Source organism: Furfurilactobacillus curtus (genome assembly GCF_054657915.1).
The window spans coordinates 400,445-515,787 of sequence record NZ_BAAHXU010000001.1 but is presented as its reverse complement, the minus strand read 5'-3'; the positions used below and the strand labels follow the sequence as shown (position 1 = coordinate 515,787).

Annotated in this window: 105 protein-coding genes, 1 tRNA gene, 2 pseudogenes and 1 other annotated feature (2 of these 109 running past the window's edge); of the genes and pseudogenes, 91 read left to right on the top strand and 17 right to left on the bottom strand. The window is 44.0% G+C overall.

Going from position 1 to position 115,343, the window contains the following annotated elements; translation table 11 throughout:
* The 4 genes in view from ACYQ0Y_RS02660 to ACYQ0Y_RS02645 are tightly spaced (at most 15 nt apart) and all read left to right on the top strand, a layout consistent with a single transcriptional unit that may run on beyond the window.
* Positions 1-1,048, top strand: partial view of an MFS transporter gene (locus ACYQ0Y_RS02660; protein ID WP_407882482.1) — the 3' portion only. The gene continues 137 nt to the left of window position 1, outside the view; 1,048 of the gene's 1,185 nt are visible here — the last part of the coding sequence; the start codon falls outside the window, past its left edge; it ends in the stop codon at positions 1,046-1,048.
* 15 nt (positions 1,049-1,063) lie between these two features.
* Positions 1,064-1,927: a bifunctional hydroxymethylpyrimidine kinase/phosphomethylpyrimidine kinase gene (locus ACYQ0Y_RS02655; protein ID WP_407882481.1), complete on the top strand. Its 864-nt coding sequence runs from the start codon at positions 1,064-1,066 to the stop codon at positions 1,925-1,927.
* A 1-nt stretch (position 1,928) separates the two neighbouring features.
* Positions 1,929-2,501 (top strand): TIGR01440 family protein, encoded by a 573-nt coding sequence (locus tag ACYQ0Y_RS02650; protein ID WP_407882480.1) that lies wholly within the window; start codon positions 1,929-1,931, stop codon positions 2,499-2,501.
* 12 nt (positions 2,502-2,513) lie between these two features.
* Positions 2,514-3,020, top strand: coding sequence for an ECF transporter S component (locus ACYQ0Y_RS02645; protein ID WP_407882479.1), 507 nt, complete (start codon positions 2,514-2,516; stop codon positions 3,018-3,020).
* Between the two features lie 195 nt (positions 3,021-3,215).
* Here the strand turns inward: ACYQ0Y_RS02645 and ACYQ0Y_RS02640 are convergent, their stop codons facing one another.
* Both ACYQ0Y_RS02640 and ACYQ0Y_RS02635 read right to left on the bottom strand, forming a co-directional pair.
* Positions 3,216-3,461, bottom strand: a complete 246-nt coding sequence (locus tag ACYQ0Y_RS02640; protein WP_407882478.1) for a helix-turn-helix domain-containing protein — start codon at positions 3,459-3,461, stop codon at positions 3,216-3,218.
* 107 nt (positions 3,462-3,568) lie between these two features.
* Complete coding sequence (locus tag ACYQ0Y_RS02635) at positions 3,569-3,853, bottom strand: hypothetical protein (protein ID WP_407882477.1); 285 nt, start codon at positions 3,851-3,853, stop codon at positions 3,569-3,571.
* A gap of 374 nt (positions 3,854-4,227) precedes the next feature.
* Positions 4,228-4,413 (top strand) — a binding site (T-box leader).
* Between the two features lie 48 nt (positions 4,414-4,461).
* Between ACYQ0Y_RS02635 and tyrS the strand changes: the two genes are divergently transcribed.
* From tyrS to ACYQ0Y_RS02580, 11 genes are all read left to right on the top strand, one after another.
* Entirely contained in the window at positions 4,462-5,718 is a 1,257-nt protein-coding gene (gene tyrS, locus ACYQ0Y_RS02630; RefSeq protein WP_407882476.1) for a tyrosine--tRNA ligase, read from the top strand.
* A gap of 279 nt (positions 5,719-5,997) precedes the next feature.
* The gene (tdc, locus tag ACYQ0Y_RS02625) at positions 5,998-7,857 is read left to right on the top strand and encodes a tyrosine decarboxylase (protein ID WP_407882475.1); all 1,860 of its coding nucleotides are present in this window, start codon (positions 5,998-6,000) and stop codon (positions 7,855-7,857) included.
* 43 nt (positions 7,858-7,900) lie between these two features.
* Complete coding sequence (tyrP, locus tag ACYQ0Y_RS02620; protein WP_407882474.1) at positions 7,901-9,322, top strand: tyrosine-tyramine antiporter; 1,422 nt, start codon at positions 7,901-7,903, stop codon at positions 9,320-9,322.
* Positions 9,323-9,389: 67 nt separating this feature from the next.
* A complete protein-coding gene (locus ACYQ0Y_RS02615; RefSeq protein ID WP_407882473.1) occupies positions 9,390-10,790 on the top strand; it encodes a Na+/H+ antiporter NhaC family protein in 1,401 nt (466 codons plus the stop codon).
* Positions 10,791-10,800: 10 nt separating this feature from the next.
* Positions 10,801-11,400, top strand: coding sequence for a TIGR01440 family protein (locus tag ACYQ0Y_RS02610; RefSeq protein WP_407882472.1), 600 nt, complete (start codon positions 10,801-10,803; stop codon positions 11,398-11,400).
* A gap of 395 nt (positions 11,401-11,795) precedes the next feature.
* Complete coding sequence (ptcA, locus tag ACYQ0Y_RS02605; RefSeq protein ID WP_407882471.1) at positions 11,796-12,815, top strand: putrescine carbamoyltransferase; 1,020 nt, start codon at positions 11,796-11,798, stop codon at positions 12,813-12,815.
* A 54-nt stretch (positions 12,816-12,869) separates the two neighbouring features.
* Positions 12,870-14,261 carry an APC family permease gene (locus ACYQ0Y_RS02600; RefSeq protein ID WP_407882470.1) on the top strand — a complete coding sequence of 464 codons (1,392 nt, stop codon included), beginning with the start codon at positions 12,870-12,872 and terminating at the stop codon, positions 14,259-14,261.
* Between the two features lie 17 nt (positions 14,262-14,278).
* Positions 14,279-15,373, top strand: a complete 1,095-nt coding sequence (gene aguA, locus ACYQ0Y_RS02595) for an agmatine deiminase (RefSeq protein WP_407882469.1) — start codon at positions 14,279-14,281, stop codon at positions 15,371-15,373.
* Positions 15,374-15,383: 10 nt separating this feature from the next.
* A complete protein-coding gene (arcC, locus tag ACYQ0Y_RS02590; protein ID WP_407882468.1) occupies positions 15,384-16,337 on the top strand; it encodes a carbamate kinase in 954 nt (317 codons plus the stop codon).
* Positions 16,338-16,534: 197 nt separating this feature from the next.
* Positions 16,535-17,632 carry an agmatine deiminase gene (aguA, locus tag ACYQ0Y_RS02585; protein WP_407882467.1) on the top strand — a complete coding sequence of 366 codons (1,098 nt, stop codon included), beginning with the start codon at positions 16,535-16,537 and terminating at the stop codon, positions 17,630-17,632.
* Complete coding sequence (locus ACYQ0Y_RS02580) at positions 17,629-18,414, top strand: MurR/RpiR family transcriptional regulator (protein ID WP_407882466.1); 786 nt, start codon at positions 17,629-17,631, stop codon at positions 18,412-18,414. The genes aguA (ACYQ0Y_RS02585) and ACYQ0Y_RS02580 overlap by 4 nt, the downstream gene beginning before the upstream one ends.
* Positions 18,415-18,506: 92 nt before the next feature.
* Here the strand turns inward: ACYQ0Y_RS02580 and yjeM are convergent, their stop codons facing one another.
* Positions 18,507-20,000 carry a glutamate/gamma-aminobutyrate family transporter YjeM gene (gene yjeM, locus ACYQ0Y_RS02575; protein ID WP_407882465.1) on the bottom strand — a complete coding sequence of 498 codons (1,494 nt, stop codon included), beginning with the start codon at positions 19,998-20,000 and terminating at the stop codon, positions 18,507-18,509.
* Positions 20,001-20,514: 514 nt separating this feature from the next.
* On the opposite strand from yjeM, the gene ACYQ0Y_RS02570 reads away from it, so the two are divergent.
* From ACYQ0Y_RS02570 to ACYQ0Y_RS02560, 3 genes are all read left to right on the top strand, one after another.
* Positions 20,515-21,567, top strand: coding sequence for a hypothetical protein (locus ACYQ0Y_RS02570; RefSeq protein WP_407882464.1), 1,053 nt, complete (start codon positions 20,515-20,517; stop codon positions 21,565-21,567).
* Positions 21,530-22,036 (top strand): hypothetical protein, encoded by a 507-nt coding sequence (locus tag ACYQ0Y_RS02565; protein ID WP_407882463.1) that lies wholly within the window; start codon positions 21,530-21,532, stop codon positions 22,034-22,036. Before ACYQ0Y_RS02570 ends, ACYQ0Y_RS02565 begins: the two co-directional genes overlap by 38 nt.
* A gap of 115 nt (positions 22,037-22,151) precedes the next feature.
* Positions 22,152-22,652, top strand: coding sequence for a cupin domain-containing protein (locus ACYQ0Y_RS02560; RefSeq protein ID WP_407882462.1), 501 nt, complete (start codon positions 22,152-22,154; stop codon positions 22,650-22,652).
* A 239-nt stretch (positions 22,653-22,891) separates the two neighbouring features.
* Here the strand turns inward: ACYQ0Y_RS02560 and ACYQ0Y_RS02555 are convergent, their stop codons facing one another.
* Positions 22,892-23,638: an NADP-dependent (R)-specific alcohol dehydrogenase gene (locus ACYQ0Y_RS02555; protein WP_407882461.1), complete on the bottom strand. Its 747-nt coding sequence runs from the start codon at positions 23,636-23,638 to the stop codon at positions 22,892-22,894.
* 239 nt (positions 23,639-23,877) lie between these two features.
* On the opposite strand from ACYQ0Y_RS02555, the gene ACYQ0Y_RS02550 reads away from it, so the two are divergent.
* Complete coding sequence (locus ACYQ0Y_RS02550) at positions 23,878-24,480, top strand: nitroreductase family protein (protein WP_407882460.1); 603 nt, start codon at positions 23,878-23,880, stop codon at positions 24,478-24,480.
* Between the two features lie 586 nt (positions 24,481-25,066).
* A complete protein-coding gene (locus tag ACYQ0Y_RS02545) occupies positions 25,067-25,642 on the top strand; it encodes a hypothetical protein (protein ID WP_407882459.1) in 576 nt (191 codons plus the stop codon).
* A 76-nt stretch (positions 25,643-25,718) separates the two neighbouring features.
* Here the strand turns inward: ACYQ0Y_RS02545 and ACYQ0Y_RS02540 are convergent, their stop codons facing one another.
* The 5 genes from ACYQ0Y_RS02540 to ACYQ0Y_RS02520 form a co-directional block, all read right to left on the bottom strand.
* Complete coding sequence (locus tag ACYQ0Y_RS02540) at positions 25,719-25,904, bottom strand: hypothetical protein (RefSeq protein WP_407882458.1); 186 nt, start codon at positions 25,902-25,904, stop codon at positions 25,719-25,721.
* A 443-nt stretch (positions 25,905-26,347) separates the two neighbouring features.
* Positions 26,348-26,596: a DUF2922 domain-containing protein gene (locus tag ACYQ0Y_RS02535; RefSeq protein ID WP_407882457.1), complete on the bottom strand. Its 249-nt coding sequence runs from the start codon at positions 26,594-26,596 to the stop codon at positions 26,348-26,350.
* A gap of 42 nt (positions 26,597-26,638) precedes the next feature.
* Entirely contained in the window at positions 26,639-26,842 is a 204-nt protein-coding gene (locus ACYQ0Y_RS02530; RefSeq protein ID WP_407882456.1) for a DUF1659 domain-containing protein, read from the bottom strand.
* 163 nt (positions 26,843-27,005) lie between these two features.
* Positions 27,006-28,745, bottom strand: a complete 1,740-nt coding sequence (rnjA, locus tag ACYQ0Y_RS02525) for a ribonuclease J1 (protein ID WP_407882455.1) — start codon at positions 28,743-28,745, stop codon at positions 27,006-27,008.
* A 3-nt stretch (positions 28,746-28,748) separates the two neighbouring features.
* Positions 28,749-28,961, bottom strand: coding sequence for a DNA-directed RNA polymerase subunit epsilon (locus ACYQ0Y_RS02520; protein ID WP_407882454.1), 213 nt, complete (start codon positions 28,959-28,961; stop codon positions 28,749-28,751).
* A 241-nt stretch (positions 28,962-29,202) separates the two neighbouring features.
* Between ACYQ0Y_RS02520 and ACYQ0Y_RS02515 the strand changes: the two genes are divergently transcribed.
* Entirely contained in the window at positions 29,203-29,739 is a 537-nt protein-coding gene (locus tag ACYQ0Y_RS02515) for a hypothetical protein (RefSeq protein ID WP_407882453.1), read from the top strand.
* Positions 29,740-30,141: 402 nt separating this feature from the next.
* On the opposite strand, the gene def is transcribed toward ACYQ0Y_RS02515, so the two are convergent.
* On the bottom strand, positions 30,142-30,753 hold the full coding sequence (def, locus tag ACYQ0Y_RS02510; protein ID WP_407882452.1) for a peptide deformylase: 612 nt from the start codon (positions 30,751-30,753) through the stop codon (positions 30,142-30,144).
* A 648-nt stretch (positions 30,754-31,401) separates the two neighbouring features.
* Between def and pdhA the strand changes: the two genes are divergently transcribed.
* The 26 genes from pdhA to ACYQ0Y_RS02380 all read left to right on the top strand — a co-directional run bounded on the left by pdhA (position 31,402) and on the right by ACYQ0Y_RS02380 (position 59,210).
* The gene (gene pdhA / locus ACYQ0Y_RS02505; protein WP_407882451.1) at positions 31,402-32,520 is read left to right on the top strand and encodes a pyruvate dehydrogenase (acetyl-transferring) E1 component subunit alpha; all 1,119 of its coding nucleotides are present in this window, start codon (positions 31,402-31,404) and stop codon (positions 32,518-32,520) included.
* A gap of 2 nt (positions 32,521-32,522) precedes the next feature.
* Positions 32,523-33,500 carry an alpha-ketoacid dehydrogenase subunit beta gene (locus ACYQ0Y_RS02500; protein WP_407882450.1) on the top strand — a complete coding sequence of 326 codons (978 nt, stop codon included), beginning with the start codon at positions 32,523-32,525 and terminating at the stop codon, positions 33,498-33,500.
* Positions 33,501-33,571: 71 nt separating this feature from the next.
* Positions 33,572-34,900 (top strand): 2-oxo acid dehydrogenase subunit E2, encoded by a 1,329-nt coding sequence (locus tag ACYQ0Y_RS02495; RefSeq protein WP_407882449.1) that lies wholly within the window; start codon positions 33,572-33,574, stop codon positions 34,898-34,900.
* Positions 34,901-34,907: 7 nt separating this feature from the next.
* The gene (gene lpdA, locus ACYQ0Y_RS02490) at positions 34,908-36,335 is read left to right on the top strand and encodes a dihydrolipoyl dehydrogenase (protein ID WP_407882448.1); all 1,428 of its coding nucleotides are present in this window, start codon (positions 34,908-34,910) and stop codon (positions 36,333-36,335) included.
* 204 nt (positions 36,336-36,539) lie between these two features.
* Complete coding sequence (locus ACYQ0Y_RS02485; RefSeq protein ID WP_407882447.1) at positions 36,540-37,490, top strand: Rossmann-fold NAD(P)-binding domain-containing protein; 951 nt, start codon at positions 36,540-36,542, stop codon at positions 37,488-37,490.
* Positions 37,477-37,752, top strand: a complete 276-nt coding sequence (locus tag ACYQ0Y_RS02480) for a UPF0223 family protein (RefSeq protein ID WP_407882446.1) — start codon at positions 37,477-37,479, stop codon at positions 37,750-37,752. Before ACYQ0Y_RS02485 ends, ACYQ0Y_RS02480 begins: the two co-directional genes overlap by 14 nt.
* Before the next feature lie 41 nt (positions 37,753-37,793).
* Positions 37,794-38,570 carry an inositol monophosphatase family protein gene (locus ACYQ0Y_RS02475; RefSeq protein WP_407882445.1) on the top strand — a complete coding sequence of 259 codons (777 nt, stop codon included), beginning with the start codon at positions 37,794-37,796 and terminating at the stop codon, positions 38,568-38,570.
* Positions 38,571-38,671: 101 nt separating this feature from the next.
* Positions 38,672-40,516 (top strand): translational GTPase TypA, encoded by a 1,845-nt coding sequence (typA, locus tag ACYQ0Y_RS02470; protein WP_407882444.1) that lies wholly within the window; start codon positions 38,672-38,674, stop codon positions 40,514-40,516.
* A gap of 214 nt (positions 40,517-40,730) precedes the next feature.
* Positions 40,731-41,906 carry an FtsW/RodA/SpoVE family cell cycle protein gene (locus ACYQ0Y_RS02465; protein ID WP_407882443.1) on the top strand — a complete coding sequence of 392 codons (1,176 nt, stop codon included), beginning with the start codon at positions 40,731-40,733 and terminating at the stop codon, positions 41,904-41,906.
* 21 nt (positions 41,907-41,927) lie between these two features.
* A complete protein-coding gene (locus tag ACYQ0Y_RS02460; protein ID WP_407882442.1) occupies positions 41,928-42,707 on the top strand; it encodes a YlbG family protein in 780 nt (259 codons plus the stop codon).
* A gap of 2 nt (positions 42,708-42,709) precedes the next feature.
* Complete coding sequence (gene rsmD, locus ACYQ0Y_RS02455; RefSeq protein ID WP_407882441.1) at positions 42,710-43,282, top strand: 16S rRNA (guanine(966)-N(2))-methyltransferase RsmD; 573 nt, start codon at positions 42,710-42,712, stop codon at positions 43,280-43,282.
* Positions 43,282-43,773, top strand: coding sequence for a pantetheine-phosphate adenylyltransferase (coaD, locus tag ACYQ0Y_RS02450; protein ID WP_407882440.1), 492 nt, complete (start codon positions 43,282-43,284; stop codon positions 43,771-43,773). Before rsmD ends, coaD begins: the two co-directional genes overlap by 1 nt.
* Before the next feature lie 60 nt (positions 43,774-43,833).
* Positions 43,834-44,874 (top strand): SepM family pheromone-processing serine protease, encoded by a 1,041-nt coding sequence (locus tag ACYQ0Y_RS02445; protein ID WP_407882439.1) that lies wholly within the window; start codon positions 43,834-43,836, stop codon positions 44,872-44,874.
* A 136-nt stretch (positions 44,875-45,010) separates the two neighbouring features.
* The gene (locus tag ACYQ0Y_RS02440) at positions 45,011-45,763 is read left to right on the top strand and encodes a ComEA family DNA-binding protein (protein WP_407882438.1); all 753 of its coding nucleotides are present in this window, start codon (positions 45,011-45,013) and stop codon (positions 45,761-45,763) included.
* Positions 45,764-45,813: 50 nt separating this feature from the next.
* Positions 45,814-46,317, top strand: coding sequence for a ComE operon protein 2 (locus ACYQ0Y_RS02435; protein ID WP_407882437.1), 504 nt, complete (start codon positions 45,814-45,816; stop codon positions 46,315-46,317).
* Positions 46,314-48,629, top strand: coding sequence for a DNA internalization-related competence protein ComEC/Rec2 (locus tag ACYQ0Y_RS02430; RefSeq protein ID WP_407882436.1), 2,316 nt, complete (start codon positions 46,314-46,316; stop codon positions 48,627-48,629). Before ACYQ0Y_RS02435 ends, ACYQ0Y_RS02430 begins: the two co-directional genes overlap by 4 nt.
* A gap of 36 nt (positions 48,630-48,665) precedes the next feature.
* On the top strand, positions 48,666-49,691 hold the full coding sequence (gene holA, locus ACYQ0Y_RS02425; RefSeq protein ID WP_407882435.1) for a DNA polymerase III subunit delta: 1,026 nt from the start codon (positions 48,666-48,668) through the stop codon (positions 49,689-49,691).
* 101 nt (positions 49,692-49,792) lie between these two features.
* The gene (gene rpsT / locus ACYQ0Y_RS02420) at positions 49,793-50,047 is read left to right on the top strand and encodes a 30S ribosomal protein S20 (RefSeq protein WP_407882434.1); all 255 of its coding nucleotides are present in this window, start codon (positions 49,793-49,795) and stop codon (positions 50,045-50,047) included.
* 188 nt (positions 50,048-50,235) lie between these two features.
* On the top strand, positions 50,236-50,505 hold the full coding sequence (gene rpsO / locus ACYQ0Y_RS02415; protein ID WP_407882433.1) for a 30S ribosomal protein S15: 270 nt from the start codon (positions 50,236-50,238) through the stop codon (positions 50,503-50,505).
* Positions 50,506-51,017: 512 nt separating this feature from the next.
* Entirely contained in the window at positions 51,018-52,736 is a 1,719-nt protein-coding gene (locus ACYQ0Y_RS02410) for a ribonuclease J (protein ID WP_407882432.1), read from the top strand.
* A gap of 13 nt (positions 52,737-52,749) precedes the next feature.
* Positions 52,750-53,685, top strand: coding sequence for a hypothetical protein (locus ACYQ0Y_RS02405; protein WP_407882431.1), 936 nt, complete (start codon positions 52,750-52,752; stop codon positions 53,683-53,685).
* A gap of 215 nt (positions 53,686-53,900) precedes the next feature.
* On the top strand, positions 53,901-55,091 hold the full coding sequence (tuf, locus tag ACYQ0Y_RS02400; RefSeq protein ID WP_407882578.1) for an elongation factor Tu: 1,191 nt from the start codon (positions 53,901-53,903) through the stop codon (positions 55,089-55,091).
* A 191-nt stretch (positions 55,092-55,282) separates the two neighbouring features.
* Positions 55,283-56,611, top strand: coding sequence for a trigger factor (gene tig, locus ACYQ0Y_RS02395; RefSeq protein ID WP_407882430.1), 1,329 nt, complete (start codon positions 55,283-55,285; stop codon positions 56,609-56,611).
* Positions 56,612-56,847: 236 nt separating this feature from the next.
* On the top strand, positions 56,848-58,104 hold the full coding sequence (clpX, locus tag ACYQ0Y_RS02390) for an ATP-dependent Clp protease ATP-binding subunit ClpX (RefSeq protein ID WP_407882429.1): 1,257 nt from the start codon (positions 56,848-56,850) through the stop codon (positions 58,102-58,104).
* A gap of 190 nt (positions 58,105-58,294) precedes the next feature.
* The gene (yihA, locus tag ACYQ0Y_RS02385; RefSeq protein ID WP_407882428.1) at positions 58,295-58,882 is read left to right on the top strand and encodes a ribosome biogenesis GTP-binding protein YihA/YsxC; all 588 of its coding nucleotides are present in this window, start codon (positions 58,295-58,297) and stop codon (positions 58,880-58,882) included.
* Positions 58,883-58,907: 25 nt separating this feature from the next.
* A complete protein-coding gene (locus tag ACYQ0Y_RS02380) occupies positions 58,908-59,210 on the top strand; it encodes a nucleoside triphosphate pyrophosphohydrolase family protein (protein WP_407882427.1) in 303 nt (100 codons plus the stop codon).
* A 58-nt stretch (positions 59,211-59,268) separates the two neighbouring features.
* On the opposite strand, the gene ACYQ0Y_RS02375 is transcribed toward ACYQ0Y_RS02380, so the two are convergent.
* Complete coding sequence (locus tag ACYQ0Y_RS02375; RefSeq protein ID WP_407882426.1) at positions 59,269-59,442, bottom strand: SPJ_0845 family protein; 174 nt, start codon at positions 59,440-59,442, stop codon at positions 59,269-59,271.
* Between the two features lie 252 nt (positions 59,443-59,694).
* Between ACYQ0Y_RS02375 and ACYQ0Y_RS02370 the strand changes: the two genes are divergently transcribed.
* The 6 genes from ACYQ0Y_RS02370 to ACYQ0Y_RS02345 all read left to right on the top strand — a co-directional run bounded on the left by ACYQ0Y_RS02370 (position 59,695) and on the right by ACYQ0Y_RS02345 (position 68,927).
* A complete protein-coding gene (locus ACYQ0Y_RS02370; protein ID WP_407882425.1) occupies positions 59,695-61,176 on the top strand; it encodes an ABC transporter substrate-binding protein/permease in 1,482 nt (493 codons plus the stop codon).
* A complete protein-coding gene (locus tag ACYQ0Y_RS02365) occupies positions 61,169-61,927 on the top strand; it encodes an amino acid ABC transporter ATP-binding protein (RefSeq protein ID WP_407882424.1) in 759 nt (252 codons plus the stop codon). The genes ACYQ0Y_RS02370 and ACYQ0Y_RS02365 overlap by 8 nt, the downstream gene beginning before the upstream one ends.
* Positions 61,928-61,956: 29 nt before the next feature.
* Positions 61,957-63,096, top strand: a complete 1,140-nt coding sequence (locus tag ACYQ0Y_RS02360) for an ArgE/DapE family deacylase (protein WP_407882423.1) — start codon at positions 61,957-61,959, stop codon at positions 63,094-63,096.
* A 424-nt stretch (positions 63,097-63,520) separates the two neighbouring features.
* On the top strand, positions 63,521-65,362 hold the full coding sequence (gene uvrC, locus ACYQ0Y_RS02355) for an excinuclease ABC subunit UvrC (RefSeq protein ID WP_407882422.1): 1,842 nt from the start codon (positions 63,521-63,523) through the stop codon (positions 65,360-65,362).
* Positions 65,363-65,633: 271 nt separating this feature from the next.
* The gene (gene obgE, locus ACYQ0Y_RS02350; RefSeq protein ID WP_407882421.1) at positions 65,634-66,956 is read left to right on the top strand and encodes a GTPase ObgE; all 1,323 of its coding nucleotides are present in this window, start codon (positions 65,634-65,636) and stop codon (positions 66,954-66,956) included.
* 48 nt (positions 66,957-67,004) lie between these two features.
* Positions 67,005-68,927: an acyltransferase family protein gene (locus ACYQ0Y_RS02345; protein ID WP_407882420.1), complete on the top strand. Its 1,923-nt coding sequence runs from the start codon at positions 67,005-67,007 to the stop codon at positions 68,925-68,927.
* 8 nt (positions 68,928-68,935) lie between these two features.
* On the opposite strand, the gene ACYQ0Y_RS02340 is transcribed toward ACYQ0Y_RS02345, so the two are convergent.
* Positions 68,936-69,214 (bottom strand): hypothetical protein, encoded by a 279-nt coding sequence (locus tag ACYQ0Y_RS02340; protein ID WP_407882419.1) that lies wholly within the window; start codon positions 69,212-69,214, stop codon positions 68,936-68,938.
* 236 nt (positions 69,215-69,450) lie between these two features.
* Between ACYQ0Y_RS02340 and rnz the strand changes: the two genes are divergently transcribed.
* The 5 genes from rnz (at position 69,451) to ACYQ0Y_RS02315 (ending at position 74,632) form a co-directional block, all read left to right on the top strand.
* Positions 69,451-70,380: a ribonuclease Z gene (rnz, locus tag ACYQ0Y_RS02335; protein ID WP_407882418.1), complete on the top strand. Its 930-nt coding sequence runs from the start codon at positions 69,451-69,453 to the stop codon at positions 70,378-70,380.
* Between the two features lie 37 nt (positions 70,381-70,417).
* Complete coding sequence (locus ACYQ0Y_RS02330; RefSeq protein WP_407882417.1) at positions 70,418-71,287, top strand: SDR family NAD(P)-dependent oxidoreductase; 870 nt, start codon at positions 70,418-70,420, stop codon at positions 71,285-71,287.
* The gene (locus ACYQ0Y_RS02325) at positions 71,284-71,661 is read left to right on the top strand and encodes a lipopolysaccharide assembly protein LapA domain-containing protein (protein WP_407882416.1); all 378 of its coding nucleotides are present in this window, start codon (positions 71,284-71,286) and stop codon (positions 71,659-71,661) included. The genes ACYQ0Y_RS02330 and ACYQ0Y_RS02325 overlap by 4 nt, the downstream gene beginning before the upstream one ends.
* A gap of 105 nt (positions 71,662-71,766) precedes the next feature.
* Complete coding sequence (gene recJ, locus ACYQ0Y_RS02320) at positions 71,767-74,100, top strand: single-stranded-DNA-specific exonuclease RecJ (protein WP_459935455.1); 2,334 nt, start codon at positions 71,767-71,769, stop codon at positions 74,098-74,100.
* A gap of 13 nt (positions 74,101-74,113) precedes the next feature.
* Positions 74,114-74,632, top strand: coding sequence for an adenine phosphoribosyltransferase (locus tag ACYQ0Y_RS02315; protein WP_407882414.1), 519 nt, complete (start codon positions 74,114-74,116; stop codon positions 74,630-74,632).
* 272 nt (positions 74,633-74,904) lie between these two features.
* On the opposite strand, the gene ACYQ0Y_RS02310 is transcribed toward ACYQ0Y_RS02315, so the two are convergent.
* Positions 74,905-74,993: transfer RNA gene (locus tag ACYQ0Y_RS02310), tRNA-Ser, on the bottom strand.
* Positions 74,994-75,118: 125 nt separating this feature from the next.
* Here ACYQ0Y_RS02310 and ACYQ0Y_RS02305 point away from each other — a divergent pair.
* Positions 75,119-76,285 (top strand): hydroxymethylglutaryl-CoA synthase, encoded by a 1,167-nt coding sequence (locus ACYQ0Y_RS02305; protein ID WP_407882413.1) that lies wholly within the window; start codon positions 75,119-75,121, stop codon positions 76,283-76,285.
* A 105-nt stretch (positions 76,286-76,390) separates the two neighbouring features.
* Here ACYQ0Y_RS02305 and ACYQ0Y_RS02300 read toward each other — a convergent pair whose 3' ends face one another.
* Complete coding sequence (locus ACYQ0Y_RS02300; protein ID WP_407882412.1) at positions 76,391-77,044, bottom strand: hypothetical protein; 654 nt, start codon at positions 77,042-77,044, stop codon at positions 76,391-76,393.
* A 287-nt stretch (positions 77,045-77,331) separates the two neighbouring features.
* On the opposite strand from ACYQ0Y_RS02300, the gene ACYQ0Y_RS02295 reads away from it, so the two are divergent.
* The gene (locus ACYQ0Y_RS02295) at positions 77,332-77,772 is read left to right on the top strand and encodes a nucleoside 2-deoxyribosyltransferase (protein WP_407882411.1); all 441 of its coding nucleotides are present in this window, start codon (positions 77,332-77,334) and stop codon (positions 77,770-77,772) included.
* An 88-nt stretch (positions 77,773-77,860) separates the two neighbouring features.
* On the opposite strand, the gene lexA is transcribed toward ACYQ0Y_RS02295, so the two are convergent.
* Complete coding sequence (lexA, locus tag ACYQ0Y_RS02290) at positions 77,861-78,490, bottom strand: transcriptional repressor LexA (protein ID WP_407882410.1); 630 nt, start codon at positions 78,488-78,490, stop codon at positions 77,861-77,863.
* A 249-nt stretch (positions 78,491-78,739) separates the two neighbouring features.
* On the opposite strand from lexA, the gene ACYQ0Y_RS02285 reads away from it, so the two are divergent.
* From ACYQ0Y_RS02285 to ACYQ0Y_RS02270, 4 genes are all read left to right on the top strand, one after another.
* Positions 78,740-78,979: a DUF896 domain-containing protein gene (locus tag ACYQ0Y_RS02285; RefSeq protein ID WP_407882409.1), complete on the top strand. Its 240-nt coding sequence runs from the start codon at positions 78,740-78,742 to the stop codon at positions 78,977-78,979.
* Between the two features lie 94 nt (positions 78,980-79,073).
* On the top strand, positions 79,074-79,298 hold the full coding sequence (locus tag ACYQ0Y_RS02280) for a YneF family protein (RefSeq protein WP_407882408.1): 225 nt from the start codon (positions 79,074-79,076) through the stop codon (positions 79,296-79,298).
* Positions 79,299-79,666: 368 nt separating this feature from the next.
* Complete coding sequence (locus ACYQ0Y_RS02275; RefSeq protein ID WP_407882407.1) at positions 79,667-81,418, top strand: ABC transporter ATP-binding protein; 1,752 nt, start codon at positions 79,667-79,669, stop codon at positions 81,416-81,418.
* Positions 81,418-83,241 carry an ABC transporter ATP-binding protein gene (locus ACYQ0Y_RS02270; RefSeq protein WP_407882406.1) on the top strand — a complete coding sequence of 608 codons (1,824 nt, stop codon included), beginning with the start codon at positions 81,418-81,420 and terminating at the stop codon, positions 83,239-83,241. The genes ACYQ0Y_RS02275 and ACYQ0Y_RS02270 overlap by 1 nt, the downstream gene beginning before the upstream one ends.
* 85 nt (positions 83,242-83,326) lie before the next feature.
* Here the strand turns inward: ACYQ0Y_RS02270 and ACYQ0Y_RS02265 are convergent, their stop codons facing one another.
* A complete protein-coding gene (locus ACYQ0Y_RS02265; protein ID WP_407882405.1) occupies positions 83,327-84,010 on the bottom strand; it encodes a lysophospholipid acyltransferase family protein in 684 nt (227 codons plus the stop codon).
* 219 nt (positions 84,011-84,229) lie between these two features.
* Between ACYQ0Y_RS02265 and ACYQ0Y_RS02260 the strand changes: the two genes are divergently transcribed.
* From ACYQ0Y_RS02260 to ACYQ0Y_RS02210, 11 genes are all read left to right on the top strand, one after another.
* Positions 84,230-85,006 carry a tRNA1(Val) (adenine(37)-N6)-methyltransferase gene (locus ACYQ0Y_RS02260; protein WP_407882404.1) on the top strand — a complete coding sequence of 259 codons (777 nt, stop codon included), beginning with the start codon at positions 84,230-84,232 and terminating at the stop codon, positions 85,004-85,006.
* Positions 84,999-85,271, top strand: a complete 273-nt coding sequence (locus ACYQ0Y_RS02255; RefSeq protein ID WP_407882403.1) for a GIY-YIG nuclease family protein — start codon at positions 84,999-85,001, stop codon at positions 85,269-85,271. Before ACYQ0Y_RS02260 ends, ACYQ0Y_RS02255 begins: the two co-directional genes overlap by 8 nt.
* A gap of 185 nt (positions 85,272-85,456) precedes the next feature.
* Complete coding sequence (gene rpsB / locus ACYQ0Y_RS02250) at positions 85,457-86,239, top strand: 30S ribosomal protein S2 (protein WP_407882402.1); 783 nt, start codon at positions 85,457-85,459, stop codon at positions 86,237-86,239.
* A gap of 103 nt (positions 86,240-86,342) precedes the next feature.
* Positions 86,343-87,218: a translation elongation factor Ts gene (gene tsf, locus ACYQ0Y_RS02245; protein WP_407882401.1), complete on the top strand. Its 876-nt coding sequence runs from the start codon at positions 86,343-86,345 to the stop codon at positions 87,216-87,218.
* A gap of 78 nt (positions 87,219-87,296) precedes the next feature.
* Positions 87,297-88,019, top strand: a complete 723-nt coding sequence (gene pyrH, locus ACYQ0Y_RS02240; protein WP_407882400.1) for a UMP kinase — start codon at positions 87,297-87,299, stop codon at positions 88,017-88,019.
* A gap of 1 nt (position 88,020) precedes the next feature.
* Complete coding sequence (gene frr, locus ACYQ0Y_RS02235) at positions 88,021-88,584, top strand: ribosome recycling factor (RefSeq protein WP_407882399.1); 564 nt, start codon at positions 88,021-88,023, stop codon at positions 88,582-88,584.
* Positions 88,585-88,911: 327 nt separating this feature from the next.
* Complete coding sequence (uppS, locus tag ACYQ0Y_RS02230) at positions 88,912-89,667, top strand: undecaprenyl pyrophosphate synthase (RefSeq protein ID WP_407882577.1); 756 nt, start codon at positions 88,912-88,914, stop codon at positions 89,665-89,667.
* Positions 89,668-89,738: 71 nt separating this feature from the next.
* Positions 89,739-90,524 carry a phosphatidate cytidylyltransferase gene (locus tag ACYQ0Y_RS02225; protein WP_407882398.1) on the top strand — a complete coding sequence of 262 codons (786 nt, stop codon included), beginning with the start codon at positions 89,739-89,741 and terminating at the stop codon, positions 90,522-90,524.
* A gap of 33 nt (positions 90,525-90,557) precedes the next feature.
* On the top strand, positions 90,558-91,820 hold the full coding sequence (gene rseP, locus ACYQ0Y_RS02220) for an RIP metalloprotease RseP (protein WP_407882397.1): 1,263 nt from the start codon (positions 90,558-90,560) through the stop codon (positions 91,818-91,820).
* Positions 91,821-91,884: 64 nt separating this feature from the next.
* Positions 91,885-93,594: a proline--tRNA ligase gene (locus tag ACYQ0Y_RS02215; RefSeq protein ID WP_407882396.1), complete on the top strand. Its 1,710-nt coding sequence runs from the start codon at positions 91,885-91,887 to the stop codon at positions 93,592-93,594.
* Positions 93,595-93,668: 74 nt separating this feature from the next.
* The gene (locus ACYQ0Y_RS02210; RefSeq protein WP_407882395.1) at positions 93,669-97,988 is read left to right on the top strand and encodes a PolC-type DNA polymerase III; all 4,320 of its coding nucleotides are present in this window, start codon (positions 93,669-93,671) and stop codon (positions 97,986-97,988) included.
* A gap of 190 nt (positions 97,989-98,178) precedes the next feature.
* Here the strand turns inward: ACYQ0Y_RS02210 and ACYQ0Y_RS02205 are convergent, their stop codons facing one another.
* On the bottom strand, positions 98,179-99,198 hold the full coding sequence (locus ACYQ0Y_RS02205) for a VOC family protein (RefSeq protein ID WP_407882394.1): 1,020 nt from the start codon (positions 99,196-99,198) through the stop codon (positions 98,179-98,181).
* A gap of 162 nt (positions 99,199-99,360) precedes the next feature.
* Between ACYQ0Y_RS02205 and rimP the strand changes: the two genes are divergently transcribed.
* From rimP to ACYQ0Y_RS02125, 16 genes and pseudogenes are all read left to right on the top strand, one after another.
* On the top strand, positions 99,361-99,843 hold the full coding sequence (gene rimP / locus ACYQ0Y_RS02200) for a ribosome maturation factor RimP (protein ID WP_407882393.1): 483 nt from the start codon (positions 99,361-99,363) through the stop codon (positions 99,841-99,843).
* A gap of 37 nt (positions 99,844-99,880) precedes the next feature.
* A complete protein-coding gene (gene nusA / locus ACYQ0Y_RS02195; RefSeq protein ID WP_407882392.1) occupies positions 99,881-101,038 on the top strand; it encodes a transcription termination factor NusA in 1,158 nt (385 codons plus the stop codon).
* A gap of 83 nt (positions 101,039-101,121) precedes the next feature.
* Positions 101,122-101,424 carry an RNase P modulator RnpM gene (gene rnpM, locus ACYQ0Y_RS02190; RefSeq protein ID WP_407882391.1) on the top strand — a complete coding sequence of 101 codons (303 nt, stop codon included), beginning with the start codon at positions 101,122-101,124 and terminating at the stop codon, positions 101,422-101,424.
* Positions 101,421-101,729: a YlxQ-related RNA-binding protein gene (locus ACYQ0Y_RS02185; protein WP_407882390.1), complete on the top strand. Its 309-nt coding sequence runs from the start codon at positions 101,421-101,423 to the stop codon at positions 101,727-101,729. The genes rnpM and ACYQ0Y_RS02185 overlap by 4 nt, the downstream gene beginning before the upstream one ends.
* 17 nt (positions 101,730-101,746) lie before the next feature.
* Positions 101,747-101,875 (top strand): annotated as a pseudogene (locus ACYQ0Y_RS02180) (translation initiation factor IF-2 N-terminal domain-containing protein); the annotation flags it as partial.
* An 879-nt stretch (positions 101,876-102,754) separates the two neighbouring features.
* A pseudogene (gene infB / locus ACYQ0Y_RS02175) lies at positions 102,755-104,647 on the top strand (translation initiation factor IF-2); the annotation flags it as partial.
* A 45-nt stretch (positions 104,648-104,692) separates the two neighbouring features.
* Complete coding sequence (rbfA, locus tag ACYQ0Y_RS02170; RefSeq protein ID WP_407882389.1) at positions 104,693-105,055, top strand: 30S ribosome-binding factor RbfA; 363 nt, start codon at positions 104,693-104,695, stop codon at positions 105,053-105,055.
* Positions 105,056-105,173: 118 nt separating this feature from the next.
* Positions 105,174-106,082, top strand: a complete 909-nt coding sequence (gene truB, locus ACYQ0Y_RS02165; protein ID WP_407882388.1) for a tRNA pseudouridine(55) synthase TruB — start codon at positions 105,174-105,176, stop codon at positions 106,080-106,082.
* Positions 106,083-106,120: 38 nt separating this feature from the next.
* A complete protein-coding gene (ribF, locus tag ACYQ0Y_RS02160) occupies positions 106,121-107,080 on the top strand; it encodes a riboflavin biosynthesis protein RibF (protein ID WP_407882387.1) in 960 nt (319 codons plus the stop codon).
* A gap of 252 nt (positions 107,081-107,332) precedes the next feature.
* Positions 107,333-108,400 (top strand): heat-inducible transcriptional repressor HrcA, encoded by a 1,068-nt coding sequence (gene hrcA, locus ACYQ0Y_RS02155; protein ID WP_407882386.1) that lies wholly within the window; start codon positions 107,333-107,335, stop codon positions 108,398-108,400.
* 51 nt (positions 108,401-108,451) lie between these two features.
* Positions 108,452-109,051, top strand: coding sequence for a nucleotide exchange factor GrpE (grpE, locus tag ACYQ0Y_RS02150; RefSeq protein WP_407882385.1), 600 nt, complete (start codon positions 108,452-108,454; stop codon positions 109,049-109,051).
* A 27-nt stretch (positions 109,052-109,078) separates the two neighbouring features.
* A complete protein-coding gene (gene dnaK / locus ACYQ0Y_RS02145; protein WP_407882384.1) occupies positions 109,079-110,932 on the top strand; it encodes a molecular chaperone DnaK in 1,854 nt (617 codons plus the stop codon).
* A 120-nt stretch (positions 110,933-111,052) separates the two neighbouring features.
* Positions 111,053-112,162: a molecular chaperone DnaJ gene (gene dnaJ, locus ACYQ0Y_RS02140; protein ID WP_407882383.1), complete on the top strand. Its 1,110-nt coding sequence runs from the start codon at positions 111,053-111,055 to the stop codon at positions 112,160-112,162.
* A 313-nt stretch (positions 112,163-112,475) separates the two neighbouring features.
* Positions 112,476-114,317, top strand: coding sequence for a translation elongation factor 4 (gene lepA / locus ACYQ0Y_RS02135; RefSeq protein ID WP_407882382.1), 1,842 nt, complete (start codon positions 112,476-112,478; stop codon positions 114,315-114,317).
* A gap of 36 nt (positions 114,318-114,353) precedes the next feature.
* Positions 114,354-114,695 (top strand): hypothetical protein, encoded by a 342-nt coding sequence (locus ACYQ0Y_RS02130; RefSeq protein WP_407882381.1) that lies wholly within the window; start codon positions 114,354-114,356, stop codon positions 114,693-114,695.
* Positions 114,696-114,936: 241 nt separating this feature from the next.
* On the top strand, positions 114,937-115,343 hold the 5' portion of the coding sequence (locus ACYQ0Y_RS02125; protein ID WP_407882380.1) for a zinc-binding alcohol dehydrogenase family protein. The gene runs 646 nt beyond the window's last position; only the first 407 of its 1,053 coding nucleotides appear in the window; it begins with the start codon at positions 114,937-114,939; its stop codon lies beyond the right edge, outside the window.

The window sequence follows — 115,343 nt, the reverse complement described above, 5'->3', positions numbered from 1 at the left end:
GTTGCTGGTTTATTCGTGTTTGAATGCGTTGGGGTCTGCAATTGCTGGCCGATTATTTGATCGTAAAAATCCATTCATTGTTTTGATGCTTGGTCTGCTGGGCCTGACTGGATCCGTATTTATTGGGTTAATGTGGCGTGGCGCGATTGGTTATATCGTATTTTTAATGCCATTTGGTTTTACAACTGGGTGGGTATTGACGGTACAATATGCTTTAGTAAGTTACATGGACCATGATAAGAATTCAAAACGTGATTTCAATCTTCTGTATTTAGGAGTGAACGTTGGTCTAGTTGTCGGAGCCGGTGCTCTTGGCGCCCTTTATCATGGACATGGTCTGGTCTTATTGATGAGTGTCATTTTGATGTTTGTAGTGACGCTAATTCTAGTAGCATCATTATTTTTACCCGTAAGATTTGAGAATGTGGAACATGAGGCAATAGTGACTGCACCAGTTGAGGACCTCCATCGGGAGCACAATAGTCACATTGTAATTAGGATGATGATCAGTTTGTTTGCAATTTGGTTGAGCTACTCCCAATGGATGTCAAACTTTTCTGTATATTTTCTAACAATCGGGCTAACAACAAGTTTTTACAGCCAATTGTGGATTGTAAATGGTATTGGCATTATTCTAGTGCAGACTCTGTTACTAAAATTTCCAAAAGTATTCAAAAAAACGCTAAGCCAAGCTGAATTTGGAGTAACCTTTCTTTGTTTATCTTTCTTGGTATTGCTACTAGGTAAATCAGAGTCACTAATTATTATATCAATGACTCTGTTAACAATTGGGGAGGCGCTTTTTGTTCCAGCTGCCCCCGTTGTCGTTGATGAATACACAGCATTGGTAAATAAAGGCCGTAATCAGGGATTAGTAAATGTTTTTTCTTCACTTGGTAAAGCAAGTGGCCCGGCCATTGGTGGCATGATCATTGAGCGAAGTGGTTACAAGAACTTATTTGTTTTTGCCGAAGTGATATTAGTATCCGCATTTGTTCTTATAGAAATTCGAACAAAGCGGCACTCACAAAATGGTTTCATAAAATAATATTGAGGTGGGGAAATGCCACAATCGTTACCAGCCACAACACTCATCATTCAGGACTTTTCCTTATTGGGTAATATTTCTACAGCCGCTGCGCTACCCGTTGCTGCTGCCTTCGGATTAACGACAGCCATATTGCCGGTTACGCTACTTTCGACTCAGACCGAAGGCTTTGATAAACCTAAAAAATTAGATCTGACAAATTGGTTGAATGACGTTGTTAATCATTGGTCTCAAGAGGAATTAATGAGTTTTGAGACGATCCAAATTGGTTACTTAGGTTCCGAGGCTGCGATTGAGTTTGCCAGCAAGATACTTGATTTGGCTCAAGGAACACGGATCGTTGTTGATCCAGTGTTTGCTGATCAAGGCGAACAATATCCTGGGTTAGATAAAGGGTATGCGAAGCTGTTAGATCCTATATTGAAGAAAGCCGATGTAATCACTCCTAATGTCACTGAATTGGGGGAACTAGTTGACCGGAAACTTTCTTTTCAAAGTAGTTTTGAGGAATTAGCGCGAATTGTTCAGATGCTGGAAACTCGTTTTCAACACGACGTTAAAGTGGTTGTAACTGGTATTGAATTTGATGACCAGATTGGTGTCTTTTTCACGGATCCAGTATCAAGTGATGGGTACCGCTTTATCGGTCACCACAAAATAGCTGGTCATTTTTACGGAGCAGGCGATTTTTTTGCTGCTACATTAAGTGGCGAACTAAGTCGATCTATTGAATTTACTGAAGCGGTCCAACAGGCGGTTGATATCACATTGATGGCGATTAATGAGACAAGTCAACTTCCTCGCGAATGGCGAAAATTTGGATTAAAGTTCACAACAGCGTTGGACGAAATTATTCGGCGATCAGCCGGGAGGCAATAAAATGGATTTGGAACAGGTTCGACAAGATTTGAGGGCAACATTGAACGAGTATTTTGAAAATGTCACATTGCGACCAGAGAGTATCTTCGTTGTTGGTTGTAGTACGAGTGAAATTCGTGGTGAATGGAAAGGAACTAATTCTAGCTTAGAAATTGGCCAAGTGATTGTCCAAACCTTGCAAGAATTTCTTATTCCGCGTCATTTGCATTTGGCAATTCAAGGCTGTGAACACATTAACCGCGCTTTGTTATTGGAACGTGAGGTTGCCGACCAAAATAATCTAGAAATTGTGTCAGTTGTTCCCGCAATTCATGCTGGTGGTGGTACACAAGTGGCCGGGTATCAACAATTTGAGGATCCGGTTGAAGTGGAACATATTACCGCGGCTGGCGGCATTGACATCGGTGGTACCGATATTGGGATGCATGTGAAGTTTGTCCAAATTCCGGTTCGATTACAACATCGCGATGTTGGGGAGGCCCGCGTTGTTGCGCTACGTTCCCGACCAAAGTTGATTGGTGGTCAACGTGCTCAATATGAATTTACGGATAAGAATTTAGAAGATATTCGTTAGTGAGGAATCGTGATGGGAAATCAATCGCCTAATCGAGGGCAACTACAAAAATTAATGCTCACAGCGATGTTAGTTGCAGTTACGGTAGTGATTAGTCGACTTTTCATCATTCCCGTACCGATGACACACGGGAATATCAATCTTTGTGATGCCGGAATCTTCATCGCTGCTTTAGCACTTGGACCCAAAGTAGGGGGGACCGTTGGTGCGCTTAGTGGTTTTTTACTTGATTTACTTTCAGGTTATGCACAGTACATGTTCTTCTCGCTAATCATTCATGGGCTGGAAGGATTCTTAGTTGGCTATCTTTCGCAACGCTTGTCTGGAACGATGGCTCGGTGGCTAGCCTTAGGAATTGGCGGTGTTGTTATGGTGGCAGGTTATTTCTTAGCGGATTCCTTGTTATATGGGCCTGCAGTGGGTCTCGTCGGCCTAGCAACTAATCCGATTCAAGCCGTCGTTGGCGGTGTTGTGGCTTGGCTTGTCACTCCAAGGGTTCAGCCGTATTTGGCTAAATAGAGGGATCTATTGAGCTATATTTTAAACTTTAAGTCGGCGTACTTTGTTAAGAGGTATTTAAAACAACCGCTATTTTGGCATTTAATAAATGTCAGAATAGCGGTTGTTTTTTTGAAATAAAAACTTTTTCGTTGAATTTCGATGATTGATTGGGCGAACGAATTCAGACAAGTTGAATTGATTCGTTAATTGTTTTCATCTATCAATTGCATTTGTAGATGTGCTTGCAGCATTTTTTCTTGCCTCTGGTTCCGTCTCGCCTGTGACTATTTCTATGCCATGTCTGGTTACAACCAGCTGCTTGCCGAATTTTCGAATGGTACCGATTGGAAACCGCTCCGGGTTTTTTCTGAACACTTGGCGTACGTAATCGTCGGATTTTTGCCATCGTCTGGCAGCTTCACTAGAGGACATAATGTCGCGATCGTTAAGGTTAATCATGTTTTACTCCTAATTAGTTTGTTTATTAATTTGATCAAGTGTGAGTTACGGTTTGAAAGAGGGGCAAAGGGGAAGACATAAAAAAATAGCTAGGCTAGTCAAGTTGACTAACTCATGTTGAAAGCATTGATTAATTCCCCAGCTAATTTCCAAATTCCGACACAGATACTAACTAATCCAGCGAAAATAATTGCGGCTGCCAAAAGAGGCATGGCTGAATAGTGAAAAGTGATCAGTGGCCTAATCAATGGAGATAAGAACACGAGGCTAAGGATTAATTGCCAGTGGACATGGCGATAGTTCGAATGGGGAAATTGACCTTCTGACTTATGCTGGCCATTTATATCAGAGTTTATTTTAGCTAAGTTTCGATTTGAATTATTCGATTTCATGTTAATTTCTCCCAAAGTATGAAAAAAGAGGCCTTACAATTCGATTTTCATATTATTCTCTCTGTTAATTTAACAGAACTAGTTTTTAAAATTAATGTTAATTTCGTTCGATAATCTAATTTGATTTTAATGTTTATCGGTTTTCCAATTCAAAGATTAAATAAAATCACATTAATCAAGCTTGCTGTTCTTTTACACGCGCTAATTGAAAGTTGCTCCTTGTCTAAAAGCGATTCATACCAACATGTATATGAGTACATGGAAAAGTTCGTAAAACAATTCATACTTCTAATTTAAATATAATCTGTAAATACGTTGACTAAATCAGTTTTAATGCCGTATTGTAGGCTTCGAAAGAGATTTAATATAAAATGTTTTTAGTTGATCAAAGTAGATTTGCCATCATTTTTTAAGAGAGCCGCGGTTGGTGGAAAGCGGTAAAGTGATGTGAATCGAATTACATTCAACGCTGTCAGAGAACACGCTTTAGCCGCGTTATCAGTTAATCAAGTGACACATTATGTGTAATTCGGGTGGTACCGCGGTTAATCGTCCCTAAGAAATTCTTAGGGACGATTTTTTTGTGCGGAAAGAAAGGAAGGTCGACAATGAATATTATTGACGAATTAACATGGCGGGACGCAATTAATCAGCAGACGGATGCTGAAGGTTTACGTGAGCTCGTTGATCAGCATAAAATCGCTTTGTACTGCGGTGTTGATCCAACTGGCGACAGTATGCACATTGGACATTTGATTCCCTTTATGATGATGAAGCGCTTTGAATTAGCTGGCCATCATCCATATATTTTGATTGGTGGAGGTACCGGTAGTATCGGTGATCCCAGTGGTCGTAACTCAGAACGGCAGTTACAAACGATGGAACAGGTTAACCATAATGTTGAGGCGTTGAGTTCTCAGATGAAGCGTTTGTTTGGCGGCGATGCCAATGTCACGATGGTTAACAACTATAGCTGGTTATCTAAGCTTTCTCTCTTAGACTTCTTACGAGATTACGGTAAAGTGGTTAATGTTAACACCATGTTAGCAAAAGATATTGTTGCAAGCCGACTCGAGGTAGGGATTTCATTTACAGAATTTACTTACCAAATTTTGCAGTCGATTGACTTTTTAACACTTCATCGGGACTATGGTATTCAGTTACAAATTGGTGGCGCAGATCAATGGGGGAATATCACAGCTGGTATTGATATGATTCACAAGGTTATGGACGCTAATGAACCAGTATACGGGTTGACGATCCCGTTGATGTTGAAAGCCGATGGAACTAAATTTGGTAAAACAGCTGGTGGGGCGATTTGGCTGGATAGTAAAAAGACGTCACCTTACGAATTTTACCAATTTTGGTTAAATCAAGACGATCGTGATGTCATTAAGTATCTGAAGTTCTTTACCTTTTTAGCTAAAGATGAAATTGATAATCTTGATAAGCAAGTTAAGCTGCATCCTGAGCTACGGCAAGCACAGCGTCGGCTGGCAGAGGAGGTCACTCGATTCGTTCATGGTCAAGAGGCACTAGATCAAGCAGAAAAGATTTCAGATATTCTTTTTACAGGTAATGTTAAAGATCTTAGCGTTGCAGAAGTTCAGGAAGCCTTTGAAAAGGTGCCACATGTTGAAGTTAGCGGGACAAATCAAAATATTGTTGATTTGCTTGCGTCGACTGCTGTTGAACCGTCAAAACGTCAGGCACGCGAGGATGTAGCGGCGGGAGCTATAACAATTAATGGGGATCGCTTAACCAATATTAACGAAGTTATTAATCCGCAAGAGAATTTTTCGGGGAAGTTCATGATTATTCGTCGAGGAAAACGGAATTACTTCTTAGCCAAAGTCATAAATTAGAACAGAATTAGAAAATCGAACATGAGTTCGTATACAAAAGCCGCTAATTATTTTTGAATTAAATTAGCGGCTTTTTCTTATGATCTTAATCAATCCGCTATACCCGATAACGGGTGAGATTGCTCACCTGAGGAAACAAAAACATTGTTAAATCAAGGCTCATACATTTTTAATTTGTGAAAGCGTGTTCATAATACCCTTTACAGGGACGTTTTCGAGGGAATATATTACTTGCGAAGGAACACGCGTGCTTCAAATAAATTGAAAGAAGCTTTGAAAATGAATGATCTTAAACCCTTTTCAAAAGATTTGGATCTTGATGCTTTGTTTATTGGAGATAAGGCGGAAAATGGTCAACTCTATAAAGATTTATTGAACGAACTAGTTGATGAGCATCTCGGGTGGCGTGAAAATTACTTGCCACAGGATAAAGCAATGATTACGCCTGAACAACAATCTAGTGACAACTTTGGCGCGACAGTTAACCATATGAAAGACGTTTTAAATGAGTTGTCGCAACGAATTCGGACAGAGTCAGTACCATGGCATTCTGCTGGACGTTATTGGGGACATATGAATTCAGAAACATTAATGCCAGCCATTTTAGCGTATAACTACGCCATGCTCTGGAATGGTAATAATGTGGCGTATGAGTCCTCACCAGCGACTTCACAAATGGAAGAGGAAGTTGGTCACGAATTTGCCACGTTAATGGGTTATCAACAAGGTTGGGGCCACATTGTAGCGGATGGATCTTTGGCAAATTTGGAAGGCCTTTGGTATGCACGAAATATTAAGTCACTGCCATTAGCCATGAAAGAGGTCACACCGGAGTTAGTGGCTGGAAAATCAGATTGGGAATTACTGAATTTACCTACTGAAACAATTATGGATTTACTAGAAAAAGCAGGCGATAAGCTGGATGCCATAAAAAACAAATCGGCTAGAAGTGGCGAACATTTGCATGAGTTAGGTAAATGGTTGGTGCCTCAAACGAAACATTATTCTTGGCTAAAGGCTGCTGACATTATTGGGATTGGCTTGGATCAAGTCGTCCCTGTCCCTGTTGACGATCATTATCGGATGAATGTTGCGGCGTTAAAGCAAATTATTACTAAATTGGCGGCAGAGAAAACGCCAATTTTAGGGGTGGTAGGTGTTGCCGGATCCACTGAAGAAGGTGCCGTCGACAATATTGACCAAATTGTTAAGCTGCGAGAAGAGTTAATGGAAAAAGGGCTTTATTTTTATCTACATGTTGATGCCGCATATGGCGGTTATGCTCGCGCAATTTTCCTAGATGAAAACAATCATTTCATTCCCTTTGATCAACTACAACAAAAGCATCAAGAATACGGTGTTTTCACTGAAAAGAAGTCATTCATCAAAAAAGAGGTTTATGACGCCTATAAAGCATTTGATGAAGCCGAATCGATTACTATTGATCCTCACAAAATGGGATATGTTCCTTATGCCGCTGGTGGGATTGCCATCAAAGATATCAGAATGCGAGATACGATTTCTTATTTTGCTACTTATGTATTTGAAAAGGGTGCAGATATTCCGGCATTACTTGGTGCCTATATTCTAGAAGGCTCTAAAGCTGGGGCAACTGCAGCTGCGGTGTGGGCTGCCCATCACGTGCTCCCACTGAACGTTTCTGGATATGGCAAGCTGATTGGTGCGTCGATGGAAGGAGCACGACGTTATTATGACTTTTTAGGTCAACTCGAATTTAAGGTTGGGCAACATACAATTCAGGTACATCCATTGACAGATCCTGATTTTAACATGGTGGATTACGTCATTACAGAAAAGGGCAACACCAATTTAGACGAGATTAATCAGTTGAATCACGATTTGTACGATCAGGCTTCTTATGTCAAGGGAAGTCTCTATGGAAAAGAATACATTGTTTCCCATACTGACTTTTCCCAAGCTGACTATGGTGATAGTCCACTACATTTTGTTCAAAGCCTCGGTATCTCAGAAGCAGAATGGCAGAGGGTACAAAAAGTAACAATTATTCGAGCTTCCGTCATGACACCTTATATGAATCGTGCCGAAAACTTTGCCTATTTCGCACCAAAAATTAAAGCAGCAATTCAGCAAGACCTGGCAGCCATTTTTGAAAAATAGACGCTAGTCGTTTCAAAAACTTTTAAAAGGGGATTTTTTAAAAATGGAAAAACAGGCGTCTAAAATTGGGCTCACAACATTCATTGGGATGACTATGGCGTTGTGTGCAACGGTACGAAGCATCCCGTCAGTGGCAGCGACTGGATGGACACAGATCACATACATGATTTTCGCAGTCGTATTCTTCGCCTTACCGGTTGCATTAATTTCAGGGGAACTTGGAACGATGATGCAAGAAGAAGGTGGACCGCAACTCTGGGTAAAAACAGGACTTGGCGAAAAATGGGGCTTTACTACTGCTTGGCTTCTCTGGGTTCAAATGTTCCCTGGTATGGTGATGGTGGCTTCTACTATTGGTCCATTGTGGGGAAATACTATTGGTAATGTAGCTTTAGGAAATAATCACTGGTTTATTTTAGCCAACATTTTGATCTTTTATTGGATTATTACTTTTCTTAACCTCAAGTTCGATATGGCTAAGGTAGGTGGGAATATCGGAGTCTGGCTTGGCGTGTATATTCCGATTGTGATTATGCTGGTGATGGGAATTGCTGCGCTGATTAAGACGGGTGTTAATCCGGGAAGTTATTTAGGTACATTCAGCTGGTCGAAGTTGATGCCAAGTCTTTCAAACATGCAGACGCTTCAATATTTTGCCGCAATTTCGTTCATCTACACTGGAATTGAAATTTCTTCGGTCTTCATTCCCCGGCTTCATAAGGCAGAAAAGACCTATACTAGAGGAATTTTCATTGCTCTAATCGGACTGGTTTTGATGAACATTCTAAATGGGATGTTAGTCGCTAATGTAGTGCCAAACGGAAAAATTCAATTGTCTAATATCACTCAACCTATTTTACTTTGGTGCAAAATTTTAGGTTGGCCGACCATTATTGCCAACATCTTCAGTTTTATGGTGGTAATTGGGGTTTTGATTCAACTATCAGCTTGGGTGACTGGGCCGTCAAAAACCATGACACAAGTTGCCCGAGAAGGGCAATTACCGGCATCCTTTGGCTATCATAAAGTTAACCAATACGATGTTTCGAAAAATGTGGTATTGACGCAAAGCATCATGATTTCATTATTTGCCTTATTATATGGGGTCATGAAAAATGTCAACGGAGTCTTCTTAACGCTAACAAATGCAACGACGGTCATTTACGCGTTAGTTTATGTATTGATTGCTATTTCAATTATTCGTTTGCGACAAAAGCAACCAGACGCACCGCGACCTTATCGACTCGGACATCAAGGTAATTTCGTCGCTTATTTGTGGGCAACGTTACTGATTTTTGGAATTGCTGTCATTATTATTGCGACGTTGATCGCTAGTGATTTAACGCAAGCCATTTTCGTAGTACTCATTACGATTATTCTATTTGTCGCACCACTTATAATTTTTAGCCACAAGAGTGACAAGTGGTTGACGCAAGTTCAAGCCGATCTGCAAAAAAATAAGTAGTAACAATACGTTTGAAAGGGGCCTACTTAATTAAAGCGGGACCCTTTTATCATTTAGAGGTAACACCATGAAAAAAGATGAGCGAGTGCACCTGGAATTTGGATTAGCAGAGAGCTTAATAACGTTAATTGTAATGTTTTCTTTATTGGGCATTTTAATTATTCATTACAAAATGGCACCTCAAATTCCAATCTTGTTGGTATTCACACTAATTATGTTTTATGGTCACCTGCGTGGGTTTAGTTGGGATGAAATTTTTAATGGAATTGTTGAAGGAATCACGCCAGGAATCATTCCAATCATTATATTTTTAATGATCGGTTTATTAGTTGCTTCTTGGTTGGCATCGGGTACCATCGCCACAATTATGGTCATTGGTTTTAGAGTGCTTTCTATCAAATTCTTTTTGCCCACAATTTTTCTGATCTGTGGACTTATTGGGATCACGGTAGGTAGCGCATTCACTACCATTTCAACGATGGGAATTGCCTTTATGGGCATCGGCCATGTGTTGGGATTTCCTGCGCCAATAGTTACGGGGGCGATAGTCTCTGGTGCCTTTTTAGGGAATAACATGTCGCCATTATCTGATACATCTAATTTAACCACTGGGATCGCACAGGTGGATTTGTATGTTCATTTAAAAAACATGAGTCAAAGCGTCATACCGGCTGCTGTGATTGCTATGGCCATGTACTTTTTCATTGGCACCACGACACATGTGGCTGATTTAAAAACTATTCACGAAATTAGTAATACACTCGGACATTCGTTCTTGATTTCTGGATGGTCACTGATTCCGATTATTGTGCTATTGTTGCTGGCCTGGCGCAAAGTGCCCGCTGTGCCAAGCCTATTGGTAGGCGCGCTGACGGCCATCGCAATGGTTTTAATTGAATCACCTGGGATTAAGATTAATAAAATTGGGTTGATTTTAATGAGTGGATACCACGCAACAACGGGCGTATCAACGGTTAATAAGATTATGAGTGGTGGTGGTATTGATAGCATGTTGGGATCAATTTCACTCATTATTTGTGCACTTTCTCTTGGCGGATTATTAATTAAATTTGGTGTGGTACACGGCGTAATTGACAGTATTCAACGTTTTGTAAATACGCCTGGACGTTTAATTCTAATGACCGCGTTGAGTGGTATTGGAATTAACTTTGCTGTTGGTGAGCAGTATCTTTCAATTATTTTACCGGGAACAACCTTTAAAGGGGCTTACCATCGATTGGGTTTGGACCCCAAATACTTATCACGAACATTAGCAACGGCTGGTGCTGATATTAACGCGCTTGTTCCTTGGGGCGTGAGCGGTGTGTTTATTTCGGGCACCCTCAATGTCAATCCTTTAAAATATATTCCGTTTGCTTTTTACCCTTACCTAAACCCACTTATGACCATTATTTTGGGATTTTCGTTGGTCTCGTGGAAGTACCGTAAAAAACGGCAAAGAAGTTAAGGAGGCAGGTATGGACAGTCTGGACCTTAGTGAACGGATTCGACTGGAAATTGAGACTGGCGTCAAGGAGTTATTGGGCAAAGCAAATTTAGAGCAAGGCGATATTTTTGTTCTAGGCTGTAGTACCAGCGAAATTCAAGGCTATCGAATGGGCAGTAGTTCAAGTGAATCACTTGGTGTGTTAGTAATTAGGACGCTCTTGGATGTTTTGCAGCCGCGCGATATTGAATTAGCAGTTCAAGGATCAGAACATATCAATCGGGCCATTTTGGTTGAACGTGAATTGGCGAAAAAAAGAAATTTAGAGATTGTGTCTGTTGTACCGTCAATTAGTGCTGGCGGTCCAGCGCAGGTAGCTGCTTTTCAGTTATTTAAAAATCCAGTAGAAGTTGAGCATGTCGTGGGGGATGCTGGCATGGACATTGGTGACACATTTATTGGTATGCACGTGCGCTTTGTTCAGATCTCCGTCCGCACGTCGATTAAAAATATCGGTCGCGCACATGTGAGCTTTATTCGAAGTAAGCCTAAATACATCGGTGGGGAACGGGCGATCTATCACAAACGAACCCAAGATTTACCCTCCGGAATTATCCCAATGAAACAATGAATCTTTTGGCTTTAAGTCACCGTTAAAAATATACGAGTTGATATGAGATGAAAGGTAGAAATAAAATTGTATTTTGAAATATATACCGAGTTTGATCAAGAAAAGGAACATTTGTGAAAATAGCAGAGCCTTTTTCATACTCGGTTTGAAGTTGTTGTTCAATTATCGCTGTTACACATCAATCAGACAATTTCGCCACAATTTAAATCACTAACGACCTGGCAAGCGCGTGGTTAGTGGATGGATAGAAGGTGTAACGTGTTTCATCAAAAGAAACACGTTACACCTTTTTTACTGACCGTTTTGGAAATGCTGGAAGCGCTTCCTGTTTTCTGATTGTCTCGTTAAGCTGTTCACGTAATCAAAGAAAATTTATTGAAAAGGAGTAAGACATCATGCAAAAACGTGATTTTATTGACACGAATACCTATACCAAGGAAGAAATTCAATACATGATTGATTTGGGGATTGCCATCAAGGCTTCCATTAACGAGGGTTATTACCCTCAGCTTTTAAAAAATCGATCATTAGGGATGATCTTTGAGCAATCATCAACCCGTACCCGGACATCCGCCGAAGCCGCGATGACTGAATTAGGTGGACATGCTCAGTATCTGGCGCCTGGACAAATTCAACTTGGTGGGCACGAAACAATCGAGGATACATCTCATGTGCTTGGTAATATTGTCGACATCATTGGTGCGCGGGTGGAACGACACGAGACAGTGACTGAAGTTGGTAAGTTTGCCAAGGTTCCAGTTGTTAATTTTATGAGCGATTATAATCATCCCACCCAAGAACTTGGTGACATCATTACAATGAGTGAGCATTTGCCCGCTGGTAAACAACTCAGTGACTGCAAGATCGTCTTTGTTGGGGATGCCACGCAGGTCTGTGTTTCGACAATGTTCATGGCGACCAAGATGGGCATGGACTTTGTCCAATTCGGGCCAAAAGGCTTCCAGATTAAGCCTGAAGAATTGGCGATCGGTCAACAGAACGCATCTGTTTCAGGTGGTTCCGTGTTAGTGACGGATAATGCTGATGAAGCCTTAACGGACGCTGATTTCATTTATACGGATGTGTGGTACGGCCTGTATGAATCAGAGTTACCAAAGGATGAACGGATGCATATTTTTTATCCAAAGTATCAAGTTAACGCTGACTTGGTTGCGAAAGCCTCTGATCATGTAAAATTCTTGCATTGTCTACCAGCTACTCGCGGTGAAGAGGTGACCGACGAAGTTATTGATTCCGATTACTCACTAGTCTGGGAAGAAGCCGGCAACCGAAAGACAGCGATGCGCGCGATTTTTACGTACTTACTTAATCCATTGATGAAACACGCAACGACACAGGAAGTTGAACAGTTTCAGTCAAAGCTTGATGCCTTATTAACGCATCAAGTTGGCTAGAAGCTGACTCAAGGCTTGTTATCGAGCTTAGCTTCTTCAAAGGGGAAGTGCGTAATGAAGAAAAATAAGAAAAAATTTCGACTGTTTGATGCCGTCCTAATGGCGGTAGTAGTGGTATTAGTGGTTGAGTCGGCTGCGCCAGCCGCGGCGATTGGACCTTCGCAATTCTTTTGGTGGATTTTTCTATTGATCTTGTTCTTCATCCCTTATGGACTTATTTCATCCGAATTAGGAACAACATATGTTGGCGATGGTGGTTTATACGATTGGGTAAAGCAGGCCTTTGGTCGACGGTGGGGTGGTCGTCTGGCTTGGCTTTACTGGATCAACTATCCGTTATGGATGGCAAGCTTAGCCGTATTATTCTCCGAAGTGGCCTCACAAATTTTTAAAGTTCACATGAATGTTGCCTGGACGATGGTAATTCAACTCCTATTTGTTTGGACGGTTGTCTTGCTAGGAAATAAGCCAATCAGTGAAAGCAAATGGATTTTGAACCTAGCCGCGTTTGCTAAGATTTTCACCATTCTATCCTTAGGCATTCTAGGTATTTATTTTGCGGCTACCAGAGGTTTAGCTAATGATTATACTGGTACTAATTTATTGCCGAAGCTCAATCTATCTAGCTTAAGTAATTTATCGGTCATTATTTTTAACTTCCTTGGCTTTGAAGTTGTGGCGACGATGGCTGACGATATGGACCAACCGAAGAAGCAAATCCCCCAGGCGATCATCTATGGTGGGGTGCTCATTGCATTCTTCTACCTATTAGCCGCCTTTGGAATGGGCGCGGCAATTCCGACAGATAAGTTATCAGCTTCCTCTGGATTAATTGATAGCTTTATCTTGATGATCGGCAAGATGAACTGGTTTGTCATTATTATTGGAATTATGTTCCTGTATATTTTGGCCTCAGAAATGGTTTCTTGGGCGTTAGGCGTGAATTACGTAGCCGACTATGCTGCCAAAGATCATGCGCTACCGGCAGTCTTTGGTAAAGAAGACGCCAAAGGAATGCCAGTTGGCACTGGTTATTTAAATGGGATTGTGGCATCTGTGATGGTCATCGCTTCACCATTTATCCCTAATCAAAATATTTTTTGGGCATTCTTCGCCTTAAATGTTGTCGCATTGTTACTGTCCTATACGATGATGTTTCCGGCATTTTGGAAATTGCGCCACAGTGATCCGCAACATGATCGACCGTTTAAAGTTCCAGGCGGACCGTGGTTAATTAATTTGATGACGTGGATCCCGGAGGTCTTGCTCATTGCTACCATTTTACTGTCAATTTTGCCATTAAATGGGTCCAGCGAAGAAATGAACAATAAGATTCCAATCTTGATTGGCACGATTTTGGCACTGATTATTGGTGAAATTGTAGTACGTGTTGCTGAACATCATGAACAACATTCTGACTTAAAACAAGCTAACCAAGCTAAGTAGAAAGGAAGCTAATTAATATGAGAACTTTATCAAGTACCCCTAAACAAGATGGTTATCGGATGCCTGCTGAATTTGAAGCACATCAAGGTGTGTATATTTTATGGCCACAACGACCTGATAACTGGCGTAATGGGGGCAAACCAGCGCAACACACGTTTGTTAATGTCGCAACCGCAATTTCAGAATTCGAACATGTGACTGTCGGTGTTAATGATGATCAATATGAAAATGCGCGCACGATGTTGCCTGATCAGGTTGAAGTGGTTGAAATTTCAAACGATGATTCGTGGATCCGCGATTGTGGCGCAACCTTTGTTAAAAACGATCAGGGCGGCTTACGCGCAATTGATTGGACGTTTAACGCTTGGGGTGGCTTAGTTGACGGCTTGTATTTTCCTTGGGACAAGGATGATCGGGTCGCTCAGAAGATGGCGGAACAAGAACGGGTTGACCGTTACCGATTAGACGACTTTATCCTTGAGGGCGGTTCGATTCACGTCGATGGCGAGGGAACTTTGATCACGACAGAAGAATGTCTCCTCTCAGCAGGACGTAATTCACAATTATCAAAAGAGCAAATTGAAACGGTGCTAAAGGAACATTTGAATCTAGAAAAAATCATTTGGCTAAAGAATGGGATCTATCATGATGAAACAAATGGTCATGTGGATAATATTGCCAATTTTGTCCGTCCGGGGGTGGTCGCCTTGGCTTGGACAGACGACGAGACGGATCCACAATACAAGATTTCCCAAGAAAATTTGGCAATTCTTGAACAAGCCACGGATGCAAAGGGACGTCAAATTCAAGTTGTGAAATTAAACGTTCCTAAGCCAGTTCTCATCACCAAAGAAGAAAGCGAAGGTGTCGATGCGGTGGATGGCACACTGCCACGTCAAGCCGGTGACCGGTTAGCAGCTAGCTATGTCAATTACTATACGGCTAATGACGGCATTGTTTATCCAACATTCGATGATCCTGCTGATGCCAATGCCAAAAAAGTCTTATCAGATTTGTATCCAGACCGAAAAGTTGTTGGGGTGCCTGCTCGTGAAATTCTATTAGGTGGTGGCAATATTCACTGCGTTACCCAACAAGTTCCGAAAGCATAGGTGATTGTAAATGACAGGTCGAAGAATTGTAGTTGCGCTTGGTGGAAATGCGATTTTAACTAAAGACGCGAGTGCTGCGGCCCAACAAGCAGCACTTCGACAAACCGCTCAATCGCTGGTGCAATTTGTTCAGCAAGGCGATGAATTGGTTATTTCCCACGGAAATGGTCCACAAGTTGGTAATTTATTGCTTCAACAGGCCAGCGGTGCCACGCTACAAAATCCGGCAATGCCGATTGATACAGCGGTGGCCATGACTCAAGGAAGTATCGGTTATTGGTTGCAAAATGCAATGGATGAAGCTTTGAGCGAACTTGGCCTAAAAAGAGCAGTCGCAACTGTGGTGACGCAAGTGGAAGTTGACAGAAACGACCCCGCCTTTACGGATCCCTCTAAGCCAATCGGACCTTTCTATGATGCCAATGAAGTCGCTAGTCAACGCGCTAAACACCGTGAACAAACATTTGTGGAAGACGCCGGCCGAGGATTTCGGCGAGTCGTGCCCTCACCACGTCCGATAAATGTGGTGGAAGCTTCAGTGATTGATCAACTTGTTACCAATCAAGTGATTCCGATTGCCGTTGGTGGCGGTGGCGTGCCCGTTGTGCGCGAAAAGCAGGGTTATGTCGGCCGAGAAGCCGTGATTGACAAAGATTTTGCTTCGGAAAAATTGGCTGAGCTAATTCATGCAGACTTATTAATTGTGTTGACGGCAGTTGATAACGTCTATGTGAACTTTAATCAACCTAATCAACGACAATTAACGGAGGTCACGGTAGCCCAGTGTCAGCGCTATATCGCTCAAAATCAATTTGCACGGGGTTCAATGCTACCTAAGATTCAAGCTGCGATTGATTTTGTAAATCATAGTCACGGCCGAGCAGTCATTACCTCATTAAAAAATATCCCTAATTTTTTAAAAAGTGGTGCTGGTACGATCATTACCCAGGCAAAAGTTCAGTAATGTTGTGGGCAGCCGGAAAGCTAATGATGATGATTGAGCCATAAGTCAAGGACCCCTATTTCCCAATTGGGAGGTAGGGGACTTTGTCTTACGTAAATTATTGGTTACATAAAATTATCGTGTGAACTTAAACTAGGGACTTTTTTTAGTGAGAGTTCGAGTATTGTTAAAAACATAGAAAGTGGGGGTAGTTGTTAATGAGTCAAAAATTGAGTAAGCCAAGAATGGTGGCGGAATTTGAACCACAACGAGATTTGTATATGATCTGGCCAGAGCGACCAGATAACTGGCGTGATGGTGCCAAGCCGGCACAAGCGGCGTTTGCGGAATTAGCAAACTTATTAGTTGGCTTCGAACCAGTCACGATGTTTGTATCGACACGACAATATCTTAACGCGCGCAAGCGATTGGCGCATCAAATTCGCGTATTGGAATTAAGCAGCGATGATGTATTTATTAAGGATACTGGACCGATTTATACGGAAATTGCAGGCCAGCTGCAGGCCGTCAATTTTGATTTTAATGCTTGGGGTGGTTTACTGGATGGCCTGTATTTTCCCTGGGATCAAGACCGGTTAATTGGTCAAAAAATGGCCGAATTGAATCGAATTCCTTATACGATCGACCATGATTTAGTGGTTGAAGGTTGTAGCATTTTAACTGATGGCGAGGGAACCTTGATTAGCACTGAGGATGTGCTGTTGTCTGAAGGGCGTAATCCGGGGCGGACGCGATTGGAGATCGAGGGCGCATTTAAGCAGATCCTTGGCATTCAAAAAGTCATTTGGTTAAAACATGGCTATTTTTTGGATGAAACTAATGGTGCGATCGATAACATGGTGAATTTTATTCGTCCCAGTGAAGTTGTTTTAACATGGACAAATAATTCTGCAGATCCGATGTATGAAACAGTCCGAGAAGCCGAAGCGATTCTAGCAAACACCACCGATGCAAAGGGACGTTCCTTGAAAATTCATTATTTGTTGATGCCCAATATTCAAAGCATTCGACAGCAGGAAGCTAGCGGTATTGATCCGATCAATGGGTTGTTGCCAAGGACAGATGGCCAACGATTGACGGCAAGCTATGTGAACTTTGTCACGTTGAATCACGCCATCATCGTTCCTCAATTTGGTGACCCGCAAGATTCAGTTGCACTGACAAAGATGAAGCAATTGTGTCCAGACAAGGAGGTTGTACCTTTCCCAGCTCGAGAAATGATTTTAGGTGGTGGTAACATTCACACGATTGTTCACACCCGCCCTAATATGAATGGATTGGGGGCTCGTTTATGAATTTTTTTGAAATTGTCGACGAACACATACAAAATTTGACCAGTAATGAACGCAAGCTATTTGACTACTTGGTGACAAACATGAATGACATTAAGAATATGTCAATTCGGGAGACGTCAGCGAAGTGTTTTGTCTCAACAGCAACGTTTCTTCGCTTTGTGCGTAAAATTGGTTTTTCTGGCTACAGTGAACTTATCACGGTCTTGAAATACACAACGCGAGAGGGCGCTTCCACTGATAGTGAACAATCCGATCAATTTGTGGTTGAACAAAGCGATTATCGGGAAGCTTACCTAAAGAATATTGTCGAGACAGTTCACGTTATCCGGCCGGAAGTCCTCCATCAGTTAACGGCCAAATTAGCACGTGCTGATACACTATTTATTTTTGCGACAGGTACGAGCAAGAGTGCGGCCCAGTATATTGCGAATCTTTATCGGATGTCAGGTTTTAATGTTAATTTTCCTGAAGATCGATTATATCGGCGAGCGGCGATTAGCCATATTTCGGCCGCGGATTTAGTGCTTGTTATTGATTATAGTGGTGAACATTCAGAGTTTATTGAACTTATTTCAACGTTGCTTGAGCATTCAGACCGCCGTGCCCTAATTTTGTCAATTACGCGGGCGGATAATAATCCAGTTCAAAATCTTAGTGATGTCAATCTATATACGTTTGTTGATGAAGTGCAGTCTCCTCAAGGATTAGAGATCGGTTCACGTGTCGCTGCCATTGTAATTATGGAATTGCTATTGTATCAGTGGCTAGAAGATCAGCAATAATTAGAGATTAGGTGGCTGATTAAACCAATAAACACCGATGAATCGGCGATCCCGGTTCATCGGTGTTTATTAATTGGACTTCTTTTAAACGATTAATTTGTATTCCTATTTGCATGGTGATAAAACGTCAAAGCAATGCCGGCAAAGAAGATCGGTCCGATAATGGTCCAAAAAGCTGTGTAATAATCATGAGTTAACATTGGTTGGATAACGGTGAAGATGATGCCCGCTAAGACTGTGATCCAAGTAATCGCAGACACCGTCCAAGTGATACTTGGCTTTTTGTAAACAACAAACGGTCGTTGTAAATCGTGACGGCGCTTGAAGAATGGGAAAGCGCCAACTAAAAATAGGTAAGGGAAGGCTGATGAAATATTCTCCATATCAGTTAGCACAGTGTAAAAAGATTGAGCACTATTGCCGCCAAAGGCCACCGCTAGAATAACGACACAGACAATCAGAGCTTGCATCCACATTGCGAATGCCGGCACTTGAAATCGATTAAGACGGGTGACACGTTTTGGCCAAAATTTGTCAGGCGTGCCCATAATAAATGATTTTAAGGGGGAGTAAACCAACACAAAGAAGGCTCCGGTATCTGATAAGAATTCTTCAATGCCGATCAAACGACCGAACCAGTTACCTAAACTGGTTGCTCCCGCGCTCGATAAATGTAGCGCATGTCCTAAGCTGGCCCCTAAATTGTTCATCAAAACGTAGAGCACGTTACCCAAGTCGGTTGACTTATTACCTAAAACACTGTGCCAATTGGCACTAATGCCCCACATGAAAATACCGATTGAATAGATAAACAACATCAGGAAGGTAGAAATCAGCATGGCTCTGGGGAACGTTTTTTCAGGGTTTTTAACATTATCGATAACCCCGCCCATCGTTTCCATACCGCCATAGGCAAAAATCGCGTAAACAACAAATGACATTAATGCGATTGGTGAAGTGAACTGTGGGTTCGGCGAGTGAATTAAATTCATGCTGGTAACTGGTTGGGCCAGGCGCCCGCCATTGATTAGTAAGAGAAGCAAACTGGTTAGCATGAAAAATGCTGTAATCAGTAAGGAGATTGCACCACCGAAGGCCGCAAACCTGGCAATCTGATTGATGCCATGGGTGGAGAAAAAGGTGACCACAACCATCCACAAAACGGCTAATATCCCAATGGTTTCGGTGGAATTTAGCCCTAGGAGGTGCCATTGTTGGGTGGTGTCATGGCCTGAAATTGCAGTAGCGAAAGGGATCCAAATCTTTGATCCTTCAGAGACTAACCATACGATCCACCCGGAAAGCCAGATAAACGTACCCGTAAAAGCGAGTCGTTCCCCAATTGATTCGGCCAACCACGAATAAATTCCACCATGAGCGGCCTTAAAAGTCGCGCCATATTCAGCAAACATCAAGACACTAGGTAAGAAAAATAAAATAGCGGCTAGTATATACCACATGATGGCGGCATAACCCATTTGATCGTAAGCAACCGTTGTATTCCCGATACCATAGATCGCGGTAAAAACCATTAAGACTAAGCCAGTTAAATTGATGTTTCGTTGTTCAAGAAACTCTTCCTCCAAGTTTCGTCAGCTCCAATTCTTTAAAATAACAGTATCTGCAAGTTTATGCGTATTGATCTAGCTTCAAAGCCTAACATATAACTAACCTTGTAATACTAGCACACTTATGACATTTCGGAATTGAAAAATAAGGTAATTTTCTTGGAACTTTATTCATTTAGACGAGGACTAGTTGTTGGAATTTGACTTGCGATCTAAATCAAGTTGACGGGCTAATTAAAAAAATCCTTATGGCTGTGATGCAAACTGTCATTTGAAAAACATCTTAAGGAAACCTTTAATTATTAAGTTTTCGGTCTTTTATAGGTTAAAGTTCGTTTATTGCGGATTATTAGCTTCGCAGGCTTTGGTATTTTCGGAAAATGATTAAAATTACCTCCATCCATCATTCAAATTTGTTAACAAATAACATTTAACGATCAAATACGAACATTAATTGAATTATAGTTACTAGAGGCTCACCCAATCATTTATACTGAACGAGTAACAGACATACCTGAGAGGAGCACCACCAATGACTTTATGGATGAACTCAATGCTACATGGTAAGACTTTTAATTTGAGAACCGATCAATTTGCCCAGGAATTATGGGCACAGCATCAGGTTTTTACCGGATATAAGCTTGATTTAGCGACAACGATTTTGTTGCAACCGGTCGAATTGGATACGCACCGGTACACATTGGTAATTGATTGGTGCAAGGGCGCATTTTTAACTCAGGCCAGTGCGGTGGGACTGATGAAGCAGGTGACTGAACAGCATCCCACGATGACGAGTCTATATATGCGTTTGGCCCATTTATATGCTGGCAATCAAGCTTATCTGCCGTTTGTCCATGGACATTTTGGTCTAGTCCCGCTTGGCGGCCCAAGCGATTGGCGAACTGGATGGGTGAGCTTTTACAATCTGATTGCGCTGGAGGACCAAGGAAATGCCGTCGCCTTAGTGTTTGACAACAGCTTGAAGTTATTATTGTCGACAACGCTTTACTTTATTCGTAGTCGGTTAGCAGATGCCATGCAAATTGTCCAAATCCAAAAGGATTATCTAAGTACGATGATGGCCGAATCTGGCTTTGAAGTTGCTCGGCCGCGATTGGAGAATTCGTTGACCAATGTGATTAACTTTCATCCAGAATTGGTGGTAACCGATCCCAAAGACTTTCATGATATGGCGATTGAAACATTAATGGTTGCCGCCGTTGAAGATTATATGCTAACGGGGTATGCGGATGCATTGCAGTTGACACCAGCTGAACTAACCGACGAAATTAAAACATTTATTTATGGCCATGGCCGGCGGATCATGCCCAAGGCCCGCCACTTTATGGCTCACGGTCAGGCACCCACTGAACCGCGGTCGGTCGAAAAGCTTGAAGCCTTGATTTGGAAAAATGTTCCAGGATTTAAAGAAGCTTCACGAACTTATGCAGTTCAAAAGCAGGGGCAATGGCTACGGACTGATGAACAACGAACGCTTGTTGAATCGGCAATAACCACGTATCCTAAAGAAAAGGCGTTTACGGGTGGTGAGAGCAACGAATTTAACGATACAACTTCAATTTAATGAACATGGGCAGCGTTTTCGTGTGTTGTCAGACACAGGTCTGATTTTAGGGCAAAGTCGGAGCCATTTTTGGTCTAGCCTTTGGAATGGTTTCTTGGGGTGGCTGATAACAACACCGACCCATTATGAGCTCACTATTGATGGTCAAACGCTATTGATCGAGTCAAAAAGGCGATTTATGGGGGCGCGCTATCGCTTATCAATCAATCAACAACCTGTCGCGGTGGTCGCGACACGGACAGTCAGTTATCGGAGCACAGACCAGATTAATGTTCGCCACGAGAATTTACAGTTAACTACAGGGTTAGGACGGGCTCAATATGTACTTCGAAATGGAGCCAAGACTGTGCTGATAATTCGCCAGCAAGCTGATAATGCGGATCATTATATGCTTGAAATTGGCGACGGCTTTGGGGCATTGACCGGAATTGGCGTTGCAATCGGTATTTTGGTGGGACATGGGAAATGATGGCCTGCATGAAATCGTCTAAACTTGGTACGTTTCGCTCTATTAGGTTGTTATTTTAGAACTACCTTTTTATATGGATGGAAACTTTGGTTGTTGCTATATGAGGAGAAAAAGAATGGATATGAAAACGATTATTAACCAGCTAAAGTTGACGCCGCATCCTGAGGGCGGCTGGTTTAAAGAAGTTGGTCATAGTTCAATTAAGCAACTGGACGAGATTGCCCAAGCACAACGCTATCAATACACTAGTATTTACTTTTTGTTGAGTCATAGTTCGCCATCACATTTTCATCAACTTAAGCATGATGAGTTATGGTTCTTTCACGATGGAGCGGCAGTGACGATTCACTGTTTAATGCCAGATCATTCATATCAAAAAATCGTGTTAGGATCTGATTTAGATGCTGGACAAGTCCTACAAGCTACCGTTCGCGCTGGCGTCATTTTCGGCTCAGAGGTGTCAGATCACGCTGAATTTGGTTTGGTTAGCTGTGTGGTTGCACCAGGATTTGATTATCAGGATTTTAAACTCTTTACAAAAGCTGAACTGAACGCTGTTTATCCCCAAGTTACCTCTGTCATTGATCGTTTGGCCTACGCAACACTTCCGGATTGATTGATAATTAATGCAAAACGTCGTACCTTCATCCGATGGATGAGGGTACGACGTTTTTGCATTTACATGCATCATGTCATTATGATCTAACGATGCTGGGTCTGGTTTACATTTTATATTGAGGTCAATGATTAACGTGCTAAGGGACCATACAGCATAAGATCCGCTTACCCTAAAATTACTGACTACACTGTAAATTTAGCGACTATCGTTGGGTTTAAATGATGAGCAGTGCTTGATTATTGAGCGGTGTAGCCGCCATCAACGACGAATTCGGAGCCAGTCGCGAATTTAGATTCGTCAGAGGCAAGATAGACACAAATATTTGCGATATCATCTGGTTCACCAATGTGGCCAACTGGTGTTAATTTAGTTTGGGCTTCTTCCATTCCAGGCTGTGCTTCGACTAATGGTGTTTTGATATAGCCGGGGTGCACAGTGTTGACGCGAACGCCATAACCTTGTTTAGCTGCGTAGAGGGCAGCTGATTTACTGAACAAACGTACACCACCCTTGGAGGCATTATAAGCGGCTAAGAGTGGATCGCCGATGAATCCTTCGATGGAAGACATATTGATGATCGACCCACCGTGATCTTTCATGGCGATCATCGCATATTTAGTTCCATAGAACACGCCATCTAGATTAATGCCAAGCAGTTGATGCCATTCTTCACTAGTTGTGTGTTCAACGTCTTTGGCAATGGCAATCCCAGCGTTGTTCACGATTACGTCCAGTTTGCCGTATTTAGCAACGGTGTCATCGATAACTTGTTTAAAGCGATCTTCATTAGAAGCGTCTTGTTGCATGTAAGTCGCGTTGTCACCACCGGCTAATTGTGCGATTGCTTGTTCACCATCGTTTTCATTGCGTGATGTGATCACAACTTTGGCACCTTCGCGAAGAAAAGCCGCCGCAGTGGCTAATCCAATTCCCTTAGTTCCACCAGTAATAATTGCGACCTTGTCAGTTAAACGTCCTGCCATAATGATAGCCTCCTTGAATTTACTTTATGAACTCCTTTCATTCTCGCACAGTTGTCACCTAAAGTGAATAGATGCACAAGATCGAAACGAAACTGGTACTCAGTTTGTGCGACTGGGCAAGGGTCGGTCTTTTTGCGAGAAAAAGTTAAATAGGCCTTGCTTACTTTTTGTAAGTTGTATATAGTAATACCAGAGCTATTGCTCAACTACTTAATTGAAATCACTTGGAGGCATTTGAGATGAAGGAAGATTTACTCAACTTAATGAAGCAACGTCGGACAATTTACACGCTAGGAAAGGACGTCAACTTTTCCGAAGCTGAATTGAATCAGTTAATCACTGACGTTGTTAAAGAAGCGCCTTCAGCGTTTAACAGTCAAACAACTCGAGTGGTCTTTACTTATGGTCAGGCTCACGAAAAAGTGTGGGATATGACTCTGGCTGAGTTAAAGAAGGTTACACCAGCAGAAGCATTTGGTAACACTGAGGCTAAAGTGAACGGTGCTTTTAAAGCTGGTTTTGGCACAATGTTGTGGTATACGGACATGGACAAGGTCAAGGAATTAGAGGAAGGCTTTCCATTGTATGCGGAGAATTTCTATGACTGGTCTGAACAGCATATTGGTAACGCTCAGTTTGCCGCTTGGACGGCTTTAGCTGAAAATGGTTTGGGCGCTTCGTTGCAGCATTATAATCCGCTTATCGACGAGGCTGTGAAAGCTGAATTCGATATTCCGGATAACTGGCGGTTACGTGGTGAGATGCCATTCGGTTCTGTTGAATCAACACCTGATGACAAGGATTACATTGATGATGGCATCCGCTTTAAGAGTTTTAACTAATTGATTGAAAAAACACCACAGACAAGATCTGAGGTGTTTTTTTAGTGATCTACAAGAAGATTATATTTGCACTGACAATATATTTCAGTGATTTGCGACAGCGTTATCCAACTGGCATGGTCAAAAAGGTTAATGAGTTTAGCGATAATTTAGGGGAGACTAGCGACCACTCGTCTTGATTGAGCATTGAAAAACCTCGTAACCTGGTAGGCACTATGTTAGAACAAGATGAGTGGTCTGTCACAGGAACGATTAATCGGCTTTGTTAACGGGGTATATGGTTCACTTTGAAACCGCGTTAAATCGGTGAAATGCATCTTTGATCAGTGATGAAGTTATGCTTATTTCGGTTAAAATCAAAGCTGTTATTAAAATTGGTATAGCTAATTGATAAAGTTTGTAAAATGTTTTACGAACTACTAGATTGGTGTATGACAGGACAAACGCGAAAGTTGTTCACAACTTAAAATTAAAAAAATCGTCTTTTTTTCTATTTGGTATATTCACAACATGAAAAAATGGTTATAATAAAGCCATTAAGAGAATTACGATTGAATGATGCAGGACTGGAAGGCGAAAGGACACCATGGCAAAAATTTTATTTGTTGGCGCCGCACAATCATTAACCGCGACTGTCATTGAAGCTTTTGCAAATGCACATCCGTCAGCTGATATTCGGTTGACTACCGATCGACCACATGCGTTAAAAGCGGGCTTTACGGACCGTTTTGAAGTGTTAGTGGGCGAACCTGATGACCCATTTTTTATGGTTGAAGCGACCGCGGGAGTTTCGCACGTCTATTTTGGTGCTGACGTGATTCGTAGTAACTGGGTGAAAGCTTTCGTCTGGGCTGTCAGTCATTACAGGCGTGAAATTGAACAGGTCGTGCTATCGACGGCGAACCTAAAGGCGTTGGATCGACGACTTTGTAACTTGCCAGTGGACTATTTTGAATTACTGGAACCATTGCGGCGGCAACATTTAGACTTCCAGTTTGTCCGGGAAATTGGCTTTAACACGAAGACCGATTTGCTTGCTGAAATTATCGATAATCAATCACAAATTTTACGTATTGGCTTACAGTCGAATACGTGGCCACAATTGATGGATCGGCTACTGACGAACCGAGCGTCTGCTTGGTCGGGCCAAATCGCCAATTAGGCGGCTTCACCTAGGAAATAGAAAACGACCACCCAACTAACTTTGGGTGGTCGCTATTTTTTACTTCAATTTAAAATCATTCGCCAATGCGAGCAAACTGCAAGCTGAGCAGCGTCGTAGCCAATGAGCGTTCAAAGCGAGAGTTTTCTGACTGAACGCGAGCAGGGACAATCACAGTACGATCTTCCTTAACGACGGGCTTACTCTTAAACAGTTGCCGAAGTTTGGCAGTAATCAAGTTGCGGTGAGCTTCAGTTTCCATAAGACGCGACCTCCATTAAAAATTAACTCCTAATAAATAACATTATTTATTGGGTGGGTCAAGCGCTGAACACCATTAAAGTCAAAACAGGTCAAAGTCTTTAAAAAAGTGGATAATCAGCGGTAATTGACTGTATTTATTGTGCACAATTTTTATTAATTTGTCGACTTTTTGATCTTGTGATTGCCGATAGGGGCAGGGGTTCATCGGTGTGGAAGGCGTCAGGAATTGTTGTCCACCTAACCAACCAGTTATCAACAGACTTATAATGACAAACAATTTTCGCAGTCGTTTTCGCATAAAAGCTGCCTTTCTGCCTAAATAACCAAAAAAGGTCGCGCTAATTGAACAATTGCTGTTGATCATAGCGCGACAAAGCAGGCCCGACCGATGGAAACTTGGTCGGGCCTGCTCACGGGGTGAATTGGTTAGCGATTAAGTAACTAGTTATTTGCGACGATTGGTGCCGGTTCTGCGTCAAAAATTGGTGTATTAGTTGTCTCGACGTATTGGGCCGAAAGGGCCTTGGTATATTGTTGAATGCCTTTTTTATCAGTGATTAATTGAGCGTCAATCATGTCTTGCATGGCTGCTCGAACTACTTCCTGGCTCAAATTTTGATTAACATTGCGAATGGTCAAATGCACGTTTTTACCGGCGGCAGTGGTGAATTTTAAACTAAGATTTTTCATCTAGCTTACGCTCCTTTTTATGAGAATGAGAGGGATTAGCGGTTATCCAGCAACGGCTTCTTTCTTAATCAGTGTGGTGTCACTTAAGGTGTCGGTAGTTAAACTAGCGATTGCCTGGCCAAATTTCATTAGTTGTTCAGTCGTTGCGCTTTCCACCACGTTGGGATAGGTTCGTTTAACGGGAAGCAAGTGACCGTCACCAATGAATTCGAATTGAACGGAACTAGTAAGCCATTTATCTGACATGAAGTTAGTCTCCTTTGGACTGTTTTAGTTTTGTAAGGGTGGCCACGCTTACAGTAATAGTAACGAAATGAAAAGTCAGATTGTAAAGATAACTTTTAGCAAAATGGCCAAAAAAAGCACTACCTCTTCAAATCGTGAAAAGGTAGTGCTTAATGGTCTAGTATTAGGCTTCAGTAGACGCCTTTTTTGTGGCCTGACGCTTCTTAACGGCAGGCTTAGCGTTGGTACTGGTCATGATTAATTCGGGTAGAATCAATGGATGTCGTTCAGTTTTCTCATAGAGAAAACTTTGCAAATCATCAATAATCGCAGTCCGAATTGAGGCTTCCGTGGCATTACCATCCTTCATCGCACGACGGATAGTTCTGAACACGCGCCGCCGGCCCTCATTGATCATGTCGCCGGATTCTCTCATGTAGACAAAACCGCGACTAAGTAGGTCTGGACCGGCTTGAATCTCTTTATTCTTTAAATCAATCGTGGCAACGACCACAACGAGACCTTCTTCAGACAGCATCTGCCGATCGTGTAAGACGACGTTGCCAATATCCCCAACACCGTTACCATCAACGTAGACGTCACCAGCATTGAAATGACCGGCAATTCGAGCTGAATCAGCCGTTAAGGCCAGCACATCTCCATTTTCCATGATAAACGAATGGTCATCCGGGACATCACAAAGCTCAGCCAATTGTGTATGGATTTTCTGCATCCGATACTCACCATGAATTGGCATGAAATACTTGGGCTTAATTAACCGTAACATTAACTCTTGATCAACTTGGCCACCATGTCCAGAAGTATGGATGTTGTTAACGGCACCATGAATGACCTCAGCGCCGGCCTCTTCCAATTCGTTAATGACGCGGTTCACACTCGTCGTATTCCCAGGGATTGGATTACTGGAAAAGATGACCGTGTCATTCGGTTGGATGGAAATTTGTCGGTGAGTACCGTTGGCAATCCGTGAAAGGGCAGCCATCGGTTCACCCTGAGAGCCTGTACATAGAATCAAAGTTTCATTGGCCGGTAAGTTTCGGAGTTCTGAAGCGTCAACTAAAATATCATCAGGAATATTCAAATAACCCAGCTCGCGACCATTGACAATGGCAGCTTCCATTGAACGACCAAACACAGCAATTTTACGATGGTGTTGGATCGCCGCCTCAGCAGCTTGCTCAATTCGGGAAATATTTGAAGCAAAGGTCGCAAAGATGATTCGACCGTCGATTTTATCAAATAATTTGTGGATTGATTGACTGACCCAGCGTTCAGACTTAGTGAACTCAGGACGTTCAGCGTTGGTTGAATCTGATAATAAGGCAAGCACGCCTTCTTCGCCGAGTTTCGCCATCCGCTGTAGGTTAGGTGAGGGCGTGTTAATCGGGGTGAGATCGAACTTAAAGTCACCCGTTTGCACAATGGTTCCAGAAGGTGTCTTTACCGCGACTCCTAGCGTATCTGGAATACTATGGGTGGTTCGGAAGAACGACACACTTGTTTTACGAAATTTCAGCACGGTGTCTTCATTGATTTCGTGCAATTCAGTCGTTTGTAAGAGGCCATGTTCTTCTAATTTGTTCTTGATTAAGGCCATTGGTAGTGGACCAGCATAAATTGGCACATGGATCTGCTGTAATAGGAAAGGAATCCCACCAATGTGATCCTCGTGACCATGGGTAATAACGAGGGCCTTAATTTTGCTTTCATTTTGTTTCAAGTACGAATAGTCCGGAATGACGTAATCAATTCCCAGCAATTCGTCTTCGGGGAACTTAATGCCGGCATCAATTACAATGATTTCGTCTTGAAACTGAACGCCATACGTGTTTTTACCAATTTCACCCAAACCACCGACGGCGTAAACGGCAGTTTCATTGTTTTTTAAATTGAGTTTCGCCATGGACTAAAACTCCGTGAGTTTGTAGTTGGCGCCTTGTTGTTCATAGTCTAAGGCGTTACCTTCAAGCGCTTCGATGGATTCCACGTTGTAGTCTGTGTGGGCCTCCACGGCACTCATAGCAGCGGCCTCATTTTCAGCATCCAAATATAATGAGTGGGTGTCCTCACGTTTAGGGTTCCGAATTTTAGAATCTTGATAATAAACTTTAAAAATCATCGTAAAATCTCCTCTATAAATAAATAAAAAAATAAATGGTTATTTTTGGTGCATCAAGAACCAGACTAGCAAGCGTGAGTTACTAGTCCAATGTTGATATAAGGTTTTCTCCCGAACATGGTTGTGAAATCACAACATTTGCGTTCTATATTAACATAGCCCGTAACTGATGTACACTAACTGGACCGGTGATAACAACGGAATGGCCAGTGTTTGTGATAGAATATGAATAGGAAAGTGGGTGGCAACTTTGACATTATTGGTGACGATAATTATTGGATTGGTCTTAGCTTACTTGGTATATCACTACATTCATCGATTGATTATTCGTCGAGCAACGGCGATTGTCAGAAATGACGCTCAACAGGTGACTGATCAGGCCATGCGAAATGTGTTGAAGCAACTTGTTAGTGAAGGCTGGTTAGCTAGTGATCAGCAGACGTTTACAAAGTCTGAGACAGTTGCTGACGTCTGGGGACGTGGCGTGATGGACTTTGAATACGAACTGCCAGACGGTGAGCTAACCGCTGCACAATTGCCTAACTTGCGCCGGCCGGTCAATAATGCACTCGGCGAATATGCCTTAGCAAACCACATTAAACGAGTCAAAACAGATCAACCAACTTTTGTTGTCACTGATTTATGGTTGTTTGAACAGCGTTTGCATATTGATATTGCCTATTTAGTTAATGAAGCGACGATCGAATACGTCCAGGATTTACGCAAACTCAATGCCTCTCAAGTAGACTCATCGCAAAGCACTAATCGAGCTGAATAATTAGGAGATTTCCGATGCTCTCGGTGTGAAGCGATCAAGTCTATCGACAAAGGCAGAAGAGAAGTGTTGGTAGAATTATGAAGCGCCATTAATTAGTGTGGCTAGATTAACGCGACGAGCAAAAATTACAATTCCTAAATCGAATGAGAACACATTAAAAGTTGGAATGTCCGATCTGAATTGGGTGGCAAACTGAAGCTAAGGGGACTGGGAAAAACGGCCTTGTTTGTTAGCAAAATTGGTGGATTGTATAAACGTCAAATGTATCGTGATGCAAATTTGATTGATTTAACGTAAAAGTAGCTTGGCAAACAAATTTTTGTTTGCCAAGCTACTTTTATAGTAGATGAAGTTATTTTCCAATGATCAAGAATCGACATTGTTTCATTAAAGTTTAGCTAGTTAGCCAATCAATAAAGTGCCATCTTCAGCGTCGAAGGGTTCAGCTTGATTGATGTGGTCATAAAATAAAACACCATGGAGATGATCAATTTCATGCTGGCACACAATGGCAGGATAATCTTTTAAACGAATTTTGTGTTCATTACCATCGAGGTCCTGGTAACGCAACGTAATGCGGTCAGCGTGGGGAACATAGCCAGGATGCTCATCATCAACGGATAAACAGCCTTCACCTTCTGTCAACGCCGCTTGTTGAACGGATTGACTGACGATAACTGGGTTAATGATGACTTCTTTGAATATTGGATTATCGCGAGCAGTCTTGGCAGCTTCGGCAATTGACGCTTGATCATCAGGATCTTCGGGCTCGACGGCAGATGGGACCAAGACGGCCGCCATTTGAAGAGACACATCAACTTGAGGAGCAGCTAGCCCGACACCCGCACGTAGTTGATATTTTTCAGCTTGTTCCGGGTCTTGGCTCACCTCTAAATATTCCATCATGTCAGCAGCTAGCTGACGATTTTCATCATTAAGCGGGAAGGCCACCTTTTCCGCGTATTTCCGTAAGGTCGGATTACCGTCTCGAATAATATCTTCCATTAAAATCACGCGCAAGTGCCTCCTAAATTATAATTCGGTCAAAATGTTTTTTGGGTCGTAAACGAATTAAGTTGAACTTTCATTACTGATCGTCAAAGCATTCCAAATGGTTTTAACTGACCGTAAACTTGTTTCACTCATTGATTTTAGTGTACCATACGCAATCAGGTCATCCAAGGGTAGCCTTAGCGGCGGTTGAGGTTTGACGATTTTTTAGTCTTAGTATAATACCCAGGCCTACCTGCAGAACAAGCAAGTTTTAGACGACAAATATAGTGAATGTTTAAACAATAAGTCGAAATCACGATGATTGTCACGCCGTTTTCAGCGACCATGCATTGAAGCTTGTGAATATTGAAAGTGGGATGAAAATAGCAATTTTGGACAAAGGGATCAATAGAGGAACTCGTGACTGGTCGGTTGCAAGGGACTTGCTATACAGTTGTTAAGGATACTGTTCAAAAACTTCACAAGTTTTTGAAGACAAGAGAAAGGGCTTGTGACCTATTTAACAATTTTGAAAACCCTTGCATTGCGATTCTGTAACGCGTTACAATAAGTCGTGAAAGATGAAAGCGCATACATTTGTTGACTGAATTTATTAGACAGTGAACGAGTGTCAGCTGTCATCAAGAAATAGAAAGGAATGTGTGCATTATGGCAAACAACGATTCATCTAAGCCAATTGTAGACTTCGCTGCGATCAAGAATAACTTAGGCAGTGACTACAAACCGGTGCAAGTTTTAGACGGTTCTGCCAAAGTTGTAAATCAAGAGGTCTTCAATAGTTTTAGTGATGACCAACTGGTTGATTTTATGAAGAAGATGGTTTGGGAACGTGCATTGCATGAACAAACGATGAACTTCTCTCGTCAAGGACGGTTAGGATTCTATGCGCCAACTGCTGGTGAAGAAGCCAGTGAAATGGGGAGTGTTTCCGCCTTTGAACCACAAGATTTCCTATTCCCTGCTTACCGAGACTTACCACAGTTAATTCAGCATGGTAGTTCGGTTGAAAAAGGATACCTTTGGTCACGTGGTCACGTTTTAGGCAACATTTATGATGAAAAGTATCGTGCATGGATGCCACAAATCATCATTGGCGCCCAATACGTTGAAGCCGCCGGTGCCGCTTTAGGAATTAAGAAGAACGGTGAAAAGAACGTTGCGTTCGTTTATACCGGTGACGGTGGGACTTCGCAAGGGGACACCTATGAAGGTTTGAACTTCGCTGGTGCTTTCCAAGCACCATTGGTTGCCTTTGTTCAAAACAATGGATTCGCCATTTCTGTTCCTCGTGAGAAGCAGACTGCTGCCAAGACACTCGCTCAAAAAGCGGTCGCTGCCGGAATTCCATCTGTTCAAGTTGATGGGATGGACATTCTTGCCGTTTACGCTGTTTCCAAGGCTGCTCGTGACTTTGCTGCTGCTGGCAATGGTCCTGTCTTAATTGAAACATTAACTTATCGTTATGGCGCTCACAGTTCTGCTGGTGACGATCCTTCGCGTTACCGGACTAAAGAAGAAGAGAAGCCATGGCATGATATTGACCCATTAATTCGTTTACGAAAAGTTTTAGCTGATAAAGGTCTTTGGTCTGATCAGCAAGAAAGTGACTACACGGATCAATGCAAGGCTGACTTCAAAGCAGCATTGAAGGCTGCTGATGGTGAACCAAAACAAACTAATGTTGAATTATTGAAGAACACGTTCGAAGTACCAACTCCGAACATTGCGGCACAAATTGCCGAATTTGAAGCAAAGGAGTCGAAGTAATCATGGCTACGAAAACTTATATTCAAGCGATTACTGACGGACTTGATCAGGTCTTAAGTGACGATGACAAGACGTTAATCTTCGGTGAAGATGTCGGTAAAAACGGTGGTGTTTTCCGTACCACTCAAGGGTTACAAGACAAATATGGTGAAGATCGGGTCTTCGACACACCATTAGCTGAATCAGGTATTTTAGGCTTGGCAATGGGATTAGCGGCCACTGGCTGGCGGCCATTACCTGAAATCCAATTTATGGGCTTTACATTTGAAGCAGTCGACTCGATTGCCGGACAAATGGCACGGACACGGTTCCGTTTTGGTAACACGAAGAATATGCCAATCACCATTCGGACCCCATTTGGTGGTGGGACTCACACGGCTGAAATGCATGCCGACAACTTGGAGAATTTCTTCACTGGCGTACCAGGTTTACGGGTAGTTACACCTTCTAACCCATATGATGCTAAGGGACTTGTGATCTCAGCTGTTGAAAACAATGACCCTGTCTTGTTCATGGAAAACCTGAAATTGTATCGTTCAATGAAGGCCGATGTTCCAGATGACAAGTACACGGTTCCATTGGATACAGCTAAAGTTGTGCGTGAAGGGACAGACATTACAGTTGTTGCTTATAGTTCTGAAGTTAACGAAGCGCTTAAAGTAGCAGACAAGTTGGCTGATGAAAATATTTCTGTTGAAGTCATCGACTTAGTTTCCCTATCACCAATCGACACAGCCACTATCTTCAAGTCAATCGACAAGACACACCATGTTGTCGTTGTTCAAGAAGCACAACGCATGGCTGGGGTTGGCGCCACAGTTGTTTCCGATATTGCTGAAGATGACATTCTTTCATTGGATGCGCCAATTGGCCGCGTAGCTGCGCCAGACAGTGTTTACCCATTTGCCTTAGCTGAAGACGACTGGATTCCTGATGCCGCTGAAATTGAGGCGAAGGTTCGCGAAATTTTGACTTACTAAACGCGCGGCTACGCTAAATAGCCAACGATTGTCCGGAACACTCCGGAAATTCGATGAAAGGAAGATACTCCATGTCCTACAAATTCAAAATGCCAGAACTTGGTGAAGGAATGGCAGAAGGCGAAATTGCCGCTTGGGATGTTAAAGAAGGCGACAAGATTGCTGAAGATGACACCTTAGTTGAAATTCAAAATGACAAGTCTGTCTCTGAATTACCATCACCAGTGTCTGGGACGGTTAAAAAGATTTTTATGCAAGCAGGTGAAACAGCCAAAATCGGTGATACGTTAGTTGAAATCGATGATGGTTCTGCTGATACCGGTGATGATGAGGCTGCTGCGCCAGCAGCAGAGGCCGCACCAGCAGCAGAGGCCGCACCAGCGCCGGCTCCTGAAGCCGCACCAGCGCCAGCCGATGCACCAGCGCCCGCTGCGACAGCTAGTGCTAATCCTGTGTTAAGCGATCCTAATAAGCTCGTACTTGCGATGCCATCTGTTCGCCAATACGCTCGTGATAACGGTGTCGATATTACGGTTGTGGCACCATCAGGCAAGCATGGCCAAGTGACTAAAGCTGACGTTGATGCTGCTAAGAACGGCGCTGCACCAGCAGCTGCCCCTGCACCAGCTGCCCCAGGTGCACCAACTGCTGATACTGCTGCTGCGCCAATCAAGCCATACGTTTCTGCGACACCCGAATTAGAAACACGTGAACCAATGTCCATGACGCGTAAGGCAATTGCTAAAGCAATGGTTACTTCTAAGCACACTGCGCCACACGTTACGTCATTTGACGACGTTGACGTTACTGCATTGATGGCTAACCGTAAGAAGTACAAAGCTGCTGCCGCTGATCGCGATATTCACTTAACTTTCTTGCCGTACATTGCTAAAGCTTTGGTTGCGGTCTTAAAAGATTTCCCAACGTTAAATGCATCAATTGATGACAGTACGCAAGAAATCGTTTACAAGCACTATTACAACATCGGAATTGCGACCGATACTGACCACGGCTTGTACGTACCAAACGTTAAGAACGCTGACGCTAAGGGTATGTTTGCCATTGCCAAGGAAATCACTGAAAATACTCAGAAAGCGCAAGATAACAAGTTGTCTGCTGCTGAAATGAGCGGTGGCTCCATTACAATTAGTAACGTTGGTTCAATCGGTGGCGGCTGGTTCACACCAGTTATTAACTACCCAGAAGTTGCTATCTTGGGTGTTGGTAAAATCGCAAAAGAACCAATTGTCAACGAAGATGGTGAAATCGTCGTTGGTAATATGTTGAAGCTGTCCTTGAGTTACGACCACCGTTTGATCGATGGTGCAACTGCACAACGGGCTTTGAACGAATTGAAGGCCTTGTTGCACGACCCAGACATGCTTTTGATGGAGGGATGATTGAATAATGGCTGATGTTGAACAAAAGGAAACAGTAATCATTGGTGCGGGCCCTGGTGGGTACGTTGCCGCAATTCGGGCCGCTGAACTAGGTCAACAAGTCACGGTCATTGAACAATCTGAAACCCTTGGTGGGGTGTGTTTAAACGTTGGCTGTGTGCCATCGAAAGCCTTGATTCAAGCCGGTCACCGTTTGCAAGAAGCAAAAGATGCTTCAACTTACGGGATTACGACGGCTGACGCTAAGATTGACTTCAGTAAGACGCAAACTTGGAAGCAAACTAAGGTCGTTGACCGGATGACTAGTGGTGTTGCCATGCTGCTTAAGAAACACAAGGTTGAAGTCATTCGTGGTGAAGCAACGATGGATTCTGATACACAATTGCGGGTCATTGCACCGGGTCCAAAGCAATTCATGAGCCGTGATACTGGTCGGACAATTGCCTTTAAAGACCTCATCATTGCCTCTGGTTCGCGACCAGTAGAAATTCCTAACTTTAAATTCGAAGGCCGGGTCGTTGACTCAACTGGTGGCTTGAACTTACCAGAAATTCCTAAAGAATTAGTCGTTATCGGTGGTGGTTATGTGGGAACTGAATTGGCTGGTGCTTATGCCAACTTAGGTGCTCACGTGACTATCTTAGAAGGAACCCCATCCATCTTGCCTAACTTCGAAAAAGACATGGTTTCCCTTGTCTTGAAGAATTTGAAGGCACACAAGGTCGATGTTGTGACCAGTGCGATGGCGAAGAAGTCTGAACAAGATGACACTTCTGTGACTGTTACCTATGAAGTTGACGGCAAACCGCAAACATTGAAGGCCGACTACTGCATGGTGACGGTTGGAAGAAAGCCGAACACAGACAATTTGGGACTAGAGTTTACTGACATTAAGTTAGATAAACGTGGTTTCATTGAGGTCGATGACCAAGGTCGAACGGCTTCACCGCATATCTATGCAGTCGGCGACATTGTCAACAATGGTCCAGCATTGGCCCACAAAGCTTTCTTCAATGGCAAAGTTGCCGCTGGTGCGATTGCTGGTCATCACACAGCTAACGACTATGTCAGTGTTCCTGCTGTATGTTTTGCTGATCCAGAGTTAGCTACGGTTGGTTACACGCAGGCAGAAGCTAAAGAAGCGGGCTTGGAAGTATCTACCGCGAAGTTCCCATTCGCTGGTAACGCTCGGGCCGTTTCGATGGACGAAGCAGATGGTTTTGTTCGCTTAGTGACAACCAAAGACGACAACACAATTGTTGGTGCACAAGTCGTTGGTCCAGATGCGAGTGACTTAGTTGCTGAACTTAGCTTGGCGGTCAACTCACACATGAACGCCGAGGATGTTGCCTTGACGATTCACCCACATCCAACGTTGAGTGAACCAATTCAAGAAGCTGCAGACATTGCGATCGGTTTCCCAACCCATATCTAACATTAAGTGCATGTGTTTGCAAAAGAGTGACTGGCTTAGCCGGGCGCTCTTTTTTCTTGCACTTCATTCCAGCTTCGGTACAATTAACCATAAATAGAAACTAATAAACTGAAACGAATTGATCTTGATTAGTTAGTGTAACCATTTTCCTAATAGCGGTATTGTGAGCTGCGATGGATTCGGTTTAGAAGAAGGGGGCTTTGAATGAAACCAAGTGTGGTTCTATATGGAACAGGGCAGTTTAACCAAACATTTTTAACGAGTGCGTTAACACTTGACTTGCCAATGACAGTAAGTGTCTTATCCTCGACCCAAGAGCCTGAACAAGTCTATGAAGATGTACAAACAGCTGCAAGCGGTTGTGCGAACGCACAGGTGCATCTTGGTATAATGACGGATTTTGTAACCGCTGACGCCTTAATTATTGGAGACTTGGTTGATTTACCACGCTCAGCTAGTGCCGAAGAACGTTTAACGGCGACACTGCCACGGTTACGAGAACTTATCCAGGCAGCCATGGCAGAAGGATTTAAGGGGAAGATCATTGTTGCTAGTCCAGATGATGGTGTGTTGACCTATTTTGCCCAGAAGTTCTCTGGGGTCGGTGCCAATCAATGCTTGGGAGTGGGTACATTGGCGCATAGTTGCGTCTTGGCCAACACGTTAGCGCGGACATTCAATGTACCAACGGATAGCGTCCATGCCTATGTTGTGGGCGTGGGTCAAGAACATGTGGTGGCTTGGAGTCGGTCGACGATTGGACCAGTTCCCATTCTTTCACTGATGGCTAACGATGCTGTAGAATTCAATGCAAACCAACTAGGCGAGATTGAGCAGCGACTGAACCAAGCCATTATTTCGGCGAATGATGGTTTGCGGTCCCAAGCTGTGCTTCGAATCCTACGAGCGTTATTCTTTGATCGACCAATGGTGGGTTCGGTGACCAATCTATTAACGACCGTTGTTGATCGTATCGTACCGTTAAGTACGCCGATTCGGTTGACGGCCATGGGTGCATCTAAAATTGTGGATGTTTCGTATACTGAAATTGAACAACGCCAATTAGATGAAATCACCACGACAATTTCGGCGCAGATAACAACCATCGAAAATGGGGATTTCGAACCAGAAACGGATGAAAATGATGAACATTGAGTTACCTTTAGATGACACTTGGACCAGTCAAGAAATTATTGATGTGACGATGTTTTATGATTTAATCTTGACCGCAAATGAGCAAGGCGTCGATCGACAACGGTTGCTGAGCGCTTATCAAGTCTTTCAAATGATTGTCCCGACAAAAGGGCAACAGAAGCAATTGGACCGACAACTTCAGCGCCAGACTGGGGTCAGTCTGTATCGTACGATGCAAGCGGCCATGGCGAGTCAACGAAAACATTTCAAGTTTTCTGACTAAACGAAAGCTAGATAAATGAAGGTACTATAGGAAGGATCAAAATGGATCAGTCAACATTTCAACAGTGGGACGCACAGGTCACTCAATGGATTGACGAAGCCCGTGAGAATATTTTGGCCCACTTCGATGAACCATTATCGATAGAAGAAAAGTCGGGGCGCCGCGATCTTGTAACGCAGGTTGACAAAGAAAATGAGCAACGGTTGGTGGCCCATATTCGACAAGCCGACCCTGACGCCCAGATTCTTGGGGAAGAAGGTCTTGGGGATCATGTCACCGAGACCGATGGCCGGTTATGGATCTTGGACCCGTTGGATGGCACCATGAATTTCATTAAACAGCGGGATGATTTTGCCATTATGATGTCACTATATATCGATGGTATCGGCCAAGCAGCTTGGCTGTACGACGTAATGGGTGACCGCCTTTTTCACGGGGCGAAAGGTATCGGCGTCTGGTTGAATGATCGATTGATGGCGCCACCGGCGAATTTGCCACTCAGTGAAGGGCTAGCGAGTTTATCTGGACCACTTGTTCGCCATGATGTGGATCATATGCAAGCTATTGGCGCGGCCAGTTTAGGTATGCGAATTATTGGTAGTGCCGGGATTGCGTTTACCAAAGTGCTGCGAGGACAGCAGGTGTGTTACATTTCCTATCTACGTCCATGGGATTTCGCAACGGGGAAAATCTTGGCCGAAGAGTTGGGGCTGGTCGTGACGACAGTTGACGGTCAAACGCCGTCTGTGCTATCATATAGCGTTGTAGTAGTAGCTACGAAGCAAGCGCAACAGGACATTATTGCGATGCAGGCATAAGTGTCGGACTGTGACATGAATGGTCACAGTTTTTTTACGCCTAATAATGCCGCCAAAGTTACCACATGAATATTGATTTTGAAACGAAGGGAAGTTACACTTTGAAAACTAGAGATGATATCCGTAATATCGCCATCATTGCCCACGTCGACCATGGTAAGACAACGTTGGTTAATGAAATGCTAAAGCAATCTGACACACTTGATGGCCACACTGAGATTGCTGATCGGGCGATGGATACAAACGCAATTGAACAGGAACGTGGGATTACGATCCTGTCAAAGAACACCGCTGTTAAATATGGCGACAAGCAGATCAACATTTTGGATACCCCAGGGCACGCGGACTTCGGTGGTGAAGTTGAGCGGGTTATGAAAATGGTTGATGGCGTCTTACTGGTTGTTGATGCCTATGAAGGGACGATGCCACAAACTCGATTTGTGCTTAAAAAGGCCTTAGAACAACACTTGACGCCAATCGTAGTCATTAACAAGGTTGACCGTGAGGGTGCTCGTCCTGAAGAAGTTGTTGATGAAGTGCTCGATTTGTTCATTGAATTAGGGGCAGATGAAGATCAACTTGAATTCCCAGTTGTCTATGCGTCAGCGATGAATGGAACTTCATCTTATGATTCTGATTTAAGCACCCAAGATCATACCATGAAGCCGATTTTTGATACTATTTTAAAGACGATTCCAGCACCAATTGATAACGAAGATGAACCATTACAATTCCAAGTGGCCTTACTTGATTACAATGATTTCGTAGGCCGGATTGGGATCGGCCGGATTTTCCGTGGCAAGATCAAGGTCGGCGACAGCGTTACAGTTATGAAATTGGACGGTACGGCGCAGAATTTCCGGGTGACGAAGCTTTATGGGTTCTTAGGCTTGCAACGAGTTGAAGTCAATGAAGCTAAAGCTGGTGACTTAATCGCCGTTTCCGGGATGGAAGAAATCAATGTTGGTGAAACAGTGACACCGCAAGATCATCAAGAAGCATTGCCAGTTTTACGGATTGATGAACCAACTTTGCAGATGTTATTCCGGACTAATGATTCACCGTTAGCTGGTCAAGAAGGTAAGTTTGTGACTACGCGTCAATTAGAGACTCGGCTGAAGCAAGAATTGCATACTGATGTGTCTTTGCGGGTTGAAGACACTGATGAACCAGATGCATGGATGGTTTCTGGGCGTGGTGAACTTCATTTATCTATCTTGATTGAAACGTTACGGCGTGAAGGTTATGAATTGCAGGCTTCTCGTCCAGAAGTTATTTATCGTGAAATCGATGGGACGATGGAAGAACCATTTGAAGCGGTGCAAATTGACACACCAGAAGAATATGCTGGTTCCATCATTGATACCTTGTCACAACGCAAGGGCGAAATGAAGAACATGGAGAATACAGGTAACGGGCAAACTCGGTTAGAATTTTTGGCACCATCACGTGGGCTAATCGGATACTCAACTGAATTCTTATCGATGACTCGTGGCTACGGAATTATGAACCACACGTTTGAAAAGTACATGCCGGTCATCAAGAACTGGAACCCAGGTCGTCGTAATGGGACTTTGGTATCAATTACCCAAGGTAAGGCGACGACTTACGCAATGATGGGTGTTGAAGATCGTGGACAATTGTTCATTGATCCAGGTACAACCGTCTATGAAGGGATGATCGTCGGCCAAAATAGTCGTGAAAATGACATTTCGGTCAATGTTACTAAGGGGAAGAACATGACTAACGTGCGTTCTTCTAACAAAGACATGACGGCCACTATCAAGACGCCAACCCATCTGACACTTGAAGAATCCTTGGAATTCTTAAACGAAGATGAATATTGTGAGATTACACCTGAGCACGTTCGTTTACGTAAGCAGATTTTAGAAACCAGCGCCCGTGAAAAGGCAGCTAAACGTCGTAAGGCAGCCGCTCGTGACTAATCAAATTCATTAACATTTTATAAAACAGCTCCACCTTGGTGAATCACAGACAAGGTGGAGCTGTTTTATAATGCAAAATGCCGTTTAATAGGAGACAAGCGACAGTTACTAATGATAAGGTAAACGTAAAAAAATGTGAGTGTTGAAGCGAATTCAAGGAACGGGTTAACGTTATGCTATAATGTGGGAAGAATTTTTTGTGAGGGATTGGCACGTGAAAAAGTTAAAGCTCGTTGATTATTATATCTTGATTCCTTATCTGGTACTCAGCTTTTTTGGCATCGTTATGGTGTACTCTTCTAGTGCAAATGTGGCCTTGAGCACCGGAACAACCGCCGGGGCTTATTTAATTAAACAAACTGCCTATGTCATTGTTGGTTTGGTGCTGGCATTTGGCTTTTATTATCTAAAGTTATCAGTGCTTCGCTCGGGCCGGATTGTAGAATATATGACTTTTGGCATTTTCTTTCTGGTGGTTACTGTTTTAATTGTTGGGTCTCGAGTGAATGGTGCCAAGGGTTGGATTAACCTGGGACCGATCAATATTCAACCAGAAGAATTTTTGAAATTGTTTATCGTGCTATTTTTGGCTCATTACATGGATTCACATCAGCAAGCGCTATCCGAGCGGTTTTGGACGACGATGTGGCAACCATTGCTAATGTTATTGGTCTTAATGTTATTGATTTTCATTCAGCCGGATACCGGCGGTTTCGTGATTGATGGCTTTATTGTTTTAATCATGATTCTAGCTAGTGGTAATCGCCGTGGTTTACCAATGACAATCGTTGGAGGGTTGTTTTTACTGTATGTGGGCATGCTGGTTACTTTATCGCACATCGATGTCACCCATTCTTTTTTAGCACACTCATATCAGTTGCAACGGTTTGTGGCATTTGCCGATCCGTTTGGAACAGTGAAGACTGTGGGACGGCAGTTGGTTAATTCTTATTACGCAATTAGCAACGGCGGATTATTCGGCGTTGGCTTGGGCAACAGTATTCAAAAAATGGGCTACTTGCCGGAACCAAATACAGATTTTATTCTTGCGGTTACCAGTGAGGAATTAGGCGTTGTGACGGTACTTGGTGTCCTATTTTTTCTAGGAATGCTAGCATTTCGAGCAGTTCGACTGGGTAATCGTGCCACTACAATGTATGAAAGCTTAGTGTGTTACGGTATTGCCGCCTTATTAACTGTTCAGTCGCTCTTTAACGTGGGTGGAGTTATTGGTGCACTGCCAATTACCGGAGTGACCTTACCATTCGTTAGCTATGGTGGTTCATCGATGCTGGTTTTGGCCAGTTGTATGGGTATTTTAATGAATATTTCAGCACGAGAGAAACGTGAGCGACAAGCGGTGTTAAACGTTAAATTAGCCGCCAATTAATTACAGAAGGAGGGATTAGCGATGAGTGAAACAGATTCACATACAAATAAGGGTCAATCGAGTAATCGCGGGACGCATGGTTCTTCCATGGGCGACAACAACAGCGACCAAGAGCGGCCTAAACGTCGGCCTCGACGCCGACGCCGACGTCCCCAAGGTCAACAGACAGCTGCGGCCACTGATTCGAAGCAAGCAACCGGTAATTCGACCACAAAGAAAGCACAAACAACTGATCGTGCAAAAAAACCTCGGCGACGGCGATCGAATCGTCGAAAACCGACTGAAGACAGCAACAAGTCAAAGCAGGTCGCAGCAAAAAGCCAGACAGCTTTGTCGATCAAAAAGGGCACTGAGACAGTTACACCTAGTCAGCAGACAACGCCGAATGTATCTTCTTCACACGCCGATATCAACGCAGGCGCAAAGATCGCAAGTCAAATCCGTGACGATTTAGCCTTAGCCTTTGTTGGTCATGATCCGCAGCCATTACAACCAGTGGCGCGGCAAGCGGTATTTGTGTTTATTAGAAATTTGCGTCAAGTTCGGCAACTGAAAAGGTTTGGCGATATCGACTACGTTTCTAAGAAGATGCACTATGTTGTGATTTACATGGATCAAGCGCGAATTGAAAGTCAGCGGCAAGCATTAAATAAATTAAACTTTGTTAAGCGAGTGGTCGTCAGTGAACGACCGACTGTGGATCCATTTGTAGGTCAGGGTGTGAATGCCAATTTTGTCACCCACACAAAAGGCGACGGTGGCGCAGATGCACTGTCTGTGACTGATAGCGGGGAGGCTTAGCAATGCGCGTGGTTGCTGGAGAATTTGGCGGTCGGCCCCTAAATGCCGTTCCGGGCACTTTGACTCGACCGACAACTGACAAAGTTAAAGAAGCAATGTTTAGCATGATCGGACCGTATTTTAATGGCGGACGAGGATTAGATCTGTTTGCTGGCTCGGGCGGATTAGGGATCGAAGCGGTATCACGAGGAATGAGTGAGGTAGTGCTTGTTGATCACCAATACCAAGCGATTAAGACGATCAGAGCAAATGTGGCCGTGACAAAAGCACCAGACCGTTTTCAAATTATTAAAGCGGATGCAGAGGCAATCTTGCCCAAGCTGGCCGCCATGCAGGCACCCTTTGATTTGGTCTTGCTAGATCCACCTTATGCGAAACAAAAGATTGTAGCTGAATTAAGCCGAATGGCGCAACTAGATTTATTGACTGATGGTGCTATCGTGGTTGCTGAAACGGACCAACAGGCTGATCTGCCTGATCAATTTGGTGGATTTACTCAAACTCACCACAAAGATTACGGAATTACCGACGTTATGGTTTACCGATATGTTAAAGCCACGGGGGAAGAAGCATAATGACTGAACGAATTGCAGTTTTTCCGGGAAGTTTCGATCCATTAACGAATGGTCATTTAGATATTATTCAGCGTGCCAGTCAGATGTTTGATCGTTTGATCGTAGCGGTGGCGACGAATACGGGCAAGAAACCGTTATTTTCACAGGCAGAAAGGGAAACCATGATTACAGAGACTGTAACGGATTTAAGCAACGTCTCGGTCATGGCGATTTCTGGATTAACGATCGACTTTTTGCATGAGCACAACGCGCATTTTATCGTTCGTGGATTACGTAATGAACAAGATTTTAATTTTGAACGCGACATTGCTAATATGAATCATATGATGGCGACTGATATTGAATCGGTGTTTTTATTGGCCAAACCAGAAAATGCGCAAATTTCTTCAAGCATTTTGAAGGAAATTGTTCATTTTAATGGTGATGTCTCAGGTTTCGTTCCCGCGGTGGTCTGGAAACAGCTGCAGATTAAGCTTGGTTCGGAGCAATAACGAATTCATTGATGAAAGACAGCCATGGCGGTGGAAATCGCCAGACGATGAGGAATAAGAATGAAGAAGAGACGTTGGGGTTGGTGGCTAGGCGGATTAGCCGGGCTAATCATTTTGCTTCTGCTACGTTTTGCGCCATTAAATAGCTATATTGAAACGCCGGGGACAGCGGACAATCTACGTAATTTTGTTACGATGCCAACGCGACCTGATCATCAAAAGGGTGATTTTATGATCACCTCGGTTTATTTGCAGCGGGCGACGCCATTGAGTTGGGTGTGGGCTCACTTTGACCCTCATGCAAGCATTGATTCGGCCGCTGATGTGACTGGTGGACAGAGTGGCACAACGTATAATAAGGTTCAGCAATTTTATATGCAGAGTGCCATTAACGAAGCGATTGCGACTGCTTATCAAACAGCCCATTCACAATATACGAAGAAGTATTTGGGCATCTATGTTTTAAATGTCACCAAAAATTCTCACTTTAACGGAGAAATTAAAGTCGGCGATACAATTACCAAAATTGATGGTGTTCACTATAATTCGGCAGCTGGGTATCAAAAGGCCTTAGCAAAACGGAAGCTTACTGACCGAGTTAACGTGACCTATGAACATAATGGCAAAACAAAAACGGCTAAGGGGGCACTCATTCGTCTGCCAGATGGACGTTCAGGCATTGGGATTACTTTAACGGACAACGTTAAAGTTACGACCAAAATCCCGGTTATGGTTAACCCAGGTGAAATTGGGGGCCCGTCTGGCGGATTGATGTTCAGCCTTCAGATTTATCAGCAGCTGACTAATGAGAATTTACGTCATGGTCAAAAGATTGCTGGAACAGGAACGATTGGTCCGGACGGTTCGGTCGGCGAGATTGGTGGAATCGATAAGAAAATCGTTGCAGCGAATAAAGCTGGTGCAAAGATTTTCTTCGCCCCGTACGTCAAACCAACTAAGGAACTCTTAAAATATGAACCGGATCATATGACGAATTATCAATTAGCTAAGAAAACGGCTAAAAAGTATGCACCAAAGATGAAAGTGGTTCCGGTTAGTTCCTTTAAACAGGCCGTTAGGTATTTGCAAACTCACCATTAATCGTTCAAGAAGTTGCCTGATTTATGAAGGCGGCTTCTTTTTTTGTCAGTTGATCAACAAAAAATGAAACAATGAGAATTTTTGACCGTCGTTTACGTATGTATAACTATCAACATTAGGAAGGTGAGATGAAGCAATGGATTGGATCGGAGCAGTACGCGAAGCGCGGCAGGAACACCGTAAGTGGCTACTGAGCGGTCTGTCGGTGTTGTTAATTGCCAGTATTATCGGGACTTTGGTCGTCACCAGAATGATGTCCAATAGTGGACATCGTGAAAGTGGCAGTCTATCAATGTCTAGGACAGCTGCAACGTCCTCGGTGCTGGAAACAGCCACCTCGTCGCCAATGACGACAGGCGGCTCATCAAAGGTCAGTACTAATGCATCGAAGTTGATGACAGTTGAAGTTAAAGGTGCAGTTAATCATCCCGGCGTCTATCAACTTTCGCGCAAACTACATGTTGTCAATGCGATTAATCGAGCCGGAGGTCTACGAAATGACGCGGAGAGTCGTGAATTAAATCAAGCCTTACAACTTCGCGATCAAATGGTTATTTATGTGCCAGGGAAAGGTGAACAGGTACCAGCTGAACTGAAGTTGCCTGCTATTGGCCAGACTAATGCAGATCATGTTGCTGATAGCGATGTCGAGTCAGGCCAAGAGCGCAGTGAACAAGCAAGTGAAGGCAGTGGGGGCACCATTCCGCTTAATAATGCGACCAAACAACAGCTCACCAGCCTCACTGGTGTCGGCGATAAAAAAGCTCAAAAAATTATTGATTATCGAACGGCGCATGGTGGTTTTAAAACATTAGATGAATTAAAGCAGGTTCCGGGTTTTGGTGATAAGACTTTGCAGAATCTAAAACCACATTTACGCTTGTCGTAGTTCAAGGGATAGATTAGGCTAAATATCATAACTTAGTGGAGGTAAATCAGATGACAACCAAACGAGTTCCGTGGGATCAATATTTCATGATGCAGGCGGTATTATTAGCTAGTCGCAGTACTTGTCAACGATTGTCCGTTGGCGCTGTATTGGTTCGTGACAAGCGTGTGATTGCTGGTGGGTACAACGGATCAGTATCTGGTGACGATCATTGTACCGATGTCGGTGATTATCTAGTGGATGGACACTGTTTACGGACGATTCATGCGGAAATGAATGCCATTTTACAGTGTGCAAAGTTTGGAATTGCAACGGCAGGTGCCGAAATTTATGTCACTGATTTTCCTTGTTTACAGTGTACCAAGATGCTATTACAAGCCGGGGTGACCGCGATTCATTTTTTGCGTAATTATCATAACGATCCCTATGCGATGCATCTAGTTGAACTTAAACATGTCACGGTCAGCCAAATTGAAATTCCGGCGGATCAGCTGGCTGAGTTTCATTTGTCCGACTTCTTAAGTTCGGCGGCCACCCCCGATGAACAGCAGTGACCAAGACCTTGCCGCTTGTTTTCGTAGCGCTAATGATTGCCTTAATGAGTGGTGTGATTTTGGCACAGAGTTGGTGGTGCGGATTAGGTCTCTGTCTATTAATTATTCGTTGTGGCTTTTTAGGACAAGCTGGTTGGCGTTTAGGTCAATGTTTAATCATTCTTTCATTAAGCGGGCTGTGGTTTAGCTGGGTTCATGAGCAACGTCAGCAGCGCCATTGGCCTACTGAGCACTCACGGACGATTTCACTAATTGTTCAGCCGGATCAAGTCCGCCTGGATGGTGATGGATTAACGTTGGTCGGTCGAGCATCAGATGGGCAGACCATTCGTGCTTTCTGTAAGATTGAAACCTCAACTCAGGCACAATCTTTAAAACGCTTACCACTGCCGATGCTGTGGCGAATTGACGGGGTGAATCTAGTCTCGGAAGGTCCGCGCAATCGTAATCAATTTGATCAACGTCCGCTGTTGGCAGCGCGGGGCATTGATAATCAATTTCGCGGCCAGTATTGGCAGGCCACCACAATTCAACTAGCTTGGTGGGAAAGAGTGATCAGCTGGCCTCACGAGATTCGTCAGCGATTTCGACTGGCGCTAAAACAACTGCCACCAACATTACGCGAATATGCCAGTGATCTCTTGATTGGCGAAACTTCGACCAACTTTTATGAACATCAACCGGGGATTAAGCAGTTAGGATTAGTGCACTTATTTAGTATCTCGGGCATGCATGTCGTGTACTTGTTAGGCTTAGTTCGACTAATCCTCACCCTGGGTGGTTTGACGCGTGAAAAAAGTCAGCTTTTATTGGCCATCAGTTTGCCAGTCTATGGGATTATTGCCGGTGGCTCTAGCACATTAGTTCGAGCAATTCTGATTGGCGAGCTGACGTTATTATTGCCATTCATTCAACGTTTGTTTCCCAGTGCAAACTTAACTCGTTTAGATGCTTGGTCACTTTCGTTAATTGGTGGTTTAGTCATTCAGCCGTTTGTGCTCCAAACACTTGGTGGCCAGCTTAGTTATTTGATGGCTTTTACGTTGCTGTATGTCCAACATGCTCATCCAGTTCGACAGACCATTTTGCTTAATTTGACGTGTTTACCTTTATTATTGCATCAACTGTTTCAAATTCATTTATTAAGTACGCCGGTTAACTTACTTCTAGTTCCCATTTTTGGATGGACGATTTTTCCGATGGTGATTTTGGGAACAATTTTAAGCCCGCTTGTGCCTTGGTTTGGACAGGGCTGTGACTGGTTGCTAACTATTTTTAGCCAGGCGGTTAATTACCTAGGCGAGTTGCCGGGGATGATCGTTTTTGGCCGATTGCCGACTGGCTGGCTCTGGGCTTGTCTACTTGTTAGTTTATTATTAGTGGATGCACAAACTAAATTACGTCGTGAGCGTTTAGTTATCGGATTGGTTGTCTTGTACTCAGCCGCATTCCTAATGTTGCATTGTCCTTTTGACGGAGAGGTGTCTTTTTTAGACGTTGGTCAAGGAGATAGCATTTTGTTGCGTTCGCCTTTTAATCGACACATTTCATTAATCGATACTGGTGGTCGGGTCGGTTTTTTGAAACCAACATGGGCCAGGCGCGAGACAACAACGACCAATGTTGAACAAATCACCGTCAATTATTTACATAGTCGTGGTGTTTCAAGGATTGATGAGGTGAATTGTAGTCACCAAGACGCTGATCATATTGGCGATGTCGGACGTTTACTTCAATTGATGCCAGTCCGACGATTAACGATTCCAGCCGGAATGACCACTTCGAGGGGATTTCAGCGTAAAGTCGCGCCGTACTTAAAACAGACTCAAGTGGTTGAGTTGACGACGCAATCACAGCTCACAGCATTTCCATTTACAATTTATCATCCGTTTGTTCCTGGACCTGGAGGCAATGAAGATTCTGTTGTGCTTGGGGCTACGCGAAATCATCAACGTTTTTTATTCATGGGCGATCTGGATCGTCACGGTGAGTTGAGCATTTTGCACCAATTTCCCGACATTCAGACAGATGTGTTAAAGTTAGGACACCACGGTAGCGATACTGCCAGTGATCCCAAATTTATTCATCGATTGCGGCCAAAACTGGCGATTATTTCTGCAGGATTGAATAATCGTTATGGTCATCCCAAAGCGAGCACTTTGGCTACCTTGCGTGATGAAAGAATTGCTAGTGTAAATACGGCCGACGTCGGTGAGATTAGTTATGATTATCAATTTTGGGGTGCAAGTCAGTGGCATACGATGTTGCCGTTGCGTGAGCCGAGCGCAGGGTCCCCTAAACAAACGACATAATATTTTTGACTTAATTTTTTTATTGAGGAGATAGGTATGAATGTGAAGGAGCTGCTCCAACAACTTAGTGCTGGTCAAATTGCACCGCTTTATTTGATCACCGGTACCGAGGCCTATTTATTAAATCAAATTCAAAACGCATTTTTAAGGTTGATTCCTGACGAGCAGGTTCAAATGAATGTCGGTCGTTACGATATGGACCAAACACCAGTTGCTGTCGCCTTAGACGATGCGATGTCATTACCTTTTTTTGGCGAGCATCGACTGGTAATGATTAATAAACCATTGTTTTTGACGGGTGATACACATAAGGCTAAAGTCGATCACGATTTGGATGCGTTACTCAATTATATTCATCATCCTGAACCAACCACTATTTTTGTCGTATTGGCCCCTTACGAAAAACTGGATGGCCGCAAAAAGCTTGTTAAACAACTAAAGAAGCAAGCGGTTAATGTTTCTGTTGCACCATTGTCTGAAGCACAAGGGCGTCAATTAGTGACTGAGGCGGCCAATCGTGAAGGGTTTACGTTTGCTGACCAAGCATTGGATCTACTGGTGCAACGAACGAATGCAGATTTATCTTTGATGATGGCTAACCTGACAAAATTAGAATTATACGGGGTTGCTGACCATGAAATTACCACTGATGCGGTGCTAGGGCTGGTGCCACAATCATTAGCAGATAACGTTTTTGAGTTAGTGACAGCAGTGCTGAATCGTCAAGTCGGTCAGGCGGTGAGTCAATATCACGAACTGCTGTTGAACGGTGAAGAACCATTACGAATAAATGCTGTCTTAGTCAGTCAATTTCGTTTATTACTTCAAGCAAAAGTTCTCAGCGGTCGTGGTTTAAGCCAAGGGGCGATTTCATCGACTTTAAAGGTCCATCCATATCGAGTTAAATTAGCTTTACAAAGCAATCGTCGTTTTTCTCAACGGGATTTGAGCCGGGCTTTTCTAGGATTGATCAATGTGGAGACACAATTGAAACAGACAAGTCAAGATCCAGAGCTCTTATTTAACCTCTTCATGTTAGCATTTACGAACCAGGCTGCCTAAGTGCTGATTTATTTCCTTATTGCATTGGTAGTATCGGTCTTGTATAATGGTGTCTGTTGAAATTTGTTTGATTTGAATCAAACGCTATGGAGGTGAACTTAATGCCAGTTACTAAATCAGCCATTGCACGTGTCAAGACGAACGAAATCGCAAACGCACGTCGCGCTGCTCAATTGAGCGAAGAACGGACTGCAATTCGGCGCTTCGAAAAAGCCGTTACTGCAGGCGCCGACAACGTAGAAGACTTGTACCGTGCTGCTAGCGCAGCAATTGACCGCGCCTTCTCAAAGGGTTTGATCAAAAAGAATAAGGCTTCTCGTGACAAGTCACGTTTATCCGCTCGTTTAGCTAAGTAAATTTTAAGGCCATCGCCAATTTGGAGATGGTTTTTTCTTTTGTTGATGACTTGCAGCAGAAAGCTTGCGTTTTAGCGGTCGGACCAGTAAAATAGTTGAAGTGCTTAGCACGACCCTCACTTGGTATTTCGCCACCACTTGGCGAGTACTCGGTCTGCGGTGACAAATAGGAAAGGTGGATTTTATCCATGGCAATTACACAAGCAGAAAAGAACCAAATTATTTCAGAATACGCACGTCACGATGGCGACACGGGTTCTGCTGAGGTTCAAATCGCAGTTTTAACGGCGGACATCAACCAATTGAATGCGCACTTACAAGTGCACATCCACGACTACCATTCACAACGTGGTTTGTTGAAAAAAATTGGTCACCGTCGTAACTTACTGCGCTACCTGCGTAACACGGATGTTGAACGTTATCGGACGTTAATCCAAAAATTGGGCCTACGTCGGTAATCAGTTCGTTACCGAAGTGTGTGAGAAGTGCCATCCAGAATTTCTGGGTGGTGCTTTTTTTGCACTTGTTGCCATTTATTGCTTAATGAGAAAGAGTATTGGCGAATCGAATGAGCTTGATTTGGACAGCTGCCTGCATGTCACTGAGTTTTGAAACTGAAATTCAAATAGACACATGACTTAAGCAGCAAAATGACCGTGAAGTTCATACCAGTCGGCGGCAAGCGATCCAGTAAGATACTAAGTGTCTAAAGGCAAAGGCTGACGCCATCGTTTTGAGTGACCCGCATTGGTTTTTGAACGTGTTTATGCTAAGCTGACTGTAGAAAATTTCCCGAACAAAGAAGTACGATCATTTTTGTGGAGTTGCTGCTCCTTTAATAACGTTAACCAGTTTGCGACGTTAAGCTGCCCGCGTACTGAGCTATTATGCCCACTATTGACGGACCGATAAGAAAAATTGACTGACCTGTTCGTCTATTTATTAATTTAATTATTTTGAGGTGACTAATTTGAGTGATCAGATTCGGATAATTCCGTTTGGCGGGGTTCGCGAAAACGGAAAAAACATGTATGCCCTTGAGGTTAATGAGGACATTTTTATTTTAGATTGTGGGCTAAAGTACCCGGAAAATGAATTGTTGGGGATTGATGTTGTGATTCCTGACTGGAACTATTTGCGAGAACACGCTGATCAAATTGTTGGGGTGTTCTTAACGCATGGTCATGCAGACGCAATTGGGGCGTTGCCATATTTTGTCAGTGAATTTGATGTGCCAGTATTTGGTTCGAAGCTGACGATTGAATTGGCTAAGATTAATGTTGAAGGAGATCCTAAGGCAAAAAAATTCAACGATTTTCATGTTGTGGATGCTGATACTGAAATCGATTTTGGCGTTGAAACGGTTTCTTTCTTCAAGACGACACATACAATTCCTGAGTCTTTGGGTATTGCTGTGAAAACGCCACTTGGACAAGTCGTTTACACAGGGGATTTCAAGTTCGATCAAACGGCTGCGCCTTTTTATCAGACTGATTTAGCACGCTTAGGTGAAATCGGTAAGGCGGGCGTAGTCGCGTTAGTGAGCGATTCTGCTGGAGCTGAGCAGTATGGTTCACCAGCAACCGAGAAGCAAATTGGCGACTTTGTTCAAGATCAGTTTGCAGGGCATGAAGGCCGTATTATTGTTGCCAGCGTCGCATCCAATATTCTGCGAATTCAACAAATTTTCAATGCCGCTGCTGCTACAGCTCGCCGAGTCGTTTTAATGGGACATGATCTTGAAAAAATTGTGCGAACAGCGATGCGCTTGAACAAACTTGAGCTACCAGTTGAAGATTTACTCGTGACACCTAAGGAAATGAAGCAGCTGTCTCCAGAAGAGACGGTGATCTTAGCCACTGGGCGAATGGGTGAACCTATCAAAGCATTGCAACGGATGGCGACCGGAGAAGACCGCTATATAAGAATTAGCGAGGGCGACTTGGTCCTCATCACTACGACACCGTCACATGCTATGGAAACCAATGTGGCTAAAACGCGAGACTTGATTTTTCGAACAGGCGCCCATGTTGAGGCTATCGCAGATAGTTTGCGATCGTCAGGTCATGGGGCTCCTAGTGATTTGCAATTAATGCTGAACTTCATGCATCCAGACTACTTTATTCCAATTCAAGGGGAATACCGGGTCTTGAATCGACATGCTCAGTTAGCGAAAGAAACAGGGATTCCAGCAGATCACATCTTTATTACCCAGCGGGGTGACTCATTAATTTACGATGGGGATGTGCCAATGCACCTTGCTGAAAGCATCGAAGTTGGTAACACGATGATTGATGGTATTGGCGTGGGGGATATCGGAAACATCGTGTTGCGAGATCGGAAAATTTTGTCAGAAGATGGTATTTTTATTGCAGTGGTTACCATTGATCGCAAAAAAAAGAAGATTATTGCGCAGCCTAAAATCACATCACGTGGTTTTGTCTATGTAAAGGCGAGTCGAGATCTAATGCATGAAGCTAGTGAGCTCGTGACAAAGGCAGTACAGAATAATCTGGATAATAAAGAATTTGATTGGGGACATTTGAAACAAGATGTTCGTGAGCAATTGGGCCGTTATTTGTTTGACCAAACAAAACGACACCCAGTTATCTTGCCAGTGATCATGGAAGTTAATCAACATGCGCACCGGCCACGAGGCAAGCGTTCAGATAAGCAAGCGACTGAATAGGAGTTTAATAATTATGTCGGAAGACGCATTGACTAGTCGCCAACGCGAAGTTCTCACCAAGGCTAAAAGTGCCTTTCATGGTGAAGATTACGCGCAGGCGGCTTCTTTGCTGGAAGATTTATACCTGGAAGTTCAAACAAGCAATCTTAATCATTTACTGGTCGAAGCGTTATACATGCACAAGGAATATTCTCGTGCCCGTACGTATGCGGATGATTTTTTAAACAGTTATTTGACCAATGCGACGGACATTCGTTTTCTCTTAACGTTGCTTCTGCGTGTTCATGAATTTGTCTTGGCTCATGAAATTGTGGCTGGCATTAATGATACGACGCTTAAGCGAACCGGCACCGATATGATTGCGGGAGCAGAGGCAGAAGCTCGACAAACTACGGCTGCCACAATCAAAACGATCAGTAAACAGTTTTATCATATGAGCGATCTTTCCCCAGTGCAGCAACAAGCACGATTTCAAGCAGCCTTAAAACTACCGCTGCAAGAATTTGAAACCGGAGCAAAATTTCTCTTACTTGATCCGTATCTGCATCCACTCTTTGTCGCAAGTATTTTAGAAGTGTTGCAGCGGGTTAAAGAGCCTACACCGGTGAAGTTTCGGTGGATAGACGAACAGCAGTATGAGGTAATTCCTGTCCAATTGACGCCCCTACAAGAGGAACCGGTCTATCAACAGACACAAGCCACGTTGCGTCAACAATTATCTGAGCAAGACCCTGTTGCTGAAACGTTGCTGAGCCAAGAACTTCGCTTGCAATTAACGCTTACGTATCCGTTTGTTGGGCGGGTAGTCAGTGATCAGGACGCATGGGTACGTGCGCTAATTGCCACCTATCGAGGTGACCACCTGGTGGCTAATTCGGCCGTACAACGATGGCAAAAACGATTAGATACATTAGTGAATCAGTTGGCGGCTAATGAAGACGAAAATTAATTACTTATTTTGGTTTAGAACAATCACTTGGAAAATTTTCAAGACTTTGTATTTACAAACAATGAGGCAGTATATATAATGTTTAAGGATTCTTGGGCTGAAACGGTGAAAAGTCAGTGTTTTCACTTTGTTCTCAACCGAGGATGTAGTATACTATTTTATAAAGATTCGTCAGGGCGGACCTGACATTCTTCTATCACACACTGGAGGTTTTCATTTTGGCTAAAGAACATTATGAAAGAACTAAGCCCCATGTTAACATTGGTACTATTGGCCACGTTGACCATGGGAAGACAACTTTAACTGCTGCTATTACTAAGGTTTTGGCAGAAAAGGGTTTGGCTAAGGAACAAGACTACGCTTCTATCGATGCTGCCCCTGAAGAACGTGAACGTGGGATTACGATCAACACGGCGCACGTTGAATACGAAACAGAAAAGCGTCACTACGCACATATTGATGCGCCAGGACACGCGGACTACGTTAAGAACATGATCACTGGTGCCGCTCAAATGGATGGTGCGATTTTGGTTGTTGCCGCTACTGACGGCCCAATGCCACAAACGCGTGAACACATCTTATTGGCTCGCCAAGTTGGTGTTAACTACATCGTTGTTTTCTTAAACAAGACTGATTTAGTTGACGATGACGAACTGGTTGACCTAGTTGAAATGGAAGTTCGTGAATTACTTTCCGAATACGATTTCCCTGGTGACGATGTTCCTGTTATCCGTGGATCTGCTTTGAAGGCTTTGGAAGGCGACCCAGAACAAGAAAAGGTTATCTTACACTTGATGGACGTTGTTGATGAATACATCCCAACTCCAGATCGTGACATGGACAAGCCTTTCTTGATGCCTGTTGAAGATGTCTTCACGATCACTGGTCGTGGGACCGTTGCTTCTGGTCGTATTGACCGTGGGACGATTAAGGTCGGCGATGAAGTTGAAATCGTTGGATTACGTGACGACGTTTTGAAGACCACAGTTACTGGTCTTGAAATGTTCCGTAAGACACTTGACTTAGGTGAAGCCGGCGATAACGTTGGTGCTTTGCTTCGTGGGATTGACCGTGAACAAGTTGTCCGTGGACAAGTGCTTGCCGCACCTGGTTCAATCCAGACGCACAAGAAGTTCAAGGGTGAAGTCTACATCCTGACAAAAGATGAAGGTGGTCGTCACACACCATTCTTCTCAAACTACCGTCCTCAATTTTACTTCCACACCACTGATATCACTGGTGTTATCGAATTGCCTGATGGTGTTGAAATGGTTATGCCTGGTGATAACGTTACGTTCACTGTTGAACTGATCGAACCAGCTGCCATTGAAAAAGGTACTAAGTTCACTGTTCGTGAAGGTGGACACACGGTTGGTGCCGGTGTTGTTTCTGAAATCGACGACTAATTTTAGTTCGTTTAATTCTGAAACAAACAAAAAGCTCAGCGTTTGCTGGGCTTTTTTTGTATCACAAAAAGAAAGATACGCCGATTTATCGCTGCATTGGTTTACAAGCAAGCACCTGTAAGTTACACTATTAAGCGTATGCAATTTAACAGAAGTCTTGAATGTATGACTTCAATTGGAGGAATTTTTACATGGTCGCTAAAGCAGAATTTGCTAAAAAAGAAGGCAACCAAGGCGAATTGACGTTCTCAATCGCTAATGACCAAATCCAAAAGGGATTGGATCAAGCCTTCGCTAAAACTCGTCAACAACTAAACGTTCCTGGTTTTCGTAAGGGCAAAGTTCCTCGCGCTATCTTCAACCAAATGTATGGTGAAGAATCATTGTACAACGACGCGTTGAACATCATTTTACCGGACGCTTACTCTAAGGCTGTCGAAGAAGCTGGCATTACACCGGTGGACCAACCTCAAATTGACGTTAAAAGTATGGAGAAGGGTAAAGACTGGGTCTTAAAGGCTGATGTCACAGTCGCTCCTGAAATTAAGTTAGGTGAATACAAAGGTGTGACGGTTCCTAAGCAAAGCACTACTGTAACTGCTAAACAAGTCAATGAAGAATTAGACAAAATGCGTGAACAACAGGCTGAGTTAGTCTTAAAAGAAGACAAGCCAGCTGAAAATGGCGACACGGTTGTAATCGATTTTGATGGTTCTGTTGATGGCGACCATTTTGATGGTGGTAAAGCAGAAAATTACAGTCTTGAATTAGGTTCTAACTCCTTTATTCCTGGTTTTGAAGATCAATTAGTTGGACATAAAGCTGATGAAGATATTCAGGTCAAAGTCACGTTCCCTAAAGATTACCAAGCTGAGAATTTAGCTGGTAAAGATGCTATTTTTGACGTCAAGATTCATGAAGTTAAGACGAAGGAACTGCCTGAATTAGACGATGAATTTGCCAAGGATGTTGACGAAGATGTGGATAGTTTAGACGAATTAAAAGCTAAAACCAAGGATCGCTTGAAGGAAGAAAAGAAGCAGTCTGCTCACGATGCTGTTGAAGATGCAGCAATCAATGCCGCTGTTGATAACGCCGAGGTTATCGGTGGTAAAATTCCTGATGCCATGATGGATGAAGATATTCATCGTCAGATGGACCAGTATCTTGCCCAAATGGCACAACAAGGTATTAACCCGGAAACTTACTACAAGATCACTGGAACCACCGAGGAAGATTTGCATAAGCAATTCGCACCAGATGCTGAACGACGGGTTAAGACGAACTTAGTCTTGGAAGCCATCGTTGACGCTGAAAAGCTTGCAGCAACTGATGCCGATGTTGATGCCGAGGTTAAGGAACTGGCTGGTCAATATGGTATGGAAGAAGATGCTGTACGTTCTGCATTGACATCCGATATGTTGAAACACGACATTGCCATTAAAAAAGCCGTTGACTTAATTGCTGACAATGCTAAGCAAGAAAGCAAAAAGTCAGAATCAAAGAGTGATAAAGACTAAGTCGTTGCTTTTTAAAGAGTGATTGTGTTAAAAATGAGTGGCCAATTTTGGTTGCTCATTTTTTAATGATGACAATTGAACATCATCGGCAGTTGCGCCAAATCTAATCTTTGGTGTTTGGACTGTGCGTGGATAAAGCAGGACGTTAGCTGTCTGACGCAGAATCTGCTATGATGTTGATAGTCAATTGGTGAAAATACGCACCAGTAGTGAAATTTATGAGAGCGAGGCTGCTAATGTTTGATAATACAGATCCCAACGGCCCAGTAACCTGTTCATTTTGTGGGAAGTCACAAGACCAAGTGAAGAAAATTGTGGCCGGGCCTGGCGTCTACATTTGTAATGAATGTATCGATTTATGTAAAGAAATCATTGATGAAGAATTCGCTGAAGACGCAGCGAGCCAAGTTTTGGACGTACCAACGCCTGCTGAAATGGTGAAAACGTTGGATCAATATGTCATTGGTCAAAATGAAGCAAAGCGCACATTGTCCGTGGCGGTTTATAACCACTATAAGCGGATCAATGAGTTGAGTGCTGAGGATGATGGCACTGAACTTCAAAAGAGTAACATTAGTATCATCGGCCCTACTGGTTCTGGTAAAACCTACTTGGCCCAGAGTTTAGCTAAGATCTTAAATGTACCGTTTGCGATTGCTGATGCCACAACATTGACGGAAGCTGGTTATGTGGGTGAAGATGTCGAAAATATCTTGTTGAAGCTTTTGCAAAATGCCGACTACGATGTTGATCGTGCAGAACACGGTATTGTGTATATCGACGAAATTGATAAAATCGCTAAGAAGAGTGAAAATGTTTCAATCACTCGTGATGTCTCTGGTGAAGGGGTACAACAAGCACTTCTAAAGATTTTAGAGGGAACCACAGCTAATGTGCCACCTCAGGGCGGGCGCAAGCACCCCCAGCAGGAATTTATTCAAATTAACACGACAAATATCTTATTTATCGTCGGTGGCGCGTTTGATGGCATTGAGAATATTGTCAAGAATCGGTTGGGTGAGAAAACAATCGGTTTCGGCACAGACTCGGCCAATAAGAGCGAAGTTGCCAATATGACGGATAAGGATATCATGCAACATGTTGTGCCTGAAGATTTATTGGAATTTGGCTTGATTCCTGAATTTATCGGCCGGTTGCCAATTTTGACAGCGCTGGAGAAGCTTGATGAAGATGACTTGATCCGGATCCTGACGGAACCCAAGAATGCGTTAGTCAAGCAATATACAAAGCTCATCGGCCTAGATGGTGTGAAGCTGGAGTTCACACGACCGGCTCTACGAGAAATGGCCAAGTTGGCGATTGCTCGTGATACAGGTGCACGTGGGTTGCGTTCAATCATGGAAGCGACGATGCGTGACATTATGTTCGAATTACCAAGTCGTGATGATGTTGAGAAAGTTGTCTTGACTAAAGATACTGTGGTCAATCATGCGCAACCAGAAATGGTTTTAAAAAGTGAAAAGGCATCTTAGACATCCTTAAAATGATATTGCGAACAAAAGGGGTCTATGTCCAAGGGGACATAGACCCCTTTTGTTCGTTCAGCATCAGTTTATAAAATAATCCAGTTCATCAAACCGACCGATTTTTGGCGTGGCTATGCTATGATAGAAGCGCTGGAACTAATGTGATGAATGGTGATTAAATCAGGAGGTAGCACGCGTGGAGGTACATGAAGTTAATTTAACAATTAGTGCGGTAGCGCCAAAACAATATCCGGACGGCGGTTTACCAGAGATTGCCTTGGCCGGGCGGTCCAATGTTGGCAAATCTTCATTGATCAATACTTTAATCAATCGAAAAGCCTACGCACGGACATCTAGTCAGCCGGGCAAAACGCAAACGCTAAACTTCTATAATGTAGAACAACAAGTCTACTTTGTTGATGTTCCTGGATATGGATTTGCAAAAGTTTCCAAAAAGGCCCGCGAAGCCTTTGGGCAGATGATCGAAACGTATTTGAGTACACGCAAACCACTACGCGGCGTAATTTTACTGGTGGATGCCAGGCATGACCCGTCTGAGGATGATATTAGTATGTATGATTGGCTAACTTACTACGACATTCCGTTATTAGTGGTGGCCACGAAGTCCGATAAAATTGCAAAGGGGAAGTGGAATCAATCAGAAAGCCGTATTCGCAAAGGTTTGGGCATGCAGGCAAGTGCGCCATTTATTCAGTTCTCCGCCGAAACTAAACAGGGGAAAGCAGTAGTTTGGCAGTGGATTGAACAACAGGCAGCCTTGTAAAACGCGATGGCTAAAGGAGAAAATTATGGAATTTAATCATTATCAGGACGAAGCTAAGCGTACCTTATTTGGTAACGAACAAGTGCTGACTAATCTGACCTTGGGTGTCGCCAATGAGGCTGGCCAAGTTGTCGATTTGGTGCAACGTTACACCTTTCAGGGCCGGACATTAGACAAGGAGAAGTTGACTCATGAATTGGGCGATACATTATGGTATCTGTCACAAATTGCCGAGTGGGCTAATATTGATTTTGAAGAAGTTGCTCAACAGAACCTGGCAGAGTTGAATCAACGTTATCCGGATCCGCAGCACGCTAAATGGGAATGAACCCAAATAAAAATGGTCAACGATGCAATTACATCGTTGACCATTTTTAATGGCTGTTTTACTGATCGTTTGATTGATCTGCTTTTTTCTCCGTCGTGGCCGACTTTTCTTTATCGGTCAAATGTTCACGTTTTAATGGTGTTTTGGAAGGATCTTTAACGTCTTTTGGATCTAATGCAAACTGATCGAATAATTTGTCAAGGTCATCGCGGCGCTTAAATTGTAATCCCATCAGGGCGGTACCTCCTCGTATCAAGTTGCGGCTATTGTAGCAGATTTTAACGTTAAACAAAACTACGCCGATTTCAACCGGCGTGAAGCCTAATGCGCGAGAATGATGAAAGAATATCAACAAAAGATGAATATTTGCTTGAATATCCGCCTAAAAATGTATATTTAGTCTATTTTTTCATTTTATGTTGCATATTTTTTCATATTAGCCTATACTCAATTTCATTATCAAATCGATGGGGGACAACAGTAGATGAAAAAAATCATGAATTGGTGCTTACTCGTGTTTGCTTTATTATTAACACTGGGCATCACTGCACCAGGTAGGGCTGACTCGACACCGGCAACTGACAATTATTTAACCAATGTGAAGGCCAAAGGTGAATTAGTTGTGGGGACGAGTCCAGATTTTCCCCCATATGAATTCACTAAAAACGTCAATGGACAATCAAAAGTGGTGGGGATGGATATTGACATCGCTAAGAAAGTTGCCAAAGATATGGGTGTCAAATTAGTCATCAAACGAATGGATTTTGATTCGCTGTTAGTTGCATTGCAGACTGGTAAAGTTGATATGGTGATTGCGGGGATGAGCAAGACACCAAAACGGGCCCAAAGTGTTGATTTCTCCGACGTTTACTACAAATCTGGGGAAGATTTGGTGATTCGGAAAGCAGATTTGAAATCAATCAAGAGCTACAAATCTTTAGCTGGTAAAGCGATTGGCGCTCAAACTGGATCCATTCAATATAACTTGGTCAAAAAGCAGGCCACTAAATCAACGTTAAAGGGTATGGATAAGGATACCGATTTAGTATTAGCACTACAAACGAATAAAATCGACGCAATCGCGTTAGATTCACCGACGGCCGAAGCTTATGCGAAAAACACCGACGGCTTAGTGGCCATTAACGCACATTTTAAAGATGACGGTGAACAAGGCTCTGCCATCGCTTTTCCGAAGGGCGCTCAATCGATGGTTAATTCGGCCAATAAATCAATCGTAGAAATTAAACAAAAACATCTCATTCAAAAAGAATATTTGCCAGATGCTGGAAAATATTTAGCTACCGGTAAATCGAAGCAAGCACAAAATGCTAATTCAATGTGGGCCTACAAAGATTTCTTTGTAGCTGGTGTCGGCTATACGTTGATGATCTCCGCCGTCTCAGTTGTATTGGGCTTCTTATTGGGGACATTGTTAGCGCTAATGCGATTGAGCAAGAATAAACTCGCAAATGCAATTTCAGTAAGTTATATCGAATTTGTGCGGGGCACGCCATTAATGGTCCAAATTTTATTCATTTACTTTGGTCTTGGGGTTGTCGTGAATATTCCCGCCTTATTGTCCGGGATTATTGCTGTTTCCCTAAACTCTGGAGCTTACGTAGCAGAAGTGATTAGGTCCGGTATTAATTCCATTGCAATTGGTCAGACGGAAGCTTCGCGTTCGTTAGGACTATCTCAATCAATGACGATGCGGTACATTATTTTGCCCCAAGCGATGAAGAATATCTGGCCAGCTTTAGGTAATGAATTTGTCTCTTTGATTAAAGAAAGTTCGATTGTTTCGATTATTGGGGTTAAAGACCTGATTTATCAGTCACGGATTGTGCAAGCTGACACGTATCGTGGCGTTATGCCTTTAATCATTACGATGATCTTGTACTTTATCATGACCTTTGGTTTGTCCCGGGCAATGAAGTTCTTTGAAGGGAGAATGTCACATGAATAACCAGCAAGAAACGACCCCCGTATTAGCGGTGCAACACTTGAAGAAAGTGTTTGGCAAAAATGAAGTGTTAAAAGATATTGATGAAGCGGTTGAAAATGGGCAAGTCATTTGTTTGATTGGTCCATCTGGAGCTGGTAAAAGTACCTTTTTGCGATGCCTTAACATGTTAGATCAACCTACTTCTGGTGCCGTGATCTTTGAAGGCGATGATCTCACTAAGCTAGATGAAAAGCACTTGGATCAAATGCGCGAACAGATGGGGATGGTGTTCCAGAGTTTTAACTTATTCCCTCACAAAACTGTGTTGGAAAACATTAAGTTAGCGCCCATGAAAGTCAAAGGCGTTGCCGAATCAGCAGCGACAGCTGACGCCCATCGATTATTGCAGCAAGTGGGGCTAGATGACAAAGCTGATGCATTTCCGGCGAGTCTATCCGGTGGTCAGCAGCAACGGGCTGCGATTGCAAGAGCCTTGGCCATGAATCCGAAAGTGATGTTATTTGATGAACCGACTTCCGCGTTAGATCCTGAAATGGTAGGAGAAGTTTTAAAGGTCATGCAGGATCTTGCCAAAGCAGGGATGACCATGGTGGTCGTAACCCACGAAATGGGTTTTGCTCGGACAGTGGCCGATAAAGTGTGGTTTATGGCCGACGGGTACATTCAAGAATCAGCGACACCTACAGATTTCTTTGATCACCCGCAAACCGAGCGTGCTAAAGATTTTCTGGCTAAAATTCTGGAAGCCTAACGTCGGAGCGTGGAGGAAAAAATAATATTATGGAACAAACGGCGGCATTAAAAATTTTAACTGATTTAATTGCAATTCCTTCGGTCAACGATCGTGAGGCTCAAGTTGCCGATTATTTGACCGAATTGTTTAAAGATCAACCGGCCCAAATTGAGCGAGTCACTTATGCGCCAGGGCGAGACAATCTCGTGATTACAATTGGTAACCATGGTCCAATCCTTGGTTTTTCGGGGCATGAAGATGTTGTGGCTGCAGGCGATCCAGTGGCTTGGCAATATCCACCATTTTCTGGAACCATTGCCGATGGAAAAGTTTATGGACGTGGCGCTAGTGATATGAAGGCGGGTTTAGCCGCGCAAGTGGTCGCAATGCTAGATTTATTATCAACGCACGCATCACTGCCCGGACAGATTCGTTTATTGGCCTCTGTGGGCGAGGAAACGGGTGAATATGGTGCCGCTCAGCTCACAGAAGCTGGTTTTGCCGATGATTTATCAGGTTTAGTGATCGGTGAACCGAGTGGATTTGACATTAAAGTTACGCATAAGGGCGTGATTGATTATCGCCTTGAATCGCTTGGTAAAGGGGCTCATGCGTCACGACCAGATCAGGGGGTTAATGCAATTGAGCCGCTGATTGCTTTTGCTCAACAGGTACGAGACGCAATGTCGAATAATGATCAAAAGGACCCGGTCCTAGGCGGTTTGACCCACGTATTGAGTCAAATTCATGGTGGTGAGCAAATCAACTCCGTCCCTGCACAGGCTTGGTTAACTGGTAATATTCGCACAATTCCTGCTTATCCAAACAATGTTGTAATGAATCAACTAGCTAACATTGTGGATCGATTAAATGCACAAGGAGCCCAATTAACGCTCAACTATAGCTATCCGGAGCCTCCGCTACCAAGCCAGGCTGATACTAAGCTGGCAAAAATTGCTGCCGATTTACTCCAAACAAACTTTCATCGTGGCGGTCACTTGGTAGCTGGCACTGGGGCGACAGATGCTTCGGAATATACTAAGGCTGGGAAGCTACCGATTATTATCGTCGGACCAGCTGCCGGTACAACGGATCATCAGGTTAACGAATTTGTCGATGTGGACGATTACTTAGTTGGTTGTGACTTCTATCGCCAGTTAGCTGAGACTTTCTGGGCGGCCAATTAGGCCAGTTTAAGAGAACAAATTTGACAATGATCGCTTAATCTATTTGTCCATTTTAAAAAAGTTCCAACGCGCGCTCAAAATGAGTTGCACGTTGGAACTTTTCAATTATTCGGCAAGTTTGGCGTTAGCAACTTGTTGGTGGTTGTCGTAAAATTTAAACGGTTACAATTTTAAGCACGAATGGGAAACAATTTGGCCAGTGCTGAAAACTCAATTTGGGAGAAATGCCTTGGTTATCAATGAATTCTGATTGAAGTTGGCTACTTCATTTGAAAAGTTTGCGATTTCACCTAAGCCTGAGCTAGTGCTCAGCAAAACCGGGCTTGTTCCACTCTGTGTTTATTAATAAGCCATTTTACTTTTTCGAACGGATGTTCTTGCGGTATACTAAACATACGATTTTACAGAAGACGGAGGCAAAAGTGTGGCGTCCGAACACATTGAACACAAGTTAGCCTTGTTGCCTGACATGCCGGGTTGTTATTTGATGAAAGATATCAACGGCAAAATCATTTATGTCGGTAAGGCCAAAAATTTAAAGAATCGGGTTCGTTCGTATTTTAAAAGTGCCCATGAAGGTAAGACAGCGCAGCTAGTGGCGCATATTGTTGATTTTGAAACGATCATTACCTCAACGGATAAAGAAGCGTTTTTACTAGAAATTACGCTAATTCAAAAGCATCAGCCCTATTACAACATTAAATTGAAGCGGGGGACTGGCTATCCCTACATCAAAATCACGCATGAACGAGATCCTAAAATGGTGATTGCTAACGATGTGAAAAAGGATAGCGGCTATTATTTTGGGCCTTATCCGAATGTTTATGCCGCTGAAGAAACATTGCACTTTCTGCAGAAAGTTTATCCGCTGCGCCGTTGTTCGGGATACCAAGGCCGTCCATGTTTGTATTATCATATGGGACAATGCCTTGGGGCTTGTTTTAAAGAAGTGCCCAGAAGCGCCTATGATGAGCAAATTAAACGGATTAAGTCATTCTTAAACGGAAATACAGGACGAGTGATTAAACATCTGCAAGCACAGATGACCGAGGCAGCTGAAAAGTTAGAGTTCGAGCGGGCCGCTGATTTACGTGATCAATTGCACTACATCGACGTTACGGTGGAGAAACAAAAGATTATTAGTAACGATCAGACACCTCGCGATATTTTCAATTTTTATTTGGATAAAGGCTGGTTGTCAATTCAAGTTTTTTTTGTTCGGCAAGCACGCTTGATGAAACGTGAAAAGCGCCTGTTCCCGGTGGTTTCGACAGCACCGGAGGAAATGCAAACGTTTATCATGCAATTTTATAATCGCAAAAACGCAATCTTACCTAAGGAAATTCTTGTCCCAAGTTCAATTGACGCTGATAGTCGACGGGCAATTGAAGAAGTCTTGAATGTTGCCGTTAATGTACCGCAACGCGGGGTACGCCGAGATCTGATGGAAATGGCTGGCAAAAATGCCCGCTTAGTCCTAGAAGAAAAATTTCGGTTATTAGAGTTAGACGAGCATAAAACGACCGGTGCGATGCAGGAGATTGCCGATGTAATGAAATTACCTCCAATTAAACGGATTGAAGCATTCGACCATTCCCATGAACAGGGGGCTGACTTAGTTTCGGCGATGGTTGTCTTTGAAGACGGTTTGCCGAATAAAAAACTATATCGTAAGTACAAATTAAAGACTGTCGATCATGCGGATGAATCGGCTAGCACGATGGAGGTCATCCGCCGACGGTATTCGCGACTATTAAAAGAACATGCGGACTTACCGGATTTAATCTTGATGGATGGCGGGGCGATTCAGATGAACGCCGCCAAAGATGTATTGGAAAACGAACTGGGGTTAGACATTCCTGTGGCTGGAATGGTCAAAAATGATCATCACCGAACTGCGGATCTGATGTTTGGCGAACGGGACGAACATTTGAATCTGGATCCGAAATCACAGGGCTTTTACCTATTGCAGCGGATTCAAGATGAAGTTCATCGCTTTGCGATCACCTTCCACCGGCAATTGCACAACAAGAACTCATTAAGTTCTAGGCTGGATGAGATTCAAGGTGTTGGACCAAAAACACGAGCCAAATTGCTTAAAAAATATGGTTCGTTGAAAAAGATTGCTAATGCTTCAGTCGGCGATTTGAGAGAACTTGGTCTATCCGAAACAGTCGCCCAGACGGTTCACGTGGCCGTGGGTGCGATGGTCACAGGAGAAGCGCAACAGTCATTAAGTTACCTCGATCGTCAGCAAAATAATTAACAGATGTCAATAATCGTGAGAGCGGGGCATAAGTCAAACGACTTATGCCTCGCTCTCTACGATTTAAGTTGACTATGAAATTTAGATTTTGCTTTTGTCCTAAATCCTTCATTTATAATAGTTAACGATTTTTTTATTTCGTTTAAAACGTCGATAACGCGGTTTCTGTTTGCCCTTCGGCGGATCGCACTGTACAATGGTGAGAGCGGAATTGAACGAATGAAGCACGGTCAGGAACCGTGAGCAGATACAACAAGAGACGGAGAATAAAATGGCATTTGTAGATCAAGCAACAATTGAAGTAAAGGGCGGTAACGGCGGCAACGGAATTGTTTCCTTTCGTCGAGAAAAATTTGTTGCCAATGGTGGACCATTTGGTGGTGATGGCGGTCATGGTGGTAATGTCATCATGGTTGTTGACGAAGGTCTGCGCACGTTAATGGACTTTCGGTATAACCGCCATTATAAGGCTAAACATGGCGGTAACGGGATGACAAAGGGAATGACTGGTCGATCCGCGGTGGATTTGATCGTTAAGGTGCCTGGCGGAACCATTATTCGAGATTTAGATACAGATGAAGTGTTAGGTGATCTCACGGAACCCGGCGAACAGTTAGTTATTGCCAAGGGTGGCCGTGGTGGCCGTGGCAATATGAAATTTGCGACACCAAAAAACCCTGCTCCCGAGATCGCTGAAAATGGTGAGCCCGGGCAAGAGCGTCGTATTGGCTTAGAGCTTCAATTGTTAGCTGATGTGGGGTTGGTTGGTTTTCCTTCCGTCGGTAAATCAACACTGATGTCAGTCATTACGAATGCGAAGCCGAAAATCGCCGCCTATCATTTTACGACGATTGATCCCAATATCGGCATGGTTCGTTTAGAAGACGGACGCGACTTTGTGATGGCCGACTTGCCAGGATTGATTGAAGGTGCAAGTGATGGGGTGGGACTTGGATTCCAATTCTTACGACACGTGGAAAGAACCCGGGTTTTGCTTCATTTAGTCGCAATGGGCGGCGATGAATTTATGGATGAAACGACGAGTCAGTTGCCAATTGATGCTTTTCGAGCCATCAATAAGGAGTTAGGAGAATACGATGCGGATTTACTGGAGCGACCGCAGATCGTAGTGGCTACTAAGATGGACTTGCCTGGTGCCCAAGAGCGCTTTGACGCGTTCAAGGCCGCCATCGCCGCAGATGATAGCCTATCGACTACGCCGCAAGTGCTCGCCATCTCATCAGTGACGCACGAAGGACTGACGCCATTGATTAATGCGACCGCCGATCTATTGGCGACAACACCAGTCTTTAAGCCAGCAGTGGATGAACCAACGGATGGCGTACTATATCAATTTGATCCAGAAGAAGTTCCAGCATTCACTGTTGATCAAGACGAGGATGGCACGTGGGTACTCAGTGGTGACAAACTTGAACGGTTATTTAAGATGACGAATACACAACATGAGCAAAGCATGATTCGTTTTGCCCGCCAATTACGAGGTCTGGGAGTCGATGATGCTCTGCGAGAGGCTGGAGCTAAGGATGGCGATATGGTTCAGATCTTAGACTTTACGTTTGACTTTATTGAATAATCGCATTGCCAGCAAGATGAGTTTGTGAGGAAATTAGAGGGTTTTCACATGGCAGTAAAAACAGTGCCTAAACAGCGGCACTATATCACTGGTATCGATGGTTTTCGAACCATTGCGGTACTGGGTGTCATTGCATATCATTTGTTACCTGCGTTTTTACCAGGTGGGTTCCTTGGGGTACCCATCTTTTTTGGTCTGACTGGTTATTTAGTGACCGATAGTTTTTTGAACCAGATCCATCATGGAAATGCATTTTCAGTTGGACAATTTTATCGTCATCGGTTAAAACGATTGTCACCGGCATTATTTGCCATGTTGATTAGTACCAGTGCCTATATCACGGTGTTTGCCCGGCCGCTGCTGGCTGGTTTACGCGCAACAATTATTACGAATGTGCTGTACGTCTATAATTGGTTTGAAATTGGCCACGGCCAATCTTATTTTGATCGATTTAACGGTGAGTCGCCGTTTACGCACCTGTGGACATTATCCATTGAGGGACAGTTTTATCTAATCTGGCCATTTGTGATTTGGGGGCTCGTCAAATGGTTGAAACAACGAGCCAAAATTGCCAGCACATTGACCGGATTAGCCATTTTGTCAATGATGCTGATGGCTATTTTGTATCACGGTGATGCGAGCATCAATCGAGTTTATTACGGTTCGGATACGCGGGCTTTTTCCCTGTTCTTGGGCGCCGCGTTGGCAACGATTTGGCCATCACGTCAGCTTAATTCCCAGCTTAAAGCCGGGGGACGACGGCTGTTGAACTGGATCGGTGGGCTTAGCTTAACGGTTATGGTCCTAATGTATTGGTTAATCTCAGGAACAGATGCCATCACCTATCACGGCGGCATGGCTTTGTTTTCGGTACTCACGACTTTAATGATTGCGGTGATTGTTCATCCAGGAGCTAGTTGGAATCGCTGGTTAACCAACCCCGTATTCACATGGATCGGTAAACGAAGTTATGGTATTTATCTATATCAATTTCCGGTAATGGTTTTCTATGAGCAGCGCGTCGTGAACGTCGCGGCTCATCCAGTGCTTAATTCATTGGTCGAACTGATACTGATTTTGGCAGTGACAGAATTATCGTATCGATTGATCGAACAGCCGTTAGCTGGTCGAAGCTGGACTGTAAACTGGCGTCAACGGCAGCATGAAATACGGCAACCGATGCAATGGTTTAATCAACCGGTGAAGTTAGGGACTATCGGTGTGATGTTAGTTTTAACCTTGTTAACTTTGATCGGTTTCGTGCAAGCGCCAAGCCATGTTAATGGTGCCAAAAACGCGCAAGCTAAGCAGATCGATGCGGCCGGAAAACGAGCAGATGTGCGTAATCGCAAAATAGCAAAAGAAAAAGCCGCGCTAAATGCCTCACGAAAGGAAAAGCGGCAAACAAACGCGGCAGCTGATAAACAATTGAATCCATCACAAAAACAGACGGCTGCCAAGTTCAAATTAACCCCTGCTACGATGCTAGCGGCGCAACAGACCTCAGTGACGGCAATTGGTGACTCCGTATTGGTAGATAACGCAGATAACCTGCAGCAAGTTTTTGGTCATGCTTATGTGGACGCAAAAGTTGGTCGGCAAGTTTGGCAAGCGCCCGCCGTTATTTCTGATCTTAAAAATCGCCACCTCTTGGCACCTAATGTGATTATTAATCTAGGGACGAATTCGCCGATGACTCAAGGACAAGTCGATGATGTGTTGAAAGCCATTGGTCCAAAACGGCGAGTGTTCTGGGTTAACACCGTGGTGCCAACAAAGAACTGGCAAAATCAGGTTAACGACTTAATTAAATTTAATGCGGATCGCTCTAAACAGGTTTATTTGGTGGATTGGTACGGTCTTAGTCATAATCAACCCAGTTGGTTTGGCGAAGATCATGTGCATCCTAATCCGGCGGGGAGCCTCGCTTATACTAAGCTAGTCGTCCAAACAATCGTTGATCGACACTAAACAGACCTTTACATGAAAACTAGTTTTTCACCGATTAGTCGATAGCCAAATAATTCTCGGTTGGTTGGCAGCATAACAATACGCCAGTGACCGGGAATTCTTTTTGTTCGTGTGTTAAATTGATCCAAGGTGATGGGATAATTAGTTCCAACCCGTAATTGCAAGCGATGCGTTGCTGAGTCGATCTCGATACCAGTTACAGGTTGAGGATTGGTTCCATCATAAATGAAGAGTGGTCGATTAAGATCGTAATCAGCTGTCGCAAAGGAAAAATCAACGAGACGCATAGAAAACCTCCTGATAAGTACGGTCATCATAGCACAATCGACTCACATTCTGCTGTCAAGCAAGTGACGATCAGCTCGATGGATGGGCACGGAATCAAACTGCTGACCGTGTACTTCCATTGTTTTTTATGGTTAAGTTCAGTAAAATTGAGAGCAGATTATTTTTTGAAACTAGGGCAAATGACCGATCAATGAATGATGATGGGTTATTTTTAAATTTAGGAAACGGGATAGATATGGAAATTGAATTTTTAGGAACAGGTGCTGGTTCGCCGGCGAAGGCGCGTAATGTTTCTAGTTTAGCGCTGAAATTATTGGATGAACGAAATGCGTTGTGGTTATTTGATTGTGGAGAAGCTACCCAACATCAAATCTTAAATACCACAATTAAACCCCGTAAGATCGAAAAAATTTTTATTACCCATTTACACGGTGATCATTTGTTCGGACTACCTGGATTATTGAGTTCTCGCTCATTTCAAGGTGGCAATGAACCGCTTACGATTTATGGACCGCGAGGCATCAAAGAGTACGTTCAGACAAGTCTCCGGTTGTCCGAATCTGGACTGACCTACCCGCTAAAATTTGTGGAATTAAATGGCGATGGTATCATTTTTGATGACGCCACGTTCACTGTGTCTTGCAAACGATTGGATCACAAGATTTTAACTTTTGGTTATCGAGTCGTTGAAAAAGATCATCGCGGCGAATTGTTAGTCGATAAATTAAGAACAGAAAAGGTGCCATCGGGCCCGGTTTACGGACAGTTGAAGGCCGGGAAAACAGTTACTTTACCAGATGGGCGAACGCTTAATGGACAAGATTTCATCGGTCCAGCCCAAAAAGGGCGAATTGTGACGATTCTCGGCGACACGCGAAAAAATCGGCGCTCCATTGAATTAGCGGTAGATGCAGATGTTTTGGTTCACGAAAGCACCTTTGCTGCAGATGAAACCAAAATGGCGCATAATTACTATCACTCAACAAGTGAACAGGCGGCTCAAGTGGCTCGCGATGCACATGTTGGCCGACTACTGTTGAATCATATCTCGGCGCGTTATAATGGCAGAGGAGCCAAAGAGTTAGAGCGCGAAGCACAACGAACATTCAAGCGGAGTAAAGTTGTGCGGGATTTTGATATCATTGACATTCCTTTCAAAAAATAAGGCGGACTACTAGCTGGTCGGCCCAGAGGTGAGTAGAATGATGAATTTATCGAGCAAACTAAAAGAATTACGTAATTTGAAAAATCGAATTGTGTTAATTACGGGTGCATCATCCGGGATTGGCCAGGCCACGGCTTTTGAGGCTGCTCAGCGAGGCGCCATTGTCGTCTTAATTGCGCGTAACCAGCAAAAGTTAAAGCAGGTGGCGCAACAGTGTATGATTTACTCTGGTCGGCCCGCGTTTGCCTATCCGTTGGATTTAAGCGATGCAGATGCGGTTGATGAGACATTAACGTTGATCGGGCATGAAGTCGGATCCGTTGACGTCGTGATTAATGCCGCCGGTTTTGGCGATATGGAACCTGGTTTGGAGACCGATGCGGCCTTAACACAAAAGATGTTTGCTGTTAATGTATTAGGCCTCATTTACATTACACGCAGATTAGCGAGTCAAATGATTGATAAACATTATGGGGCAATTGTAAATATTGCTTCAGTTGCTGCCTTAATTCCAACCCCGAACTCAGCTGTGTACACGGCAACCAAGGCTGCAGTGACGGGGTATAGCGACGTTATGCGTCAAGAGTTACAACCTTTTGGGATCCAGGTTACAACGGTAAACCCTGGACCAGTGGCCACAAACTTCTTTAACGTAGCTGATCAACAGGGTGATTATTTGGCGCGTGTCGCTAGCTTTACGGTGACACCACAACTAGTTGCCCAGCGAATCATTGATGCCATTGGGTACCATGTGCGCAGCTTAGTCATTCCACGTTATTTCCGTTCACTTGCCGTGGCCTATCATTTAATGCCCGGGGTTGGTGACTTTATCATGTCACAAGTGTTCAAGCCACGACCAGCTAAACGGATTCATTTGAGTGAATCGAGTCAGGAGTCCGTCGAATGAGGAATCAATGGCGACTGGTGGTTGGCTTGCTGTTGGTTTTGATCATCGCGATTTTTGCCGTAATGAATGGCAATTCAGTACCAATTCACTTTGGTTTTACAACGGTGAGATGGCCAATGATTTTAATCTTGATTGTTTCACTGTTGCTCGGCGCGTTGATTACGGTATTAGTTTCAGCGGGTGGTCACCATGATAAGGAACCTAATGAAGCTAAAGTGGGTCAGGAAAATGTTCAATTGAAACAGCAAAACCAAACATTAACGCAAAAAAACAATCAATTAGATCAATTGATTAAGCAACGCGAACAGACGATTGAAACGCTGCAACAACAACTAGGTACGAAATCGCCGACTGACGACCATTTAACACGCTAGTTGTTGGGCTAATAAAACAGCCAGACCTTTTTATGGTCTGGCTGCTTGCTGTTATGTTGAATTAAATCAGTTTGAATGCGATTTTAGGCGAAGGGGACAATGATTTTGTTAGAAGCCAAGTTTAATTGGAAGAAAAGCACGCCTGCAGATGAAACTCAGGTGGCGGCGTTAGCCAAAGACGCAGAGATTACACCGTTTTTAGCACGCTTATTAATCAGTCGTCAACTAACCACCGTTGAACAGGCGCAGGCCTGGCTAACGCCAACGATTGAACAACTTCATGATCCTAATACGATGTTTGATATGGCTAAAGGTGTGGCCCGAATTCAAGCGGCAGTGGCCAATGGCGAACAAATTACTATCTACGGGGACTATGATGCCGATGGTTTAACGAGTACGGCTCTAATGTATGAAACACTGGCCCAATTAGGTGCTGAAGTAAATTACTACATTCCGAATCGCTTTACAGATGGCTATGGTCCAAATGTTGAGGCGTTTAATCGCCTTATTGACGCCGGTACTCAGTTATTTGTGACGGTTGATAATGGCGTCGCCGGTCATGCGGCAATTGATGCGGCAAAACAACGGCAAGTTGATGTGGTTGTCACGGATCATCACGAATTACCAGCCCAGTTACCGGATGCCTTTGCGATTATTCATCCTCGCCACCCTCAAGGACACTATCCATTTGGAGGGCTGTCTGGTGTTGGCGTGGCCTTTAAAGTTGCACAAAGTTTGTTAGAAGCTTCAGCAGATGAGTTAAGCGACGCATTGGATTTAGTCGCCATTGGTGAAATCGCTGATTTAGTGCCCTTAACTGATGAGAATCATGCACTAGTAAAATTTGGACTGCAAGTCATCAGTCAAACGCAACGCCCCGGGTTAATTGCCTTAATGAAAGCGGCTGGGATTGACGCAACTACAATCAATGAAGAACACGTTGGTTTTGGGATTGCACCTCGCTTGAATGCCGTAGGACGTTTAGGGGACGCAAATCCGGCGGTTGAACTGTTAACGACTTTAGATGAAGATCGAGCCAATGAGTTAGCGAAACAAGTTAATCAACAAAATGAGGTGCGTCAAGAGTTGGTTAAAACAATTAGCACAGATGCGCTTACGCAAGCTGAGGCGCCTGAAAATCAGTCACAACCGGTCCTAGTTATTCATGGTCAAGGATGGCATGAAGGGGTTTTGGGGATCGTTGCTAGTAAAGTCGTCGAGGCAACGCATAAACCGACATTGGTGTTAAGTGACAATCCGGATCAAGGCACACTGAAAGGTTCCGGGCGCAGTATTAAGGGCTTTGATCTGTTTGCCGCTTTAAATCCGATTCGTGACCATTTAGTGGCTTTTGGTGGACATGCAATGGCTTGTGGCCTAACCGTGGCACAGACGCAGTTGAATTTACTGACGCAGACATTGATCGACGCCGGGAAAAGCCAAGCCATCGATGTCGACCAAAGGGCAACTTTGTCAGTAACAGCGACACTTGCGGCCAATGAAATAACTGAATCAGCCTATCAGGAAGTTCAACAATTGGGACCATTTGGTATGGACAATCCCCAGCCAATTTTTGAGATTCGGCCGAGCCGTGTTGATAATATCAAAACGATGGGATCCGCAAAGAATCATTTAAAATTCATGTTAGTCGACGATCAGCAAACGTCGGTGCCAGCCATTGCTTTTGGTTTTGGGGATGCGATAGTGCAGGTTGCGGCTAACCCGGAGGATATTTCCGTTATTGGTACGCTTTCTGCTAATAGTTGGCAAGGGCGGACAACCTATCAATTGATGGTGAAAGACATTCAGGTGGAAGGGGTCGCCATTGTATTGACCCGAACTAACAATCTGACGAAGCCTTTGTTTGCCCGACCGGCGACTTATTTATTCTTCCAAGGTAAACTGGCTGATCAGTTACAGCCTTATTTGTCCGAAGGTGCCAAGGTAATTCGAGTTGGCGTGGATGAGTTACCGGCGATCATTAAAGATTTGGTCATTGTAGATTGCCCACCAGCGTTAACGGATCTTCAACAGGTTTTAGCTGCGACACAGGTAGCTGAGCTGACAACCTATTTCTATGAACGGGATTCAGCTTTTTTGAGTGGGATGCCAAGCCGGGCTGAATATGGCAAATTATTTAGCTTTGTCAAAACACATCAAAACGTTGATGTGGGGCACCAGATGGCAGTCCTCGCCGATTTTTTAAAGATTGATTTGAACAAGTTGATTTTCATGATTCAGCTGTTTTTTGAAGCTGGGTTTGTTAGAATAGAATCTGGTGTGATGAACGGCATCAGCGATCCAAAGCCTGCAAAATTATCAGAGATGGTAGCATATCATCAGCGGCTACAGCGGATTGATGCGGAAGAAAAATTGCTGTATTCAAAGGGCCCCCAACTAAAAGCTTGGTTGGTGGAAGCAATGAACCAGGCTGTTTAAAGGAGTGAAGAACGTGACCTTAGATTTAACCAAGTACATCGCGACAGTACCGGATTATCCAGAAAAGGGCATTATGTTTCGCGATATTTCACCGTTAATGGGGGATGGAGAAGCGTATCATCAAGCGACAGATACCATTGTTAGCTATGCTCGCGACAAGCAAGTAGACATGGTGGTTGGACCTGAATCGCGCGGCTTTATTGTCGGCTGTCCAGTGGCCTACGAATTAGGCATTGGGTTTGCGCCAGCTCGCAAAAAGGGCAAGCTACCCCGTAAGACAATTAAGGCTGATTATGCTTTAGAGTATGGAACAGCCTCACTCTACATGCACGATGACGCAATTCAACCCGGCCAAAGGGTACTAGTCACCGATGATATCTTAGCAACTGGTGGCACTATCGAAGCAACAATCAAGCTTGTCGAACAACTTGGTGGCGTGGTGGTTGGTTGTGCTTTCTTACTTCAATTAAAAGAATTGAATGGGTTAGCAAAGTTAAAGGATTACGATACGTTGGTTTTGATGGATTATTAGTTAAAAAAGCATTCACTGATTTAAAAAATCGGTGAATGCTTTTTTAACAGAACATATGAATTCGAATCGGTGAGAATAGCATTTTTTAATTTCCTAGTGATTTCAAAAATACACCAAGTGCTCAGCAAAAAAAATTAAGAAGAGCAGATCATTTATGTTTGGATATCTCAGCTTCAAAATCACTCAGCATCTAGTTACAAAAAAGCAAACAGATTCCTGACATCGAGGGAATCTGTTTGCTTTTCTGTAACCGTTTAACAACGGTCTAATTAAGGAGAGTACAGGAATTGAACCTGCGCGCCCGCTCAACACGGGTTCGACGGATTTCGAGTCCGTTGCATTACCACTCTGCCAACTCTCCAAAGCATGTCGCAAGTAATAGTATAACAATCACAGATTTGACTGTAAAGGCATCAGCGGTTAAAGTTAATGAACGGTTTGAAAATAAATTTACCAATCACTTCGAAAATAAATGAGGCAAGAATAATGAAAGTTGGTATCGATAAAATGGGGTTTTACACCCCACAATATTTTTTGGATATGACCGATCTGGCCAATGCTCGTGGCGATGATCCGGATAAGTATCATATCGGAATTGGACAATCACAAATGGCGGTCGTCCCGATTACCCAAGACGTGGTCACCATGGCAGCTAATGCAGCGGCTCAAATTCTGACCGATGAGGATCGTTCGACTATCGATTTGATCTTATTCGCAACTGAATCAGGAATTGATAACTCCAAAGCTGCTGCAATTTACCTACAGCATTTACTGGGGCTTACCGAACATACTCGGGCAATTGAGGTCAAAGAAGCCTGTTACTCGGCGACCGCCGCTTTACAGTTAGGCAAAGATTATCTACTTGTCCATCCCAAACGTCGCGTACTCGTCTTAGCAGCTGACATTGCGCGCTACGGCTTGAAGACTTCCGGTGAAATTACTCAGGGCGCCGGTGCTGTGGCAATGGTAATGAGCGAGAATCCGACAATTTTGGCGTTAAGCAATGAGAGCACATATTTAACCCGAGATGTGATGGACTTTTGGCGCCCTGTCTATGCCACGGAGGCCCGCGTGGATGGCCATTACTCCGCTAATATTTATATCGACTTCTTCCAAGATATTTGGCACCGATTCACGCAAACTTACCATCATCAATTGTCAGATTATCAGGCCCTGTTATTCCATTTGCCATTTTCAAAAATGGGGTTAAAAGCATTACGTACGGTTCTACCTGAAACCGACTCTGACAATGCTGAACAATTAACCAGTAATTTTGAACAAGCCCGAGTTTGGAATCGGCGAGTGGGTAATTTATACACAGGCTCACTTTACTTGAGTTTACTATCGCTCTTAGCAAATGGTGATCTAACTGGGGGCGCTTCACTGGGTTTATTCAGCTATGGCTCTGGCGCCGAAGGAGAATTTTTCACTGGGACATTGCAGCCCAATTATCGAACCGGCTTCAACCAAGTTGAAATTGAACAGTTGTTAGACATGCGGCACCAGGTAGATGTCCCAACCTATGAGCAAATGTTTTTGACGCAATTGCCGACGGATGGGTCAACCCAGTTGAATAATATCAGCGAGGATCCCAGTCGATTTGTATTGGCAGGGGTCAAAGAAGAACAGCGACAATATCGTGAACAAAACTAATCCTAAACACAATCTTGAATTCCGCGATTCAATGAAAAAATGAGCTAATTCCAGCTGTATAAGGAATTAGCTCATTTTTTAGGCTTAAGTTAAATCTAGCCATTTTTACTTTGTAAAATCTGTGACAGTCTGTCCATTTTTGGCACTGTAGAGAACTTTACCGTTTTGGTCCGGGCTAACCAAGGTGATTGTGTAATCAGCTTGCAGCGACTTGCTAACGTTGGCCGATGATTTTCTGAAATTCTCTGTTAGCGTTGGCCATTGGGCTTGTTCAGCTTGGCTTGGTGTTGCTTCCAACGCTTCTAATGCCTTAACCGTATCAGCATTAGTTGGCGTGATTGTATATGTTTTACTATCAGCCGCAAAAGTTACTTTCCCAAAATTGGCGAAAGCCGTTCCAAGTTGCTTGGTCATCTGCTGTTCAGCGTTAGAACGGGCAGCGCTTTTTTGTGACTCTGTTTCACCGTTAATTACAGTCCCAGTTGGATTAAACGTTGAGGCAGCCTTGGTTAATGAGGACTGTTGGGCTGCCTTCGTTTGCGAACTGGTTTTTTTCTGTGAAGCGGCAGCTTTTTTTGCTTGCTGTTGCGCTTCACGGTGCTGCGCTGGTAAATGAATCGCACCATACCCGGTAGCTAGAGCAAAAATAACCACTAAAAAAGTGGCAAACCGCCAAGTGTGATAACTCTGGACGGAATTGAGCAAATAAAAAATTGCCAAAATTAAGGCAATGCCACCGAAAACTGTTAAATAAATCATGCCAAATCCTCTTTCCGTAACTTTTGCTGAAATCATTTTAACATGTTCCTCCTTAAGTAAAAAGTGAACTTTTTACAAACAGGATTAGTGTGCCTGGTTAGGCAACCAGTTTATTGCATTTTAAAAGGAGCGGTTACTAACTATAATGTTCTTGAATTAGAACGATATTTGGTTTAATTAACACAAATTATTTTTAATTAGGTAAAAATAAAAAACGATAAAGTTTTAGTTTACGCTTATGTTCGTCTTTTGGTACAATGACTATACTAATTTTAGGAGGCAACACATTGAAATCAATTTATTTAGCGAGCCCATTTTTTGATGAAGAACAAATCGACCGGGTTAAGCGAGTTGAGCAAGCACTTGCTGATAATAAAACCGTTGGCGATGTTTTTAGTCCACGCTTATCACAATTTCCAGATTTAACATTTGGAAGTGAGGAGTGGCAAACAACGGCGTATCAGCATGATTTAAACCACCTCAATGCTGCAGATATGGTTGTCGCCGTTGCAGACTTTACCGATGATTCTGTCGACAGTGGGACCGCATTTGAAATTGGCTATGCGGTGGCCCAGGGGAAGCCAGTTGTGCTGCTACATGAAAAGTCAGGGCTTGTCAATTTAATGTTGATTCAAGGTGCAACAACTTATACAACGGATGCGATGGCCATTAAGACGCTAGATTTTAACGATTTACCGCACACGAGTTATACGGGTGATATTCAGTAAGCGAGCGGCGTTTTAAATGACAAGGAAACAAAAATCCTTCCATACGCGGAAGGATTTTTGTTTGGCTCAATTTTAGAAATAAGGCGAACTAATAGATTGCATCTCGGTATAGACCGACAACCTTGCCTAAGATCGTCACATTGTTTAAAATAATCGGCGCCATTTCATCATTTTCAGGTTGAAGCCGGTAATGGTCCGATTCCTTGAAGAAGCGTTTGCAAGTAGCTTCATTTTCGTCGGTCATGGCAATGACGATATCACCATTATCTGCATTTTGCTGGCGACGAACAATTACTCGATCGCCAGTTAAGATGCCCATGTTGATCATGCTATCCCCGCGGATTGTTAACATGAAAAGATCACCATCGTAGTCAGATAATTCTGGCGGGATCGGGAAGAAGTCAGTCGCTTCTTGAACCGCTAAAATTGGTTCACCAGCAGCGACAACACCAAGCAACGGAATTTCATTAGGCGTCGTTGAGACACCAAGTGCGATTAACCCATCATCGGTTAGTTCAATGGCTCTAGGTTTAGTGGGATCTTTGACGAGTAGCCCTTTTTTTTGTAAGCGATCGATATGACCGTGAACCGTTGAAGTTGAGGATAGGTCAACGGCCTCGCCAATCTCACGGACGGTCGGCGGATAGCCTTTCTCGCTGACCCGATCGTAGATGAAACGAAGGACCGCCATTTGTTTAGTTTCTGCATTCTTAGACATTTCTGATACCTCATTGGATTTTTTACGAACATTCAGTCCTAGCACGACGTTGCTGATTAAACCCAAGGTGGGTAGGAAGTTTGATCCCCTCAACACTTGCTGATACATCAAATTTAGCACATGAAAAACGTTGGGTCAAACAAATGTTCGGTCGGCAGCGAATCTTTTGGGAATTGTAGAAACCAAGCGTATAATGTATTTTAAAAGTTGAAGGTGGATGTTCCGATCCACTCGTAAAGGAGACCATCAATGGATGCAGAAAAACTGCGAGCACGAATTAACGAACTAGCCCACAAAGAGAAAAGTGAAGGACTGTCTGACGCTGAAAAAACCGAACAAAAGAAATTACGTCAAGAATTTCTTGCCAACTTTAGAAAAGCGTTTAAGTCACAAGTCGAAATGTTACAGGTGTTTGACGATGAAGGCAATGAAGTGACCCCTGAAAAAGTTAAAAAGGTTCAACGAGATAAAGGACTCCGTGATGATTAATTTAAGATCTTTTTATAGGTAAAGGGTTTTCAAGCGGTCCTTACTTGTGTAATATAGTTTGATGTAAATCATTATTGTAAAGGGGGGTATCTTGATGTCAACAGGGTTATGGATTTTGATCGTGATTATTGCCGCGATCGCCGGTGTAATTGGCGGCTTTTTCTTTGCACGCCGTTATATGCAAAACTACCTGAAGAACAATCCTCCGATTACTGAAGACATGTTGCGCAGTATGATGCTACAAATGGGGCAGAAGCCTTCTGAAAAGAAGCTGAAGCAGATGCTAGCAACGATGCAGGCACAGTCACGTAAGAGTTAATGTTATTGTAATTGATTAAACGGGCGGATTAATTTCTGTCCGTTTTTTTGTCTAGTTACACAAGCCTGTTGTCTGCGCCTAGCCCAGTCTTACCAGTTGGCCCAGATCGCCAACAGTTAAGTCTCAGCTAGTGCTCGACACCACCCAGCTTGTTTCACCTTGAGGCCTTTGTCTAGTTACACAAGCCTGTTGTCTGTGCCTAGCCCAGACTTACCAGTTGGCCCAGATCGCCAACAGTTAAGTCTCAGCTAGTGCTCGACACCACCCGGCTTGTTTCACCTTGAGGTCTTTGTCTAGTTACACAAGCCTGTTGTCTGAGCCTAGCCCAGAATGATTTCACCCTGGTCGTTAAGAAAGTAGGGATCACTTTGTCAATTTTTAGGAAATTAGCTTGGTATTTTAAGCAGGAACGGCGCCTTTATTTTTGGGGTGTGTTTGGTCTGTTGATGACGGCCGTTTTAGGAATTATTCCGCCACGAATTATCGGGAATTTAGTTGATTTAATGAATCGGAAACACTTGAGCGGCGGCCGTCTTACCCGTGATCTTCTCTTAATGACAGTTATTGCCATAGCATCATATGCCGCGAGATATTTGTGGCGGATATCGATTTGGGGTGGCGCAGCAAAGCTGGAAAAAACCTTGCGGGAACGGTTATACGCTCATTTCATGGTTATGGATACTGCCTTTTATCAGCGTTACCGAACCGGCGATCTAATGGCGCATGCAACTAACGATTTGTCCGCAATTCAGCGGGTTGCTGGAGGTGGCATTTTACAATTTGCTGATTCAATCATTACCGGCGGCACGACCCTGATTGCCATGATGGCGCTTGTTAACTGGCGTTTGACCATCATCGCGGTTCTCCCACTGCCACTAATTGCTTTGGTCGCTCGTTATCTGGGAACAAAGATTCATCTAGCTTTTGGTGAATCACAGGCGGCTTTCTCGAATTTGAACAATAAAGCGCAGGAAAGTATTGAAGGCATTAAAGTTATCAAGACGCTTGGACAAGAACGTGAAGATGAAGTTGACTTTGAACAACAAGTCACTAAGACGATTGCCATTAACCGGCGAACTAATTGGTTAGATGCGTTATTTGACCCGCTAATTACGGTGATTATTGGGCTGTCGTACGTCGCAACGATTATTCTTGGGGGACGCTATGTCACGACACAAGTGATCACAGTGGGACAACTAGTGACCTTTATTGCTTATGTGGGAATGTTGGTCTGGCCAATGTTTGCGATTGGACAATTATTCAATACGATGGAGCGGGGGAATGCCTCCTATGATCGGGTTAATTTCCTACTACATGAACGTTCAGAAATCATCGAGAACACTAACGGCGTTTCACAGCCAGCCCATGGCGATTTAAATGTGCAGATTAATGCATTTAGCTATCCCAATGATGAAGCTTTGCGCCTTCAAAATATTGATTTTCAACTATCGGCTGGGCACACTTTGGGAATCGTTGGTCGAGTGGGCGCTGGGAAAACGTCCATATTGAAGCTTCTCTTGCGTCAATTTGATCATTACGATGGTCAAATTGACTTTGGCGGGCATGATATTCGTGATTATACATTGGACGCATACATTCATGCTTTAGGTTATGTACCGCAAGATAATTTTCTGTTTTCCACATCGATTCGGGAAAATATTGCATTTGCCAATCCGGATATTGGTGACGACGAAGTCAGAGCGGCGGCGTACACAGCGGCGTTTGACGAAGATGTTATTGGTATGCCTGACGGGTATCAAACACAGGTCGGCGAAGAAGGGGTGTCATTATCTGGTGGGCAAAAACAACGGCTAGCCATTGCGCGGGCATTGGTTATTAACCCGGAGTTGCTAATTTTAGATGACGCGTTGTCAGCTGTGGATGCCAAAACAGAGGCGCAAATCTTAATGCGTCTAGGCGAGAAACGGGCTGATAAAACGACAATCATCGCCGCACACCGCTTGAGTTCGGTAATTAATGCGGACGAAATTATCGTTCTCGATGACGGAAAAATCATTGAGCGCGGGAATCACAACACCCTAATGGCGGCTAACGGCTGGTATAAGCGAATGTATGATCAACAACAACTGGCCGATTCAATTGGAGGAGGTAACGATTAATGGCTCAAAATCATCAGTCTGCTTGGTCCAAAAGCATGTCTTTGAAAGAGCAGCGCATTGTTATCAAGCGTTTATTACCGTATGCGGCTCCCTATAAATGGGATTTTATCTGGGCCATCATTTTTGCCTTTGCGGTTAGTTTGATTAACATTCTTTTGCCGAAGTTAATGCAGACCTACATGAACCAATACTTACGGGTTAATAATGCAGCATTACGTGTCGTCTTATTTTTTGCCGGTTTTTATTTTTTGGGTACGTTGATTAAAGCGATTTTTCAATTTGGCCAAGAGTTTTTATATGCAATGGGTGGGGAACGCATGTTAGAAAATGTGCGAGTTCAGCTCTTTCGCAAGTTACATCGATTAGGCATGCGCTATTTTGATCAAGTACCAGCTGGATCAATCTTATCGCGACTGACAAATGATACGATGTCTTTCCAAACGTTTTGGGCGCTATTTGCAGCTGCAATTGTGGCTTTATTTTCTGTCGTGACGTCTTTTTATGCGATGTATACCACTAATGCGCGCATTGCCTTGGTCGTGTTGGCATTCTTACCGTTCCTCGGTTTAGTGATTTGGTATTATCAGCATTTCAGCAGCCGGGTCTATCGAAGTATGAGAGAGCGTTTGAGTGAATTGAATGCTAAATTGGCTGAATCGATTACGGGGATTAGCGTGATTCAAGAGTTTCGCCAGGAGCGCCGCATGAACGCTGAATTTGATCAAACAAATGATGCTTACTTTGCGACTCGCCAAGCGATGATTAGCACTAATTCTCTCTTGCTGGGGCCAATTATTGACCTCTTGTTCGCTTTGGGCGAAGTTGCGGTATTGTGGATGTTTGGCATTAACGCACTCCATCATTTTGTTTTGGCGGGGACAATTTACGCGTTTATCCAATATCTCAATAATTTTTATAACCCAATGGCGAATATGATGGATTCGTTATCTGATTTTCAAGATGGCGTGGTGGCCGGATCGCGGGTGTTGAAAATTATGGATGACCAAACATATGCGCCCACTCAACGTCCCGTCGCAGGCGCGCATGTTACACGTGGCAAGATCGAATTTCGTCACGTTAATTTTAGTTATGATGGCGAACATGATGTCTTACATGACGTTTCGTTTACTGTGGAGCCAGGGCAAACATTAGCCCTAGTGGGTCACACTGGTTCGGGAAAATCATCGACCATTAATGTCTTAATGCGATTTTACGAATACGATTCAGGCGAAGTCTTGGTTGATGATCGCGATATTCGTGAGTATGATTTAGCTGAATTGCGGCAACAATTTGGGTTGGTTTTGCAGGATCCATTCATGTTTTATGGCGATATTGCTTCAAATATTCGCATGTTCGATGATTCAATTAGTGACGAGCAAGTTGAAGCGGCCGCCCGATTTGTCTCAGCCGACGAGTTTATCAATCAGCTCCCGGGAAAGTATCACGCGCGAGTGATCGAGCGCGGAAAGAGTTATTCCGGGGGGCAACGGCAATTGATTTCATTTGCAAGAACGGTTGCTCATGATCCCAAGATTTTAATTCTGGACGAAGCGACCGCCGATATTGATACGGAGACGGAAGCCTTAATTCAGGACGGCTTAGCTAAGCTACGGACCGGACGGACGACGATCGCAATTGCCCATCGACTGTCGACTATTCGTGATGCTGATCAAATTTTAGTGTTGGATCATGGACGAATTGTTGAACATGGAAACCATGAAACTTTGTTAGCCCAACGCGGTCGTTACTATGATATGTATCGCTTGCAAACTACAGTAGATGGTGATGATCGCGCAGCATTATTACATGAATCACAAGATTAGCGCTCTGATACACTAAGCTAAGTCACAAATAAGCCGCCCTTTCTTGTCAGGACGGCTTGTTTGTGGTTTAAAGGAACTAATTAATTTAGTGGTGCTTGGTCTCCGCTTTTGTTTCTGCGGCAATTTTAGCCTGGTAGGCAGCTTGTTCTTTTTGATTTGGATCAACATAGTGGAAATGTGGATCGATTTCCTGATCTAATGCGTCGAACGCTGCTTGGAGTTTGGCATCGACTTGTTGTTGGCCCGCTTCATCAAGTTTGAACTTACGATCGATCATGATTGGATCGCCAAAGCTAACGGTGGTGGTCCGACGAGAAAATAAGGCGCGAAATGTTAATGGGCCTTGATAGACCGTGGGAATTAAGGGTACCCCCGCTAATTTGGCAATGACGATGGCGCCGCCTTTCATCTCGCTGGAGTGGCGGGTCCCAGAAGGAAAGATAATTGTGGATAGTTCGCCAGCTTTCAATAATTTTACCGGTGTTTTAATTGCCGAAGGCCCCGGATTGTCCCGGTCGACTGGATAGGCATTGGCATGAACTAAAATGAAACGAATGATTGGATTCTTAAAGAGTTCTTTTTTGGCCATAAAGGAAAATTTGCGTGGGGCGGCACCCACCGCGTAGTAAATTGGATCAAACCAAGTCCGATGGGGGCCAACCAGAATATAGGTGCCCTTTGGTAGGCGATCTTTATGCAAATAATGTGGTCGACCATTGATGAGCCAGAGAATGAGTCGGACAATGGCTCGCATGAATGAGTAAAACACAAGCATTCCTCCATTAATATAAGTCAACTGATTGAAATATACACGATCGTGGGTCTCATTTGCGCCATCGTTGTTGCTGGAGCCTAATAGGCTTGCTTTTTTAACAATAGACCGTAATAATCTGATAGAAGTATGAACATTTGCGCGTTTAAATGCAAGTTAGATTAACGACCATATAATCATTACAGCAAGTTTTCTAAAAAGGAGTTCAGAAGTTAAATGGAGCAGTCGGAGTTAAAAAGTGGCGAACGTATTGATCAACTCTACGGTGCGGATATTTCGATTATTCAGAATTCAGCGGTGTTTTCGTTTTCATTAGATGCCGTTTTGCTAGCTGATTTTGCACAACCTGATCGAACACGCCGTGGTTTGACGGTGGATTTATGCGCTGGTAATGGAGCCGTCGGTTTGTTTTTCAGTCACAAGACGGCTGGGGCAATTCATCTGATTGAAATTCAACCTAAATTAGTAGATATGGCGCAGCGTTCGGTTGCCTTAAATCAGTTGACCGAGCAAGTTACGGTTCACCACCTAGATTTAGCGCAGGCAACAAACGTTATTAAACCAGATTCTGCCAGTGTTGTGACGTGTAATCCACCGTATTTTCCGAACCAGCCATTGTCCCAGAAAAATCCTAATCCGCATTTAGCCATTGCCCGGCATGAAATCGCTACGACTTTGGCTCAAGTCGTTGAAACCACTGCCAGTTTGCTTAAAATGTCGGGCCATGCCTACTTTGTGTTTCGACCAGATCGTTTTTTAGAAATGATGACCACTTTAACTACTCATCGGTTAATGCCCAAGCGAGTGCAATTTGTGTACCCCAAACCTAATCGTCCAGCGAATATGTTCTTAGTGGATGCGATTAAAGATGGCCGGTCAGGCGGCTTGACGATTTTACCGCCATTAACAGTGGCAGATGATGCTGGAACGTATATTGGGCACGTCGCCCAATTGTTGTATGGTCCAGAGGGACGGCGACCACAGCATGGCTAAGCCTTACTATTTTTATGTCATTTTATGTGCGGACCAGTCGCTATACGGCGGCTTTACAGACGATGTCGGTCGACGTTTTGCCACGCATCAAGCTGGACAAGGGGCAAAATATACTCGACCAAAATTTCGACATCCTTTGCGGTTATTGTACGCCGAGGCCTTTCCCGACAAATCGAGTGCTTTAAAGGCCGAATATGCGTTTAAGCATCAATCACGGGCCAAAAAAATTGCGTTTCTGCATGAGCATGGCATCAGTGTTGGTTAATATTTTTGGATTTAATGCAAACGTTCCCGGTAGTTTAGCTTGTCAGCGCGGCGGTTGTTTGCTATACTGATTGACGGTTTAAAGCCAATTCACACTCAACGTGATGACTGCTTCGTTGCTTAGGGATAAGTGAGGTGGTCAAATGAGCGTTGGGGAGGACAAAACATTTTTGGAGGATTTAACACATGGCTGTTATTTCAATGAAACAATTGCTTGAAGCTGGTGTGCACTTTGGTCACCAGACCCGTCGCTGGAACCCTAAGATGAAGCCGTACATCTTCACGGAACGTAACGGAATCTATATCATCGATTTACAAAAAACGGTGAAGATGGCTGACGTTGCTTATAATTTCGTGAAGGATGAAGCTGCAAAGGGTGGCAACATTTTATTTGTTGGAACCAAGAAGCAAGCCCAAGACTCTATTGAAGAAGAAGCAACTCGTGCTGGTATGTACTACGTTAACCACCGTTGGCTTGGTGGGACGTTGACTAACTGGAACACGATTCAAACGCGGATCAAACGTTTGAAAGATTTAAAGAAAATGGCCGAAGACGGTACCTTTGATCGTCTCCCTAAGAAGGAAGTTGCCCTTTTAACGAAGCAACGTGAAAAGCTTGAGAAATTCTTGGGTGGGATTGAAGATATGCCTGGCGTGCCTGATGTAATGTTCATCGTTGACCCACGTAAGGAACAAATTGCGGTCCAAGAAGCCCACAAGTTAAATATTCCAATCGTAGCTATGGTTGACACGAATACGGATCCAGATGATATCGACTACATTATCCCATCAAACGACGACGCAATTCGTGCGATTCGTTTGATTTCATCAAAGATGGCCGATGCTGTGATCGAGGGACGTCAAGGCGAAGACCAAGGCGCCGATGACCAACAAGCTGCTAAACGTGGTGATTCGATGGAAGACATCGTTGAAGCCGTTGAAGGCGACAATCAACAAGCAAACAACTAAGCGTAAACCTTAGGCTGTCTATCAGTTAAGACCGTTGTGGCCTGAGATTGATAGGCGGCTTTTTTCTAAAACTTATCAAACATAAATGAGGAGGCCATTTCACATGGCAGTTACAGCAGCTCAAGTTAAAGCATTACGCGAAAAGACCGGTGTCGGGATCATGGATGCGAAGAAGGCCTTAGTTGCCACAGATGGGGACGAAGCCAAAGCGCTCGACTTCCTTAGGGAAAAAGGGATTGCCAAGGCCGAAAAGAAGAGTGATCGGATTGCGGCTGAAGGTTTGGCCGAAGTTGCCGTCCATGGCAACAATGCGGCGATCGTTGAATTGAACTCGGAGACGGATTTCGTTGCCTCCAATGATACGTTTAAGGACTTATTGAAGACGGTTAGTGACCAGATTGCTCTGGAACAACCGGCTGATGTGGAGACCGCCTTGAAGTTAAAGGCTAGTGAAACAGAAAGCCTTAATGATGCCATCATTGCGGCAACACAAGTGACTGGCGAAAAGATTAGCCTTCGTCGCTTCGCAGTCGTTACCAAGACTGATGATCAAGTCTTTGGTTCATACCTACACATGGGTGGTTCGATTGCTTCTTTGGTTGTTTTGGAAGGCGGCGACGCTGAAACTGCTAAGGATGTTGCGATGCATGTGGCCGCAATTAACCCTGAATACGTTGATCGTACCGATGTTCCAGCCGACCGTTTGGCTCATGAAAAGGATGTCTTGTCTAAAGAAGACGACCTCGCAGGCAAACCAGACAACATTAAGCAGCGGATGGTTGATGGCCGATTAAACAAGTGGTTAGCCGAGATCTCATTGAACGACCAACCATTTGTTAAAGATGGTGATCAAACTGTTGATCAATATGTCTCATCTAAGAATGCCAAGGTTGTCTCATTCATTCGTTACCAAGTTGGCGAAGGAATGGAAAAGAAGAGTGATGACTTTGTTGATGAAGTTATGGGTCAAATCAAGTAATTGAACGGGGCGTACCTAGTGTGCGCCCTTTTTGTAAAGCAAGATTTGGTGATGTAAATCGAGGAGGATATTGGTCTAATGGCTGATGTGAAGTATAAACGAGTCATGCTCAAACTAAGCGGCGAGGCCTTGGCCGGCGAACAAGGTTTTGGCATTTACCCGCCTAAAATCAAGACGGTGGCTGAAGAATTACGTGAGGTATATGAATTAGGGGTACAAATCGCTGTTGTTGTGGGTGGCGGAAATATTTGGCGTGGCGAAGCAGGCTCTGAGATGGGCATGGAACGTGCCCAAGCAGATTACGTTGGCATGTTAGCCACGATCATGAACGCTTTGGCGCTACAAGATAGTCTGGAAGGACTTGGTGTGCCAACACGAGTGCAAACATCAATTGAAATGCGACAAATTGCTGAACCTTACATTCGACGAAAGGCAGTCCGCCACCTTGAAAAAGATCGTGTGGTTATTTTCGCCGGTGGAACGGGCTCACCATACTTCTCAACGGATACCACAGCTGCCTTACGTGCCGCAGAAATCAATGCGGATGCCATTTTAATGGCTAAGAATGGAACAGATGGCATTTATTCAGCTGATCCTAATGAGGATGAATCCGCCGTCAAATTTGAAACACTCAGCCATTTAGACATCATCAACAAGGGGTTACATGTCATGGATACCACAGCAACCTCGTTATCGATGGAAAATAATATTCCCTTAGTTGTCTTTAACTTTAACGAACCTGGCAATGTTTTGCGGGTTGTAAAAGGTGAAAACATCGGAACCACGGTTAAAGGAGATTAGTATGGCAGAAACAGAGCCAATTTTAAAAGATGCCCAAGCAAGAATGGGTAAAGCTGCAGAAGCATTTCAACGTGAGTTAGGCAATATTCGAGCCGGGCGAGCTAATGCCAGTCTCTTAGCTGACATTACCGCTGACTACTACGGGGCGCCAACCCCCATCAACCAAATGGCGTCAATTACCATTCCAGAGGCACGTGTGCTACTTGTCACGCCCTTTGACAAGAGCAGTTTAAACGCAATTGAACACGCAATTTTAACGTCGGATTTGGGGATCAACCCGGCCAACGATGGGACAGCGATTCGGTTGGTTATTCCACAGTTGACTGAAGAATCACGTAAGGATCTCGTTAAGCAAGTCCACGGCAAGGCGGAGGATGCCAAGGTAGCCGTTCGCAATGTGCGAAGAGACGCCATGGATTCGCTTAAAAAAGGTCACAAAAACGGGGACTTTACTGATGACCAGTTGCATGATTTAGAAGCGCGGACGCAGAAAATTACCGATGCGGCCATTAAGAATGTGGATCAAATTGCCAGCGATAAAGAAAAAGAATTGATGACTGTTTAACAACATGCGGTCATTTTAAAATGCGTTACGACCAACAAGTAATCTTGGTTAGTAACGCATTTTTTTATATCGCATGATTGCGGTAACCATTTGGCCTTACTTTATTGTTTTGCTAAGTGGGGGCTGTGTTATCGTTGAGGCATACTATGACAGACGCAGCTATTGACGAGTTATGGTCAGTTTCGTCACAGAGAACATCATCGGGAGCTATTAATTCCTTTAAGATGTCCAATGGGGCAGGTGTCAATGAACGATTTTTTTGGTAAACTTGATGAATGTAATCGAAAGGTGGAGGCCATTTTGTTTGGACGAAAAAAGACAGCTTCGATGCCTGATGAATTGAATCTTGATTTCGGTCGAATTCCAAATCATGTCGCGATCATCATGGATGGTAACGGGCGCTGGGCGCAGCAACGTCATTTGCCGCGTGCTGCAGGTCATAAGGCAGGAATGAACACAGTAAAAACAATTACTAAGGTTGCCAGTCATTTAGGCGTTAAGGTTCTGACTTTGTATGCTTTTTCAACGGAAAATTGGAAACGTTCTGATAGCGAAGTCAGTTATTTAATGCAGCTACCGGTTGATTTTTTTGATACGTTTGTCCCAGACTTGGTGAAGGAAAATGTCCGCGTTAACGTGATGGGCTATCTTGACCAATTGCCGGATAAAACACGACGAGCAGTTGATCAAGCGATGGCGGATACTGCAGAGTCGACAGGAATGGTCCTTAACTTTGCATTGAACTATGGTGGACAGGCTGAAATTGTCTCGGCGGTTCAAGCGATTGCCGCCCAGGTCAAGTCCAATCAATTGTCCCTTACAGATATTGATACAACTACTGTTGATGCCGCATTAATGACCGCTTCACTTGCGCCATACAACAATCCTGATTTGTTGATTCGCACGAGCGGTGAGGAGCGCATTTCAAATTTCTTGCTTTGGCAAATTGCTTATAGTGAGTTGGATTTCACAGAGCGGTTTTGGCCTGATTTCACAGAAGCAGATTTGAAATTGGCAATCAAACATTTTCAACAGCGAGATCGCCGTTTCGGTGGGCGCAAATCGACCAACGATGATGACTAAAAGGATAGTTGTTGGGTTAGATCTGATCCGCTTTTATTTAAAATTTTATTTCTGAAGGAGTTAGTGTTGGTATGCGTACACGAGTGATTACGGCTGTTGTGGCACTACTGATCTTTATTCCAGTGATTCTCTATGGTGGCTGGCTGATCGAATTAGCAGCTTTCGTATTGGGGACCGTAGCATTGGGAGAAATTTTGGTCATGAAAAAAAAGCTGGTTGTCTCGGCGGAGGCCGTGATCAGCTTTTTAGGGATGGCAGTTATTTTAGCCCCTGATCGTTGGTTGAACTTTTTGCCAAGTTTTATAAACCGTCAGTTTTTGTTCTACATTTTTGTCATGATGCTTTTACTGCACACGGTGTTTACCAGAAATCATTTTTCGTTTGATGATGCGGGCGTTTTGACATTGGCGATGTTGTATATTGGCAGTGGCTTCTTCTACTTTGTGCAGGCAAGGCAGGCAGGGCTCAGCACACTTTTCTACATTTTATTTGTGATTTGGACAACCGATTCAGGGGCTTACATGATTGGACGTAAATTGGGTCGCCACAAGTTAGCTCCCCAAATTTCACCTAATAAAACCTGGGAGGGCTCCATTGGTGGTACCATCGTTGCAGTCATCATTGGGACAATTTGGGTTTGGTTCTTCCCACAGACATACTCGTTACCTATGATGATTCTGTTAACTGTTTTGTTCAGTGTTTGTGGTCAAATGGGTGACCTAGTGGAATCGTCGTTGAAACGTTTTTATGGCGTTAAAGATTCTGGCAAGATCTTACCTGGTCATGGTGGCATTTTAGACCGATTCGACAGTCTCTTATTTGTGTTACCAGTGTTGCATTTTGTTGGCTTATTCTAATATTGACAGCGCTGTGAGAAAGGGGCATCGCCCGTGGTTAAAACAATTATTGCGTTTATCATTGTTTTTGGGATTTTAGTCGTCGTGCATGAATTTGGCCATTTTTATTTTGCGAAACGGTCTGGTATCTTGGTTAGAGAATTTTCTATTGGGATGGGGCCAAAACTATTTTGGACGCGACGTAATGGAACTCTGTATACGATTCGGCTACTACCTTTGGGTGGTTATGTGCGAATGGCAGGTGCTGCCGAAGATGAGGATGACGAGTTACAAGCGGGCACGCCAGTGAGTTTACTGGTTGGCAGCGATAATCTAGTTACACGCATTAATACTAGTGATCAAGGGACCTTGTTCAATGGCATTCCAGTGATTGTGACCAACGCAGACCTTGTTGATGACTTATTTATCGAAGGCTACGAAAATGGTGACGAGCGGGTTATTAAACGGTACCAAGTCGATCATGATGCAACGATTATTGAACATGACGGTACTGAGGTACTCATCGCACCAAGGGATGTTCAATTTCAATCTGCAACATTATGGCATCGAATTTTAACGAACTTCGCTGGTCCGTTGAATAACTTTATTTTGGCGTGGTTGGTCTTTGCCATTATGGGCTTTGCCATGGGTGGCGTCGCTAGTAATAGTAATCAGATCTCTGGTGTCATTGCGCACACGCCGGCTGCTAGAGCTGGTCTCCGCAATGGTGACCGAGTGCTTGCCGTTAATGGGAAATCGACCCAGACGTGGACAGCCGTCACAACAGCGATCACGGCTGATAAAAAAGGGGCCATTAATCTAACCGTTAACCATGCTGGTCGTCACAGGCAGCTTTCAATTCAACCGCAAGTCACGACGGTGAACGGCACGAAAACGCGCACAATTGGGATTAAGCGCGGTCTAGATACTAGCTTGTTCAGTAAACTGTTCGGTGGCTTTTGGTCAACGACAACGTTACTATTTGGTGCGTTAGGCCATTTGGTTATGCACTTCAGTCTCAACGATCTGGGTGGACCGGTTGCAATATACGCTAATACCGCCACAGCCACGCAGGCTGGGTGGAGTGGTATTCTGTATTGGTTGGGCTTTTTGTCATTAAACTTAGGCATTGTAAACTTACTGCCCATTCCGGCTTTGGATGGCGGTAAGTTACTGCTCAATCTGATCGAGGCGATTCGCCGCAAGCCGATTTCACAACGAACAGAAGGCATTGTGACGATCGTTGGATTCGGGCTAGTCATGTTTCTGATGATTTTGGTCACCTGGAATGACATTATGCGCTATTTTGTCCATTAAATTTACCAGAACTTTCCTAACAGCCAACTGACGGAAAGTTTCTATCACTAAGGAGAATTTGTTCATGAAGCAAAGCAAGATTTTAATTCCAACGCTTAAGGAAACACCGAGTGACGCTGAGGCTTTGAGCCATCAGATGATGTTACGGGCAGGCTATATTCGGCCAGTTGTTGCCGGCGTTTACGCTTATCTGCCATTGGCTTATCAAGTGTTACGCAATGTGGAACAGATTATCCGTGAGGAAATGACTAAGATTGATGCGGTAGAAATGCTGGCACCAGCCTTATTGCCAGCTGATTTATGGCGACAATCAGGTCGTTATGACACTTACGGTCAAACCATGTATCGTTTAAAGGATCGACACGATCGTGATTTGATCTTGGGGCCAACCCATGAGGAAACGTTTACGGACTTCATTGCCGCGACCGTTAATTCGTATAAGCGTCTGCCATTAGTGATGTATCAAATTCAACAAAAATACCGAGATGAAGATCGTCCCCGTTATGGGTTGTTACGGGGTCGAGAATTCATGATGCTTGATGTCTATTCATTTCATGCAGATAAGGCAAGCCTAGACCACGTTTTTGCACAAATGGAAACCGCCTACCGTCATGTCTTCGATCGCGTTGGCTTAGATTATCGAGAGATTTTAGCGGATTCAGGGGCAATGGGCGGTAAAGAATCACGAGAATTTAATGCGATTGCTACAGTCGGAGAAGACACGATTGCGTACTCTGATAGCAGCGATTACGCGGCTAACTTAGAAACAGCTACAAGCCTTTATATTCCTAAAAAATCGCATGAAGAATTACGTGATTTAGAAAAGGTGGCGACTCCTGGTGAGAAGACCATTGAGGAAGTGGCTGAGCGCTTTAACTTAGAACCAAGTAAGTTATTAAAGACGATGTTATACATGGCGGATGAACAACCCGTGATTGCTTTGATTCGCGGTGATCACGAAGTTAATGAGACTAAGTTAAAGAATGTCTTATCAGCCACTGAGTTAGTGATGGCGAGTGTTCAGCAGGCGGAAACATACTTGGGCGCCGACTTTGGCTCATTAGGACCGATCGGAATTGATCAATCGATTAAAGTTGTCGCTGATCAGGATGTAGCGGATTTAGTTAACATGCCAGTTGGGGCCAATGAAAATGGTTTTCACTACTTAAATGCCAATCTGAATCGTGACTTCACCGTCGATGAGTTTGCCGACATTCGCCTCGTTCAAGAAGGCGATGTTTCGCCGGATGGTGAAGGGGTCTTGAAGTTCAACCGTGGTATTGAAATTGGCCATATCTTTAAGCTGGGAACTCGTTATTCAAAAGCTTTAGGCGCACAAGTGCTCGATGAAAATGGACGGCAGACCGATGTGATCATGGGGTCCTATGGGATTGGGGTTAGCCGATTATTATCAGCAGTTGCTGAACAAACTGCTGATGAATCAGGCTTGGCATGGCCGAAAGCGATTGCACCGTTTGATATCCACATTATTCCAGTCAACATTAAGAATGATGATCAACGGCTGTTAGCTGATGAACTAGAAGACCAATTGACTGAAGCTGGTTACAAAGTGCTGGTTGATGATCGGACCGAGCGAGCGGGCGTCAAATTTGCTGATTCCGATTTAATCGGATTACCATTGCGAGTTACGGTTGGGAAAAAGGCCGTAGACGGCATTGTCGAAGTGAAATTGCGTAAAACGGGTGAAACCGTTGAAGTCAAAAAAGAAGAACTGACAGAAACATTGGGCATTTTATTCAAGGGGATTGCGTAGCCAAATGGCTAGGGCAATGCCCTTTGTCACGCTTAGAGTCACTGTGAATTATGAAGTAGGGAGGCCGCACATTCGTGGCGCTGAATCAACAAGAATTATTTAAAAAATTATTGGATCAGCTTAATCTAGCCGATCAGACAACGTTACCTGGACTCACTGATGGTGAAATCACACAATTAGTGGTTCACGAACAGCGCCATTTATGGAGCTTTGCCTTTCACTTTGCGCGAATTTTGCCGTTTGAAACGTTTATGACATTCACGCAAAAATTAAATCAGGCTTTTAACGAAATTGCCGCGGTTTCATTTGAAATTCAGACAAATTCGCAGGACATTGATATTGAAGCGGTTGATCGCTACTGGCAGTGGGCGGTTAGTCACAGTGGACTGAACGAATCGTTTGCGCACCAACTCAGTGAAGGGCCGCAGCCCACATTGGTTGACCAACAAATTAGGCTAATTGCACCGAATCAAGTTATCGCAGACTTTCTTAATGGAGCGACGTTATCGCAGTTAACGGAAACTTATTTACGACTGGGTTTTCCAAAAATGACGTTTGCAACAATCGTTGATGAAGCAGCTTCGGCACAGCAACTGGCTGATTTTCAGATTGAAAAGGCCAAACGAGACGAGGCTTTGGTTAGCCGAGCAACGGCTGCGATTGCGAAAAATAAAGCGAGTCATGGAACGCCAGCGGCTGTTTCAGGACCGGTTACGATGGGGCGAAAGATTAAAGCAGATGAAGCCATTACCCGGATGGATGAAATCACTGAAGAAGAGCGCAGTGTCGTTGTTGAAGGCTACGTGTTTGCCAAAGAGATTCGGGTTCTACGATCTGGCCGGCAACTGCTAACTTTAAAGATTACGGACTACACTTCTTCGTTTCTCGTTAAGAAGTTTTCGCGTAACGAAGATGATGAAGCCAATTTTGCGGCGATTCCGGAAAAAGCGTGGGTTAAAGTGCGTGGCTCAGTGCAAGAGGACAACTTCTCACGTGATTTAGCAATCATTGCCAATGATTTGCAGGTCGTCACGCATAGTGAGCCAGAAGACACTAATGAACCAGATGACAAACGCGTGGAGCTACATTTGCATACCCAGATGAGCACGATGGATGCAACCAATAACATTGCTGATTTCGTTAATCGAGCCGCAAAGTGGGGGCATAAGGCGATTGCAATCACAGATCACAGCGGGGTTCAAGGCTTTCCTGACGCTTTTCATGCCGCCGAAAAAGCTGGATTGAAGATGCTGTACGGTGTAGAGGTTAACTTAGTCGATGATGGTGAGCCAATTGGAATAAATGAGGCTCACGAAGTTTTAAAAGGTCATGAATATGTTGTGTTTGACGTGGAAACCACTGGGTTATCTGCGATTTACGACAAAGTCATTGAATTGTCTGCCGTTAAGATGAAAGATGGCAATGTGGTTGAACAATTTGAACAATTTATCAACCCCGGCTTTCATCTGTCGAATACGACAACAAATCTAACGAGTATCACCGATGACATGGTAGCCGGTTCAAAGTCTGAAGCTGAGGTTTTTTCCGATTTTCGCGATTGGTATGGCGATGCAATTTTAATTGGTCATAACGTTACCTTTGACGTTGGCTTCATGAACGCCGGCTATGTCCGGCACAAGATGCCGGAAATCACTAATCCGATCATTGATACGTTGACATTGGCCCGATTTTTATATCCCGATTTGAAAGGCTATCGATTAAACACGTTAGCAAAACGGTTTAATGTCGCGTTGGAGCATCATCATCGAGCAATTTACGATGCGGAGTCCACTGGGCATTTAGCAATGATCTTTCTCAAGGAAGCCGAAGATAATTACGGCATCACCTTTCATGATCAACTCAATGAGCACATGAGTGATCATGATGCGTACAAACACGCACGTCCATTTCATGCGACTGTTATTGCGAAAAACCAAGTAGGCTTAAAACATTTATTCGAACTTGTTTCATTATCGAATGTTAAATACTTTTATCGGGTACCGCGGGTGCCGAGAAGTGAATTAAATCGCCTTCGAGAGGGTTTAATAGTTGGTTCTGCCTGTTCAGCTGGCGAGGTTTTTGAAGCGGCCATGCAAAAAGGTAGAGATGAGGCGTTAAAACGAGCACAATATTATGATTACCTCGAGGTTCAACCAAAAGCCGTTTACAAGCCGCTGATTGAAGGGGAATTGATTCATGATAACGCTAAGTTAGAAGAAATCATTCGCACCTTGATTGATATCGCTGATGAACTGAACAAGCCAATTGCCGCCACAGGGGATGCACATTATTTAGATCCTCATGACGCGGTTTACCGCAAAATTTTAATCAGTTCTCAGGGCGGTGCTAATCCGTTGAATCGCCATTCGCTTCCCGACGTGCACTTCCGCTCAACTAATGAAATGTTGACTGAATTTGCTTTTCTCGGAGATGAGTTGGCGCATCGATTAGTCGTTGAGGCTCCTAACGAGATTGCCGATTCGGTCGAGAATGTGCATCCATTGAAGGATAAGCTGTACACGCCACGAATGGATGGGGCGGAAGATGAAATTCGATCCCGTACGATGGATACTGCTCATGAATTATACGGGAAGCCATTACCAGATTTAGTTCAAAAACGCGTGGATCGTGAATTGAAATCCATTATTGGAAATGGATTTTCTGTGATCTATCTAATCGCCCAACGTCTTGTGGCGAAGTCTAATAAGGATGGTTATTTAGTTGGTTCCCGTGGTTCAGTTGGTTCTTCTGTGGTGGCGACCTTTGCTGGAATTACTGAGGTGAACCCGCTGCCGCCACATTACTTGTGTCCTAATCCGGAGTGTAAGTACAGCGAATTCTTCACTCATGGTGAATATAGTTCTGGGTATGATTTACCGGATAAAGATTGCCCAAAATGTGGGACTGCACTAGGTAAAAACGGTCAGAATATTCCTTTTGAAACTTTCCTTGGTTTTAAAGGGAATAAAGTTCCGGATATTGATTTAAACTTCTCTGGTGACTATCAACCAATTGCCCATAATTACACGAAAGTTTTGTTTGGTGAGAAGAATGTTTATCGTGCGGGTACTATTGGGACAGTGGCAGATAAGACGGCGTTCGGTTATGTGAAGGCATATGAACGAGAACATGAAGTCAATTATCGGCAGGCTGAAATTGATCGGTTAGCCAATGGTGCTACCGGGGTTAAGCGAACGACCGGACAACATCCAGCGGGAATTATCGTAGTACCTGATTACATGGACATTTACGACTTTACTCCGATTCAATTTCCGGCCGATGACCAAAGTGCTGCATGGAAAACAACTCATTTTGACTTTCATTCAATTCATGACAATATCTTAAAAATTGATATTTTGGGGCATGATGATCCGACAATGATTCGGACGCTGCAAGACTTATCTGGTATCGATCCGAAGACGATTCCTACTGATGATCCTGGCGTGATGCAATTGTTTTCTGGTACCGAGGTTCTGGGTGTCAGTGAGGAACAAATTTTCAGTAAAACAGGTACGTTAGGAATTCCCGAGTTTGGGACACGATTTGTGCGGGGCATGTTAGAGGAAACGCATCCCCAAAACTATTCGCAGTTGTTACAAATTTCTGGGTTATCTCATGGTACCGATGTGTGGCTAGGTAACGCCGAAGAACTCATTAAAAATGGAACAGCAACGATCGCCAACGTGATTGGGTGTCGTGATAACATCATGACCGACTTGATCAACTATGGTATGGATTCTGAAATGGCTTTCCAAATTATGGAACATGTACGTAAAGGACGGGGCATTCCCGATGAATGGCAAGCAGCTATGCGGGAAGCAGAGGTGCCAGAGTGGTACATTGATTCATGTCTTAAAATCAAATACATGTTCCCGCGAGCTCATGCTTCTGCTTATATTTTGATGGCGTTGCGAGTGGCATACTTTAAAGTATATTTTCCAATATTGTATTATGCAGCTTACTTTTCGGTCCGGGCCGATGACTTTGACTTAGTGGCGATGTCACGGGGAAAAGACGCGGTTAAAACGGCCATGAAAGCGATTATGGATAAAGGAAATGATGCCTCGACGAAAGAAAAGAATTTGTTAACCGTACTCGAACTTGCCAATGAAATGTTGGAACGGGGCTTCACTTTTAAAATGGTTGATGTTGAACGGTCTGATGCCCAAAATTGGCTAATTGATGGTGATACTTTGATTGCACCATTTAATGCCATTCCAGGGTTGGGTGACAATGTTGCTAAACAAATTGTGGCCGCCCGCGAGGATAAACCATTTTTGTCCAAGGAAGATTTGAGTAAACGAGGGAAAGTTTCCGGTACGATTATTGATTATTTAACGGAAAATCATGTGTTAGATGATTTGCCAGATGAAAATCAGTTGAGTTTATTCTAAACGTTTGTTTTTGGGGTAATCGTTTGGCTTGATAACGAAAATAAACACGCGGAATGTGAGTTGGATGACTCATATTCCGCGTGTTGACGTTTGGGGGATTTAGATTGGCAATGAAATTTAGATTTTGCTTTTATCCCAAAGTATTTAAACACAAGCGTGATTTTCCAATGTAATCAGCTGATGCCTTCTTTTAGTTGGACACGGGCTGACCGCCATGCTCAAAGCGAGCCGCTTCATCAAATTTGACGCCACGCTGTGCGTACCATTGGGCGATGGTTTTTGTTTGATCCGCGAAAAGTGGCGGCAAGGACAATTGTTGGCCCATGATATCAGCAGGTTCTTCGAGCGCAAACCCCGGGGTAATAGTGGCCAACTCGATACGATTATCCGAAGGATCGCGGACATAGATGCTTTGGAACCAACCACGATCTCGATATAGTTCGACATTCGCACCTAAATTAATTGCGCGTTGGTAATAATCAAATAAGGTGTTTAAATCGGGGACTTGGAGGGCAACGTGGTCAACGCTACCGCGCCCCATACGTGAGCGATGAGCTGGATCAGTGGCGGCCTGAAATACTAGGCCAGCTTGTTCCCCAAGTAATGGAATTGTCGTTTTTGAAGGATCAAGTGACAATCCCAGCCACTCTTGATAGAAATGTGCTGTGAGTACAGGATCTACGTACGCAATCGTCGTGCCTAAAAGTCCGGTAATCTGTGCATTGGCAGGGACATCATTTGGCACCACTTGTTTAGCCGTTAACTGCTGATTAACAGGAATCAAATCTAAGGCAACGCCATCTGGATCAGTGACATGAAGTCCTGCCTGGGTTTGTGAAACAGGAACGTTAAATTGCATGAACCGGTTTAACCAAAAATCGATCTGTTGTTCCGGAATACCTAAACGAATGCCGTTTAGACCATGATTAGCGTCTTGGCGGTGCCCAAGCTGGTCAAGCACAAAAAAAGTAACCACACTTCCTGGTTCACCTAAATTATTACCATAATATAAGTGACGAATGTGTGTTGCTTCTTGATTAACTGAGTTCTTCACGATTCGTAGGCCAAGAATTTGAATGTAAAAGTGTGCGTTCGCGTTGGCATTGCCAGTTAGCAGTGAAATATGGTGCGGTTTAAACACGGTAATCACGCTTCTTTCTACAACTAATTGGAAGATTGAACTTGAGCTAAGTGTAAAACTATTACTCATAAAATGCACCTCAAGGCATCGGAACACGCTCCTACTGCTGTATTGGTTGCTTTTTACCGTTTGTTATGGTACTCTGTTTGTTGTAATTTAAGACTCTTAATTTAAGAGTGAGCCGATTTCGGCTCGCTCTTTTTTCAGGGCAAAATTAAGGAGGTGACGGATTTGAGTAACGTGACAGAGGCGGTCACGACACTTGTGACGCCAATCGTTGACGAGCATCAATTTCAGCTCGTAGACGTGGAATTTGTCAAAGAAGGTAAGAGTTGGTATCTGCGTGTTTATATTGACAAACCCGGTGGAATTACGATTGATGACTGTGTTCTTGTCAATGATGAATTGAGCGCGAAATTAGATGCCGCTCAGCCCGATCCCATTCCACAAGCCTATTATCTTGAAGTGTCTTCTCCAGGAGCGGAGCGGCCATTAAAAAAAGAAGCGGATTTTGAAAGTGCTGTTAATCAGTATATTCATATTTCGCTTTATCAGCCCATTGATAAGGTGAAAGTCTTTGAGGGAACTTTAACCGACTTAACGCCTGATGAGCTAACGCTGCGTTATCGTGTTAAGGGCGTGGCTAAAACGTTGACAATTACCCGCAAGGCGATTGCAAGTGCACGTTTGGCCATTGATTTTAGCCAACTGTAATTATAATTAGTGATCGTAGCTAAAGGAGTACGACGAAATGAGTAAAGAGTTAGTGGGAGCTTTAGACGCTCTCGAACAAGAAAAGGGCATTAAAAAAACAGTTGTGATTGAAGCATTGGAAGCGGCGTTAGTGTCAGCTTACAAGCGTAACTACAATCAGGCTGGTAATGTTGAAGTGAATTTTGATGAGCGCAAGGGTGACATCAAAGTTTACGCCGTTAAAAAAGTTGTGGAAGACGTCGAAGATAGTCAGCAACAGGTGAGCTTGCAAGACGCACTAGCGATCAATCGGGCTTATGAAATTGGGGATGAAATTAAGTTTGAAGTAACCCCCAAGAACTTTGGCCGAATTGCGGCACAAACGGCTAAACAAGTGATTATGCAACGTGTGCGCGAAGCTGAACGTAGTCTTGTCTATGACGAGTATAGTCAATATATGGACGAGGTTGTGACTGGTGAAGTTGAACGTCAGGATACGCGATACCTGTACATCACATTAGGAAGTGGTTCAAACACAGTTGAGGCTGTGATGGCTAATTCTGATCAGATGCCAAATGAAACCTATAAGATGCACGACAAGATTAAAGTATACGTGGCCCGAGTTGAAAATAACGCGAAGGGCCCCCAAGTATTTGTTAGTCGGACACATCCGGAACTATTGAAACGGTTGTTTGAAGAAGAAGTCCCGGAAATCTACGATGGAACTGTTGAAATTATGTCAATTGCCCGCGAAGCTGGGGATCGAGCAAAGATCGCCGTGAAATCTAATGATCCTAATTTGGACCCAGTGGGGACTTGTGTGGGACCACGTGGTCAACGGGTTCAAGCTATTGTGAACGAACTTTCTGGTGAGAACATGGACATTGTGGAATGGATGGCCGATGACGCTCAATACGTGGCCAATTCACTTAATCCTGCAGAAGTCGTTGATGTGGTGTTTGATTCTGAAAACGAACGGGCTTGCACGGTAGTTGTGCCAGATTATCAATTATCATTGGCAATCGGCAAGCGGGGCCAAAACGCTCGGCTCGCTGCTAAACTAACTGGATTTAAGATTGATATTAAATCTGAAACTGAAGCGGCGACGCTATTCGAAGGTGCAACCGATCAAGAATATGTTGAGGCGGGAACGGATGAAGAGGTCAATCGACCTGACTTTGAACAACCTGAACCGTCTGAACAAAACGATGATTAGTCAGCTCGTTGTTAAACCAGCTGCGTGAACCGACTAAAATCAGGGTTAACGTTGTTTAAACTGATTTAAAAGGGGGTAGTGACATGCATCAACGAAAGATTCCGATGCGTAAAGACATTGTTACCGGAGAAATGATGCCCAAAAAGAATTTGATCCGGGTCGTCAAAAATAAAGCGAATGAATTGGCAATTGATCCAACCGGTAAGCAAAATGGTCGTGGTGCCTATGTTAGTATTGACGTAGACGTTGCTAAAAAGGCACAACAAGGTCATGCATTGGATAAGGCATTTGGCATTACAGTGCCTGATGATTTTTATGAAGAATTGATTGCTTATGTTGATCATCAACAGGCCCGCCGGTTATTGTTTGGTGATGAAGCCAAATGACGCCAACTCAACAATTGATGAATTTATTGGGCTTGGCTCAGCGAGCTGGCAAACTTGTCAGTGGTGAACCCATGGTTTTAGCAGCAATTAAAGCACAGCAGCTAGACCTACTTTGGTTAGCCAATGACATGGGGGCTAGTTCACTTAAAAAGCTAAGCGATAAAGCAAGTTACTATGAGATCCCGTTCAGCATGGCTTTTACTGAAGCTCAGCTGAGTCAAGCAACTGGTCGGCAACGAGTTGCAATCGGGATTGATGACGCTGGCTTTGCGAAGAAAATGCGCGAATTGCTAGCACAAATTTAAATGAGGAGCGTGAAAGGATGGCCAATAAGCGAATCTATGAACTCGCGAAGGAACTTAACGTTTCAAGCAAGGATCTGTTAACAACCGCTGCTAACAAAGGGCTTTCGTTTAACAACCATATGGCAACGGTAACAGATGAACAAGAAAGAACGATTCGTGGTGCAGTTAAACCTGCCCAAACCACGAGTAGCGATGCAACGGCAAATCAGACTGAAGCGCAGTCTGGTAAGCGTAAAATTGTGCATCATTTGATTAATAATAAAAAGAAACCAGATCGGCGTCGGACTAATTTTGGTCGTAACGGGGCTAATTTGCATGGTGAAGGACGTATATTGAATTTAGATAACCCACGGGCCAACAATCGGCCAAGTAAAAGACAACAATCAGCAGCTAGCGCAACTAGCCAACCAGCTAAATCACAATCGTCGACTGTTGCTAGTCAGGCACAGTCAGTTGTAACAGCGGCCAAATCTACGGCTGCAGCTTCGACAACGGCAACCGTTAAATCGGCAACTGCTACTCAAGCGACGACAGCACGTTCAACAGCGCCACAGTCACAAACTAGCCGTGCAACAGCGACAAATCAAAACCAGTCACAGACGACTCAGCGCCACGCGACTAGTGGTACTACCCAGACTGATTCGCGTCAACATCGGCCGGCAACGTCAACTAGCGATCGGTCGCACAATAGTCAAAACCGATCCGCTCAGAGTAGTCAACATCGGCCAAATGATCGCAATGGTCAGACTCATTCAACGAACCAGAGTCGCAATACGAACCAAAATCGCAGTTCGAACCAAAATCGTAGTTCGAACCAAAATCGTAGTACAAATCAGAACCGCAATTCAAATCAAAACCGGCCGACAAATAATAATCGGTCCACGACGAATCGAAGTAATCAAAATACGTCATCACGGCCGTCAACATCCTCTTCACGGCCAACGAACACGAACGGTCGATCAAATACTTCGTCCAATAATTCGAATAATCGGTTTGGTAGTAATGCGCCAAGTAGCCGATTCAGCAATAACCGTCGCGGCGGTCGTGGCGGTCAACAGCAGTATGGTCAAAAGCATCAGAAGCGTAATAAGAAGAATCAGCGGATTCGCCAGACTTCTCAGCCAAAGCCAGTTTCAACGCGTAAAGAACGGCCACTACCAGAAGTCTTGATGTACGATGTTGGGATGAATGCGCAAGATTTGGGCAAAATTTTGCATCGTGAACCAGCCGAAATTATTAAAAAATTATTTATGCTGGGCGTAATGGTTAACCAAAACCAAAGTCTTGATAAAGATACCATTGAAATTTTAGCGGCAGATTACGGTATTGGTGCTGAAGAAAAACCTCAAGAAGATATTGCAGATATTGATAAATTCTTTGAGGAACAAGCAAAAACTGACCCAACGAAGCTTGTCCCAAGACCACCTGTTGTCACAATTATGGGACATGTTGACCATGGTAAAACAACACTGCTGGACCAACTTCGTAATTCTCATATTACGGCTGGTGAAGCAGGTGGGATTACTCAGAAAATTGGGGCCTACCAAGTTGAACTGAAGGGCCGTAAGATTACCTTTATCGATACGCCAGGACACGCGGCCTTCACAGCGATGCGGGCCCGTGGTGCTGATATCACGGATATTACGATCTTAGTGGTTGCTGCTGATGATGGCGTGATGCCACAGACAATTGAGGCGATTCACCATGCTCAAGCAGCGAAGACACCGATTATCGTGGCAGTTAACAAGATCGACAAACCAGGGGCGAACCCGAACCACGTTATTGAACAGTTAGCGGAGTATAACCTCATTCCTGAAGATTGGGGTGGCGACACAATCTTTGTTGAAATATCAGCTAAGTTTGACAAGAACTTAGATGAATTGCTCGACATGGTGCTGCTACAAGCCGACCTGATGGAATTAAAGGCTGATCCTGATCAGCGGGCTTTGGGTTCAGTTATTGAAGCTCGCCTTGACAAGGGACGTGGCCCAGTGGCGACGGTGCTGGTTCAAGAAGGAACCCTGAAGATTGGGGATCCAATCGTTATCGGGAATACCTACGGTCGAATCAGAACCATGAATAACGATCGCAGTCGCGCGGTTAAAGAGGCGACACCTGCTACGCCGGTTGAAATTACCGGGATGAATGATGTGCCGGAAGCTGGTGACAAATTTGTCGTCTTTGCTGATGAAAAATCAGCACGGGCTGCCGGTGAAGAGCGTGCTAGTCGTGCACAGGTTGAGGAACGTTCTCATGCCAACCATGTGACATTGGATAACTTATTCGATACCATGAAGGAAGGCGAAATGAAGGAAGTTGACGTCATTATTAAGGCGGATGTTCAAGGTTCCGTTGAGGCGTTAGCTAATTCATTCCAGAAAATTCAAGTTGATGGTGTTCGGGTAAACATCATTCATCAAGCCGTTGGTGCAATTAATGAAAGTGACGTTACTTTGGCGGAAGCTTCTAACGCGATTATTGTTGGTTTCAACGTTCGACCAACCGCTCAAGCGAAGTCTCAAGCTGATAGTGATGGTGTCGATATTCGCCTACACAACGTAATTTACAACGCCATCGATGAAATCGAGTCCGCAATGAAAGGGATGCTTGAACCGGTCTACGAAGAACAAGTGACGGGACAAGTTGAAGTTCGTGAACTCTATAAGGTATCCAAAGTGGGAACCGTTGTCGGTGGGATGGTTACGGAAGGCTACATCAGCCGCGATGCTGGCGTTCGCTTAGTTCGTGACGGTGTCGTTATTTATGAGGGCAAGCTAGGTTCATTGCAGCGCTTCAAGGATTCAGTTAAAGAAGTTAAAGCTGGTTTTGATCTTGGTTTGACAATTACCGGGTACAACGACATCAAAGTTGGTGACGTCATTGAAGCTTATGTCATGAAAGAAGTACCCGTTGAATAAATCGTCATTGGTTCTAATAAGATTGTAAGATAAGGCGGTGAAAACATGCCCGATAAACATTATCGTGTGGGTCGTCTAGAACAAGAGATCCAACGCGAAGTGACCGATATTCTGCTTAAGCGCGTGCGCGATCCACGAGTGACTGGTGTGACCATTACTGGCGTTACAGTCACAGGTGATTTGCAAGAAGCGACGTTGTATTACAGTATTTTGTCTGACAAAGCTAGCGACAACGAAAAAGCCGCGGCCGGATTAGCTAAGGCCAGCGGTTTGATTCGTGGCGAACTTGGTCATCGACTGAGTATTTATAAAACGCCGGAAATTACGTTTGAACAGGATCGTTCAGTTCAATACGGAAGTCACATTGATGAACTAATCAATGGGCTTCGTCAGCAAGGACGAGAATAATCTTTTCGAGAAAAGCGACTGTCTGTTGAAGGCAGTCGCTTTTTACATATCACTAGGTTATAATTGTTTGGTTGTTAAACGGACGATTTTTTAACTTGATAAAGTGAGGTTTACAGTCATGGAAGGCATTTTGCCCATTAATAAACCGCGGGGACTAACGAGCCATGATGTCGTGTTTAAACTTCGCAAACTGTTGCATATCAAAAAAATTGGGCACTCCGGTACATTAGATCCTAATGTGGATGGCGTGTTACCGATCTGTATTGGCGCGGCTACAAAAGTTGTGCCATATTTAATGGATTCTGGCAAGGTTTACCGTGGGACAGTTACGTTTGGCTATGCAACGGAAACCGAAGACCTGGATGGGGCAGTGGTGAAGCAAACGCCACTCACGCAACCGTTTACCGATGCTCAAATTTTGATCGGCATGAGGGCCTTAGTTGGCGACATCGAACAGGTTCCGCCGATGTATTCCGCTGTCAAAATTCATGGGCGGAAACTTTATGAATACGCTCGTGCTGGGGAAAAAGTGGAACGCCCAGTTCGGCACGTTCATGTAGATTATTTTAAGCAAACTGGGCAGAGCTACTTTGATGAGCAAGCACATACTCAGGTGGTTCCTTTTGAAATCGGTTGTGGTAAAGGCACTTACGTCCGCACACTGGCGGTTCAATTGGGTGAACAGCTTGAGGTGGCCGCAGTCATGAGTGACCTAACGCGCCTTAAAAGTGGTGGATTTGAACTCAGTCAGACATTGACATTGGCGGATATTGCCGACGCGGTAGCTGATCACAGCATTGAGCAGCATTTGTTTCCAATTGATGTTGCACTTTCGCATTATCCCGTGGTTGAATTAAGTGATGAACAATGGCAGATCGTTCAGAATGGTGGCTTTTTACCCACGACTATTCTTGGTGACCAACCAATCATATCTGTACGTTATCAGCAGCACATTAAGGCTTTATATCAGCTCAGTGATGATCGGCGACATGCCAAGCCGCTTAAAATGTTTTCAAATCATCTTTAACAGAAATTCAAAAATATTGTTAATGAAGGTGTCAAATCGTGGAAGTCATCTATTTACGCCACCCCTATCGAGCAGAACAAATTCCCACTGGTGATGTTGTTTTAGCCATGGGCTTTTTTGATGGCGTGCATCTCGGTCATCAGACGGTTATCAGGCGTGCTCGGGAAATTGCCACGGCTCGTCATGCAAAATTGGCTGTGTTGACCTATACTCATCACCCGTCCATTGTGTATCAAACGTCAACTGAGTCATTTCGGTACCTATCCACTTTCGACCGTAAGTTGGACTTGTTAAAGCAATTGGGTGTCGACATTGTGTATGGCGTCAGTTTTACGTCTAAGCTGGCTTCACTTACGCCGCAAGCATTCGTCGATCAGTATATGGTTGGCTTACACGCAGTGGCAGTGGTGGCTGGGTTTGACCACACTTATGGCCGCAAAGCGGTGGCTAATATGGCACAGTTACCAGGGTATGCACGCGACCGGTTTGAGGTCGTCGAAGTCGGGCAGGTCTCAATGGATCATGCGAAGGACAGTTCAACACGAATTCGTGAATTAATTGACGCCGGTCAAGTTGCCCATGCCAATGAGTTACTCGGGTACACTTATCAAACGACCGGGATCGTTATTCATGGCGAAGCGCGCGGACGAACCTTGGGTTATCCAACGGCAAATGTCGAAGGTCCCGCCGTTGAACGTTTACCCGGGATTGGCATTTATGCGGTTTGGCTGAAAGTAGGGGCCGATTGGCATGCAGGGATGGCCTCTATCGGCCGCAATGAAACATTCGGGGCCCATCGACCAGTTACGGATGAGATTTATCTGCTTGACTTCAATGAAGAAATTTATGGTGAAGAAGTGACAGTTGCGTGGGGAGGGTATCTTCGCGACCAGGTTAAGTTTGACGGTGCCGAGGCACTGGTTGAACAGCTGGATCAGGATGTCATTAACACCCAACGATTTATCGATCAAGTCGGTGGTCCTAAATTAACGATTTGATTGGAGCTCTTCAGAACCACTGCGCATCAAGCGAAGTTTGACGAATTAAAATGAGTTGGCAGCTGTGAGTAGACTGGCTTCAATGGACATTGTCTCAGTGTTGAGACGGTGTCCTTTTACGTGTACGCGAGTCCTTGTAAACCGAGCCATTCGCTAGAGTTAGGCTGATTGGAAGGCGCTGCTAGGAATGCGAAATTATGTTTGACTTTGTTTGACCAAGTTGTTATATTAGTAATTGTTCTTAGCACTCAAATGGCACAAGTGCTAAAAGAGGTGATTAAGACGTTAACTGATCGACAAAAATTAATTTTACAAGCCATTGTCCGTGAGTATACAGAAACTGGGTCGGCTGTCGGATCCAAAGGTTTAAGTGACCATTTACCGATCCACGTGAGTTCAGCCACCATTCGCAATGAAATGGCCGCTTTGGAAGAAGCGGGGTATGTTCAAAAAGAACATACTTCCTCTGGTCGGGTTCCTTCTTTACTAGGTTATCGTTACTATGTTGACCATTTAGTGAGTGATGACGCGGTTAAACGCGCTGATATTCAGTTAATTCAAAGCGAGTTGGGCGGTTCATTTAATAAGATTGACGAGATTATTGAAGAGTCAGCTAATTTGTTATCAGAGTTAACTTCTTATACGGCGTTTACCTTGAAACCGGAACAAGCCGATGTTCGGCTTAGCGGATTTCGATTAGTGCCTTTGGGAAATCGACAGGTCATGGCGATTATGGTTCTCGATAACGGTGATGTTGCCAACCAGACGTTTACGGTTCCACGCAATATTGCCAGTGACCAACTGGAAGCAGTTGTGCGCTTAATCAACGACCAGCTTGTCGGCTTACAGTTACCGGAGATTATGGAGAAATTGCGGGTGCAAATTCCGGCTCAAGTCGGGCAGTATTTGCAAACGCCGACCGGTTTTTTGGAGATTTTAGGGCATGTCCTCGATCAAGCCGCAACGGAACGGTTCTTTGTTGGAGGTCGATTGAATTTATTGAATTTCTCGGCAGATCAAGACCCACAAGTATTGAAATCGATGTATCAACTCTTTGATACATCAACAGATATTGCTAGCGTCCTGAGCCCACCAGATAATCAGGTTCGGGTTAAAATTGGTGATGAGATTACAAATGACCTATTGAAGGACTATAGTTTGGTGACCGGGACGTATGATGTGGGTCCCCACGGCCGCGGTATGATTGCGGTTTTGGGTCCGACGCGGATGCCTTATTCACGAATGATCGGTTTAATTGGCGCTTTCCGTCAAGAGCTTGCTGCAAAACTCCTTGATTACTATCGGGAGCTTGATCGGTGAGTTAGATTCATAGTTAATAATTAAATTTTTTAGTGAATGGAGGTGGCACATTTGTCTGAAACATCACAGCAAACGGATGACCAGAAAAATGAAACTGCTGCTGAAAGTGAAGCAGCTGCGAAAAAAGCCAAGGATCCGCGTGCAAAAGACATTAAGAAGCCAATTGAGGCTGAACCTGTGAGCGATGAAAAAAAATCGCAACAAGTCATTGAAACCTTGCAAGCTCAGTTAGAAGAAAAGGACGATCAACTTTTACGGGCGCAGGCTGAAATTGCTAATATTCAGCAGCGACAGCAAAAAGAAACCGCTGCCTTATTGAAATATGACGGGCAGCAGTTAGCTCATGATGTTGTGCCAGAACTGGATAATTTGGAGCGCGCATTGGCGACAGAAGTTGATGACGAGGCTGCAAAAAAGTTGCAACACGGGGTACAGATGGTTTACGATCATTTGCAGGCCGCGCTGAAGCAAAATAATGTGACTGAGATCGAGGCGTTAAACCAACCCTTTGATCCGACCAAACATCAGGCTGTGCAAACCACGCCAGCCGAAGATGGACAAACGCCCGAAACGGTCGTCAAAGTGCTTCAAAAGGGTTATATGCTAAAAGATCGCGTCTTACGGCCAGCAATGGTTGTAGTGGCGCAATAAGATTAATATATAAGGAAGTTTAAAAACATGGCAAAAATTATTGGGATTGACTTAGGAACAACCAACTCAGCTGTTGCAGTGCTAGAAGGTAGTCAGCCAAAGATTATTACGAACCCAGAAGGTAACCGGACAACACCTTCCGTTGTTTCATTTAAAAATGGTGAGACCCAAGTTGGTGAAGTCGCTAAGCGTCAAGCAATCACGAACCCGAATACTGTTCGTTCGATCAAGCGACACATGGGTGAAGCGGACTACACCGTCGATATCGAAGGTAAGAAGTACACGCCGCAAGAAATTTCAGCAATGATCTTACAATACATCAAAGGTTTTGCTGAGGATTATTTGGGCGAAAAAGTTGAACAAGCAGTCATCACAGTACCTGCTTACTTTAACGATGCCCAACGTCAAGCAACAAAAGATGCTGGTAAAATTGCTGGTTTAACGGTGGAACGAATCATCAACGAACCAACCGCATCAGCGTTGGCCTATGGTTTAGACAAGAAGGATAAAGACGAAAAAATCCTTGTTTATGACCTTGGTGGTGGTACGTTTGACGTTTCCATTTTGGAATTAGGTGATGGGGTCTTCGACGTCTTATCTACCAATGGGGATACTCACCTTGGTGGGGATGATTTTGATCAAAAGATTATTGATTGGCTAGTTGACAATTTCAAGAAGGAAAATGGTATTGATTTGTCTAGCGACACTATGGCGATGCAACGACTTAAAGATGCCGCTGAAAAAGCCAAAAAGGATTTATCCGGTGTTAATGAGGCACAAATTAGTCTTCCATTTATTTCTAGCGGTGATAATGGTCCTTTGCATTTGGAAGAAACGTTATCGCGAGCTCAATTTAACCAAATGACGGCCGACTTAATTGAACGGACGAAGACGCCGGTTCAAAACGCTTTACGTGATGCTGACCTGTCAATGAATGACATCGACGAAGTAATCTTAAATGGTGGTTCCACACGGATTCCAGCAGTTCAAGAAGCGGTTAAGGAGCTTGCCGGTAAGGAACCAAACCATTCGATCAATCCAGATGAAGCGGTGGCTTTGGGTGCCGCAATTCAAGGTGGGGTTATTACCGGTGATGTGAAGGATGTCGTGCTACTTGATGTAACACCACTGTCATTAGGGATTGAAACAATGGGTGGCGTCTTTACGAAGTTAATTGATCGTAACACGACGATTCCAACGTCCAAGAGTCAAACCTTCTCGACAGCTGCTGACAATCAGCCAGCCGTTGACATTCACGTGTTACAAGGTGAACGCCCAATGGCAGCCGATAACAAGACACTAGGAAACTTCCAGTTGACTGATATTCCTGCTGCTCCTCGCGGCATTCCTCAAATTCAAGTAACATTTGATATCGATAAGAACGGAATTGTAAATGTTTCTGCCAAAGATCTTGGCACAAACAAGGAACAGAAGATCACGATCAAGAGTAATTCTGGTTTATCTGATGAAGAAATTGACCGGATGAAGAAGGAAGCCGAAGAAAACGCGGATGCCGATAAGGCCCGTAAAGATGAAGCTGACTTAAAGAATGAAGTGGATCAACTCTTGTTCCAAGTTGACAAGACCTTAGATGAATTAAAGGGCAAAGTTTCTGATGATGAGGTTAAGCAAGCAACTGACGCACGCGATGCCTTAAAGAAAGCTCAAGATGACAACAACGTCGAAGAGATGAAGGCCAAGAAGGATGACTTAAATAAGATTGTCCAGGACCTAACAGTGAAGTTGTATCAGCAAAATGCTGGTTCGGCTGACGGTGACGCCGGTTCTGCCGCAAGCAGTGATAACAATGGGGCTGGCTCAGCTGATGGCGACACGGTTGATGGGGACTTCAAAGAAGTTGACCCCGACGCCAAGAAGTAAACTCGACTACAAGAGAGTCAAAGATGCTGCGGCCTCTTTGACTCTTTGTGCGCTTAAGAAAATGGTGTGGTACACTTACGCACATGACACGATGAAACAAATAGGTATGGGGGTTCGTTTATGTCTCAAGGAAGAGACCCGTACGATGTGCTCGGCGTAGGTCGGGACGCATCTCAGGATGAGATCAAGAAGGCTTACCGAAAATTATCAAAAAAGTACCATCCAGATTTGAACAAGGCGCCAGATGCGGAAGCCAAGTTTAAAGAAGTTGCTGACGCTTATGAAAAGATTGGCGATGAACAAAAGCGTCAGCACTACGATCAATACGGTGATGCCGGGCAACAGTTTGGTGGCGGTCAAGGCTTTGACGGCTTTGGTGGTGGACAGGGCTTTGGATTTGACGATATTTTTAGTCAAATGTTTGGTGGTGGCAGCGCACGTCGCAATCCGACGGCTCCACAACCAGGTCAGGATTTACAGTACTCCATGCAGTTGAAGTTCGAAGAAGCCATTTTTGGCAAAGAAACCACGATTAAGTATGACCGAGAGGCAACCTGTCAGACTTGTGGTGGTAGTGGTGCTAAACCAGGGACGTCACCGGTTACCTGTCATAATTGTGGTGGGACTGGTTACGTTGAAACTGTCCGCAATACGCCGTTAGGGCAGATGCGGTCACAACAGGTTTGTGAGGTTTGTGGCGGAACAGGCAAGGAAATTAAAGAAAAGTGCCCGACCTGTCATGGTGATGGTCATGTGACGGAAAATCATGAGATTGAAGTAAAAGTTCCAGCCGGTGTTGATGATGGTCAACAAATGCGGTTACAGGGCCAAGGTGAAGCTGGGCGAAATGGCGGTCCTTACGGTGATTTGTTTATCGTCTTTACCGTCCAACCAAGTCAAGATTTCAAACGTGATGGCACAGATATCTATTTCGATCAACCACTGTCGTTCACACAAGCGGCGTTGGGCGATGAGATTGAGGTCAAAACAGTTCATGGTAATGTTAAGTTAAAGATCCCTGCTGGTACACAAACCGGCACGACGTTTAGATTACGGGGCAAGGGTGTTCCACGCCTGCGTGGTAATGGTAACGGTGATGAACGGGTCACGGTGAACGTTCAAACACCAAAAGGATTGAACAAAGCTCAGCGAGATGCCCTAAAGGATTTTGCAAAAGCTAGCGGTGAAGAAATGCCTAATGGACATGGTGGTCTTTTTGGTCGACACTAAAGTTTGACTGAATTGATGGAGACCTTACCTGAAATAAACCATAAACAACCCTTTTCTTGAGTGATTCAGGAAAAGGGTTGTCTTGTCTTATGGTACTCCCAACAATCCAGACCTTGACTTGTACCCATCTCATCTGGAGATTATGTTTGCCGGGGTCGGTGAGTGCTGTTATAATTAATGTTTAGAGTTTCACGTATTGAAGCGACAAGACTAAAGATGTCAACAATGACGAAACCGGAGAGTTGCTTCGTGAGTCATCTAAATTGGTCACAGAACCTTACGTAGGCGGCCAAATAATTAAGGAGGTTTTGCCATGACACCTGCCGAAATGCAAGAACGGCAACGACATATTCGAAATTTTTCTATCGTCGCGCATATTGATCATGGTAAGTCGACATTGGCTGACCGAATCCTTGAATTAACGGATACGATCTCCAAGCGCGATATGCAAAACCAGGTCCTAGATGATATGCCACTTGAACGTGAACGTGGTATTACCATTAAATTAAACGCAGTGGAACTGCATTATCATGCTAAAGATGGTGAGACTTACATTTTGCATCTCATCGACACGCCTGGGCATGTCGATTTCTCATATGAAGTTTCACGTTCGTTAGCAGCCTGTGAAGGGGCACTGTTGGTGGTTGACGCTGCCCAGGGAGTCGAGGCACAAACATTGGCTAACACTTACCTTGCCATTGATAATAACCTAGAAATTTTACCAGTTATTAATAAAATTGATTTGCCATCAGCACAACCAGAAGTGGTTCGCCAAGAAATTGAAACAGACATTGGCATTGATGCGTCTAATGCAGTCTTAGCCAGTGCCAAGAGTGGGATTGGTATTGAAGATATTTTAGAACAAATCGTGACCCAGATTCCTGCCCCGGTCGGGGATGTGAACGCGCCATTAAAAGCCCTCATTTTCGATTCTATTTACGATGACTATCGTGGGGTTGTGTTAAGCTTGCGAATCATGGAAGGCACGGTTAAGCCTGGTGATCACATTCGTTTGATGAATTCAGGCACAGTGTATGAAGTGACGGAAGTTGGGGTGAACTCGCCTAAACCGATCAAACGTGACATCTTGATGGCTGGCGATGTGGGTTATATCACAGCTGCCATTAAGGACATCGCCGATACCCGTGTTGGGGACACAGTCACTAATGCAGAACATCCGACTGCCGCAGCATTGCCTGGCTATCGTAAAATGAACCCCATGGTGTTTGCTGGTTTATATCCGACGGACAATGCCAAGTATAATGATCTTCGTGAAGCATTGGAGAAGTTACAGCTCAATGACGCTGCGTTAGTGTTTGAACCCGAAAAATCACAGGCGCTGGGTTCTGGCTTTCGTTGCGGATTTTTAGGCATGCTTCACATGGATGTCGTGCAAGAACGACTGGAGCGCGAATTTAATCTAGATTTAATTACGACGGCCCCCTCAGTAACCTATCATGTTGATTTGACTGATGGAACGCAGGTGATCGTGGAGAATCCTTCGGAGATGCCAGAGCCGGCCAACATCAAAACGATTAATGAGCCCTATGTTAAGGCGACAATCATGGTGCCTAATGATTATGTCGGCGCCGTCATGGAACTCTGCCAACGTAAACGTGGTGAGTTTGATACGATGGTTTATCTTGATGATAATCGAGTGAACGTGATATACTACATCCCATTATCTGAGATAATTTTTGATTTCTTTGATCGGCTGAAGAGTAGTACGCGAGGATATGCCTCATTAGATTATGAGTTGGCTGGCTATCGCGTCGGTGATTTGGTGAAGATTGATATTTTGCTTAATGGTGATCGCGTTGACGCGTTGAGCTTTATTGTGGCACGGGAATTTGCGGCGAATCGTGGTCGATTAATCGTTGGTCGACTTAAAAACATTATTCCACGTCAAAATTTTGAAATTCCGGTTCAGGCTGCCATTGGTGCTAAAGTCGTTGCTCGCTCTGACATTAAGGCCTATCGAAAAGATGTGACAGCGCACCTTTACGGTGGTGACCGAACTCGGCGGATGAAGTTACTAGAGAAACAAAAGGCCGGCAAGAAGCGGATGAAGTCAGTTGGGGTGGTTGATGTCCCACAGGAGGCTTTCATGGCGGTATTGCAGACTGATGAAGAAGAAAGTCATAAAGCAAAGTAGGACGGCATAAACTGTCTAAATATGGGAGGTGAGTGTGTGCTAGCAAGGACCAAAGCGTTTTTAAAAGCAAACCAATTTCGATATGAGAAGACGTACATTCGGCCGTTGATGGTGCCACAACACGTGTACGTCCTCCGTTTTGGCAAAAAGAAACTAAACAATCGATTAATTACGAAATACAGTCACAGTTGGACTGGTCGGCTAAAAATCGATGAATTTGATTTACGCCTGCATGGTCAACACAATCCGCGAATTTTCACGAGTGAGGATGAGCTGTTGGTTTATCTGGCAGATCACATTTTGACGGATGACGGGCGTGAACGATATGAACAAGTTCGTCGAGAAGCGGCCCGCCGGCATGAAAATGTGCAAGAATAGTTTAATCTGATTAGATCAATCCCGTGCATTGGTGGATTGATCTTTTTTTATACTGACATAAAGTTGATACAGAGCACTAGCAGGCGGACACAAGGATCTAGCTGGGGTGGCTAAACAAAAGTTATTCCTGTTGATTAACAGTTTGAAATGGCAATTCTGCTCAATATTTGTCACAATGGGGATAAACTTAATAGCGAGTTGGTTATGACGTTGGAAAATGCAATTAAACGAGGACAGAAAAATGAAAATTATTGAATCCTTTGCGACATCAACGATTGGCGATGCTAAAGCAATGGTGGACGCCACCAAAAGTGTCGGGGAAATTGGTGCTAACGATGTCTTAGTTCAAGTTAAGGCGGTTTCGGTAAATCCAGTTGATACAAAATTGCGCCAAGGTCTAACGGATGAAACGGCACCAAAAATTTTGGGCTACGATGCTACCGGAATTGTCTTGCAGGCTGGTGCGAATGTGACGAATGTGGCCGTGAATGACCGGGTCTATTATGCTGGGACGAAAAGTCGAGATGGGGCTAACGCAGAACAACAAGTTGTTGATGCTCGCTTAGTCGCGCAGGCTCCGACAACATTAACGGATGCACAAGCTGCTGCTCTGCCATTAACTTCGCTGACTGCCGCGGAGGTTTTATT

What these genes read in the sequence shown, in the direction of transcription:
- ACYQ0Y_RS02655 (WP_407882481.1), top strand. Translation starts at nt 1,064, where the DNA reads ATGCCACAATCGTTACCAGCCACAACACTCATCATTCAGGACTTTTCC.
- ACYQ0Y_RS02650 (WP_407882480.1), top strand. Translation starts at nt 1,929, where the DNA reads ATGGATTTGGAACAGGTTCGACAAGATTTGAGGGCAACATTGAACGAG.
- ACYQ0Y_RS02645 (WP_407882479.1), top strand. Translation starts at nt 2,514, where the DNA reads ATGGGAAATCAATCGCCTAATCGAGGGCAACTACAAAAATTAATGCTC.
- ACYQ0Y_RS02640 (WP_407882478.1), bottom strand. Translation starts at nt 3,461, where the DNA reads ATGATTAACCTTAACGATCGCGACATTATGTCCTCTAGTGAAGCTGCC.
- ACYQ0Y_RS02635 (WP_407882477.1), bottom strand. Translation starts at nt 3,853, where the DNA reads ATGAAATCGAATAATTCAAATCGAAACTTAGCTAAAATAAACTCTGAT.
- tyrS (WP_407882476.1), top strand. Translation starts at nt 4,462, where the DNA reads ATGAATATTATTGACGAATTAACATGGCGGGACGCAATTAATCAGCAG.
- tdc (WP_407882475.1), top strand. Translation starts at nt 5,998, where the DNA reads ATGAATGATCTTAAACCCTTTTCAAAAGATTTGGATCTTGATGCTTTG.
- tyrP (WP_407882474.1), top strand. Translation starts at nt 7,901, where the DNA reads ATGGAAAAACAGGCGTCTAAAATTGGGCTCACAACATTCATTGGGATG.
- ACYQ0Y_RS02615 (WP_407882473.1), top strand. Translation starts at nt 9,390, where the DNA reads ATGAAAAAAGATGAGCGAGTGCACCTGGAATTTGGATTAGCAGAGAGC.
- ACYQ0Y_RS02610 (WP_407882472.1), top strand. Translation starts at nt 10,801, where the DNA reads ATGGACAGTCTGGACCTTAGTGAACGGATTCGACTGGAAATTGAGACT.
- ptcA (WP_407882471.1), top strand. Translation starts at nt 11,796, where the DNA reads ATGCAAAAACGTGATTTTATTGACACGAATACCTATACCAAGGAAGAA.
- ACYQ0Y_RS02600 (WP_407882470.1), top strand. Translation starts at nt 12,870, where the DNA reads ATGAAGAAAAATAAGAAAAAATTTCGACTGTTTGATGCCGTCCTAATG.
- aguA (WP_407882469.1), top strand. Translation starts at nt 14,279, where the DNA reads ATGAGAACTTTATCAAGTACCCCTAAACAAGATGGTTATCGGATGCCT.
- arcC (WP_407882468.1), top strand. Translation starts at nt 15,384, where the DNA reads ATGACAGGTCGAAGAATTGTAGTTGCGCTTGGTGGAAATGCGATTTTA.
- aguA (WP_407882467.1), top strand. Translation starts at nt 16,535, where the DNA reads ATGAGTCAAAAATTGAGTAAGCCAAGAATGGTGGCGGAATTTGAACCA.
- ACYQ0Y_RS02580 (WP_407882466.1), top strand. Translation starts at nt 17,629, where the DNA reads ATGAATTTTTTTGAAATTGTCGACGAACACATACAAAATTTGACCAGT.
- ACYQ0Y_RS02570 (WP_407882464.1), top strand. Translation starts at nt 20,515, where the DNA reads ATGACTTTATGGATGAACTCAATGCTACATGGTAAGACTTTTAATTTG.
- ACYQ0Y_RS02560 (WP_407882462.1), top strand. Translation starts at nt 22,152, where the DNA reads ATGGATATGAAAACGATTATTAACCAGCTAAAGTTGACGCCGCATCCT.
- ACYQ0Y_RS02555 (WP_407882461.1), bottom strand. Translation starts at nt 23,638, where the DNA reads ATGGCAGGACGTTTAACTGACAAGGTCGCAATTATTACTGGTGGAACT.
- ACYQ0Y_RS02550 (WP_407882460.1), top strand. Translation starts at nt 23,878, where the DNA reads ATGAAGGAAGATTTACTCAACTTAATGAAGCAACGTCGGACAATTTAC.
- ACYQ0Y_RS02545 (WP_407882459.1), top strand. Translation starts at nt 25,067, where the DNA reads ATGGCAAAAATTTTATTTGTTGGCGCCGCACAATCATTAACCGCGACT.
- ACYQ0Y_RS02540 (WP_407882458.1), bottom strand. Translation starts at nt 25,904, where the DNA reads ATGGAAACTGAAGCTCACCGCAACTTGATTACTGCCAAACTTCGGCAA.
- ACYQ0Y_RS02535 (WP_407882457.1), bottom strand. Translation starts at nt 26,596, where the DNA reads ATGAAAAATCTTAGTTTAAAATTCACCACTGCCGCCGGTAAAAACGTG.
- ACYQ0Y_RS02530 (WP_407882456.1), bottom strand. Translation starts at nt 26,842, where the DNA reads ATGTCAGATAAATGGCTTACTAGTTCCGTTCAATTCGAATTCATTGGT.
- rnjA (WP_407882455.1), bottom strand. Translation starts at nt 28,745, where the DNA reads ATGGCGAAACTCAATTTAAAAAACAATGAAACTGCCGTTTACGCCGTC.
- ACYQ0Y_RS02520 (WP_407882454.1), bottom strand. Translation starts at nt 28,961, where the DNA reads ATGATTTTTAAAGTTTATTATCAAGATTCTAAAATTCGGAACCCTAAA.
- pdhA (WP_407882451.1), top strand. Translation starts at nt 31,402, where the DNA reads ATGGCAAACAACGATTCATCTAAGCCAATTGTAGACTTCGCTGCGATC.
- ACYQ0Y_RS02500 (WP_407882450.1), top strand. Translation starts at nt 32,523, where the DNA reads ATGGCTACGAAAACTTATATTCAAGCGATTACTGACGGACTTGATCAG.
- ACYQ0Y_RS02495 (WP_407882449.1), top strand. Translation starts at nt 33,572, where the DNA reads ATGTCCTACAAATTCAAAATGCCAGAACTTGGTGAAGGAATGGCAGAA.
- lpdA (WP_407882448.1), top strand. Translation starts at nt 34,908, where the DNA reads ATGGCTGATGTTGAACAAAAGGAAACAGTAATCATTGGTGCGGGCCCT.
- ACYQ0Y_RS02485 (WP_407882447.1), top strand. Translation starts at nt 36,540, where the DNA reads ATGAAACCAAGTGTGGTTCTATATGGAACAGGGCAGTTTAACCAAACA.
- ACYQ0Y_RS02480 (WP_407882446.1), top strand. Translation starts at nt 37,477, where the DNA reads ATGATGAACATTGAGTTACCTTTAGATGACACTTGGACCAGTCAAGAA.
- ACYQ0Y_RS02475 (WP_407882445.1), top strand. Translation starts at nt 37,794, where the DNA reads ATGGATCAGTCAACATTTCAACAGTGGGACGCACAGGTCACTCAATGG.
- ACYQ0Y_RS02460 (WP_407882442.1), top strand. Translation starts at nt 41,928, where the DNA reads ATGAGTGAAACAGATTCACATACAAATAAGGGTCAATCGAGTAATCGC.
- rsmD (WP_407882441.1), top strand. Translation starts at nt 42,710, where the DNA reads ATGCGCGTGGTTGCTGGAGAATTTGGCGGTCGGCCCCTAAATGCCGTT.
- coaD (WP_407882440.1), top strand. Translation starts at nt 43,282, where the DNA reads ATGACTGAACGAATTGCAGTTTTTCCGGGAAGTTTCGATCCATTAACG.
- ACYQ0Y_RS02445 (WP_407882439.1), top strand. Translation starts at nt 43,834, where the DNA reads ATGAAGAAGAGACGTTGGGGTTGGTGGCTAGGCGGATTAGCCGGGCTA.
- ACYQ0Y_RS02440 (WP_407882438.1), top strand. Translation starts at nt 45,011, where the DNA reads ATGGATTGGATCGGAGCAGTACGCGAAGCGCGGCAGGAACACCGTAAG.
- ACYQ0Y_RS02435 (WP_407882437.1), top strand. Translation starts at nt 45,814, where the DNA reads ATGACAACCAAACGAGTTCCGTGGGATCAATATTTCATGATGCAGGCG.
- holA (WP_407882435.1), top strand. Translation starts at nt 48,666, where the DNA reads ATGAATGTGAAGGAGCTGCTCCAACAACTTAGTGCTGGTCAAATTGCA.
- rpsT (WP_407882434.1), top strand. Translation starts at nt 49,793, where the DNA reads ATGCCAGTTACTAAATCAGCCATTGCACGTGTCAAGACGAACGAAATC.
- rpsO (WP_407882433.1), top strand. Translation starts at nt 50,236, where the DNA reads ATGGCAATTACACAAGCAGAAAAGAACCAAATTATTTCAGAATACGCA.
- ACYQ0Y_RS02405 (WP_407882431.1), top strand. Translation starts at nt 52,750, where the DNA reads ATGTCGGAAGACGCATTGACTAGTCGCCAACGCGAAGTTCTCACCAAG.
- tig (WP_407882430.1), top strand. Translation starts at nt 55,283, where the DNA reads ATGGTCGCTAAAGCAGAATTTGCTAAAAAAGAAGGCAACCAAGGCGAA.
- clpX (WP_407882429.1), top strand. Translation starts at nt 56,848, where the DNA reads ATGTTTGATAATACAGATCCCAACGGCCCAGTAACCTGTTCATTTTGT.
- ACYQ0Y_RS02380 (WP_407882427.1), top strand. Translation starts at nt 58,908, where the DNA reads ATGGAATTTAATCATTATCAGGACGAAGCTAAGCGTACCTTATTTGGT.
- ACYQ0Y_RS02375 (WP_407882426.1), bottom strand. Translation starts at nt 59,442, where the DNA reads ATGGGATTACAATTTAAGCGCCGCGATGACCTTGACAAATTATTCGAT.
- ACYQ0Y_RS02370 (WP_407882425.1), top strand. Translation starts at nt 59,695, where the DNA reads ATGAAAAAAATCATGAATTGGTGCTTACTCGTGTTTGCTTTATTATTA.
- ACYQ0Y_RS02365 (WP_407882424.1), top strand. Translation starts at nt 61,169, where the DNA reads ATGAATAACCAGCAAGAAACGACCCCCGTATTAGCGGTGCAACACTTG.
- ACYQ0Y_RS02360 (WP_407882423.1), top strand. Translation starts at nt 61,957, where the DNA reads ATGGAACAAACGGCGGCATTAAAAATTTTAACTGATTTAATTGCAATT.
- obgE (WP_407882421.1), top strand. Translation starts at nt 65,634, where the DNA reads ATGGCATTTGTAGATCAAGCAACAATTGAAGTAAAGGGCGGTAACGGC.
- ACYQ0Y_RS02345 (WP_407882420.1), top strand. Translation starts at nt 67,005, where the DNA reads ATGGCAGTAAAAACAGTGCCTAAACAGCGGCACTATATCACTGGTATC.
- ACYQ0Y_RS02340 (WP_407882419.1), bottom strand. Translation starts at nt 69,214, where the DNA reads ATGCGTCTCGTTGATTTTTCCTTTGCGACAGCTGATTACGATCTTAAT.
- rnz (WP_407882418.1), top strand. Translation starts at nt 69,451, where the DNA reads ATGGAAATTGAATTTTTAGGAACAGGTGCTGGTTCGCCGGCGAAGGCG.
- ACYQ0Y_RS02330 (WP_407882417.1), top strand. Translation starts at nt 70,418, where the DNA reads ATGATGAATTTATCGAGCAAACTAAAAGAATTACGTAATTTGAAAAAT.
- ACYQ0Y_RS02325 (WP_407882416.1), top strand. Translation starts at nt 71,284, where the DNA reads ATGAGGAATCAATGGCGACTGGTGGTTGGCTTGCTGTTGGTTTTGATC.
- ACYQ0Y_RS02305 (WP_407882413.1), top strand. Translation starts at nt 75,119, where the DNA reads ATGAAAGTTGGTATCGATAAAATGGGGTTTTACACCCCACAATATTTT.
- ACYQ0Y_RS02300 (WP_407882412.1), bottom strand. Translation starts at nt 77,044, where the DNA reads ATGATTTATTTAACAGTTTTCGGTGGCATTGCCTTAATTTTGGCAATT.
- lexA (WP_407882410.1), bottom strand. Translation starts at nt 78,490, where the DNA reads ATGTCTAAGAATGCAGAAACTAAACAAATGGCGGTCCTTCGTTTCATC.
- ACYQ0Y_RS02285 (WP_407882409.1), top strand. Translation starts at nt 78,740, where the DNA reads ATGGATGCAGAAAAACTGCGAGCACGAATTAACGAACTAGCCCACAAA.
- ACYQ0Y_RS02280 (WP_407882408.1), top strand. Translation starts at nt 79,074, where the DNA reads ATGTCAACAGGGTTATGGATTTTGATCGTGATTATTGCCGCGATCGCC.
- ACYQ0Y_RS02270 (WP_407882406.1), top strand. Translation starts at nt 81,418, where the DNA reads ATGGCTCAAAATCATCAGTCTGCTTGGTCCAAAAGCATGTCTTTGAAA.
- ACYQ0Y_RS02260 (WP_407882404.1), top strand. Translation starts at nt 84,230, where the DNA reads ATGGAGCAGTCGGAGTTAAAAAGTGGCGAACGTATTGATCAACTCTAC.
- ACYQ0Y_RS02255 (WP_407882403.1), top strand. Translation starts at nt 84,999, where the DNA reads ATGGCTAAGCCTTACTATTTTTATGTCATTTTATGTGCGGACCAGTCG.
- rpsB (WP_407882402.1), top strand. Translation starts at nt 85,457, where the DNA reads ATGGCTGTTATTTCAATGAAACAATTGCTTGAAGCTGGTGTGCACTTT.
- tsf (WP_407882401.1), top strand. Translation starts at nt 86,343, where the DNA reads ATGGCAGTTACAGCAGCTCAAGTTAAAGCATTACGCGAAAAGACCGGT.
- pyrH (WP_407882400.1), top strand. Translation starts at nt 87,297, where the DNA reads ATGGCTGATGTGAAGTATAAACGAGTCATGCTCAAACTAAGCGGCGAG.
- frr (WP_407882399.1), top strand. Translation starts at nt 88,021, where the DNA reads ATGGCAGAAACAGAGCCAATTTTAAAAGATGCCCAAGCAAGAATGGGT.
- uppS (WP_407882577.1), top strand. Translation starts at nt 88,912, where the DNA reads ATGCCTGATGAATTGAATCTTGATTTCGGTCGAATTCCAAATCATGTC.
- ACYQ0Y_RS02225 (WP_407882398.1), top strand. Translation starts at nt 89,739, where the DNA reads ATGCGTACACGAGTGATTACGGCTGTTGTGGCACTACTGATCTTTATT.
- ACYQ0Y_RS02215 (WP_407882396.1), top strand. Translation starts at nt 91,885, where the DNA reads ATGAAGCAAAGCAAGATTTTAATTCCAACGCTTAAGGAAACACCGAGT.
- ACYQ0Y_RS02205 (WP_407882394.1), bottom strand. Translation starts at nt 99,198, where the DNA reads ATGAGTAATAGTTTTACACTTAGCTCAAGTTCAATCTTCCAATTAGTT.
- nusA (WP_407882392.1), top strand. Translation starts at nt 99,881, where the DNA reads ATGAGTAAAGAGTTAGTGGGAGCTTTAGACGCTCTCGAACAAGAAAAG.
- rnpM (WP_407882391.1), top strand. Translation starts at nt 101,122, where the DNA reads ATGCATCAACGAAAGATTCCGATGCGTAAAGACATTGTTACCGGAGAA.
- ACYQ0Y_RS02185 (WP_407882390.1), top strand. Translation starts at nt 101,421, where the DNA reads ATGACGCCAACTCAACAATTGATGAATTTATTGGGCTTGGCTCAGCGA.
- rbfA (WP_407882389.1), top strand. Translation starts at nt 104,693, where the DNA reads ATGCCCGATAAACATTATCGTGTGGGTCGTCTAGAACAAGAGATCCAA.
- truB (WP_407882388.1), top strand. Translation starts at nt 105,174, where the DNA reads ATGGAAGGCATTTTGCCCATTAATAAACCGCGGGGACTAACGAGCCAT.
- hrcA (WP_407882386.1), top strand. Translation starts at nt 107,333, where the DNA reads ATGGCACAAGTGCTAAAAGAGGTGATTAAGACGTTAACTGATCGACAA.
- dnaK (WP_407882384.1), top strand. Translation starts at nt 109,079, where the DNA reads ATGGCAAAAATTATTGGGATTGACTTAGGAACAACCAACTCAGCTGTT.
- dnaJ (WP_407882383.1), top strand. Translation starts at nt 111,053, where the DNA reads ATGTCTCAAGGAAGAGACCCGTACGATGTGCTCGGCGTAGGTCGGGAC.
- lepA (WP_407882382.1), top strand. Translation starts at nt 112,476, where the DNA reads ATGACACCTGCCGAAATGCAAGAACGGCAACGACATATTCGAAATTTT.